Origin of the sequence: Desulfovibrio piger (assembly GCF_951793255.1) — a bacterium.
In the GTDB taxonomy this organism is placed as follows: Bacteria; Desulfobacterota; Desulfovibrionia; order Desulfovibrionales; family Desulfovibrionaceae; genus Desulfovibrio.
Window position 1 is genome coordinate 1,525,001 of the sequence record NZ_OX636706.1, and the last position, 112,374, is coordinate 1,637,374.

Here is a 112,374-nt window from a genome sequence, read left to right on the forward strand (position 1 = left end):
ACACGCAAACCGTACCGGAAACCAACTCAGGTGGGTGGGATGAATAATCCAAGGCGCTCGAGAGAACTCTGGCCAAGGAACTCGGCAAAATAACCCCGTACCTTCGGAAGAAGGGGTGCTTTTTAGGGTGAAGCGATTCACTCTGTCGAGCCCTGAAAAGCCGCAGAGAAATGGTGGTGGCGACTGTTTACTAAAAACATAGGTCTGTGCCAAGTCGTATAGACGACGTATACGGACTGACGCCTGCCCGGTGCTGGAAGGTTAAAAGGAGGAGTCAGCGCAAGCGAAGCTCCGAATTGAAGCCCCAGTAAACGGCGGCCGTAACTATAACGGTCCTAAGGTAGCGAAATTCCTTGTCGGGTAAGTTCCGACCTGCACGAATGGCGTAACGATCTCCACACTGTCTCGGCCAGAGACTCGGTGAAATTGAAGTCGCGGTGAAAATGCCGTGTACCCGCAGAAAGACGGAAAGACCCTGTGCACCTTTACTATAGCTTGACATTGGGATTTGAGCCTGCATGTGTAGCATAGGTGGGAGGCTGTGAACTCTGTACGCCAGTATGGAGGGAGCCATCGTTGAAATACCACCCTTGTTTGTTCAGGTCCCTAACTCCTTGCCGTGATCCGGTAGGAGGACAGTGTCTGGTGGGTAGTTTGACTGGGGCGGTCGCCTCCCAAAATGTAACGGAGGCATGCAAAGGTTCCCTCAGGCTGATTGGAAACCAGCCGTCGAGTGCAAACGCAAAAGGGAGCTTGACTGCAAGAGAGACATCTCGAGCAGGTACGAAAGTAGGTGTTAGTGATCCGGTGATCCCGAATGGAAGGGTCATCGCTCATTGGATAAAAGGTACGCCGGGGATAACAGGCTGATCGCATCCAAGAGTTCACATCGACGATGCGGTTTGGCACCTCGATGTCGGCTCATCACATCCTGGGGCTGAAGCAGGTCCCAAGGGTACGGCTGTTCGCCGTTTAAAGTGGTACGCGAGCTGGGTTTAAAACGTCGTGAGACAGTTTGGTCCCTATCTTCTGTGGGCGTAGGAGAATTGAAAGGGCCTGTCCCTAGTACGAGAGGACCGGGATGGACACACCACTGGTGGACCTGTTGTCGTGCCAACGGCACAGCAGGGTAGCTATGTGTGGAAGGGATAACCGCTGAAAGCATCTAAGCGGGAAGCCTGCCTTAAGATAAGTTCTCCCTGACGCAAGTCCTGAAGGGCCGAGGTAGACGACCTCGTTGATAGGCTGGAGGTGGAAGCCCTGTGAGGGGTGGAGCTGACCAGTACTAATAGCCCGTGCGTCTTGTTTTTTCGAAAAACCTTCCATCCCTGTTTCAATAAATTTGCCAAATTTCTTTGGTAGCCATAGAGGAGAGGGTACACCCGACCCCATTCCGAACTCGGAAGTTAAGCTCTCCATCGCCGATGATACTGCATAACGTCATGTGGGAAAGTAGGCCGCTGCCAAAGATTGTTCGAGACCCCCTTGCAGCTCTCAGCGCGAGGGGGTCTTTTTTGTCCCCGCTCCGCCGGGGATTTTTTTGTTTCGGGGACGGCAGGCAGACGCTTGAAGATTTGAAGAGAGAACAGCTTGCGGGGAGGGAAACCTTTTTGGAAAAAGGTTCTCCCTCCCCGCGCCCCTCCCTTCCAAAAACTTTCGTCGGTGGGTCTGCCTTTTGCCAGCGGGCCTGTGCATGGATGGGAATGGGGTTGCCTTGGCTGTGAAGAGGCTCAAATCGAAAATATTGTAAGGCATCGGTGTTGCCATCGATATCCAGCGGAATAGTTTTGCGAATTCCCGGGCCTGGTACGGAAAGCGCATGATGGTATTTTATGGACCATCAAGCCTTTTCAAGGCGTCCTTCCTCCTGCCGGCTGTTGATGGGGCAGAATTTTTTCCAGACAGGAACATCCCTCAACTTGCGCCAGCCATAAAAAAAGACTGCCTGTGATGCAGGCAGTCTTGATGAGCGGTTTTGGGGGAAGGAGGGGACGAGGGGGAGGGAATCTTTTTCCTCAAGGAAAAGGGGGCCCCTCCCCCTCCAAAGGTTTTCCTAGTCTTTTTTCTGGTCCTTGAGCATCTTCACGGCGCAGAATTTGCCGCACATGGCGCAGACATCTTCATGCTTGTGGTCTTCGCGGCGCTTGTCCAGCTGCTGGGGATCAAGAGCGGCTTCGCGCATCATGTCCCAGTCCAGGGCCTTACGGCCGGCGTTCATGGTGGCTTCGCGGCGCACGGCACGTTCGCGGCCCAGGGCTACTTCGCCCACATGGGCAGCCACGCGCGAGGCCATGACACCGGCGCGGACATCTTCTTCATTGGGCAGGGTCAGATGTTCGGCCGGGGTCAGATAGCAGAGGAAGTCCACACCGGCTTCCACGCCCAGGGCGCCGCCGATGGCACCGGCGATATGGTCGTAGCCCGGGGCGCTGTCGCAGCACAAGGGGCCGAGGACATAGAGGGGAGCGTTGTTGGTCAGGCGCTTGATGCCCTGGATCTGGGTGCGGACCTGATTCATGGGCACATGGCCGGGGCCTTCGATCATGCACTGCACGCCCTGTTCCAGAGCATACTTGGCCAGACGGCCCAGGGTGATGACTTCTTCCCACTGGGCGGCATCACCGGCATCCACACCGGCACCGGGGCGCAGGCCGTCGCCCAGGGACAGGGTGACGTTGAACTGGCGGCACACGTCGATGAGACGGTCGAAATATTCCAGCAGGGGATTTTCTTTGCCGTTTTCCAGCATCCAGCGGGCCAGCATGGAGCCGCCACGGGAGACGACGCCCATGACGCGGTCCTGCTTGACGGCCATTTCCGCGCCGCGCTTGGTCAGACCGCAGTGCACGGTCATGAAGTCCACGCCCTGGCGGGCCTGTTTTTCGATCTCGGCGAACAGGTCGTCAGGCTGCATGCTGGCGATGTCCCGGTCATTGTCCAGGATCTGCTGGCCCACGGAATACATGGGCACCGTGCCCAGCGGGCGCGGGCAGGCAGCCAGCATGCCGGTACGGATGGCATCCAGATCACCGGCGATGGAAAGATCCATGACCGTATCGGCCCCGGCTTCCAGGGCCACGGCCAGCTTGCGTTTTTCGGTGTGCAGACAGTTGCACAGCGGCGAGGTGCCGATATTGGCGTTGACCTTGATGCGGGAAGGCTGGCCCACGACGATGGGCGCCAGGCCCGCGTGGGCGGGATTGCCCAGCAGGACCATGCTGCCGGCTTCGATGGCGCTGGTGATGGTTTCAGGGGCAAGGCCCTCTTCCTGGGAAAGGGCGGCCAGATGCTGGTCGAGAAGGCCGCGCAGGGCGGCGTTACGGGAGAGGATGGAAGACATGGGTTTGCATCCTTGGGTTTGGACGCAGGGCGCAAAAAAAGCCACAACCTGTCTTTCGCGGGTGCGGCTCAGCTTCCCTACGGCAGTGCGAACTGCGTCAGGTTCACAGGGTCTGGGACTATCCCACTCTCAGCCGTGCAACTGCCGTTCACGGCTCCCCTAGCTGGCGGGCACTGTAGCGGGCTTTGCTCCGGCTGTAAAGTACGCCCCCGGAGGCGCGGCTTGCAATAGGCGGGCAGCTGGACTAGGGTCAGGCGTCATCGCCCGGCTGCAGCGACCGTTTCTTCAGGATGGCGGCAGGCCGGGACCGATGTCTGCTCAGGGCGCCGGGCGGCCTGGCTTTCGCTGTTCATGCGGAGGCCGTCTGCCGGACGGATGATGCGTCCTGAGCCCAGAGGAGAGCATGCAGCGTAAACGTTATCTCACTCCCCTGACATGGCCGGCCATCTCCTTTGCGGCCATGATCCTGCTGGGGACACTGGCCCTGTGCCTGCCCGTCTGTCATGGCGAAGGAGCTTCCCTCTCCGTGGTGGATGCTGCGTTCCTGTCTACTTCCGCAGTCTGTGTGACCGGCCTGTCCCCGGTGGACATCAGCCAGGTGCTGAGCCCTGTGGGACAGGGCGTGATGCTGGTCCTCATCCAGGTGGGCGGTCTGGGCGTCATGACCTATACCAGCCTGATCTTTCTCCTGTGGCGCAAGCAGGTGCCCTTCACCAGCCGCGAGGCCGTGAGCCAGGCCCTGCTGGGCGGGGATTTCAATATGGGGCAGTTCCTCCTGCAGGTCGTGTGCATCGTCCTGGGCGTGGAGCTGCTGGCCGCGCTGGTGCTGTTCCTGCATGATCCGGTGTTCTTTTCTCCCTTCAGTGCCCTGTTCCATGCGGTCTCGGCCTTCTGCAACGCCGGTTTCGCTCTGGCGCCGGACAATATGGTCGCCTTCCGGGAAGACGGCCTGGTCTGCACGGTCATCTGCATCTGCATCGTCCTGGGGGGCATCGGTTTCGGCGTGCTGCGGGAATGCCTGGGCATCCTGAGCCGGGGGCGTCTGGCACCGGTGACGCGTCTGAGCCGTCTGAGCCGCCTGGTCATCAATACCAGCCTGTTCCTCATCGTGGCCGGGGCGCTGCTGATCTTCGTGGTGGAGTGGCGTCGCGCCGGCAACGAGGATCTGGTGGGGGACGGCCTCCATCTGTTCCTGATCTCGCTGTTCCACTCCATCTCCGCCCGAACCGCCGGTTTCAATATGGTGGACATGGCCAACTGGAGCCACGCGAGCCTGATGGTCCTGATGGTCCTGATGTTCATCGGCGGCGGACCGGGGTCGTGCGCCGGCGGTATCAAGATCGTGACCTTCCGCCTGCTGGTGGGCTATGTGGTGGCCCAGGTGCGCGGGGATCGCCAGATCGTTTTCCACAAGCGGGGCGTGCCGCCGGAGAACCTGACGCGGGCCCTGACGCTCTTTTTGCTGTATACGCTGAGCATCTTCTTTTCCGTTTTTTTGCTGACCATCACGGAAAACGGCATCCTGCACCGGGTCGAGGGACAAAGCATGGCCTTCGTCAATTTGCTGTTCGAGGTGGTCTCGGCGCAGGGCACCGTGGGGCTGAGCGTGAACCTGACTCCGCAGCTGACCAGTGAAGGCAAGTGCATCCTGATATTCAACATGTTCGCCGGTCGTGTGGGGCTGCTCTCCCTGCTGCTGGCCCTGCGCAGCCTGCAGCCCAAAAAGGCCTATGCCTACGCGGAAAGCCAGCTGCCCGTGGGGTAACACCGGAGAAGGATAGTTTTGAAAGGACGCGGCCAAGACCGTGTCTGCGGCTGTTCCCGAAGCCGCCCCCGCGGGCGGCATCGGCGCCATCGTGACAAGGAGCCTGCATGGCAGAGAAAACTTTGGAAATCGGCATCATCGGTCTGGGGAAATTCGGCCTGCGCATGGCCACGACTCTGGCTTCCATGGGCCATACGGTCATCGGCATCGACATGTCCGATGCCCGTGTGCAGCTGGCCGAAGAGCTGCTGGATACGGTCTACAAGGCCGACGCCACCAGTCTGAGCGTCCTGCGCTCCCTGCATGTGCAGGATCTGGACTGGGTGGTCATCAGCGTGGGCGAAGGGGTGGAACAGTCCCTGAGCATCACGCTCAACGTCCAGGAGCTGGGCGGCCCCAAGATCTGGGTCAAGGCCTCCAACGAGGAACACAAAAAGATCCTGCAGCGCCTGCATGTGGACAGGGCCATCGTGCCCGAGATGGAAGCCGCCGTCATGGCCGCGCACCAGCTGTGCCATCCGGGCATGCTGGACCTGATCCCCAAATACGGCGGCATCGCCATCCAGGAGCTGCGCGTCGACAACTGGCACGGGCGCACGCTGGTGGACCTGAACCTGATCCAGTCCTTCGGGGTCATGGTCATGGGCATCCGTCCGGCAGGCGAGCGCGCTTTCCAGTTCGTCCCGCCGGCGCTCACCGTGCTGCACAAGGGCGACACGCTGGTGGTGGCCGGCCGGGCCGATGCCGTGCGCAAACTTGAGCCGTAACCTGACGGTTGCCGTTTTTGGCCAATAAAAAAGGACGCCTGGGGGCGTCCTTTTTTCGTTATGGGCTTTAGCCTGTTGAGCGCCTGACAGGCGCGAAACAAAAAACCACCCGCTATGCGGGTGGAGACAATACGTTATACACACAAAAACACCTTTCCGCTACGATGAAGTTGTTCAAGCCCATCGCAACATTAACGGAAAGGTGTTTTTGTTATGGGAACCAAGGCTCATAGCCTAGCGCATACGAAATGGTTGTGCAAGTATCATATCGTCTTTACTCCAAAATATAGAAGAAAAATAATCTTCGCACAGCTCCGTGAAAGTATAAAAGAAATTCTGCAATGCCTCTGCAAATATAAAGGGGTTGAGATTCTGGAAGGGCATCTGATGCCGGATCATGTCCACATGCTGGTGTCCATTCCTCCTAAAATCAGTGTGGCAAATTTCATGGGCTACCTGAAAGGGAAAAGTTCGTTGATGATATTCGATAAGCACGCAAACCTTAAATATAAGTTTGGCAACAGAAAATTTTGGGCCGAAGGATATTATGTCAGTACGGTGGGGCTTAATGAGGCAACGATCAAAAAATGAGAGTATTGCATAAAGAATGTTATAATGGCATACTCCAGTTAAGGAGTTCTTTATGCAATACTGTCCAAAATGTGCGTCAGAGCGGATTGTGAAGAATGGAAGACACTTGGAGCGTCAGAGATTTCGCTGCAAAGACTGCGGTTTTCAATTTACCCGTGACACTCCCAGAGGACGACCGGCAACGGAAAAGGCAATGGCCATCCTGCTTTATACTTTGGGCCTTTCGTTTAATGCCATAGCATGTATTTATGGAGTTGCAACATCGACCGTCATGCGTTGGGTCCGGGATTTCGCTGAAAAAACTTATGAAAAGCCTTCTCCTGGGGAAGCTGTCATCATAGAACTTGATGAGATGTGGCACTATTTGCATTCAAAAAAAACAAACTATGGCTCTGGAAAGCTTATTGTCGCGATACCGGTCAACTCATTGACTGGGAATGTGGCAATCGTGACCAAAGCACTCTTGCAAGATTGATGGCAAGGCTTCGCCGTTGGTCTGTCTGGTTCTTCTGTACCGACAACTGGAAAGTATATCCACGGGAAATACCCGAGGACGACCTCATTCAAGGAAAACGGGGAACCGTGCGAATTGAGCGAAATAATGCCCGCCAAAGACACTGGTTTGCCCGTTTCAAACGTAAATCTCAGGTGGTTTCAAGGTCCTTGCGAATGGTTGATCTCACAATATCTCTCTTTGCCAGATTTCATGTGAACGGGCAAAGAGAAGATATTTTATCATTCTTTTAGCAATACTCTCCAAAAAATATATCCAGGATCAGGAACGTCACGACATTATGAGAGACAAGCTGACATCACGCGAATATCAAGACCCCTTTAAGGGGTAGCCAAGGCGGCAAGGGCACTGGGCTTGAACAGCGTGAAAGCCAGCGTCTTTAGGCGCAGCCGGTAACAGGCCCTTACAGGGCCAGAGCAAACCACCCGCTTTGCGGGTGGTTCTGATTCAACTGTCCAGCAGGGCCCGTGTCAGGATGGAAAAGCCCGACAGGCCGATGACGATGGCCAGCAGGCGCTGGAAGCTGGCCTCGCCGATCTTGCGTGCCAGGGGATAACTGATGACCAGGCCCACGCCGCAGCCCAGCAGACAGGGGATCAGGCCCTGGAGCACGGGCCCGGTGTAATAGCCCGCCAGGTATTGCATGAGGACCAGAGGCAGGGAGAGCCCCAGAAAGTACAGGCTGATATTGCCGCGGGTGCGGTCCTTGTCCCAGTGGGCCAGCTGGGCATACATGCCGATGGCCGGGCCGCCGAGGCCGCTCACTGCCTGGATGAAACCGGCCAGCGCTCCGCTGACGGAGCCCCAGAGCCGGGGCGAATGCAGGGGCCCCGGCCGGTGGGCCAGCAGGTGCCAGACCATGTGGGCCATGAGCATGATCCCCAGGCCCACCTGCAGGGCACGCGCGGGGATGAGCGGCAGCAGGGCCACACCCAGCAGGGCGCCGGGGATGGTGCCCAGGAGCAGCAGCGGAAGATCGGCCATGCGGTAGTAATGGCGGAACTGCCAGCCCAGGATGGCAGGCAGCGGGATGCAGATGATGCAGGTGATGAGGGAGGCCGTCTTGATGTCCGTGACCAGCAGGACGATGGGCAGGGCGAAGATGCCCGCGCCCAGTCCGCTGATACCGTTGACGATTCCCCCCAGGGTCCAGCCGGTGAAGCAGATGAAAAATGATGCCCAGTCCATCAAATGGCTATACGGGGCTGTCTTGAGCTTGTAAAGCGGTTCGCCCGGCCTCTTGGTCCGGGGCAGGTGAAGGGCAGGGGCGTGCCCAGACCGGCAGATCGCGCCAGAAGGCCGTCAGGCGGCGTTCCTGGAGTTTCCAGTCAGGAGAGAAGCGGGCCAGCGTCTGCCGGTAGGCCGGGGAATGATCCATATGATGCAGGTGGCACAGCTCGTGCCAGCACAGGTGCTCCAGCAGGGACAGGGGCAGCAGGACGGCACGCCAGTTGAGGCTGATGCTGCCGCCGTCACGGCTACTGCAGCTGCCCCAGCGGCGGCGCTGGTCCCTGACAGTGACCCGGGCGACGGTGAAGCCGCCCTGACCGGCGAGCCGCTGCAGATAGGGGGGCAGCAGCTTTTCTGCCTGCCGGCGGCACCAGTGGCGCAGCAGCAGGGCGGCATCTTCCGGCGTGGCAGCGGCATAGAGCCGGAGTTCCTCATCCCGGACAAGGGCCAGCAGACGTTTGCTGCCGGCGCGCAGCAAAAGCGGCGGCTCTGTGCAGGAAGCGGCCTGGCGGCGGCCTTTGGACAGCGGCCCGTCGGAGATGATCTGCAGGGCCGTACCGCGCAGGGGAAGGAAAAGCTTTTCCGGCAAGACGAGCGGAGCGGGCGCGGGGCAGGCAGGGAGATGACGTTCCAGCCAGGGCAGGAACGAGAAGAGCAGGGCAGGCAAGGCCGTGGCGGGGATGCCGGCAGGCACGGTCAGGAGCAGGCCCTTGTCGGGGGACAGGCGCAGGCGCAGATTCCGGGCCCGGGCGGAAGGGATGAGGCGTGCCTCATGGCGGCTGCCGTCTGCCAGAGTGAACAGGACGGAGCGGTCGCCATCGAGGAGCTGGACGGAAGAAGGAGCGAAAAGGGGCTGCATGCCGTAAGCTTGCCACAGCTGTTGCGGGCCTGTAAACAGGGGAATAAAAACTATACGAATGATTTCAATGTGTTATTATAAATATGCTTGTTTTTTTATGGATTTGGCGTTATGCAGATGGCAGGCAGCCCGATAATTTTTTTCGGGAAAATGGAAAAAGTGCTTGCATTTGCTAATGAGATTTATTATCAATAGCTCAACGGGGAACGAAACAAGACCTCCTCAACAACAAGCACACCAACAGAGCCACGGCTCGGGAGACAGCATATGAAATCTTTGAAAGGTACCCAGACCGAGAAAAACATCCTGACCGCTTTTGCCGGTGAATCTCAGGCCCGCAACCGTTACGACTTCTTTGCTGCCAAAGCCAAAAGCGATGGCTACGTCCTGGTCCGCGACATCTTCCAGGAAACCGCCCTGCAGGAAAAGGAACACGCCAAGCGCCTGTTCAAGTTCCTCGAAGGCGGCGATGTGGAGATCGTGGGTGCATTCCCTGCCGGCATCATCGGCGCCACCGAAGCCAACCTGCTGGCCTCCGCCGCCGGTGAAAACCACGAGCACACGGAAATGTATCCTTCCTTCGCCGCTGTGGCCGAAAAGGAAGGTTTCTCCGAGATTGCCGCTGTGATGCGCAATATCGCCGTGGCCGAAGCCTACCACGAAAAGCGCTTCCTGGCCCTGGCCAAGGACATCAAGGAAGGCCGCATGTTCATGCGTGAAAAAGCCACCGTGTGGCGCTGCCGCAACTGCGGTTGCCTGGTGGAAGGTACCCACGCTCCCGATCTGTGCCCGGCCTGTGCCCATCCCAAGGCCCACTTCGAAGAACTGAACTACACCTTCTAGTCCTTTCCTGACGTAGCCTGCCCGCTACAGTATGGATACCCGGGGCCGTGGCAAGATGCCGCGGCCCTTTTTTTATACCGGGCAAAAAAGGCCCTCCCTTCGTGAAGGGAGGGCCTTTTGCGTTGCAAAGGAATATGCCTCAGGAGCAGGGCCGTCGCGGGGAGGACTTTTCCAGGCAAGGCAAGACCTGGAAAGACGTCTCTGCCGGGATGCGGATACGACGGGCAGAAAAGCAGGCAAAGAAAAGCGGGCAAGCCCGCAGCTGGCGCGTCGCTGTGGTTGTCCGGCATCCCGCGCCCTTCCGGCATCAGGCAGCGCTCGGGAACCGTTTCACCCCCTCCGCCATTTTCTTCAGGGCAGGCGCGGCCCCTGGCCCGAGAACAGGTCAAAGTTGTTGCCCAGGCGTCCGGCGCCATTGAGCAGGGTCTTGCTCAGGGAAAGATAGTCCGTGCTGCTTTTGCTGCGCAGCTGCCGTTCCCGGGCCTGGGATCCCTGGGCGGCATTGCGCTGGTTCCAGGCCTGGACTTCCTGATTGTAGGCCGCGCGTTCGCCCTGTTCTTCGATGGACAGGGCATCAAGTTCTCCTTTTTCCCGCAGGTCGAGCTGACTGTCCAGATGGCTGCCGCTGTCGATCTGCGCGCCCGAGGCCCCGGCCTGTGCCCGCTGTTTGCCGACCAGCAGGGATGTTTCCTGACGTTTGCGCACCGCCTTGTCGTAACTGTCTGCCCGGGTCTGCCGGGCTTCTTCTTCGGCCATGCGGGCATTCTCTTCAGCGATCTGCGCATTGCGCCGGGCCATGTCGGCGGAGAATTCCGCCTGCTTGCGCTGCTCTTCCTGACGGCTCACGGCACTCCAGGTGCCCACGGCGGTGCTGGCAAGGGTCACGGCGGCCCCCAGCAGGGCCGCGGTACTGCTGGCCACGGCCATCAGCGCAGCTCCTTGTGCCAGACGCTTTCCGTATGGCGGGCCCCCAGGTGGCGGTACAGGGCGTCACAGGGGCGGGAGGCCGGGGAACTGTACTGGACCACGTCCGCGCCGCGTTCCCTGAGCCCGGCCTCGGCCGCACGCAGCAGCTTCAGGACGGCCAGGCCCTTGCGGGCGGTCGGTGCCAGATACAGGCCATCCAGAGCGGCCAGACGTTTTCCCGGACGGTGCGGGCAATCCGTCAGGGTGAAGGCGGCGTAGCCCTGCAGGCTGCCGGAGCTGTCCCGGGCCGTCACCACATGCAGCATGCCCAGCCGCTCCCAGCAGGCATAGCGTTCCGTGTCCAGGGCGTAGACCTGCGGGCCGAACAGGGCGGCCTCGCTCTCGTCCCAGTGGGCCTGCAACAGGGGCGGCAGCTCCGGCAGCAGGCGTTCGAGCGGTTCACAGTGACAATGGATCATGCTCTCTCCTTGGTTCATATCTCCGCAAATTCCACATCCAGGCTCAGGGCCAGCAGGTGGAAGGGCAGGGGACGTTCCTGCACCAGCCAGATGGTGGCCGAGGGGCCGTGCCCTCCGGCGGGCAAAAAATCCACATCGCCGCTGAAAGGTTGGCAGGCCTCATCCCAGCGCCGGGGCAGGAAGGGGATGTCGTAAAGTTCGTCGCGGCCGGCTCCGTAGCGCCCGCCCACGCTGCGGTACAGGCGCAGGCAGCAGCGGCCCAGCGCCCGTTGCCGTCCCAGCGTGCTGCCGGATTCGCCGTTGCCTTCCACGGGCAGGGGCGACAGGACCGAAGCATAGGGCAGGCCTGCCTGGACGATACGGGCGGCAAAGGGCAGCCGGATGCGGCCCTGTCGCACTACGCAGCCTTCCACGGGGCTCCCGTCCGCCAGCACGGCCAGGGACTGGCCTTCCAGATGGTCGAGCCCGTCCACATCGTTGACCGCTGCTTCCCGGTGAAGGCTCAGACCGCAATCCACAAAAAAAGCTTCCTCCACAGGATCGCTGTCCTGCCACTGGGGGGCCAGACGTTCCAGACAGTACCGGGTGCCGCCGTCCGCATCCCGGCGGCGGACCACCAGCAACAGTTCGTCGCTGTCCGGGCCGGAGATGCTGCACACGGACAGCACCTCTCCGGCCGTTGGATGGCGGCTCCAGCCCCAGATGTCGTGCTCCTTGAGATAGGTCAGAGCCAGCAGCAGGCCGTCGTCGCGCACGATCCAGAGCACGGATCCCGGCGTCTGCTGGTAGGCCCACTGACGCAGGCGGTGCCCTTCGAACAGATGCGGCGCCAGGATGGAAAGGTCATTGCCCGCATAGCCGTCTTTTTCCAGCGAATAGAACAGGTCGCGCACATGGGCGCCGTGGCGCTGCACATGCAGGATGGCATTGCCGATGATGATGGGCGCAAGGCCCGCGCTGCCCCAGTAGGACTGGGCCGTGATGGTGATGTTGCCCGGGGTGATGGCACTGCCGTTGCCGCTGGCCATGTATTCGCTGCCCGAGGTGCCCAGCAGCAGGTCCCCGAAGCTGGCCGCCCAGGCGATGGTGTCGATGGAGCCGGACGCGATGAGGTATTCCACCGGATCGTCGTCCTGCAGGGGGCGGGACTTGCGGAAGTTCTCGAAGTCCCCGCTGCGCGAAAGGTAGAAGGCCTGCGGGCTGTCGCGTGTGCCCGCCAGGACCATGCGCTGCTGGTGGAAGGCCACCACGGACGGGTTGTTGCCGTCGGCGAACGGGTCCCAGTCCTCGCGCGGGGTATCGGCGGTGTCTGCCTGATAGTTGTTGTCCGAAAATGTCGTGCCGCTGCTGACGCCGATGAATCCGTAGTACCCGGCCTCCTCCCGGTAGATATTGTATTCCGTGGCGCCTTCCACGGCTGTCCAGGAGAGGTCCGTGCGGTTGCCCACCACCCAGTCGGAAGGATGCTTGCCGTTACAGCTGCCCGCCTCCGAAGCCAGCGACTGCTTGCCGTTGGCGTCCACGGCCACGATCTTGTAGCGCAGCGTGTAGCCGAATCCGGCGTCATCGTCGTTGTTGCCGCGTACGAACGTACAGCTGGGGGCTTGGGGAGCGGGCAGGCTGCTGTTGAGGGCCACGGCTTCCAGCGTCCAGCGGTACCCGTGGCTGCGGATGGCATTTTCCGGCAGGGGGGCCTCCGGCTCGCTGTCCGTACTGCGGACGAGCTTGTGCAGCGGATAGGCCGTGTGGGCCAGATAGACCGTATCCCCCACCTGGGCGGCGCAGATCTCCAGCAGATGCCGGGCCTCGTAGGGGGTGGACAGCCGGGGGATGCTCCCTTCCTGCGGGTCGAAGCCGTGGATGTCGGCGATGCTCAGGCCATTCCCCGAAAGGACGAGCACGAAGTTCTGCTCCGCCAGAGCATTGAAGCTGAAAGGCAGGAGCACGGCCTCGTCTTCGAGGCTGCCCAGGAACAGGGTCCCGGGGCGGCGGCGCACGTCGCCGTGCAGGCCGGGCAGCATGTTCTCCATGCATTGCACGGAACTGCCGTAACGGGAAAGGTCATAGCGGGCGGCCAGGATGGGGGAGACCTCGCCGCCGGTGAAGTTGTGCAGGGCTATGCGCATGGATCCTCGAAAAAGGTGGAGGTTGCGGGAGGGGCAGGGGAGCCAGGGAAAAGCCTGTGGGAGCTGTCCCGGATCGTGGGGAAAAAGGCAGCATCACAGGACGTGGATGGGGAATGGGATCGGCCAGACGCAGGATGCTCGTGTTCACGTTGCCGCATCTGTCCCAGCCCGTATGCTTCCGGGCACGGGCCGTGACGGCATGTGCCGGGGCCGGTATCCGTTGCAAAGAAAATGGGCCGTTCCCGCATCCGCCGGGGCTCAGGCCGCGCTTGCTTCTTCCCACTGCCACAGGCCCGCCGTGCCCGGCACCCAGACGCAGGCGGGCATGTCGGCCCTGGCCAGCCAGAGCTTGCCTTCGTTGCTGTAGTAGCTGTCCTTGGTGACATCCATGCCGTAGAGGAAGGCGAAGGGATGTTCCCGGCTGCCGTCCGGCTCTTCACCGGTCTCCGGGTCCACGGACAGCGGACGGTACACGGCCAGCATCCCGGTGGCATCCGGGGGCTGGTTCTCCAGCGCGGTCACCTCCTGCATCACCTCATAGACGATGCCCTTGTGGGCCAAGCGGTAGCCCTTGGCGTATGTCTGGCCGGCGGCCCAGTCCGTGAACAGTCCGGCTTTGGCGAAGGTGGCGAACTCGGCGGCGGCGAACGCCCCCGTCTGCACCATATCCGCCTGCATCCTGGCCATGAGGGCGGTGCGCGACTGCGCCCTGGCCTCGGCTACGGCCTGCGCGGCCAGCTCCTCGTCAGTGGGCGGGCGGTTGGCCTCTTCTTCCAGACGGGCCTTCTCTTCTTCCCACAGGGCCACGAAGGGGGCCACGCGCCCGGCGTAATCGTCGGTGGAAAGCTCCTCGTTGGGCAGTCCGTCGCCGGGCTCCACATGGCCCGCGCCATCGTGCCACTGGAGGGCGTGGAAGGTCTCGGACGTGATGCCGTCCAGGAACAGCACTTCCCCGTCCACAGAGATGATGCCGTCGGACGGGATGACGGTGACGTGTGTTTTCATGCTAGACCACCTTGATGAAGAAGTGCATGGCGAGATGCGGGTCGGTGTGGGTGCCGGATACCGAGCCGGACAGGGGATGCGTGTGGGAGCCGTTGCCGCCCGTTGCGGAAGTACTGGAACTGCCGCTGTCGTATAGGTTCCCGCTCTCCATATACCGTCCTTTAGTCGATATGACGGCAGAGAACGGGTGCGTGTGGCTGGGCATCTGCGTTGTACTCAGCGTCGTGGCCCCGGTACTGCCGGAAAGATCCACAGCGACATCTTCGCTGCCGCCTTCCGTGCCTTCGGGCTCGGCTTCGCTGGCACCGCGGACATAGCGGCCCCGCAGGTCAGGCACGGTGCCGTCCTTGCCGTCGCTGCCGCCGTCGCAGAGGATCCATTCTTCGCGTGCCTGCTCTTCTCCGGGCATGACGGCCCGGCGTCCGTCACTGCCGCCCGGCGTCGCGCCCCAGATGGGGACGGGCACGAAGGGCGGGAACATGTCCCAACAGTCAGGTCTGGGCACCCAGCTTGCGTCCAGCGTGCCGTCTTCCCCGGCCTGGGGCACGGTGTTGGCCGCCGCCGTGGTGCTGGCCAGCACGCCGCCACGCTGGGAAGCACTGGCCTTGCGGACGCGCAGTTTCCCATCTGTTTCGAGTTCAAGGCCGTCCTCGTGGCCGGTCTGGGGCATGACGCTGCCCAGGCTGGTAGGGGTGGCGATGGCCGACGCCCCGGAATCGCCCTTGGGGATGCCGAGATGCAGGATGCCGGTCTCCGGGTCGTAGTCGCCGCCGGCGGGCAGTCCGGGATCGAGCGTGGACACCTCCACCTGCAATCCCAGGATGGACGCGGCGCTCTGGGCGGCCCTGTCCTCGCTCCCTGCCGCGGCCTCCGCGCTCTGGCGGGCTGCCGTGGCGCTTTGGGAGGCGTCGGCGGCACTGGCGGCTGCCGCTGCCCGGCTTTGGTCGGCGGCTTCTGCCGAGGCAGCTGCGGCCTGTGCGCTGGCTGCGGACTGCGAAGCGCTGGACGCTGCTGCGGATTCGCTGGCCTGGGCAGCTGCGGCGCTGGCCTGGGCGGTCTTTCCCGCCTGCAGGAGCTGTTCGGCCATCTTGATGGGCGTCTCGTCGCTGGTGGGGGGCAGGATGACCGCCCGCTGGAGCTGTTCCAGCAGCTGCTGGCGTTCGGCCGTGGCCCGGTCGAGGCCTGTCTCGATGACTTCGGCATCGAAGCGGGTCCCGGACACCAGGTCGATCTGCTGTTCAAAAGGCATGTTGCGGGTGATGGCCAGTTTCCAGCCCGCGGGCAGGGGAGCGCCTTCGTGGAGGTAGGTCACGCTGCCGCCGTCGTCGTTCAGGCGGGCGGTCCAGCCGCTGGCCGGGCGGCTGTTGCCGTCGGGGCCGGTCAGGGTGACGGTCAGTTGTTCCGTCCCCCAGACTTTGAAGGAAAAAGGAAAATCCGTGGCCGTACCGTTGCCTTCGAACAGGGCACGGCCGGGACTGTAAGGCATGGTCATGCGAACTCCCGGAAAAGGGGCGGACAGGGAAGGCCGCCATACAGTGAAGAGCGGGTATCGGGCCGTCAGCGGGCCTGCAACCAGCTGTCGGGCAGGGGCAGGGGACGGCGCTCACTGGCATCGGACTGCCGGGCCTGGGGAAGGCTGGCGCTGTAGAGCTGTTCCAGCTCCGCGATCTTCTGGCTGTTGCTCTTGAGCAGCGGTGCCGCCAGCAGGCAGGCCAGCTTCCGGGCCAGCATGTGGGCGAAAAGGTCGTCGAACTGGTGGCAGTGGCGCACGTCTTCCGTATAGAGCAGCAAGGCCCGGCTGGCGCTGGTAAGCAGGATGGCGGCATCCCCGGCGGGATCCCGCGCCAGACAGAAGGGGCGCGGCAGCAGGCCTTCGTGCCGGACCTCATGCGCTTTGAGGCAGGCCTCGGGCAGGGCGTAGGCAAAGCGGTATTCCTGCTCGAAGCCCGAGGGCAGGGCCACCCGGGCCAGCCAGGCCCGGCGCTGGGCAAAGGCCCAGGGGTAGTCGCGCAGGGCCTGCCGCCGGGCACTGTCCCAGTACAGGCGGCATTGCAGGGCCTCGGGCGTGTTCTCATCCTCGGCGGCGATGCTGCGGGCGCCCAAAAAGCCCAGGGCCCGGTTCCAGATGGCGATCTGGGTCAGGGTCTCCATATGTCTTCCTTGTGGTGGCATCAGGGAAAAAGGGAACGGAGGGGCTCCCTCACGTTGGGCAGGGGGGCGGGGCAAGCGTCCGCCCCGCCCCATGAATGAGGGGTCTGTCGCCCGCCGGTCGCGGGCATGATCCTGTCTCCGGTGCGGCGACCGGGCTGTGGGATGGCCCGGCCGCTCCCGGTGCGGGAAAAGGACTAGCGCACGCGCAGTTCCTTTTCGTAGGGGAAGTCTTCCTCGCGCAGCAGGGCCGCGAAGATGTGCCCGTCATGGCTGCCGCTCCCGGCCGGAGACAGCTTGAGGCGCAGCCAGCTCTTGCGCACGGCCTGGGGCACGAAGCGCCAGCCCAGGCGGGCGCCCTCGCCCAGTTCCGCCCCCTGGACGGTGATGGCAGCGCCGGGCACGTCCTGCCATTCGCCTTCGGCGCTGTCGGCTTCCTGCAGGGTCAGGGCCAGCGAGGTGGTCTGTTCTTTGACGAACCCCCTGGTCACGGAGATGCGCAGCGGCATGGGCTCCATGCGGCCGGGCAGGCGCAGGGCCGTGAGGGGTACGGCCTTGCCGGTGCTTTCGGCACTCAGCGGGCCTTCGAAAAGGATGCAATGACTGTCGATGATGGCCATGAGGACTCCTTGTTTCCTGAAAAAATGCATGGGGAGCGGACGTATGACGGCCGCAGGTCGTGCAGTCAGAGGGGAGGGCGACCGGGGGGCCGCCGGGACACGGTGGAGGCGGAGAAAGGGGAGCGCCGCTGCACGGACGGCGCATCCGCCCGGGGATCGTGCCGTAAGGTCCCGGCATCCTGGCAGCAGCGGCAGCTCAGGGCGGTCCCCCCTTGGAAGGGCACGGCTCTAGATGGAAGCCTCGTCCGAGGCGATGGCGTCGCACTGGCGCACGGGGCGGCCGTGCAGCACGGGAACGGCCTTGGCGTCGAAGAATTCGCCGTAGTGCAGCTGCACCTGCCCGGCGTCGGAGTTCTGGAGTTCCAGCGCGGTGAGCACATCGGAGTTGGCGTACCAGACGGCTTTCTGGCGCAGATGCTGGGGCATGCGGTTCTTGGCTTCGATGGTCAGCTTCTGCAGATCCACGAAACCTTCCTCGCCCTTGCGCTTGCCCAGTGCGGCCACGGGCACGTTGGCGATGCGCACCACCCCGCGCCAGTCGCGTACGGCCAGACCGCAGCGCCAGTTGTATTTGTCGCCCGTGACCTGATATTTGCGGCCGTTCTCGTCCTGCGCCATGTAGGTCTTGAGATCTTCGTGGGAAAGGCCGCCGCGGCTGCCCTTGGGATAGATGCCGTGCACGGACTGCGGCCCCCAGGAGACCAGCCAGAGCGAGGTGCAGCCGCCGTCGCGGCCACCGGCGTCCAGCACGTTTTCGGCATCGCTGGCCGGGTAACGCATGGCCAGGCCGTTGAATTCGTCGGGGTTGCGGTTGCTGTCGCCGTAGAACAGGGTGCGGGCCACCTTCTGGCGCATGGCCTCGGCAAAGGCGATGCCCTCGCTCATGCGGAAGGAGCGGTCACGGTCGCCGTACAGGCGGATCTCTTCCACATCCAGTTCCATGATGGCCTCAAGGATGCCGCAACCTTCCTTGACCTGGCTCCACTGGGACTTGGCGGGCGGCGTGCCCTGATAGAGGCGGCGCCAGTATACGGCGGGCAGGCCGGTGCGGATGCGCGTCAGGTGGCCGTCGGACTGGTTGGCCTCCATCCAGGGCACGTCATCCATGATGTCGTTGGTCTTGTTCATCAGCTCGATGATCTGGCCGGCCTTGTCGCCGCGATAGAACTGTTCCATTTCGGCCAGCGTGGCCACAAAACCCAGAGTGGCGGACATGAAGTCTCCTTGGCAAAGGTGGTGGGGAAGGGGCCGTCAGCGGCCCGGTACGAAACGACGGAAAGGGGAAAATGCCGTGTGCCGGTTGGCGACCTGCATGGTCAGGATCGCTGCGAGCTCCAGCCCGCGTACATGCGTTCTTCCAGGGGCGGCAGGCTGCCGCCGCCTTCGCTGCCGGGCAGGCTGTCTTCCAGCAGGCTGTCGGCCAGGCGGCTGAAGAAGCGCAGCACGGCCGGGTGATTGCCGTAGCCGCTTTCTTCCAGCAGGCGGCCGATGCTCTTGTCCGTGTCGAAGCGGTCCAGGGCCAGCTGGGCCCGGGCCACGGTGGCGGCCAGATGTTCGCCGCCCAGCTGCGGATCGTCGGCCACTTCCTGCCGCCACTGTTCCACCTGCTGCTGCCAGCGGGCACGGCGCAGGGCATCGGTCTGGCGCAGATGGGCCTCCAGCCGGGCGGCGTCATCGGCTGCGGGCTGTTTTTCCTGCCCCCCGGCAGAGGTCTGGCCGGGGGCGGCGGGCCGGCCTTCTTCCGGGCCGCTGCCCAGCAGGGGCGTAGCGGGGGGCGTCCCCCCCTCGTCGGCAGGCAGGCCGTACAGGCCGCTTTCCGGCCGGGGGGCCATGCGGCCTTCGTCAAAGATCGCTTCAGTTTCGGGCATCGTCTTCCTCCTGTGTCAAAAAAAGTCGGGGCAGGTGGGAGGGATCGGCCTCCTGCAAAAGGCGGAGCACGGACACGCCCACATGGCGGCGGCCCTCCTCCCAGTAGATCTGTCCGGCCGAGGTCCCCGGGCCCGGACAGGCGGCGGTGAAGCAGAGCCCGGCCTGCAACAGCCAGCGCAGCAGGTCGCGCCCTTCCGCCGAGGTCATGAGGCCGTCCACGGCCCGGCACAGTCCGGCCCGCCAGCGCTGCTGTGCCGGAGAAGCGGGGGCAGGGTCCCCGGCGGGGAAAAGCCGGTCATCGTGCAACGTGTCCTCCTTCCGGGGGCGGCGTCGTGCCGCTCGTCTGCTGCGGCCGCAGGGCAGGGGCGGCCCCGGCGGCCAGGTTGGCCAGTACCTGCAGGACGGAGCTTTTTTCCCCTTCCACGGTCAGGTCGCTGTCGGCCAGGGTGTGTCCCAGGTCGGCGGCCTTCTGCAGCAGCTCCAGCTGCTGTTCCGCCTGCCGCGCCTCCTCGCGTCCGGCCCGCAGCCGGGCCCGTTCCTCACGGGGACGTGTCAGGTTCGCGGGCAGGCCGAGGCTTTGGGCATAATTGTCCAGCATATTGTCCACATCCACGCTGTCCAGGGCTTCGGGCCAGGCCGAGGCGGCCTTGAGGGTCAGGGCCAGATACTGGTCCGTGGCGCTGATGCCCACCAGTTTCTGGGCCTGGGCCAGCAGGGAGACGAATTCCACCTTGAGGTGGCGTCCGCTCAGTTCCGGCGGGCAGGGGGGCAGCATGTCCAGGGCCAGCATGAGGCGGAAGGTACGGTCGATGAGCGGGATCAGCAGCTCGTCATGCAGGCGTTCCAGCACGGGACCGATGAGCAGCAGCTTCTCTTCCTCGCGGGCGGCTATCTCGCTGGCCGTGACCTTGCTGCGCCCTTCCAGGATCAGGCGGAACAGGTCGTTGTAGAGCCCGGCCCGTATCTGCTGTTGCACGGCTTCCATGGCGGAGCGCGCCTGGGCCAGATCGGGCTTGACCTGCAAAAGGGGCGTGGCCACGGGCTGGGTCTGTCCGGGCAGGCTGTCCACGAAGTTGATGCCGCCGGGCGTCAGGTCGAGCCCCACGGAGCGCAGGCCCGCATGGACGCTCATGGGCGGGTCCACGGCCTTGTGGATGGCCTTGAGCGTGGTGATGCCCATTTGTTGCAGCATGCGGCAGTCGGGCAGGGCATCCATGGCGGGCGAGCGGCCATAGACATCGTTGGCCGCCACGTCCCAGCGCGGGCCGAAACCGGGAAAGCCCAGGAAGCCGGATTCCTTCAGGGGCACGACCTGCCTTTCCCGTCCTTCCAGCCAGTAGACCGAGGCCCAGGGCATGTGGCATTGCCCCGCCAGCCGGGGCCGGCGTTCCGTGCGGGGCAGCACGGCATGGATGACCGCATGTCGCTGGTCCGGCGTGCGCCGGGCCGCCAGACGCAGGTTTTCCGGCAGGGCCTCCGGACCGAAGCTTTGCACCATCTGGCGCAGGCTCATGTGCATGCGGTGGAAGACCGTGTCCACCCGCCGGGCCGCGTCCGTATCCAGCACATACTGTCCGGCACAGAGCGGCACGAAGCGGAAGCCGTGGCGCAGGTCGGCCAGTTCGAAGACGAAGGCCGTGCCGAAGGTCCCCAGTTCCGCATAGATGGTGTGCATGGCGTTGTAGAAGTTGCAGCGCTGCAGCACCACGCGCATGCGGGCCTCCACTTCATCCAGATAACGCTGGCCCGCGTGGCTGCGCGACAGTTCGGGATCGTCCAGGGCCAGCCGGAACCAGGGCCGGGCGGGGCTGGTCATGCCGCCCTGCAGGCCGGCGGCCAGGGTCCGCATGGCCAGGATGCCCGTGGCGTCCACCAAGGAGCGGTTGAGCAGGGGGCGGTCGTCCGGACTGTCGTCGGTGCGGAAACGGGTGGGCAGAAAGTGCTCGGCCAGGCTCTCCCAGGCCGTGTCCCAGGGCGAGCGCCGTTCCAGCAGGGCCCGGTAACGCCGGGCCAGGGCCGGGACGCGCAGGGCAAGACGCTCTTCGGCTTCCGGCCGGTCTCCTGCAGGCAGCGGGGGCCCCTGATGCGCTGTCCCGAGCAGGGCGCGCAAAGCGGGGCGCTGTGCCGGGCACATCCTATTGCCCCAGCAGGGTCTTGCCGCGGTTCTCCTGCGAGGCCAGCGGCGTGGTGTGGATGGATGCCCGGATGCCCGCGGCCTTGCTGGCCTTGTCCTTCTGGTTCTGGCGGGCGGCCGTGGCCGCTTCGGTGACGGGTTTGGGAGTGGCCGCCTTGGGGGCGGGCTGGACTTCCGGTACGCTGGGGCTGGAGGAGCCTCCGAATCCCATATGTCCTCCTTGGGGATGAAGGTTGTTTACGGATGGGCCCTGTGGCCGGATGGAGACATCTTTATGGCGCGCGTCAGCGTCTCCGGCGTGCAGAGCAGCTGGATGCCGTCCACATGGACGCCGCGCCGGGCCAGCCAGCAGGCGGCGGGCAGGCGTCCCGTGATGACGAAACCGCAGGCCGTGGCCAGACGCCAGGCATGGCGGTTGCTGACCGGGCACAGGCCCCAAAGCGCGCTGGTCTCCGTATGACGGAAGACCCAGCGGAAAGCGGCACGGGCCAGCGGCACGGCCAGCGGGAATGCCGTGCGAAAGACCGTGAAATCGAATTCCCGGATCCGCCCGCGCCAGGGGCTGAACAATCCGCAGGCCAGCGCCGTGCCGTCAGGGGCCGTGGCCTGCAGGAGCAGGCGGCCGGGGGCGCTGACCAGATGCAGCCAGTCGTCTTCCCGGGGATGGGGCCAGGCGTACATGGCGCAGCCCGTGAGCCCTTCCCGGCACATGCGGGCGAAGAGGGCTTTGCGGCCCGCGTCGTCCCGGACGGCTTCCAGATGGAATGCGTCCTGCACGTGGGCCTGGCCGCAGGGTTGCGGTCGTGTGTTTTCCATGCGGGCTCCTGTTGTTGGGGGATTTGCGGGATAGGGGCGTGCGGGATGTCGTCGCAGTCATGACGCTGCCCGGGACGGGGGAGGAAGGCCAATCTCGACCGGCTTTCCCCTGTTTGGCAGGTCTCCCGGCACGGCCCTGTCACGGGCGATCCCGGCGATGGATCTTTTCGGGCCTGTCGATGGCACGGGGACGTGGAAGCCTTCCTTTCATCGCCCCAGTCCCAGCACGTCATAGCTGATGCGGGCCCGGGCCGGAGGCAGGGGACGCTCCGGCGGACGAAAGCCCGTGACCGCGTAGCGCAGGGCATCGGCGGCGTGGCTGGAGCCGTCATGCAGCGGGCCGGAGGAGAACTGTTCCTGCCGGGGCCGCCATTGCCGCCGGTAGGAGCGCAGGGCCGCCAGTCCGGCGGCGCAGTGACGGCTGTCGAACCAGAGGCGGGGCAGGGCGCGACGCACGGCATCGATACCGTCGGCCAGCGGCAGGGACGGTGCGATGTCGAAGCGGATGCCCAGACGGGCGGCGCTCTCCAGACGGCTCTGGCCCGTGCCCAGTTCCCGCACCCGGATGTCATGCGGGGCCAGGTGGCGGCCGTAGCAGAATCCGCGTCCCGCAAGGCCGTCGGCGGTGGCCGTTCCTTCCGGCCGGGCCTTGGCCGTCAGCACGGCCGCGTAATGGGCCAGCCCCTCGCCGCTGGCTTCGTAATAGTCCAGCATGCGCCAGTTGCCGGAAGGCTCCACCTGGAAGAACCAGATGGCCGTGGCATCATCCATGCCCAGGTCCCAGGCCGTATGCACGGGCAGGTCGGGGCTTACCGGCAGGGGGCAGATGCGTCCCGCCAGATCGGCGGCATCCAGCAGGGCGGCATAGTAGGCACCGCGCACGGCGGCGGCGAAGGAACACTCGAATTCCTGCTGGTACTCGGCCTCGCTCATGCCGCGACGGGCTGCGTCCAGCTCGGTCTGCGGCAGGTAGCCTGTCTGCGAGGCCGGGAAGCGGAAGCGTGACCAGCCCTCCGCCGCCCCCAGACTGCCCGCCAGCTGCCAGACATCGTGCAGCAAATTGTCACAGCCCTTGGGCGTGCCGCAGAACAGGGCCCGTCCCTGCCGGTCGGCCAGCGCGGGGCGCAGGATCTGGCTCCAGACCTCGCGGGGGATGTCGGCGGGTTCGTCCAGCACCAGATCGTCCAGATACAGGCCGCGCAGGGCCTGGGCGTTGTCCGTGCCGTACAGGCGGATGCGCGCGCCGTTGGGCAGGTCACAGCGCAGTTCGCCTTCATGGAAACGGGTACCGGGGATCACGCCCGCGAAATGCCGCAGATAATCCCAGGCCACGGCCTTGGCCTGCCCCAGATAGGGGGCGGCGTAGGCGGCGCGCCAGTCCGTGCGGGAAGTACGCAGGGCCGCCCGCAGCAGGTCGTTGACGGCGGCCACGGTCTTGCCGAAACGGCGGTGGCAGAGCAGCACGCAAAATCGGGTGCGCTGCTGGTGGAAGCGCCATTGCAGCGGGCGCGGCGCATAGGGGATGATGCAGGGCGTTTCCATGTCGGTCTCGCGGGCTTCAAAGGTTACGGAGGGCCATCTTCCGGCTCCTGTCCGGCCCAGATGACGCGCAGGGGGGGCGGGGGGCTTCCGGTCGCCGTCCTGCGACGTGCCCTCCTGCTCCAGCGTGCGGGCAAGGGCGTGCAGTTCCTTGATCTCTTTGACGATGTCGATGCTTTTTTCCGAGACCTCGGCAGTGTCGAGATGTTCGGTCAGGCGTTGCAGGCGCTCGTGCAGGGCTTTTTCCAGGGCTTTTTTCCGGCGGCGTACCGGCATCACTGCACCTCCCGGGGAGGACGGCAGTGCAGCAGGGCGGGCAAGGCGGCGCCGGGGAGCTGCTGCCAGCGGTCCTCCTGCCGCTCCAGATGCCGTTCCAGACGTTGCAGCAGGCGTTCCAGGCCGTAGAAGCGCGCTCCCTGGGCCTGCAACTGGCTGCGCAGGCGGCCTGCGTCCTCCCGCAGGGAGCGTACCTCGTCCGCCAGCGGCGTCAGGAGTTCCCGTTCCTGCGCCAGAGCCTGTTCCAGCAGATCGAGGCGGCGCAGCCACAGGGCTTCCCGTCGCTGTTCGTCCCGGCGGCAGCGCAGATGTTCGGCCTGCGGGACGAAGCTGCGGCGCAGGCTCCACAGGGCCCAGAGCAGCAGCCCCTGTACCAGGGCCAGCAGCAGGGGCAGGAGCAGCAGGCGCACGGGCACTTCCCAGCAAAAGAGCAGGGCCAGCACCCAGCCCAGGAAGGAACGCCACAGGCGCAGCACACTGGAAGGGGCATTTTCCGTTTCCCGTTCGTTGAGGCGGATCTGGGCGGCCAGCAGTTCCTGCCGTTCCCGGCTGCTGCCCGTCAGGTCGCGCAACAGCCGGGTGCCCAGATCGCGCAGCAGGTTCCACATCACTGCGCCTCCCGTTCCAGATCGGCCAGATGCTGGTGCAGGGCCTTCACCCGGTTGCGCCAGCCCGTCAGGAAAACCTTCATGGACGGGCGGGACGCGGCCAGACGGCGATAGAAGGCGTCCCGCAGGCGCAGGCTGCTTCGGGCCGCGTACCAGTCCAGATGCACGTCGGCCAGCGCGTTGGCCAGCTCGCGGGTGTCCGGGCCCATGATGCCGTCCTCGGCGATGGGGGAGTAGTGGTCGAGCTGGGTCTCGCCCGTGGCGTTCATGGCTTCCTGCAACTGCTTCACGGCCCGGCTGGCGCCCATGTTGACCGCGCCGTCATAGAGCGTGACGGCCAGCGGCAGGGGCAGGCGGTCGCAGCCCAGTGCCTCCCAGAAATGCCTGCGGAACAGACGGGCCGCCTGTTCTTTGGTACAGGCGCGGATGTCGTCGGCGTCGATGTCGCCGTCATTGTCCAGATCAAGGCTGAAGTAGTCGCAGTCCGGGCCCGTGCGCCGGGGGCAGGTATCGCACTGCCGGGCATCGCGCAGACAGCGTTCTTTGGCCTGCCGGGCCAGATCCGTGACCCAGCGCAGGGAGATGCCGTGATTGGTGATGCCGCCGGGATCGGCTTCGTGGTCGGAAAGGCCGCCTTCCCAGCGGGCCGTGAACGTATGGGCCAGAGTGAAATTGTCGCGCATATGCCCTCCTGCATGGCGGTGGAATGATGGCGGGGCGGTGTCGCACCCGTGAGGCCACCATGCCGGAAAAGGGCGCTGGCGTAAGTTTGAAGGATTTCAGTAGGAGAAGTGTCGTGGAGGGACAGGAAGGGAAGGAGATGGTACGGGGCCGGAGAGGGAAGAAGCCAGACAGGCACCCCGGAGAGGAGAGCCCGTGTACAGGCCTGCGGGGCTCATCCGTCCCTGCCGGACATGCCCCGGCAAGGAGCAGCCTGCGGACAAAAAAACGGGAAAGGCCGCAGCCTTTCCCGTCCGGCCTGAAAGGGAGGTGCGGGGATCAGCCCTGAAGGGCGTCGCCGGGGGCCTGAAGGGCCTTGTCCGGCAGTTCGGCCTCCTGCTTGAGCAGCTGCCAGACGCGCCGGTCCGTGATGCCGTACCGGCGGGCCAGAAAGCGCACCTCGGCATTGCTGGAGGTACCGGCGGCGGTATGGCGGCTGAAGGCGCCGAGCAGCTCCCGCTGGCGCACCTGACGGGCGAGACGGGCGCAGCGGGGGATATACAGACAGGTGCCGCCGTAAGCCCCCAGCAGGCGGCGCAAGACGGGCTCGGGCAGCAGGGCGCGCAGCAGGTGCCCTTCCGACGGAAAGCGGCGGGGGATGCGCAGGGTCAGGCCGCCGCAGTGTTCCAGAAGCCTGTGCAGGGCGGCATCATCTTCCAGAACCTGGCGCAGCAGGCGTACGCTTTCGGGCAAAAGGGGCAGCAGGCTGTCCCAGTCCACGGGGGCGGCGGATCCGGCCGTGTGCCGGGGAAGCGTGGCAGGACTTCCGCTACTGGACCACATGGCGGGCCTCCGGGGCCAGGGGACTGCGGGGGCGCTGGAGATGTGCCTCCAACGGTTGTTCCGTGTCGTCCGCCCCTTGCCCGGCCATGAAGGTCCCGGCAGCAGGGATGGCTTCCGGGGCAGGCGGCATGGCATCGCCGGACTGGCGGGGAGCGGCCTGCATGTCTTCCAGCATGCGGGCGATGCGGCGCAATTGCGCTGCCGCCCAGAGCAGGGAACCCTCGGCGGGTTCCTCTTCACTGTCGGCGGACTGCGTCAGGAGACGCTGGAACTGTTCCAGGGATCGTGTGTTCATGTCGGCTACTCCCTTTCTGATAATGGCACGGTGTCCCGCAGCGGATCTCTGCGGAAAAGTTATGTTGCGGAAAAAGTTTTCTTTTGCCCGCAAAAGCGGGCCCGGGCTGCTGTATCCATTGCCATTAGCTACAGGTTGTTCTATGTTTGACAGCAGTCATAGCCGTACTTTTTACATGTTTTCTTTTTTCAATCAAAGGAAAAATTTTTAACTTTTCTTTTAAAAAGATTTAATAGCCTGTTTTTAATGAATAAAAAAATTTGGAGCGCGCATGGAAGATAAAAATAGGTTTTCCTTTATCTCTACACAGGGCTTTGCCGAGCGCCTGCGCCGCCGTCGCCTTGGCCTTGGCCTGCGCAAGCAGGATCTTGCCGCACAGGTGGGGGTCAGCCTGACCACTATCCAGCAGTACGAGAACGGCCAGTTGCCCAAGGGGGAGTTTGCCGTCCGGCTGGGGGCGGCCCTGCGCTGTTCGCTGGACTGGCTGCTGGCCGGGCAGGGGAATGTGGAAGGGGCCCTGCAGGACCAGTGGGCCGGGCTGGTCATGGTGCCCATGGTGGAGGCGCGTCTTTCCGCCGGTACGGGGAGCTTCGAGACCAGCGGCGATGTGGTGCGGCACTATGCCTTCCGCGAGGATTTTTTGCGGCGCAAGGGCAGCCCGTCGCACATGGCTTTGCTGCGGGTCTCCGGCGACAGCATGGAGCCCCGCATCTGCCACAATGACGTGGTCCTTGTGGACCAGAGCCAGAAAGACCCGGTGCCCGGCCGCATCTATGCCGTGAGCGTGGAGGATCTGGTCTACCTCAAGGTGGTCAACGCCATGCCGGGGCGCCTGATCCTCAGCAGCTACAATCCTGCCTATCCGCCCATCGAGGCCTGCACCACCGACCAGCTGGCCGACCTGGTGCGCATCGTGGGGCGGGCGGTCTGGGTGGGGCGTGAGCTTGATTGACGGCACGTCCCGCGTACCTTGTTCGATTTGTTAAACATAGTAAAAGACTTTATTTTATTATCCTTTAAAATCAATATAATAACAAAAAATATGCATGGCGCAGGCGTTTTCTTGGCCTGCGCTGACACTTTGCTGACAGCCGCAGGCGCAGTGTGGAGATGCGGACAGGGCCCAGTCCGCAGGGGCCGGGACGTAGCCGTGCCCCCACCCGCAACTGTTACGGATGGCGGTCATGCCGCCAGAAGGAGATATCCCATGCGTCTGCTGCTTTCTTGTGTGATGGTTCTGGCTCTTGCTTTCCCCGCCATGGCTGCCCAGGGCGGCTTCCAAGGCCCGGGACAGGCTCCCGGCGGTTTCCAGGGGCCCACGTCCGGCGTCCAGGCCGATACCGTGGCCAAGGCCCTCAAAGCCTGGGACGACGCGCCGGTGATGCTGACGGGCCATATCGTGGAGCGTGTGGCCGGCAGCGATGACAAGTACAATTTCCGTGACGCCACGGGCACCATCGTGGTAGAGATCGACCATGAAGTGTTCGCCGGCCGTACGGTGACGCCCGCCGACCGGGTGCGCCTTTCCGGCAAGCTGGACAAGGAGATGATGGATCCCACCAAGGTCGATGTGAAGGTCCTGGAAATCCTCAAGTAGTCTGACAGGCGGGCCGTGCGCTACCGGCGGGCGGCCCGCCAGCGGAGTCGTGATGCGAATTTTTTCTGTGCTGCTTCTGCTGGCCGCCGGCCTGTTTCTGCTCCCGCCGAGTACCGGTGCGGCGGGTTTCGTGGGCCCCGGTGTCTCGCCGACGCTGACCCGTGCGGCCGACGTGCTCAATGCCTGGGATGATGCCCCCTGTGTTCTGGAAGGCCATATCCTGGAAAAGATCCCCCGCAAGGACCGTTACCTTTTTGAGGACGAGAGCGGCCGCGTGGTGGTGGAGATAGAGCACGAGACCTTCGGGCACCTGACGGTCACTCCGCAGGACAAAGTGCGCCTGGTGGGGCATGTGGACTGGAGCTCCAAGCACCCCAATGAGGTGGAGGTGGACGCTCTGGCCATCATCCAGTGATGTTCGGGCCCTGCGGGGCCTTTCGGACGGCGGGGCATCCGCCGGGTTTTCCATTCTTCAGGGGGCGCACGGCGCCCCGTCCTTTTTTGCGGAGGTGCGCATGGTGCCTGTCTCTGTCCTGCTGGTGGAAGATAACGAGGACATCCTCGCCAACCTGTACGCCTATCTTGAGCCTTTGGGCTATGAACTGGATTGCGCCCGCAACGGCCGTACGGGCCTCGAGATGGCCGCGTCCGGCCAGTTCGATCTGGTGGTGCTGGACATCATGCTCCCCGGGCTGGACGGCATCAGCCTGTGCCGTGCCCTGCGCGAGGAACACGGCGTGCAGGTGCCGGTCATCATGCTGACGGCCCGTGATACCGTGGCCGACCGTGTGCTGGGCCTGGACGCCGGGGCCGACGACTATCTTGTCAAACCCTTTGCCCTGCGCGAGCTGGAGGCCCGCATCCGGGCCCTGTTGCGTCGGGGCCGGACGCAGGAGAGCGCCCAGGGCGGCGAGCTGCGTGTGGACGATGTCTGTATCGACGTGGCCGGGCACCGGGTCACGCGGCAGGGCCGCGAGGTCAAGGTGAGCCCCACGGGCTTCCGCATCCTGTGCGAGCTGGCGCGCCGTGCGCCCGCCCTGGTCCGTCGCGAGGAACTGGAGCGCCGCCTCTGGGGCGACGATCTGCCCGGCGGCAGCGCCCTGCGGACGCATATCCACGAACTGCGCCAGCATCTGGACAAGCCTTTCGGCAGCCCCGTGCTGCACACCATCTCCCATGTGGGCTACCGTCTCGGCCGTGAAGAGGAGCCCGGGGCGTGAGCGGCGGTTCCCCCATCCGGCGGCGTCTGCTGGTCTCGTTCATGCTGCTGGCCGCCGGTCTCGGCCTGACCATGGGCATGGTGGGCCTGCTCTCCTATGACAGGCTGGGCGCCCATCTGGTGGACTGGTACGCACGTCCGGTCATGAATGCCCTCATCGAGGCCGAGGAACGCTCGCGCCGTGCCGAGGACCGGGGACGGCACAACAACCTGGTCTATGGGGCCGACCTGGCGAACCTTATGGATCTGCAATTCCGGGTGGGCAAACAGATCCCCCGCGAATGGCATTCCCTGGAGCCCGGCCTGCACTTTTTCGACCGCATGGAGAATTTCGTCTTCCTCGAGGAGCACAAGGGCGTGCGTTACGCCCTGAGCGGACACACGGGCCTGCTGGTGACCATCAAGGCCCAGCTGACCCGGGTCCTGGGCCTGTGCGCGGGCCTGGGCCTGGGCGTGGCGGCCCTGCTGGCCGTGCTGCTCAGCCGGCGGCTCACGGGCCAACTGACCGATCTGACCCGTACCGTGTCCCGCTGCCCCGTGCCCCGTGCCGGAGGGGATTATCCCGGCCTGCCGCCCTTGCCGCAGGTGGCCCTTGATGACGAGGTGGGCGTGCTGGCCCGGGCCATCGCCAGCCGCGAGGAGGCCCTGCGCCGTTTCGTGCAGCGCGAGAGCTTCTTCACCGGCGATGTGAGTCACGAGCTGCGCACGCCCCTGACCGTCATGCAGGGCGGCCTGGAAGTGCTGGAGCTGCAGTTGGAGCGCCTGCCCGGTTCCGAGCGCTGTGCACCCACGGTGGAGCGCCTGCAGCGCACGGTGCGCGACATGTCCGCCACGGTGGGCATCCTTCTGCTGCTGGCCCGCCGTCCCGAAAATATCGAACTCGAACCCGTGGATCTGGCCCTGCTGGTGCGGGACACGGCCCAGGGGCAGGACTGCTTTTCGCTGGAGCTCCCCGAGAGCCGGGAAGTGCAGGCGCAGCCTGCCCTGGCGGGGATCGTCGTCAAGAATCTGCTGGACAATGCCCGGCTTTACTCGGAAAATGGCCGTGTTGCCGTGCGCCTGGACGAGCATGTGCTCCAGGTGCGCAACGCGGGGCGCATCCCTGAGGATCTGGACATCTTTGCCCGCGGGGTGCGTGCCCGTGCCCGGGGCGATGCCACGCCGGGCGGCAGCGGTCTGGGGCTGTCGCTGGTGCGCCGCGCCTGCGAGCAGCTGGGCTGGTCGGTGAGTTACCGGCACAGCGGAGAAAATGAGACACTGTTCGAAGTGTGCTTTGCTCCGGACAGTGATGGAGAACGTGTGTGAAGATCAGCATGAGCAAGGGCCGCCTGCTGGCCGTACTGGCCCTGCTGCTGGGCTGTGCGCTGCTCTGGCGGGGCTTTTTCGAGCCCGGCAGGCAGCGCGGCATGCCGCAGGATACGCCGCCGGTGCGTGTGGCCACGGCCCTGGCGCAGGATATGCCCCATTTCCTCAACGGTCTGGGCACGGTGGAGCCGTCCAGTGACGTGCTGGTGACCAGCCGGGTGGACGGGCATCTGCAGCGCCTGCATTTTACGGAAGGTCAGTTCGTCCATAAGGGCGACCTGCTGGCCGAGATCGACCCCCGGCCGTTCGAGGCCGCTTTGGGCGAGGCCCGGGGCGCCCTGGCCCGCGATACGGCCCAGCTGGAGAACGCTCGCCGCGACCTGAGTCGGTATGAAAAGCTGGTGAGCGGCGGCCATATCGCCCGGCAACAGTACGACAACCAGCGCGCCCTGGTGCGCCAGTATGAAGGCACGGTACAGTCCGACAAGGCTGCCGTGGATTCGGCGGCCCTGCAACTGCAGTACAGCCGCATCACCGCTCCGGCCGACGGCGTGCTGGGCCTGCGAAAAGTGGACGAGGGCAACATGGTGCATGCCTCCGATACCGAAGGTCTGGTGCGCATCACCCTGCTGACGCCTTCCTATGTGCTCTTCACCCTGCCGGAAAGCCGGGTGCCCCTGGTGGCGCAGCACTGGCGCGAGGCCCGCAAGAGCGGTGGTCGTCTGCTGGTCCAGGCCTGGGACCGCGAGCAGCAGGCCCTGCTGGCCCAGGGCTTTCTGCTGAGCATGGACAACCAGATCGATACCGCCACGGGTACGGTGAAGCTCAAGGCGGAATTCGCCAACGAGGACCACACCCTTTTCCCCAACCAGTTCGTCAATGCCCGTTTGCTGGTCACGGTCCTGCCCCGGGCCGTCACGGTGCCCACCGCCGCCGTGCAGCTGGGCAGCCGCGGCTCCTACGTCTATGTGGTGGACAAGGATACCGTCCGCCTGCGCGAAGTGACGCCCGGCGTGCGTACCGACAGCCTGACCGTCATCGACAAGGGCCTTGCCGCGGGCGAGGTCGTGGTGGTGGACGGTGTGGACCGCCTGCGTGACGGCCTGCGCGTGCGCGTGACGGCCAGCATGGAGACCCCGCGCGTGACCGTGCCTGCCACCGGGAGCGGGGAGTAGCTTCAGGGAGGGAAGAGGGATCCCGACACGGCTGCCGATGCCGTGACGCTGCGCCTTGCAGCCGTCATCCGGTGATGCGGGCGTGCGGCATGGTTCCTTCCCTCCGGTTCGATCCCTTTTCCGGCCGCCCGCCCCTTGGCAAAAAGGTCATGTGGTGAAAGCGCGGTGCAGGGGCCGCCGGGCATCCCTTCCCTTGCAGCGCTCCTGCCGGGGGGCGGTGTTGGCGCCGCCGTGCTCCTGCCCTCTGGGGCAGCGGCAGGCCCTTTCCCCCTTCCTTTCCCGGCCTCCCGTCCTTTCGCAGGGCAGGGGACCGCCGTTTCCCGCTGGCGGTCCCGTCGCCGTTTCCAGAAGACAGACGAGCAGCTCCATGAACATTTCCCGCATCTTTATCCTCCGGCCCATCGCCACCTCGCTGCTGATGGTGGCCCTGCTCCTTTCCGGGCTGCTGGCCTATCATTATCTGCCCATGGCGGCCCTGCCGCAGATCGACTACCCCACCATCCAGGTGCAGACCCTGTACCCCGGCGCGTCCTCCGAGGTCATGGCCGCGGTGGTCACCTCGCCGCTGGAACGGCAACTGGGCACCATGTCGGGCCTTGTGCAGATGACCTCCCTGTCTTCGGCCGGGGCCTCGGTCATCACCTTGCAGTTCGACCTTTCCGTGCCGCTGGACGTGGCCGAGCAGGAGGTGCAGGCCGCCATCAACGCGGCGGACAACCTGCTGCCATCCGACCTGCCCAACCCGCCGGTCTACAACAAGGTCAACCCGGCGGACCCGGCCATCATGACGCTGGCGGTCTACAGTGACGCCATGCCTCTGACCCGGCTGGAAGACCTGGTGGACACCCGTCTGGCGCAGAAGATTTCGCAGATCACCGGCGTGGGCCTGGTGACCCTGTCGGGCGGGCAGCGGCCCGCGGTGCGGGTGCAGGTCAATCCCTCGGCCCTGGCCTCGGCCGGGCTGACCATGGCCGACGTGCGCTCGGCCATCGCCTCGGCCAACGTCAACGACGCCAAGGGCAGCTTTGACGGGCCCCAGCGCACCAGCACCATCGACGCCAACGACCAGCTGGCCTCGGCCGAGGAATACGCGCGGACCATCATCGGCTACAGCAACGGCGCGCCCCTGCGTCTGGAAGATGTGGCCACCGTGGAGGAGGGCGCGGAGAACGCCCGTCTGGCCGCTTATGTGGCCGACGGGGAGCAGGGTTTCCGCCCGGCCATCGTCCTCTCCATCCAGCGCCAGCCCGGCGCCAACGTCATCACCGTGGCCGACAGCATCACCCGTTTGCTGCCGCAGCTGCAGCAGGCCCTGCCCGGGCATGTGCGGGTGCAGGTGGTGACGGACCGCACCACCACCATCCGGGCCACGGTGCACGACGTACAGCTGGAGCTGGTGCTGGCCGTGGTCCTGGTCATCGCCGTCATCTGGATCTTCCTGCGCAACGTGCAGGCCACCATCATCCCGGCCCTGGCCGTGCCCCTGTCGCTGGTGGGCTCGCTGGGCGTCATGTATCTGGCGGGTTTCTCGCTCAACAACCTGACCCTCATGGCCCTGGTCATCGCCTCCGGTTTCGTGGTGGACGACGCCATCGTGGTCATCGAGAACATCAGCCGCTATCTGGAAAACGGCTACAAGCCCCTCCAGGCCGCCCTCGTGGGGGCCGGGCAGATCGGTTTCACCATCATCTCCCTGACCCTGTCGCTGGTGGCCGTGCTCATCCCCCTGCTGTTCATGGGCGACGTGGCCGGGCGCCTGTTCCGCGAGTTCGCGGTCACGCTGGCGGTGACCATCCTCATCTCGGCCGTCATCTCCCTGTCCCTGACGCCCATGCTCTGCGCGGTCATGCTGCGGCCGGAGCGGCACAAGGAAGGGGAGGGCAATTTCTTCCCGGCCCTGCTGCGCTGGTATGAAGGCAAGCTGGACTGGGTGCTGGCCCACCAGCGCCTGACCCTGGCCGTGGCCGTGGGTACCCTGCTGCTGAGCGTGACCATGTACGCCCTGGTGCCCAAGGGCTTTTTCCCCACGCAGGACACGGGCGTCATCCAGGGCATCGCGGAATTCCCGCAGGATACCTCGTTTGAGGCCATGGCCCGGCGCCAGAAAGAACTTTCCGACGTGCTGCTGGCCGATCCGGCCGTGGCCCGGGTGGCGTTCTTCGTGGGCGTGGACGGCATCAACCCCAGCCTGGCCACCTCGCGCCTGACCATCGACCTCAAGCCGCTGGAAGAGCGCGACCACCGCGCCCCGGTCATCGCCCGACGTCTCATGGAGCGGGCGGACAGCCTGCCGGGCATGGATCTGTTCCTGCAGCCCGTGCAGGACCTGACCGTGGAGGACCGCGTCTCGCGCACCCAGTACCAGCTTTCGGTGGAGGCCCTCAGCGACGCCCAGCTGGAAGGGCGCATCCCGGACATCCTGGCGGCCTTGTGGGCGCGGCCGGAGCTGAGCCATGTGACCAGCGACCTGCTGGGCCGGGGCCGCATGCTCTGGCTGGATATCGACCGCGATGCGGCCAGCCGTCTGGGCGTGAGCATGGACGTCATCGACAATGCCCTTTATGACGCGCTGGGGCAGCGCCTGATCTCCACCATCTTCACCCAGACCAACCAGTACAAGGTGGTGCTGGAAAGCGCTCCGCAGTTCCGGCGCGGCCCGGACGACATCGAAAAGATCTACGTCAAGGGCAGCGAGGGCAAGCCCATCCCGCTCTCGGCCCTGGTGCGCATGGAAGAACGCTCCGCGCGCCCTGCCACCATGCGGCAGGGCCAGTTCCCGGTGGCCACCATCTCCTTCAACGTGGCCGAAGGCTCCTCCCTGGGGGCGGCCGTGAGTGCGGTGGAGGAGACCCTTGCTTCCCTGGAGCTGCCTTCGTCCCTGCGCTGCCAGTTCCAGGGGGCGGCCCATGCCTTTGCCTCGTCCACGGACAATCAGGTCTGGCTGCTGCTGGCCGCCGTGGTCACCATGTACATCGTGCTGGGCGTGCTCTACGAAAGCTACATCCATCCCGTGACCATCCTGTCCACCCTGCCGTCGGCGGGCATCGGCGCCACGCTGGCCCTCATGCTCTGCGGCATGGAACTGGGCGTGGTGGGCATCATCGGCATCATCCTGCTCATCGGCATCGTCAAAAAGAACGCCATCATGATGATCGACTTTGCCCTGGAGGCCGAGCGGCAGGAAGGCAAGGATCCGCAGGCCGCCATCCGGCAGGCCTGTCTGCTGCGTCTGCGGCCCATCCTCATGACCACCATGGCGGCCCTGCTGGGGGCCCTGCCGCTGATGATCGGCTGGGGCATGGGCGCGGAACTGCGCCGTCCGCTGGGCGTGACCATGGTGGGCGGCCTCATCGTCAGCCAGGTGCTGACCCTGTTCACCACGCCTGTCATCTATATCTGGTTCGCGCGTCTGGCCGAGAAGCTGGGCCGCCGTGGCGGGGAGGCCGGTCATGAGCAGGCCTGAGGAGACGCCCCGGGCCGCCGCATCCGGCCGGGAGAGCGGCCACGCCCATGAAGGGCAGGATCTGGCTCTGGCCGGAGAACGGCGCAAGCGCTTCGGGCCGGAATTCATCCCCCTGAACCTTTCCGCGCCCTTCATCCGCCGGCCCGTGGCCACCACGCTGCTGACCATCGCCGTGACCCTGGCGGGCATGGTGGCTTTTTTTCTGCTGCCCGTGGCGCCCCTGCCCGAAGTGGACTTCCCCGTGGTCAGGGTGCAGGCCAATATGCCCGGGGCCAGCCCCGAGACCATGGCCTCCACTGTGGCCACGCCGCTGGAACGGGCCCTGGGCCGCATCGCCGGGGTGACCGAGATGACCTCCAGCAGCAGCCTGGGCTCCACGCGCGTCATCCTCCAGTTCGACCTGGACAGGGACATCAACGGCGCGGCCCGTGACGTGCAGGCGGCCATCAACGCCGCCCGTTCCACCCTGCCCACCATGCCGTCCAACCCCACCTACCGCAAGGTGAACCCGTCGGGCGCGCCCATCCTCATCCTGTCCGTCACCTCGGACGTCCTGAGCCGCACCCAGCTCTACGATGCCGCGTCCACGGTGCTGGCCCAGAAGATCAGCCAGATCGCCGGGGTGGGCGAAGTGACCGTGGGCGGCGGCGCCCTGCCTGCCGTGCGCGTGGACATCTCGCCCGATGCCCTGCACCGCACGGGCCTGAGCATGGAAGACGTGCGTGCGGCCCTGGCCGGGGCCAATGCCTTTTTGCCCAAGGGGCATCTGGAGAACGAAAGCACCTCCTGGACCGTGGTGGCCAGCGACCAGCTGCGCACCGCAGCCCAGTACCGCAAGGTCATCGTGGCCGAGCGCGGCGGTGTCGTCATCCGTCTGGGCGACGTGGCCACGGTGACGGATTCCAGCCAGGACATCCGCCAGATGGCCCTTTCCAACGGCAAGCCCTCCATCCTGCTCATCGTATTCCGTTCGCCCGGGGCCAACATCATCGAGACCGTGGACAGGGTGAAGGCCATGATCCCGCAACTGCGCTCCTGGCTGCCCGAAAGCGCGGATCTTTCCGTGCGCATGGACCGCTCCCAGACCATCCGGGCCTCGCTGCACGAGGTGGAGAAGAGCCTGTTGCTGTCCATGGCCCTGGTGGTGCTGGTGGTCTTCCTCTTTTTGCGCAACGGCCGCGCCACCAGCATCCCGGCCGTGGCCGCGCCGGTATCGCTCATCGGCACCTTCGGGGTCATGTATCTGTGCGGCTACACCCTGGACAACCTTTCGCTCATGGCCCTGACCGTGGCCACGGGCTTTGTGGTGGACGACGCCATCGTGGTGCTGGAGAACATCGTGCGCCGTCTGGAGATGGGCGAAAAGCCCCTGCGGGCCGCCCTGCGCGGTGCGCGCGAGGTGGGCTTTACGGTCATCTCCATTTCCCTGTCGCTGGTGGCGGTCTTCATCCCCATCCTGTTCATGGGCGGCGTGGTGGGACGCCTGTTCCGCGAGTTCTCCGTGGTGCTGGCCACGGCCGTGCTGGTCTCCATGGTGGTCTCCCTGACCACCACGCCCATGATGTGCGCCACGTTGCTGCGGCCTTTCGATGAAGAGCTCGCCCGCCGCAGTGCCCGCCTGCGGGCGGAAGAGGGCGGACGGCAGGGGATATTCACCCATGTGGGGCGGTTGTGGGGCCGCTTCCTGTCCGCCATGCAGGAGGGCTATTCCCGCAGCCTCTATGTGGTGCTGGATCACTGGAAGCTGACCCTGACCGTGCTCCTGCTGGTGGTGGCGGCCAATGTCTGGATGTACGTCGTGGTGCCCAAGGGCTTCTTTCCCCAGCAGGATACGGGCGTCATCATGGGCGGCATCCGCGCTGATCAGAGCGCCTCGTTTCAGGACATGGAAGTCAAGCTGGCCCGGCTGGTGCGCATCCTCAGCGCCGATCCGGCCGTGGACCAGGTCTCGGCCCACATCTCGGGCGGCCGCGGCGGCGGGGGCGTGTTCATCTCCCTCAAGCCGCTGGAGGAACGCGGCATCAGCGCCCAGCAGGTCATTGGCCGCCTGCGCGGCAAGATGTCCTCGGAACCGGGGCTCCAGATCTTTTTGCAGGCCGCGCAGGACATCATGATGGGCGGGCGCAGCTCCCGCTCCCAGTACCAGTACACCTTGCAGGCCGACGATCTGGACAGCCTGCGCCGCTGGGGACGGCGTTTGCAGCAGGAGTTCGCGGGCATCCGCATCCTCAAGGACGTGGACAGCGACATCGAGGAACGGGGCCTGCAGACCCTGCTGACCATCAACCGTGACGCTCTGGCCCGGCTGGGCCTGACCATGAAGGACGTGGACGCGGCCCTGAACAATGCCTTCGGCCAGCGTCAGGTCAGCACCATCTATGAGGAAAAGAACCAGTACCGCGTGGTGCTGGAATATGCCCTGCCCTGGCTGGAAGGCGAGGATTCGCTGGGCAAGGTCTGGCTGCCGGGCAAGGACGGGGCCGTGCCCCTGCTGGGCGTGGCCGAGGTCTCACCGGCCTTCGCGCCCCTTTCCGTGGCCCATCAGGGCCAGTTCGCGGCCGTGACCCTGTCCTTCAACCTGGCGGAGGGCGCGTCCCTTTCGCAGGCGCAGGCGGCCATCGACGAGGCGCGCGTGCGCATCGGCATGCCGTCCACCATCGTGGGCAGCTTCCAGGGCACGGCCAAGATGTACAGCGATACGGTCAGGGAGCAGGTGCTGCTCATCCTGGCGGCCCTGGCCGCGCTCTATATCGTGCTGGGCGTGCTTTACGAGAGCCTCATCCATCCGCTGACCATCCTCTCCACCCTGCCGTCGGCGGGCATCGGGGCCCTGCTGGCCCTGCGGGCCTGCGGCATGGAGTTCAGCGTCATCGCCCTTATCGGCGTGCTGCTGCTTTGCGGCATCGTCAAAAAGAACGCCATCATGATGATCGACTTTGCCATCGAGGCCGCGCGCACCCGCAACCTGCCCCCGCGCGAGGCCATCCACGAGGCCTGCCGCCTGCGCTTTCGTCCCATCATGATGACCACGGCCGCCGCCATCCTGGGGGCCGTACCGCTGGCCCTGGGGCAGGGCGACGGCGCCGAGATCCGCCAGCCCCTGGGCATCACCATCGTGGGCGGCCTGCTGGTGAGCCAGCTGCTCACCCTGTACACTACGCCCGTGGTCTACCTCTGCCTCGACCGGGCCCGTCTGCGCTGGCGCCGGCGCTGGTGGCGGCTGCGCTACGGCGAACGCAAGGCGGCCCTGCTGACGGCGCTTTGCCGTCAGGGCTAGGGACTGTCTTTCCGCAGGAGGGGGGCCGGGCCATGTCGCGGCCTTCCGGGGGCATGGCCCTTGCGGCCGTCATCCTTGCGGCCTTCCTGCCGGCGTGTTTTGTACGGAAAGGGCGGCGCTGTGGAAGGCCCCACCTCCCTTGATGATTCCCTGTCCGGAGGGCTCCTGTCCTCCTGATCCGGACAGGAGCTTTTTCTGCGCCCTGTTTCTGCCTCCGCAAGTCCTTCATTTTCACTCCGCGGATTGACGGCCCGCATGGGGGCTCCTATGCTGGGACGGCGACAGTGTCGCCAAAGAGACAGCCTGTGGAGGGAACATGAAAATCAGGGACTTCGGACTGGAGATCTTTTTTGGACGGTATGAATTCAGCGCGCCGTATCTGCTGGCGCAGTCGGACTGCGAGTCCCTGAGCATCCGCGAGTTGCTGGCTCTGGAGCCGGGCGCGCAGGAAGACTTTCTGGACACCTGGCTGGGCTACAGCGAGAACGACGGTGCTCCGGCCCTGCGGGAGGCGGTCTCCGGCCTGTACACGCAGTGCGGTCCGGAAAACGTGCTGCTGCACGTGGGCGCGCAGGAGGCCATCTTCGGGGCGCTCAACGTGCTGGTGGAGCCGGGCGAGCATGTGATCTGCCAGTTCCCCACCTACCAGTCCCTGTACGAGGTGGCGCGGGCCGCGGGCTGCGAGCTCTCCCTCTGGCCCCTGCATCAGGGCGAGGACGGCTGGTATTGCGACCTTGACGAGCTGGAGCGGCTCATCACGCCCAAGACGCGCCTGCTGGTGCTGAACACGCCCAACAATCCCACCGGCTACGCCCTGTCCGCCGACGAGCGGCAGCGCATCTGCGAGCTGGCCCGCCGCCACGGCCTGCGCATCCTGGCCGATGAGGTCTACCGGGGCCTGGAAGCGCCGGATGCCGTGCCCCCGGCCTTTTGCGACATCTACGAACGGGCCTTTTCCGTGGGCGTGCTCTCCAAGGCCTACGGCCTGCCCGGCCTGCGTGTGGGCTGGATCGCCTCGCAGGAACGGGACGCTATCGGCGCCCTGAGCCGCTACAAGAATTATCTCAGCATCTGCTGCCCCACGCCTTCCGAAGCCCTGGCCCGCATCGCGCTGAAGCACGGCCCGGCCGTCCTGGCCCGCAACCGGGAGATCATCGCCCGCAATCGTCGGATCGCCGCCGACTTCTTTGCCCGTTACGACCACGTGTTCCTCCACAATCCGCCCCAGGCCGGTCCCATCGCCTTCCATGGCCTGCGGCCGGACTTCGTGGCCCGCTTCGGTTCCGCACTGGCTTTTTGCGAACACCTGGCCCAGTCGGCCGGTGTGCTGCTCCTGCCCGGCAATGTCTATGACATGGACGCGCCCTATGTGCGCATGGGCTACGGCCGCGCCAACTTTGCCGAGAACCTGGCCGTGCTGGACGGCTGGTTGCAGCAAAACGGTTAAGAGGATGTCCGGCATACATATTGCTATACCAGTTTTCTCCAAAGGATACAGGCCAAAGCAAGGTAAAGTAGCCCCATAAAATTGACGAGGTAACAACAGTAGCGAGTGCGCAAGCTCCGAAAACCCTTCAACCAGGCGAATGTCCGCTCTACTACCCAGCGGTGGGCAGGAGTCCTCCAGCGGTCCCGAACTTCTTCCCCCCGGCTGCGGATATGCTCCTCAAATCCGTTTACCTAGACTTCTTCGCTGACTCGCGGGTAGTCATAGCCCTTGTCCAGACAGAGATGGCGTACGGCAGACCCCAGAAACCAGCCGCCCATTTCCCGGGAGTTCTTCAGCGTCGCTTCTATCAGGCGGCTGTCATGAACATTGGCACCTGTGACTGTCACTCCCAGAGGAATACCCTGACCATCCACATGGAGATGTATCTTGCCGCCGCTTCGGCCCCTGTCCGTCGGGTTGCGTCCAAGGCCCTCAGTCGCTGATTTTTTGAGAGCGCGTCGGGGCTTGCAGCAAGGTGCCGTCCATAGCCTGCCATTGGGCGTCGACGCCGACCTTTTCCCCATATTCAGCAAGAAGGATGCGAAAAATCTCCGCCATGATGCCAGCTTTGTTCCATCGCTGGAAGTGCTCGTGGACAGTGCTTTTTGATCCATAGCAGGCGGGAAGCATGGCCCATTGGCATCCTGTCCGGCATTTGTAGAGGATTCCTGCCAGAACCGTGCGCTGCGCAAGCGGTTTGCTGCCGCCGCTTCTTTTTCGTTTGAACGGGGCAAGGAGAGGCTCGATACGTTCCCACAGCTCATCAGGCACATCACGAAAATCTGTTTGTTTCATGGGACGAAATTACCACACCTTTTAAAATCAAAAAACATGCCGGACATCCTCTAAGCTCAGGGAGGGAGTTTCCCGGGAGGGAAGTCTCTTTCCCGCACCGTAAGGGGATCGCTTCCCCACCGCGCATTATGAAAAAAGGACGCCATGGCGGCGTCCTTTTTTTACGGGGGCTCCAAGGGAGGAAGCGATCTGGATGGGGCCCCCGTCAGGCCGGGATGTCCCTAACTACGAGGCAGCGACGGGGACCTGTGCCCGTACCTGAAAGTTTTTGGGGAGAGGGGCCCGGGGGAGAGAGCTTTTGTTTGCAAAGAGTCTCTCCCCCGGAGTGTCTGTCATTCTTACAAGGGCGGCATCTCGCCTGCCTGGCCGCGTGCGGCTTTGTCCAGCCAGTCGGCCCAGCGGCAGCCGGTCTCGATGAGCCTGTCCTGCGACAGCCGGGTGCTGTCATACAGGATGAGGGCCGAACCGCTCAGGGGGTTGAGCTCTATGTCCCGCACACCGTCCACACGCAGGAGAGCGGCGCGGGCCTTGCCGGCGATGGCCGTGTCGCGCAGGGCAGGGTGCCGGACGCGTACGCGTCCGTCCATGAAGCTGCGGACATATTTCACGAAGCGCAGGCTGTCGAGCATCAGGCGGCCTCCAGCTGACGGGCATGGCGACCGGGCAGATGCGGCCGCATGGCATTGAGGGTCACGCCCAGGGTCGTCAGGTTATGCAACAGAGCCGAGACGCCGGGCGTCAGGATCATGAACAGGCCCCCGGCCAGGAACATGCTGTTGAGCAGCATGGTGGCCGCAAAGTTGATGTGGATACGCCGCAGGGTGGCCCTGCCCAGCAGCCGGGCCGTGATGAGCCCGCTGAGGTCCGGCCGGGTGAGCAGCACATTGGCCACTTCGCGGGCCAGGTCGGCGCCGTCGCACATGGCCACGCCCACATGGGAGGCGGACAGGGCAGGCGCGTCGTTGATGCCGTCGCCCACCATGAGGACCTTGCAGCCCTGGGCGGTGAGGTCGGCGATGACGTCTGCCTTGTCGGCGGGCAGGACCTGCGAACGGTATTCCTTGAGGCCCAGCTTGCCGGCCACGGCACGGGCGGTACGCTCGTCGTCGCCGGTGAGCATGAGGATGCGGCGGAAGCCCAGCTCTTCGAGCTGCTTGAGGACCTGCGGGCATTCGGGACGCAGGGGGTCCTCGATGGCCAGGAACCCGGCCAGCTTGCCGTCGATGGCCAGATAGAGCAGCGAGCGTCCCATCCGGGCCTGGGCGTCGATCTCCGCCTCCAGGGGCGAAAGGTCGATGCCTTCGTCGCACTCGATGTAGTGGCGGCTGCCCACACGCACGGCCTTGCCGTACAGGGTGGAGGCGATGCCGTGGGCCACCACATATTCCACCTGGGCGTGCTCTTCCTCATGCTGCAGGCCTTCTTCCTGCGCGCAGCGGACAACGGCGCGGGCCACAGGATGGGGGAAGTGTTCCTCAAGGCAGGCCGCAAGGCGCAGGACCTCGTCCCGGTCATGACCGGCGGCGGGGATGACCTCCACCACATGGGGGCTGGCGTTGGTGAGGGTGCCCGTTTTGTCGAAGACCACGGTATCGGCTTCGGAAAGGGCCTCCAGGAAACGGCCGCCCTTGATGACCACGCCGTGACGCGCGCCTTCGCGCATGGCGGCCAGCACGGCCAGCGGGGTGGCAAGACGCAGGGCGCAGGAATAGTCCACCAGCAGCACGGAAGCCGCCTGCATGGGGTTGCGGGTGATGAGCCACACAAGGCCCGCCAGGGCGAAGGTGAAGGGCACGGCCATGTCGGCCATGCGTTCGAATTTGCCCTGGATGCCTGCCTTGAGGGCCTCGGATTCTTCGATGAAGCGCACCACCTGCTTGAGGCGGGTGCCGTCGCCCACATGGGTGGCGCGGATGACGAGATGTCCCTGCTCCACCACCGTGCCCGAGTAGACGGCAGCGCCCTTGCTGCGGGCCACGCCCAGGGGCTCGCCGGTCATGCTGGCCTGGTTGACCACGGCCTCGCCGTCCTCGACGATACCGTCCACAGGGATGGAGCCGCCGTCGCGGACCACGACCAGATCGCCTTCACGCACATCGGAGAGCGGGACGCTGGTCTCCACACCATCGGCCAGTACCCAGACGGTATCCACGTTGAGCGCCAGGCTCTCGGTCAGGCTGTCCATGGAGCGGCGGCGCGTCCAGTATTCCAGGGCCTCGCCCAGTCCCAGCAGCAGGGTCAGCACGGTGACGGTACGGAAGTCGCGCCGCAGCAGGGAAACACCGATGGCCGCGGCATCCAGTACGTCGACATTGAGCTTGCCCTGGAGGAGCGAGGCGAGGCCCTTTCGCAAAAAGGGAAGGGCTCCCATGACACTGCTGGCCACACGCAGCTTGAACGGCAGGAAAGGACGGACGAAGAGGAAGCGCATCAGGGGGCCGAAACCGTGGGCCCCCATCTCGTCCTCATCATGGGCCGGCAGGCGGCTGCCGGAAGCGTGCCGTTCGAGGCTGTTTTCCAGCTCCTGGGTCAGGGTGGCCAGGACGCTGCTGTCATTGAGGGCACCGGCGTCCTGGGCAGCCAGGGAGCGGAGCACGTCCTGCCGGGCCTGCGCATGCCGGTAGAGCACGAGGACGCTGGGCACGCGCGGATTGACCCGCACGCCTTCCACGCCGTCGATGGCATCCAGAGTATCGGCCAGAATCTCGGCCTGCACCTGTGTCATGGGGCGGCAGGCACGCGCACGCAGCCGTCCGGCCCCGTTGGAGCAGCTCAGTTCATGAACCAGAAAAAAGCGCATGCGCGTGCCCTCATTAGGCCTGAGGATCGGCAGCTTCGGCCTTGCGCTTGTCAGCGGCCTGACGGGCTTCGGCGGCCAGATCTTCCATATCTTCCTTGACGGCTTCCACCTTGCTCATGATGGCGTCTTTCATGTCCATGCCGCGGCTCACCAGGTCGGTGGCCAGGGGTTTGAGATCGAGCTTGCCGCGGGTGACGGCAACGGTGCCCACGACGCCCAGCGCCAGACCACCCAGGAAAAAGAGACCGTATTTCAGACCGTTGTTCATGCTTGTGCCTCCGTTTGCACAGGTAAAAGGATACAGAGGGCCATCCGGGCCATGTTCTGGCACGGCCCGGACAGCAAAAGACGCACGATTGGGAGAAGAGAAGGGCTAGTTGGAGACGTCGACGGTGATGTGGTCGGCTTCGCTGTTGCGCAGGGTGACGGTCACGCCGGAAAGGCGCAGCGCAACGGGGTCTTTGAGGGGCGCGCGGCCCACGACGGAAACGGTGGTCCCGGGGATCAGGCCCATGTCCCGGATGCGGCGGCCCATTTCTCCAAGGGCTTCCACCGTGGCGATCCTGCCGCTCTGGCCGATCTGCATCTGACGAAGGCTGATGATGTCGCTCATGATCTTCTCCTTTGCTGGTACGGGCCCGGAGCAGGGACCGGCATACCTGCGCAGTGCGATCCGGTCGGGACGATCCCGACCGGGCTTGGGGGGCGGCTGATCCGGCATGTCGAACCGCTACTCCAGGCTTGCAAAGAAGCATGGCGTAAACTAGGATGAGTGTCAAGAAAAAAAAGAAAACCACTTTCATTTTTCTTTTGACCTGTATGTAAAATTTTTTGTCTTTTCATTTTAACCTGTTACCCCAGGAGTGATCTTATGGAAGAAGCCTGTCTCGCTACAGGGAACCTGGCTGTCCCCGCACGGCCCGCGACCAAAAAGCTCAGCGGGCGCAAACTGGCCATGCGCATCATGCTCGGTGCGCTGGGGGCATCGGTGGTGCTGGGCTTTGCCGGCAACAAAACGGCCCATGTGCTGACCGGCGCCGTGTTCAGCGCCCTGCTGGCCGACCACGTCTGGAAGCGCCGCAAGGCCCTGTAAGGATCGTCACATGGAGCGTCCTTCCGACGGGAATGCGGCTTTGCCCGCTGCTTCGGGGGCGGCCGTCCCCCGGTGGAAAGCCCTGCTGGCCACGGGTATCCGGCGGCTGGCGGTCTGGGGAACGGGCCTGCCGGCGGCCCTGGTCGCCCTGCTGGCCCTGGCCCAGATCGTCTGCCTGGCCCTGTGTCTGCTGGCTCTGGTGGTCCTGGCCCTGTGTTTCCTGATGGCTTCCTATCCCGAGGAATGCCGCCAGTTCTGGCGCATGCTGCGGGAGACGCGTGCGGAGGGACGCGGCAACGATTCCTGAACCTTGGGGGCGGCCGTTGCGGCCTGGGGGGCCGGCCGCTCCGCAAGGGAAAAGAGCCCGCAGGAGGCTGCGGACAAAAAAAGACCACCCGTCGGCGGGTGGTCTTTTTCGTATCAGGGAGCGGGGGAGAGCCTATTCCTTGGGCTGGTCCTCGTCGGGCAGGTTGGCCGTCTCGTGCTGGCCCTGCAGCAGGTTGCGGTGACCGACGATGATGTGGTCGAGCACTTCGGGCTTGGCCAGGGCCGTGGTATCGCCCAGGTCGTCATAGACGTTGCCCGCGATCTTGCGCAGCATGCGGCGGATGACCTTGCCGGAGCAGGTCTTGGGCATGGCTTCCACGAACTGGATGTATTCGGGGGAGGCCAGGGCGCCGATGTCGCGGCGCACGGTGTCGCGCAGCTTTTTGCGCACGTCGTCGCTCCAGGGCACTTCGTCACGGGTGACGACATAGGCGTAGATGCCTTCGCCCTTGAGGGCATGGGGCATGGGCACCACGGCGGCTTCCGCCACTTCGGGGCAGGAGGCCAGCACGGCCTCGATCTCGGCGGTGGAGAGACGGTGGCCGGAAACGTTGATGGAATCGTCCACGCGGCCCAGGATCCAGAAGTAGCCGTCCTCGTCCACTTCGGCGCCGTCGCCGGACTCATAGCAGCCGAAGCGCGAGAAGTAGGACTGGTACTTTTCTTCGTCGTTGTAGACGCCCTGCATCATGCCGGGCCAGGGCTTGCGGATGACCAGATGGCCGCTGCGGGTGGAGCCGTCGCCGTCTTCCTCGTCACGGGTGGCGCTGCCGCCCATGACGGCCGCGTCGATGCCGGGCAGGGGCCGCGAGGCCGAGCCGGGCTTGAGCTTGGTGGCGTAGGGCAGGGGGCTGATCATGGCGCCGCCGGTCTCGGTCTGCCACCAGGTATCCACGATGGGCAGCTCGCTGCCGCCGATGTTCTTGTGGTACCAGTGCCAGGCTTCGGGGTTGATGGGTTCGCCCACGGAGCCCAGGATGCGCAGGGTGCGCAGGTCATAGCGTTCGGCCCAGGCTTCGCCCAGACGCATGAGGGAACGGATGACCGTGGGGGCCGTGTAGAGGATGTTGACGCGGAATTTTTCCACGATGCGCCAGTAGCGGTCCGGCTTTGGCCATGTGGGCACGCCTTCGAACATCACCACGGTGGCGCCCAGGGCCAGCGGCCCGTACACGCCGTAGGTATGGCCGGTGATCCAGCCCATGTCGGCCGTGCACCAGTAGACGTCGTCGTCGCGCATGTCGAAGACCCATTGCGTGGTATGCGCCGCATAGGTCAGGTAGCCGCCCGTGGAGTGCATGATGCCCGTAGGCTTGCCGGTGCTGCCGCTGGTATGCAGCAGGAAGAGCGTGTCGTTGGCGTCCATGGGCTCGCAGGGGAAGTCCACGTCCAGGGTGAAGTCCTCGATGAGGTCATGCCACCAGATGTCGCGGTTGGGGGTCATCTTCACGTCGTAGAGGTCGGCGTGGTTCACCACCACCACGTGGGCCACGGAGGGGCACTTTTCCAGGATGGGGTCCAGGTTGGCCTTGAGGGGCTTGATCTTGCCGGCGCGGATGGCGGCATCGGCGGTGATGACGACCTTGGCCTTGGAGCCCTGGATACGGCTGCGCACGCCGCCTTCGGCATAGCCGGAGAAGATGGCCGTATGGATGGCGCCGATGCGGGCACAGGCCAGCATGGCGATGACCAGCTCGGGGATCATGGGCATGTACAGGGCCACACGGTCTCCCTTGTTGATGTGCAGGGAGCTCAGGGCGTGGGCCACACGGCAGACCTCGGTATAGAGCATCTGGTAGGTGAAGCAGCGCACGTCCATTTCCTTTTCGCCCTGCCAGATGAGGGCGGCCTTGTTGCGGCGGCCGGAGATCAGGTGGCGGTCGATGCAGTTGAAGGCGGCGTTGAGCTTGGCGCCGGTGAACCATCTGTACTTGTGCCGCGCTTCGTCGGCCTCCAGTACCTTGTCCCAGCGCTTGAACCAGTGGATCAGCTGCGATGCGCGTGCACCCCAGAAGTCATTGGGGTCTTCCAGAGCTCGCCGGCAGATGGCGTCGGCTTCGTCCTGACCGCAGATCCACGCGGACGACTTGCCGTGCTCGGGGGGGAGGTAGCTACGCTTCTCGGTTAAGAGAGTGGTAATCCGTTCCTGGGACATGATGGCAACTCCATAAGCTTAAGACTGCAAACAACAGTGGAAAATCATCCATGCTACCGGCGTAAAGTGATTTCTTACGGGCGTCAAGGGCCGGAAAACTGTTTGTGCTACCAGTCATCGTGGAGAAAAAAGGGACAAGGAGCTGAAACAGAGTGCAACAAAACGGCAGCAGGCACCGGTATGCATGGGAATGCTGCATAGTGAAAAAAATCCCAATCTGGAACGATTTTTTATGAAATTTTTTTTAAAATTTTTCCATATTCGGAACGAGAGCCCGCTTTTTGTGCAAAAAATGCATGGCGGCAGAGAAAATGACCGGCAGCACGGCCGGAAAATGAAAAGGGCGGCCTCATGACGAGACCGCCCTGAAAAGCAGGATGGAGATGGCGCAAGGATCAGTCCACGGGGCGCATCCAGCCTCCCTCCAGCAGGAGGGCGGCAAGACGGCTCACCGGCAGGCCCACCACCGTGGACCAGGAACCGTGCACGCTTTCCACCAGAAAGGCCCCCTGGCCCTGGATGGCGTAGGCCCCGGCCTTGTCGGCCGGTTCGCCGCTGCGCACATAGGCGCGGAGAACGTCTTCAGGCCAGGTATGGAAGCGGACGGCGCTGGTATCGGCAAAGCCCGCACTGCTCCCGTCGGGGAAAAGGCAGCAGACGCCGGTGATGACCTCATGCTCGCGGCCGGAAAGACGCCGCAGCATGTCCAGGGCGTCCGCATCGTCAGCGGGCTTGCCCAGGATGTCGTGGCCCAGGGCCACCACGGTGTCGGCGGCCAGGATCAGGTCGTCGGCCCCGGCATCCGCCGAGGCGGCCACGGCCCGCGCTTTGGCCGTAGCGGCACGCAGGGCGTAGGCGGCGGGCGTTTCCCCGTGTTCGGGGCGCGGCTCCACCCCGGTGGGCCGGACGATGGTATAGGGCAGGCCCCATTCATCCATGAACTGGCGGCGTCGCGGCGAGGCCGAAGCCAGCACCAGCCGGATGCCGGGCCGCAGGAGGAAAAGGGGCTGGAGCGGGGCCGTGTTCATCGGCCCGCCTGATGGGGCCAGTTCTGGCGGGGCCAGTGGCGCAGCAGTTCCTTGCCTTCCATGTCGTAGACGTGGAAGCAGCCGTCCTCATACAGGCCGTAGCTGCGGGGGAATCCGCCCTTGGGCAGACTGAGGGAGCCGGGGTTCCAGAAGTGCAGGCCGTCCAGGCTCTCGCCGCGCGGGATGTGGGTATGGCCGCGCAGGATGACCGTGCCCGGGGCAAAACCCGGCAGAGGCGGGGTCTCCGGCAGACGGTGGCCGTGGCTGGCGAAGATGCGCAGGGCGTCGGCCTCTATCCAGGCGTTTTCCGAAACGGCGAAGGGCGTGAGCATGATGTCCACTTCGGCGTCGCAGTTGCCGCGTACGGCCGTGACCGGGCAGGGCAGATGGTTCAGGCGGTCCAGTTCTTCCAGCACGGAGCGGGTGTCATAGCCGCCGGGCAGGGGGTTGCGCGGACCGTGGTAGACCAGGTCGCCCAGCAGCACCAGCATGTCGGGCGACAGGCGTTGGGCCGTATCACAGAGGAAGCGCAGGCTGTCCAGCGAGCCGTGCAGGTCGGAAGCGATGAGCAGACGCATGGACGGCCCTAGCCTTTGTGTTCCTCATCCCAGCGGGCGCGCTCCACAGCGGCGTCCACCAGCATGATGGGGATATCGTCACGCACGGGATAGACCACGTTGCAGGCCGGGCAGGCCAGGCCTTCGGGATGCTCGGCAGAGGGCAGGGGCTCCAGAGAGCCCATGCAGCGGGGGCAGGCCAGAATCTGCAGCAGTTCCTGTGTGTTCATCATGATGTTTCCTTGTCTTTGGGGACAGCGGCCCCCTGTTTTGCGAGGGCAAAAGCATAGCTTTTTGCCGTCCGTTCTTCAAGACAAAGCTGCCGGGACGACCTGCGGGAAAGCGTGACCTGACGGGCCCTGCGCACCTTGCCACGGGAGTGCGCAGCTTGCTTTTTTTTCATAAAGTCGTAGTTTACTTGAAAAGAAAAAGATAACTGTCAGGGATGAAAGCATGCAATTCATTGATTTACATACGCATTCACAGGCCTCTGACGGAACGGACAGCCCCGGGCAGCTCGTGCGTAATGCCCAGATCCAGGGGCTGGCGGCGGTGGCGGTGACCGATCACGATACGGTCTCCGGCCTGGACGAAGCCGAGGCGGCAGCCCGTGACCTGGGGCTGGAATTCGTGCGTGGATGCGAACTGTCGACCAGTACGGAGCTGGGCGAGATGCATGTGCTCGGCCTGTGGCTGCCCCGGGATCTGGCTCCCCTGCAGGACAGGCTCCAGTATCTGCGCCGCAAACGCAGCGAGCGCAACGTCCGCATCGTGGAAAAGCTCCAGGGCCTGGGCGTGGAGATCGAGCTCGACGAAGTGCTGCACGAGGCCCGCGGCGAAAGCGTGGGGCGCCCGCACATCGCTGCCGTGCTGGTCCGCAAGGGCTATGTGAAGGACGTCAGCGAGGCCTTCAAGGAATATCTGGGCTATTACGGCCGCGCCTACCTGCCCAAGGAGGTCCTGCAGCCCGAAGTGGCCGTGGAAGTCCTCTCTTCTCTGGGGGCCACGGTCTGCCTGGCCCACCCCATGCTGCAAAAGCTGCCCGAGGGCTGGCTGGAAGCCTTCATCGAACGCCTCCTGCCCTGCGGGCTCACGGCCATCGAGGCCTATCACAGCGAACATTCCGAGGCCGCTTCCCGGCGCTGCCTGGAGCTGGCCCGCCATTACGGCCTGGGCGTCAGCGGCGGCTCGGACTATCACGGTACCAACAAGCCCCGCATCCGCCTGGGCAAGGGCTACGGCTCCCTGCGCGTGCCCTACAGCGTGCTGGAAGAGCTGCGCGAGATGCGCGCCCGGCGCGGCCTGCCCTGCTAGGGCGTGGCGACCTGTCCGCAGTTTGCTTGTGGGGGAAGGGAAATCCCTCATCTCCGCTGTCGATGCCCGTAACGCTCCTTCGTCGTTAACGGGCACGGCCTGCGGCCGCCTTCGGTCGCTGCTTGCGCGAGGTTTCTTCCCTTTCCCCAAGCCCCATCCTTTCCCCAGCGCGCTTTTTCAGATGGGCGCTGGTCCATGCGGCGGGCATCCTTCTTTGGGGATGTATGCTGGCATCCTTTATTTCATTGGAATACAACGGAGAGTTGCGTTGAAAAGCCCGGGGAAAAGGGGGGCTTGAGGAGGCTCACCCCTCTTTCCGTGAGCCTCATGCGGCCCGTATGTGCAACGGGGCCGGTGGGTAGCCTCTTCATGGCGGGAGCGTCCTGCGCGGCCATGCTGTGCCCTTCCCGTTCCCGTGCCTCTGGTTATTCTGTCCGTATCTGTCTGCCGTAGATCTTCCACTGTCGGCGGATGCAAAAAAGCGGGGCCCTCTTGAGAGGGTCCCGCTTTTTTCGTCAGTGATGGTCAGGAGCGGCTAGACTTTGCCCATGCCGCAGCACTTTTTGTACTTCTTGCCGCTGCCGCAGGGGCAGGGATCGTTGCGGCCCACGCGGGGCTTGGCCTTGGCGGGTTGGTTGCCGGCATCCGTGGTCTGGCTGCCGGAGTAGGCCAGGTCGTCGTTCTCCTTGTGGCGCAGGCTCAGGGTGGGCTTGGCCTTGGGGGCTTCCTGCTGCGGAGCTTCGGCCGGGGCATTGCCCTCTTCCACGGCGTCCTCGGCAGGGGCGGGTTCGGCGGGCTGCACATGCACGCGGGTCAGGGCGCGGAACACGCCTTCGCGGATCTGGAAGAGCATGGACTGGAACATCTCGAAGCCTTCACGCTTGTATTCCAGCTTGGGGTCCTTCTGGCCGTAACCGCGCAGGCCGATACCGTCACGCAGGGCGTCCATGTTGCGCAGATGTTCCTTCCAGGTGCGGTCCAGTTCTTCCAGCAGGAAGTAGCGCAGGATGTCCTGGTACAGGGGACCGGCTTCTTCGCGCAGCTGCTGGAAGATCTGGTGGATGCATTCCTCACAGCCGGCACGGTCGGGCACGGGAGCATCGGCCGCCAGCACGCGGCCCAGGTTGAAGACGTCGGCCAGACGGGCCTGCAGGGCCTTGCGCAGCTCGATGGCCGTATCGGTATCGGCCTGTTCCAGCGGCGTGTAGGCATCGTCCAGGATATCGTTGCGGAACTCGCTCAGCACGGGTTCCAGATCTTCTTCCACCATCATGTCGCGGCGCAGGGTGTAGATGACCTCGCGCTGCTGGTTCATGACGTTGTCGTAATCCAGCAGGGTCTTGCGGATCTCGAAGTGGTGGGCTTCCACGCGCTTCTGGGCGCTTTCCACGGCGCGGGTGACCATGGTGTTCTCGATGGCTTCACCGTCCTTGAGGCCCAGCTTCTCCATGAGGCCGCTGATGCGGTCGGAGCCGAACAGGCGCATGAGGTCGTCTTCCAGCGAGAGGTAGAAGCGGGAGGAACCGGGGTCGCCCTGACGGCCGGAACGGCCGCGCAGCTGGTTGTCGATACGGCGGCTCTCGTGGCGTTCGGTGCCCAGGATGTGCAGGCCGCCCAGTTCCAGCACGCCTTCGCCCAGCACGATGTCCGTACCGCGGCCGGCCATGTTGGTGGCGATGGTCACATGGCCCTTCTGGCCGGCCTGGGCCACGATCTCGGCTTCACGGGCGTGCTGCTTGGCGTTGAGCACGCTGTGCGGGATGTTGAGCTTTTTCAGGCGCTGGGAGAGCATTTCCGAGGTCTCGATGGAGATGGTGCCCACCAGCACGGGCTGGCCCTTTTCGTACAGCTCGCGGATGGCCTCGATGATGGCATCGTACTTTTCCTTGCGGGTACGGTAGATGAGGTCGGGGTAGTCCTTGCGCTGCATGGGCTTGTTGGGCGGGATGGAGACCACTTCCAGATTGTAGATCTGGTGGAATTCCACGGCTTCGGTATCGGCCGTACCGGTCATGCCCGCCAGCTTGTCATACATGCGGAAATAGTTCTGGAAGGTGATGGAGGCCAGGGTCTGGTTCTCGGCGGCGATGGTGACGTTTTCCTTGGCTTCCAGGGCCTGGTGCAGACCGTCGGAATAGCGGCGGCCGTCCATGAGGCGGCCCGTGAACTCGTCCACGATGACCACCTTGTCGTTCTGCACGATGTAGTCCACATCGCGCTTGAAGACGTGATGGGCCTTCAGGGCCTGCAGGATGCAGTGCTGCTGGGTGATGTTGGCCGGGTCGAAGAGGTTGTCCACATGCAGCAGGGCTTCGCAGTGGGCCACGCCTTCCTCGGAGAGCATGGCGGTGCGGGCCTTCTCGTCCACGGTGTAGTCTTCGGGGCCCAGCTGGCGCACGATCTGGTCCATGGCGCGGTACATGCCCACGCTTTCGTCGGAAGCGCCGGAGATGATGAGCGGGGTACGGGCCTCGTCGATGAGGATGGAGTCCACTTCGTCCACGATGGCGAAGTTGTGGCCGCGCTGCACCAGCTGCGTGGCGTAGAACTTCATGTTGTCGCGCAGGTAGTCGAAGCCGAACTCGTTGTTGGTACCGTAGGTGATGTCGGCGCCGTAGGCTTCCTTGCGGGCCTGGTCGTCAAGACCGTTGACGATGACGCCCACGGAAAGGCCCAGGAAGTTGTAGAGCTCGCCCATCCACTGGGCGTCGCGGGTGGCCAGGTAGTCGTTGACGGTCACCACATGCACGCCCTTGCCGGAAAGGGCATTGAGGGCCACGGGCAGGGTGGCCACCAGGGTCTTGCCTTCACCGGTCTTCATTTCGGCGATCTTGCCGCGGTGCAGCACGATGCCGCCCACCAGCTGCACGTCATAGTGGCGCATGCCCATGACACGGCGGGAGGCTTCGCGGACCAGGGCGAAGACTTCGGGCAGAAGGTCGTCCAGGGTGCGTTCACCGGCCTGCACCTGCTGGCGGTATTCCGTCATGCGCTGGGCGAAGTCCTCGTCGGCCAGTTCCTGCATCTGGGGTTCGAGCGCGTTGATGCGCGCCACGATGGGGCGCAGGCGGCGCAGGTAGCGGTCGTTCTTGCTGCCGAAAATCTTTTTGAAAATGAAACCGAACATGCGTTCTCCTCGTTTGGCGGGATGGCCTGCCCCGGGGCAGGCGCGCGACCGTGTGCATCCTGAAAAAAAACGGACGGGCCGTACGTGAAAGGGCCCGGCACCGGGGGCCGGGCGTCACAAACGGTCGCGCATGCCGTAGAAGTAAGGTCAAAACACGGCTTTGGCAATGCACCGAGGGGGAAAAATGCCCTCACGGACAGGAGAAAGCGCGTCTGGCGACCAGCTGGGGCGGGGGAGGGCTGTGGGGAAAAGCTGCAGCAGGCTGCCCAGCGGGAGCGGGATCTTCGTTGGGCAGGGCCGGACTTGCCTGCCTGCGGGAAGAGCCCGGCCGGGGAAGATCAAGGGGAAGGCCAAGGGGAAGGGAAGAGCAGGAGGGAGGGGCTTCCCCGTTAAGACAGGGGCCTCTTCTTGAAAAAAGCTTGCCCGCAGGCCCTGCCTGTTGAGGCAGGAAACTGCGGGCGATACGGGCAGCCACGGGCATCCGAAGCTTCTGCCGCTGTCACCATCGTCCTTGCGGGCAAGGGCGGCCGCGGTTCCGTGCGGATGCGGCCGCAGGGCAGAGGGGCTCCTCCCTGAACGGCACCGGTCTAGGCTTTCGGGCCGTGTTCCTGTTTGATGACGGCTTCGGACTTGATGCGGTCCAGCAGCTCGGCAAAGGTGGCTTTGACGTTCTCGCGGATGTCACCGGCCACCACCAGCAGGAGCAGGTCGTCACCGGGCTGCAATTCCCCTCCATTGGCCTGGGCCACGATGGCGAAGATGCCGGGGCGCTGCTCCATCTCATGACAAATGGCGACCATCTTGGCCTGGTCATGGCTGACGGTGATGGAGCTGACCGGCGCATGATCCTTGCGCGACCAGCCGCGGACAACGCCATTGTGTACCAGCATCATGCCCACATGGTCGGTGAAGCCGGGGCGGGCCTTGAGTTCCTGCAAAACCTTGTTGACGTCCATACTGACTCCTTTGTCTGCGGTGCCGGATCGGTCCGGCGCAGGAGCAAGCATACACGGCCCAAGCCCGTGGATAAAGGGCGGACGGCGCGGAAAAACAGCTTTTTGCGCCAATCTTCATCTTCCAATACACTGGAATGATTTGAGAATAAAAAAATATTACTTATTTTTGCGCTAGGTATTGATTTTTTAATTAAGAATCATTACTATTCAAAAAAAGCACATGGAGGAGTATATGAACCGCCTGCAAGATTATGCTCTTTATGATATTTCCTGGAACCTGAGCCCTGAACACGCCGTGACCATGTATCTCGAATGGGGCAACAACGACTGGCACTCCGAATATCCGCCCGTGCGCTCCAAGGAAGATGTGTCCCACTACTTCGTGGTGGACAGCTGGGGCAAGGAACCCGTCATCCGCCTGGTGCGCCGCAACTCCGAAAACGCTGAAGACCTGTTCACCATGCCGCTTCCCCACCACCTGCTGTCCGAATACGAATCCGTGCACGGCAAGTGGCGCGGCATCAGCGAACCCACCCCCGCCATCAAGAGCTGGCTGCGCCACGAACTGGGCCAGTAGACAGCTTTGACGTCATAACGAACCTTTCTTCTTCATTCCCTCCTCAAACCCATAAACCTCCACACCAAACGCACCAGACAGGGCCCCGGCAACGGGGCCCTTCGTCTTTTGGGGGCCCGGGATACTGCCATGCCATCCCGGCCAGGGCAGTTGCCCGCGGGCTCTTCGAGAGGGGCGGCGGGGCACGATGGTCTGTCCGCATCCCTGCCCGGACGGGAGAGCCGCAGCGGAGCGGTCGACCGTTCGCGAGCTTCCCCGGACGGCGGACATAAAAAAAGCCGGTGGCTTTGGCCACCGGCTTTTCCATATCTGTCAGGCGCGTGCCTTACTTGTTGGTCTTGAGGAAGTTCTTGGCACGGGCCGCTTCGGGCGAGTTGGGGTACTTCTTGATGAGCTCGTTCATGCGGGCCTTGGCGGCGGCCTTCTGGTTCATCTTGCTGAAGCAGATGCCCTGCTTCAGGTAAGCGCCCGGAGTACGGTTGCTCTTGGAGAATTTGGTGATGACCGTGTCGTAGGCCAGGGCGGCGTCAGGGAACTGGTTGCGCTGGAAGTAGCACTCGGCCAGATAGTACTGCGCGTCGGGAGCCATGCTGTGCGTGGGATAGTTCTTCATGAAGTCGGCGAAAGAACGCTGGGCCTCATCGTACTTGCGGGCCTGGAAGGCATTGAGGCCGGCGTCATACAGGGCCAGCGAGATGTCCTTCTTCGCAGCGGGCTTGGCTTCGGGCTGGGGCGTGGGCTGGCCCCAGGTGCTGCCCGCAGCGGCCGGAGCGGCGGCAGGAGCAGCGGCGGCGTCACCGTAAGGGCCGGTAGCCAGACCGGCGGCGGCACCGGCGGCTGCACCGGCGGCGGCACCAGCGGCGGGCGCGGCATAGGGGTTCTGCTGGGGCTGGAACAGGGGCGCATTGGCCTGGGGCGCGGCGGCATGGGCCGGAGCGGCGCCACCGGCGGCCATGGGCTCGCCCAGGTTGAGGTTGAGGGCCATGCTGGTCTCCACCTGGCGCAGGGCGGCATCATGGGCACGCACGCGTTCAGCCAGGGCAGCGGCACCGCCCACGTTCTTCAGGTCGTCCACCAGGCCCTTGAGGGTATTCAGTTCCTGGCGCATGGCCTGCACCTGGTTCCAGACTTCGGCCTGGGCAGGCTGCATCTGGCGCAGCAGGGTATCGTGTTCCTGCACGCGCTGCTCAAGATACATGCTTTCGTTGGCAGCGTTGCTGCTGCCCTGACCCACGCAAGCGCCCAGCATGGCGGTGGCGCAGATCAGGCCACACAGAGGAAGAAGACGTTTGCTGTTCATAGAGTCTTGGTCTCCCGTTTTAAAGTTTTTCACCGGCGTGCTTGCGACCGGCGAAAATATAGATCAGGCCCCCCAGCACAGGCAGGAAAACAGCGATGACCAGCCAGATGGCCTTTTGCTGGAAGGATGAGAAGCGGTGGTTCCAGATATGCCAGATGCTCCAGAGGTTGGGCAGGATGGGGATCAGGGCCACCAGGACGTGCCACCAGGCAAAGGTCATGATTTTTTCTCCTTGCTCTTTTCCGGGGCTTCCGGGGTGCGCCAGATGACGATGCAGGCCAGGAAGGCGCCGACGCAGATGGCCATGTCCGCCACGTTGAAGGCGGGCCAGTGCCACTGCCCCACATAGACATCCACAAAGTCGATGACCGCCCGGAAGCGGATGCGGTCCACCAGATTGCCCAGTGCGCCCCCCAGCACCAGCCCCAGCCCGGCACTGAGCCAGGCATTGAAGCGGGAGCTGCGCAGCAGGGCCACGATGGCCACGGCGGCCACCACGGTCGCGCCCAGGAACAGCCAGAACTGCCACTGGATGTCGGAACGGTTCAAAAAGCCGAAGGCAGCGCCCCGGTTGTGGACCAGCACCAGATCCAGCAGGCCGGGGATGACCGTCACGGGCTGCAGGGGATCGATGGCGGCCACGGCCCACCACTTGGTCAGCTGGTCAAGGACAAGCGCCAGCAGGCCGTAGCCGCCCAGGATCGTATATTTGCGCATTACGCCTCAGGCAGTTCTGCCATGACCTTGGCACAGCGGGGGCAGAGGGTGGGGTGCGCGGGATCGCTGCCCAGTTCGGTGCTGTAGATCCAGCAGCGTTCGCACTTTTCACCGGCGGCCTTGGCCACGCCCACGGCCAGACCGGCCACTTCGGCGTCCTGCACGGCGTCGGCCGGAGCTTCGGCCAGGGGCGCCAGATGCAGCTGCGAGACGATGAAGAAGGCGCGCAGGTCGGTGTGCAGGCCTTCCAGGCGTTCACGCAGTTCGTCGGCCACATAAAGGGTCACGCTGGTATCCAGCGAATGGCCCACCACGCTGTCGCGACGCAGGGGCTCGATGGCGCGGGTCACGGCGCCGCGTACGGCCAGCAGCACGTTCCAGTCGTCGCGCACGCCGTCTTCCAGCAGATAGGGCTTGCTGTCCACGGGCGGCAGGGCAAAGACGGTGGGCACGTCGTCGCGCAGGTCGTTGGGCAGGTGGTGGAAGATCTCTTCGGCGGTGAAGGACAGCACCGGGGCCATGTCGCGCACCAGCATGCAGAGCAGGTGGTACAGGGCGGTCTGGGCCGAGCGGCGTTCCTTGCTGGCGGGAGCGGAGGAATACAGACGGTCCTTGAGGATGTCCAGATACACGGCCGAGAGGTCGGTCACGCAGTAGTTGTGCAGGGTGTGGTAGACCTTGTGGAAGTCGTAGGTCATGTAGGCATCCTGCACGCGGTCATGCACCTGGGCGGCGGCATGGAGCGCGTAGCGGTCCAGAGGCAGTAGCTGGTCCAGGGGCAGCAGGTCGGCGCGGGTCAGGTCGTTGATGGTGCCCAGGATGAAGCGGCAGGTGTTGCGGATACGGCGGTAGGCATCCACCAGTCGGCCCAGGATCTGTTCCGAGATGCGGATGTCTTCGCGGTATTCCACCGAGGAGACCCACAGGCGCACGATCTCGGCGCCGTACTTGTCGATGAGTTCCTGCGGGGCGATGACGTTGCCGATGGACTTGGACATCTTGCGGCCGTCGCCGTCCACCACATAGCCGTGGGTCAGCACGGCCTTGTAGGGCGGATCGTTACGGGTGCCTTCGGCCACCAGCAGGGAACTATGGAACCAGCCGCGGTGCTGGTCCGAGCCTTCCAGATACAGGTCGGCAGGCGCGGAGAGCTCGGGGCGGCTCTCCAGTACGGCGGCGAAGCTGGTACCGGAGTCGAACCACACGTCGAGGATGTCGTCTTCCTTTTCCCAGTGCTGGCCGCCGCAGTGGGGGCACTTGAGGCCTTCGGGCACGATCTCTTCCAGGGGCGCTTCATACCAGTAGTCGCAGCCCGTGGGGTGCTTGGCGAAGCGGTCGGCCATCTCGTGCATCCACTTGGCGTCGTTCCAGGCTTCGCCGCAGTCCTTGCAGAGCAGGGCCATGATGGGCACGCCCCACTGACGCTGGCGCGAGATGCACCAGTCGGGACGGGACTCGATCATGTTGTAGATGCGGTCGCGGCCCCAGGCGGGGATCCACTGCACCTTGGTGTCGATGGCGTTGAGGGCCTTCTTGCGCAGATCGTTCTTTTCCATGCTGATGAACCACTGGGTGGTGGCACGGAAGATGACCGGCTGCTTGCAGCGCCAGCAGTGCGGGTAGGAGTGGCTGATCTTGGCGGTCTTGAGCAGGGCGCCCACTTCGGTCAGCTTTTCGATGACCTTGGGGTTGGCTTCAAAGACGTTGAGACCGGCGAAAAATTCCACGGACGGCAGGAAGCGGCCCGCATCGTCCAGGGGCGAGTAGACGTCCAGCTTGTAGGCCAGGCCCACTTCGTAGTCCTCGCGGCCGTGGCCGGGAGCGGTGTGGACGCAGCCGGTACCGGCATCCAGGGTCACGTGGCGGCCCAGGATCAGGGGGGACTGGCGGTCATAGAAGGGATGACGGGCGATGAGGCCTTCCAGCTCCTGACCGGTGGCGCGGCCCACCACGGTCACGTCTTCCCAGCCGAAGGACTTGGCGCAGCCTTCCAGCAGCTCTTCGGCCAGCAGGTACTGGCAGCCGCCGGTCTCCACCAGCACATAGGTGAATTCGGGATGCAGGCAGACGGCCATGTTGTCCGGCAGGGTCCAGGGCGTGGTGGTCCAGATGACCACATAGGCGCGGGACGGATCGGCGCCGGGGATGCGCTGGGCCAGGGCGGCATCGTTGAGGGCGAAGCGCACGAAGATGGAGGGCGAGGTATGGTCGCCGTATTCCACTTCGGCTTCGGCCAGGGCCGTATGGCAGGAGCAGCACCAGTAGATGGGCTTCTTGGCGCGCACCACACCGCCCTTGTCCACGAACTTGGCCAGTTCGTGGGCCGTGGCGGCCTCATAGGCGGGGTTCATGCTCTTGTAGGGATCGTCCCAGTTGCCCAGCACGCCCAGGCGCTTGAACTCCTTGCGCTGGATGTCGATCCACTTGCCGGCGTAGTCGCGGCACATCTTGCGCACCACGTGGGCGGGCAGGGTCTTTTTCTTTTCCTTCAGTTCCTGTTCCACCTTGTGCTCGATGGGCAGGCCGTGGCAGTCCCAGCCGGGCACATAGTGGGCGCGATAGCCCTGCATGTTGCGCGACTTGACCACGATATCCTTCAGGATCTTGTTCAGGGCCGTGCCCATGTGGATATGACCGTTGGCATACGGCGGGCCGTCATGCAGGACGAACGCACCCTTGTCGGTGCAGTTCTCGATCATGGCTTCACAGGCTTTGGTTTCTTCCCACTGCTTGAGCTGCTGGGGCTCGCGCTGGGCAAGATTGGCCTTCATGGGGAAGGCGGTCTTGGGCAAATTCAGGGTTTTTTTATAGTCGCTCATGCTGGCTCCTCAGGCAATGTAAAAAGCGCCTAAGTTTCGGCAAATACGTTTGTAAAGTCAAGGAAAGGGCAGCAGGAAAGGCCGCCCTGACGCGCTTTTCCGCCGGAAAACGCAGCCGGGGACACGGCCGCTGCCCGGCACATGCGGATGCGGGCTTTTCCGGGTGGGCCAAAGGCCCCGCCGGAGGCAGGGAAAGCTGGCGGAAACGGCCGCGGACGGCGGAGAGGGGACAGGGGGGCGGGGGCGTGCTGGTGAACGGCCGGGCCCCGTTGCCGGATGATGAAAAGGGCTTTCCCACGGGAAAGCCCTTTGCTGTCGCTGCGGATCAGAACAGGGGTTTCTGCCCTTCGATGGCCTCGGCCACCTCGCGCAGGGCCGCCAGGCTCTCCTGGGCCTGCTCAGGGGTGAGGCTGTGCAGGGCAAAACCCGCGTGGACGATGACGTAATCACCGACCTTGGGCGGCTCGGGCAGCAGGAGCATGGAAGCGGTAAGGTAGGTCTGGCTTTCGCCCACACGCACGCGGGCCATGCCCTGTTCCTGGAGTTCGACCACCTGGGCCGGAATGGCAAGACACATGACTCTTCCTCGATGGTTAACAGGTACTGTCGGGATCGTTCCCGGCGTATTGGCGGGACAGGCGCAGGATCTCCTTGCGGACCTCGTCCAGATAGGCGGGGAAGCGTTCCTGCACGACGGGGGAAAGCTCCATGCTCCAGGAGGTGTAGTCCGCGGGCTCCATGCCCATGACGGTGAGGTTGGGGCGGGAGCCGTGGAGCATCTCGGCCATGCGCAGGGAATCCAGCAGGTCGATGTCGTGGATGGAGAGTCGCTGCTTCTCGTTGTCCACCAGCTGGTTCTCGGTCAGATGATAGACCGTGCCGGGTCCGGCATGGCCATGGACGATGTCCAGGATGAGCACATGGGCAAAGCCCTTGAACAGATAGAAGACATCCTGGGTGAAGGTGCCCGCTTCCATGATGGTGACGTTTTCGGGCCAGGATTCCCCGGCCAGGGTCTGGGCGGCGTGGACGCCGACACCGTCGTCGGTGAGGAGCAGGTTGCCGATACCCATGACAAGCACTTTGTCCATACTATCCTCGGTACAGGAGTTGCGCCCGCTGGGGGCGGGATGTGGTGTCCGCCGTGCCCGGTGCCGCATGGGCGCCGGCCGTGCAGGCGCGGATGCCCCGGCAGGGACGGATCACGGACAGGCGACAGCATAGCAGCCCGGCGGGGCAGCCGCAAGGGGATGACGGGGAAGGGAGGGATGCCCGGCGGATGGATCATGCCCAGGACGGTCGCCGGAGCGCAGATACGAAAAAGGGCGGGGTCACCCCCGCCCTTTCGGTTTGTGTGGTTTGCGTACGGCCTAATGCTCGTCGTCGTCACCAAAGAGCCAGGGGCCCTTCTTGGGGAACAGCACGGTGTTCCAGTAGAGGACGTAGACGGGCAGGGTCACGAACATCATGACGTAGGCCCAGTTCTTGGTGTAGAGGAAGTAGTCGTAAAAGGTATGGAATTCCATGATTTTCCTCCTGTCCTAGTGGGCGTCCTTGAAGTCGGGGTGTTCGTACAGCACCGGCATGTGATAGACGATGAAGCGGTACACGGTCACGATCAGGGTCACCACGAAGATGGAGATGCACACTTCCCAGATGCTGGGGAAGTAGCGCTCGTCAGCGGGCAGGGCATAGTTGAAGGCGATCATGGACACGTTGAAACGGTTCAGGACGATACCCAGCACGGCGTTGGCGGAAGCGAAGCGGCAGAGCTTGATGTTGCGGTCGCGAGAGCCCTTGGCATACAGCAGGGCGGGCGTCAGCACGAAGAACAGCATTTCCACCAGCCACCACAGACCGTAACCGGTGCAGAGGTAAGGCAGGTTGGCCTGGACCAGCATGTCGATGAGCTTCAGCATGAAGTAGCCGAAGAGGATGAAGGCACCGGCCTTGGAGAAGCTGAAGACCACTTCGTCAGCTTCGCGCAGGTGGGTCTCGTCCATGTAGTGGTGCACGCCCTTGTGGGCCCACATGCCTTCAAAGATGACCATGGAGCAACCGGCAGCCATGGAGCTGACGAAGAAGAACATGGGCATGAAGGGGGAGTACCACAGCGGATGCAGCTTGCCGGGGGCGATCAGGTAGAGGGCGCCCAGCGAGGACTGGTGCAGGGTGGACAGGCACACGCCGAAGATGGTCAGGATGATGGTGCAGCGCACCACGACCTTGCGCCACTTCTTGAGGAAGGGGAACTTGCAGGACAGCCATTCCATGGGAGCCACCGAGAATTCGATGAACAGCACGGTCAGGTAGGTAGCCACGCACAGACCCACTTCGAACAGAACGGAGGTGGTGCCGGGGAAGAAGAACATGTAGGGCAGACGCAGCGGGTGACCAAGGTCATACAGCAGGGCGAACACCACGAAGGCGTAGCCCAGGAAGGCGGTGGTCACAGCGGGGCGCACGGCCGAATGGAAGTGCTTCATGCCCATGACGTAGCAGGCCACGGTGGTGAAGTAACCACCGGCGGCCAGACACACGCCGCAGAGCAGGTCGAAGCCGATCCACATGCCCCAGGGCATGGTATCGGACAGGTTGGTGATGGAGCCGATACCCTGGGTGAAGCGGATGAAGGTCAGTACGAAGCCCACGACCAGGATGACCGCGGTGATCATGTTGCCGGGGCGACGCAGGGAAAACTCACCAAGGTTGAACAGTTTGTCCTTGGTGGGGATCACGATTTGGTGCTGGGACATTTACTTATCCTCCCCGTGCTTGCAGCCGCAGCAGCCGTCGCAGCCGTTTTGAGCTTCACGGGCCTTGAGGGCCTGGATCATGGCCTTGCGGGCCTCATCGGCGGCCACGGGACCCTGATTCTGCTCGACGCTGCGCACAGCGGCGTCCATGGCGGCCGTCACATCTTCCTTGGCGGTCTGGACGGTCTTTTCCTGGGCGGCCTTGCTCATGGCCTCACGACGCTTGGTCATGCCGTAGGCGCCACCGAAGAGGATGGGCCAGAAGGCGATGATCATGGGCACGGCACCCAGGGCGCCGTAGGTCAGTTCACCCATGGGACGGTTGCCCAGGTGGGTGTCCAGACCCAGTTCCTTGAAGGTATGGCCGGCATCGGCCGTACCGGCGGCCTTGACGGCCGACGGGGTCGGCTTGGGAGCCAGGACCATCCAGGCGGTACCGCCGGCGTCCCATTCACCATAGATGTAGTCCACGTATTTGCCGGGGTTCTCGGCGATACGCTTGCGGGCGATCTTGATGAGGTCGGAACGGCGGCCGAAGGTCAGGGCGTCCATGGGGCAGGCTTCCACACAGCCGGGCAGCTTGCCTTCCTTCAGGCGGGGTTCGCAGAAGGTGCACTTCTGGACCAACGGGTCCCAGGCCTCGTCGTATTCGAAACCGGGCACATAGAAGGGGCAGGCGATCATGCAGTAACGGCAGCCCACGCACTGGGAACCGTCGTAGGTCACGCTGCCGTCAGGCTGCTTCTGGAAGCATTTGGCGAAACAGGCGGAGGCACAGGCCGGGTCGTTGCAGTGGAAGCACTGCAGCTTGCGGAACACGGGCTTGCCGCCCACTTCGTACTTGTTGACCACCGTCCAGGCATCGGCGGAGGTACGACGATGCTTGTCACAGACGGAAAGGTCGGTGAAGGGCTTTTCGGGCTTGGGCAGGTTGTTGACCTTGTTGCAAGCCTCTTCGCAGCTGCGGCAGCCGATGCAGCGGGTGGTATCGTGCAGGACGCCGTAGCTGTCTTCATAGTAAGGGAACATATGGGTGCCGCCGGCCTTGGCCACTTGTGCCGTGCCCAATGCGGAAGCGACGCCAGCGCTGCCCAGGATGGTCAGAAATTTTCTACGATCCATAATCGTACTCTCCAGCTAGTTGGCGTTCTCGGTCGCACGCGGCTTGTGGCAGGACGCGCAGGACGTATCGAGGGGACGGGCAACGTCCATGCCGTCATGGCAACCCATGCACTGCAGATGATACGCGGCCTTCAGCGTGGGACGCTCGGGCACGCGGGGATCGATCTTGGCGGAGTGGCAGCTGCCGCACTTGGGCGGAGTGGCCGACAGGGGGCTGCGATGGTGGCAGGTGGCGCACAGGATCTCGGGTTCGCTGTGGAACGCCTTGGCCAGATTGTCGCCTTCAATGCGCTTCATGAGCGAAGAGACGTGACGACGATGGTTGAAGAGGTTGGGCTCGAACTTGTCGGACAGGCTGCCGATCTCCACCTTGTAGGGGCAGGCTTCGGGGGCCAGGTAGTCCACGGGCTTGCGTTCGGCGATGGTGGCTTCGGCCAGGGCGACGCGGTCCTCGGCGGACAGCTTGCCGGCCACGCCCAGCTGGTACTGTTCGGGGGTCATCTTGGAGGTGACCACGTGGCAGACGCCGCACCACTGGTCGTCACGCTTGGGAGTGACGATCTCGTGGCAGCCGGCGCATTCGCGGCGTTCCTTGTACTGCTCTTCGTGGCAGCTCACACAGCTCTTGGGCGTGACGCCATCCTTGCGCGGGGCAATCTTGGTGGCGTGCATGGCGCGCTCAAGGTTGATGAAGTTGCCCTCGGCTTTGCCTTCCACGGTATGACAGGTGCTACAGGCCACCATGTCGCCCGTGTGATGACAGGCCGTGCAATCGTCGATCTTGTCGACGTGAGCCTGATGGTTGAATGTCACCGGCGTCATGCTGGCGCCCTTGGGATTGGGCTTTTCGCTGACCGGAAAGAGAACCGTGGCATTAGGCATTTCCGCGTCGGATTCTTCCAGACCCACCGCCACAGCGCGGTTGGCTTCGGGAAGCATCAGACAGGCCACGCCGGCCAAGGCAATCACCGCCGCCAAAAGCAGTGCTTTACCGTTCCTCATGTGCTCGTCCTTTTGAAACAGACTTTTCCCCATTCTCCCGCAGCGTGGAGCCGCGGGCGTCCTCCGGCTCTCATGAGCCAAACACACCAATAATGTGTGGCAAGTTATCGCAGGCACAAGGCCACGTCAAGGGGAGGTCGCGAGCAGAAAAGCTTACTTGTACGCTGGTATTGGGGCATCCGGGCTGGAGAAAAAGGGGACCGCGGCGGGAAAAATCCTTGCGGCTGGCCCTGTTTCGGGAACGGATCAGGCAAAGAAGGCGGGAGCGGACGGGAGGGGAGAACGGGCGGGATGTCAAGAAATGTTTTGAGAAATCTTTCGTGGCACGCGTCAAAAAGGAGGCTCCGGAGGCCGGGCCCTGCTCCCTGCGGGGAAGGACCTCCGTACGGGCATGAAAAAAGCACCATACCGCGGCCGTGCCGGGCATGGTGCCGTGATCTGTCTGCCGGCTGGGGAGGGGAGAGCGGGCGTCCGCCCGCCCCGGTTCAGCAGGCCTGCCGGGCGGCCGCCAGCAGGCCGTCCAGATCCTGCGGGGCGAAGAAGCGGGCCTCGCTGCGGGCCCGGAACCAGGTGCGCTGGCGCTTGGCATAGGCGCGGGTGTTGTGCAGCCAGAGGCGGCGGCATTCCTCCAGGGAAAGCTCGCCGCGCAGATGGGCCAGCACTTCGGCGCAGCCGATGCCGGACCAGCCGGGGGCCGCGGCATCGTCACAGCGCCGCCGGGCGGCGCGGGCCTCGTCCAGGGCCCCCTGTTCCAGCATCAGGTCGATGCGGCGGGCCAGGCGGGGCGTCAGGGCATCCAGCTCCATGTCCAGCACCAGCAAGGGCCCGGCGCAGGGCGGTTCGGGCATGCCGTGCTCGTGCCACCAGCTGAAGGTATGGCCGGTGCCGGCCAGCACTTCCAGGGCACGCACGATGCGCTGGCGGTCATTGGGATGGATGCGGGCCGCGTAGGCGGGATCTTTGGCGGCCAGTTCGGCATGGAGGGCCGCCGGGCCCTCCTCGGCCAGCCGGGCCGTGAGGGCGGCGGTGATGGCCGGATCGATGGCCGGTATCTCGGCGATGCCGTGCAGCAGGCCCTGGAAGTACAGGCCGGTGCCGCCCACCAGCAGGGGCACATGGCCCCGGGCCAGCACGGCCTTTGCCTCGGCCACGGCCTGGTCGGCCCAGCGGCCGGCGCTGATCTTCTGCTCCGTGGGCAGAAAACCGTACAGATGATGCGGGCAGCAGGCCTGTTCCTCGGGCGAGGGCTGGGCCGTGATGAGCGGGAAATCGCTGTAGACCTGGCGGGAGTCGGCGTTGATGACCTCGCCGTCCAGGGCTTCGGCCAGGGTCAGGGCCGCGGCGGTCTTGCCGCAGCCCGTGGGGCCGGCCAGACAGATGACGGGCAGGGGCGCGGCCATCTTATTTGTTGACGCGGAAGCCGCCGTAGGGGGCGGAGAGGCAGGGGGTGGCCTGACGCACTTCGCCGCGCTGGTACTTTTCCATCAGGCGCAGGCACACGTTCTCGGGCACCAGGCCCACGATGTCGGCGCCGTGGCTGGCCGCGGCCTTGACGATGGTGGAGCTGATGAACAGCCACTGGTAGTCGGTCATCAGGAACACGGTCTGGATGTCGCGCTGCAGGCGGCGGTTCATGAGGGCCAGCTGGAATTCGTATTCGAAGTCCGAGACGGCGCGCAGACCGCGCAGGATGGCACAGGCCCCGCGCTTGGCCGCATATTCCACGGTCAGGCCGGTGAAGGGTTCCACCAGGATGCGGTCGTCGTCGCCCACGGCCTCGCGGGCCATGGCCACGCGCTCTTCCTGGGAGAAGAGGGGGAACTTGGGCGTATTGTCGGCCACGGCCACCACGATCTGGTCGAAGACGGCCAGGCCGCGGCGGATGAGGGCCAGATGCCCGTTGGTCAGGGGGTCGAAAGTGCCGGGATAGAGTGCCAGTTTCATGCGAGTGTCCATATCAGTATGCGGGTTTGACCAAAATGGCGTTCCACCAGCAGTTCCAGACTGTCGGGAGCGGCCACGACGGCGTCTTTTTCGATCTCGGCGCAGATGAGGGCGCCGGGCGCCAGCCAGTTACGTTTGAGCAGGCCCTGCAGGGTGGCGTTGAGCAGGTTCTTGCGGTAGGGCGGGTCCAGGAAGACCAGGTCGAAACAGCCCATGGGCGTATTGTTCAGGGTCTTGCGCACGTCGTCGCGGATCAGGCGCACGCAGTCCTCCACGCCCAGCTGGCGGATGTTGTCGGCCAGGCAGCGGGCGGCCACGGCGGAGTTCTCCACCAGCACGGCCAGCTCGGCGCCGCGGCTCACGGCTTCGAAGGCCAGGCTGCCGCTGCCGGCGAAAAGGTCGAGCACGCGCGCCCCTTCCCAGACCACGCCCCGCGAGGTGAGCATGGAGAACAGGGATTCGCGCGTTTTGCCCATGGCCGGGCGGTAGCCTTCGCCCTCCACGGTCTTGATGCGTCTGCCGCCCAGTCTGCCGGAGATGATGCGCATGGTTTTTCCTGTATTTTCTGTGCCGTGGATGAACGGCGGTTGGCTGTACAAAGGGTGCCCTCAGGGCAGGGAAAAGACTTGTACCTGCGGGGCGGCCCTTCCGTCAATGGGCGGCCGGGGCATCCCGTAAAGCGCGGAAGGGCGCGGCCCCAAGGCCGCGCCCCGTAAGGCGGTCACATGCGGGAAAGGAGCCGGGTCAGGGCGTAATCCATCTTGGCCAGGGCGTCCTGCAGTTCGGTCTGCTGGACCCAGGGGCTCTGCTCCACGTCGGCCAGCTTGCCCTTGAACATGCCCCACTTGCGTTCCACTTCGCCGGTGAGGAAGTCCCAGTTGATGCGGGGATGGGCCAGGGCCTCGTGCTGGACGGTCTGGGCCACCTGATGGCCTTCGAGGATCATCTCTTCCATATAGCCGGGCACCAGCGGGGTCACACCGAACTTTTCCTTGATCAGTCCGGAAAGGGTGGTCTGGGCCTTTTCTTCACCGTGGACCAGGACCACGTTGGCCTTGTCGTGGACCAGGGGATCCAGCCAGGAGAGCAGCTGGTCCTGCCCGGCGTGGGCGGAGAAGCCGTTGATGGTGTAGATGCGGGCGGCGATGTCCATATCTTCACCGAACAGCGTGATCTTGCTGGCTTTTTCCACGATCTTGCGGCCGGGGGTGCCCACGGCCTGATAGCCCACGAAGACGATGCTGGCCCCGGGCTTCCAGATGTTGTGCTTGAGGTGATGGCGCACACGGCCCGCGTTGCACATGCCGCTGGCCGAGATGATGATGGCCGGGCCCTTGTAGTCGTTGATGCTCTGGGATTCCGCGGCATCCAGGGTGTAGCGCAGGTTGGGCAGCTCGAAGGGGTCGTCGCCCTGGTGCAGCATCTTCTGGACGTCCTCGGCGAAAAGCTCGCGGTTGCGGCGGAAGACCTCGGTGGCGCGGATGGCCAGGGGGCTGTCCACGAAGACGGGCATGTCCGCGGGCAGCTTGCCCTTGCTCTGGAGGATGTGCAGGCAGTAGAGGATCTCCTGCGTGCGCTCCACGGCAAAGGCGGGGATGATGACCTTTTCGCCCTTGCTGTAGCTGTAGGCGATGGCGTCGGCCAGTTCCTGGTCGCTGATGTCCTCGTCCTTGTGGTTGCGGTCGCCGTAGGTGGACTCCATGAAGATGTAATCGGCCTTGGGCGGGCTTTCGGGGTCGCGCACGATGAGGGCCTGGGGACGGCCGATGTCGCCCGAGAAGATGATGCTGGTGGTCTTGTCGTCCTCGGTCACTTCCAGGCGCAGGGAGCCGGAGCCGAGGATGTGGCCCGCATCATAGTAGGTGACCTTGATGCCCGGGGCGGGCTCGAAGTCCTCATGGTAGGCCACGGGGTGCAGGAGCCCGGCGGTCTTGAGGGCGTCCTCGGTGGTGTACAGGGCTGCGGGCGGGTTCTTGAGGCCGCGGCGGCTGTACTTTTTGGCTTCCCACTGGGCTTCCATCTCCTGGATGTGGGCGCTGTCCTGCAGCATGATGTCCAGCAGTTCGCTGGTGGCCTTGGTACAGTAGATGGGCTTGCTGAAACCTTCGCGCACCATGAGGGGCAGCAGACCGGAATGGTCGATGTGCGCGTGGGTCACGAGGATGAAGTCGATATTGCCAGGGGCGTAGGGACGGGGATTGCGGTTGCGCTCCTCGATGGCCTTGTTGCCCTGGTGCATGCCGCAGTCGATACAGAAACGCTTGCCGCAGGCCTCTATCATATAACAGGAGCCGGTAACGGTCTGGGCAGCGCCGAGAAACTGGACTTTCATGGGATGCTCCGGGGTGATGTTCTGCTTGCCGGATGCAAGCGGGGGATTCTTCACTATGCGCTTCCTGCCCCGGAAGCGCAAGGCCCCATAAACCTTTGACGGGCTGTTCCGGGCGGTTTAAGATGAAGATTCATTCTTCTTTTCTGCGATCCTCGCAACAAGGAGGCTTTCATGGAGATCCGGCAGAACGTCATCGACGATCTCAATGCCATGACCACGGAGTCCTGGCGCACCATCCGCATCATGGCCGAAATGGTCCAGGCCCTGGATACCCTGAACAAGCTGGGCACCAACTGCGTGTCCATCTTCGGCTCGGCCCGCTCCACCTCCGACACGCCCGAATACCGGGATGCCGAGCGTCTGGCCCGGATGCTGGTGGAAAAGGGCTTCGGCGTCATCACCGGCGGCGGCCCCGGCGTCATGGAAGCGGCCAACAAGGGCGCTGCCGAGGCGGGCGGCGTTTCCGTGGGCCTGCGCATCGAGCTGCCCCACGAACAGGGCTGCAACCAGTATGTGAAGACGCGCTGCAATTTCCGCTACTTCTTCACCCGCAAGTTCATGTTCGTGAAGTACGCCATGGCCTATGTGGTCATGCCCGGTGGCATGGGGACCATCGACGAACTGTCCGAGGCCTTCGTGCTGGCCCAGACCGGACGCATCCGGCCCTTCCCCATCATCCTTTATAATTCCTCCTACTGGGCGGGCCTGCTGGAATGGCTGCGCACGAGCATGGCCAACGGCGGTTTCATCAACCGGGAAGAGATCGACAAGCTCGTCACGGTGTGCGACACGCCCGAGCAGGTGGTGGAGCATCTGTGCAAGATCGTGATCCTGTAAGCAACGGGGCGCTGGTACGCCCCTGCGGCGGGCCCGTGCCTTCCGCGCCGCCGGGCTGGAGCTGGGAGTCCCTCATGCGTCTGGCCCTGGACGAGGCGCGGCAGGCCGCCCGCGAGGACGAAGTGCCTGTGGGCGCGGTGCTGGTGGCGGCGGATGGCCGTCTGCTGGCCCGCGCCCACAACCGGCCCGTGGCCCTGCACGATCCCACGGCCCATGCCGAGATCCTGGCCCTGCGGGCCGCCGGGGCCGCCAGCGGCAATTACCGTCTGGGCGGCGGGGTGCTGGTGGTGACCCTGGAACCCTGCGCCATGTGCGCCGCGGCCCTGGTCCATGCCCGGCTCGCCGGGGTGGCCTACGGGGCGGCCGACAGGCTGGCCGGTGCCGTGACTTCCTGCACCGAGACGCTGGACCAGCCTTTCTTCAATCACCGGGTCTGGCATATGGGCGGCGTGCTGGCCCGGGAAAGCGTGGACCTGTTGCAGGACTTCTTTGCCGGACGGCGGGACTGACCCCGCTTTTTTTGCGGGTACGCCCGCGTACGGGACGACGATGCTGGAGATCATCGCTTTTTGTTGCGGCGCCCTGGTCATGGTGCTGGAGATGGTGGGCGCGCGCGTGCTGGCCCCGCATGTGGGCACCTCGGCCGTGGTCTGGACCAGCCTCATCGGCGTGGTTTTGGCCTGTCTTGCCGTGGGGGCCTGGCTGGGAGGCCGCCTGGCCGACAGGCACCTTTCCCGGCGGGGGCTGGCCTTCATCCTGACGGGAGCTTCCCTGGGCAGCGCCCTGGCCGCCGGGACGCACCGTCTGGTGGGGGAGGCGCTGAGCGTCGCCATCACGGACATCCATCTGGCCGCCGTTGCCTGTGCTTTGGGCATCCTGGCCCTGCCCGCCCTGTGCTGCGGCATGATCAGCCCCTACATCATCCGGCTGCGCATCCGGGACGTGGCCACGTCCGGCGCCACGGTGGGGCGGCTGTACGCCCTGTCCACGGCGGGCAGCATCGTGGGCACCTTCCTGGGGGGCTTCGTCCTCATCTCCTTCTTTGCCAGCGGCACCATCCTCTGGGGCGTGGCCCTGGGCCTGCTGCTGCTCTCGCTGCCGGCCGAGCCCTCCCGTCCCTGGGGGCGGCTGGGCCTCGTGCTGTTGCTGCTCCTGCTGGCCGTCTGGGACCGGCAGTTCCGCCGGACGGAAGGCCCCCTGATGGTGGAGAGCCCCTACAACTGCATGCTGATCCACGAGAGCCGCGACAGGGGCAGGCCGGTGCGCATCCTCTCCACGGATCCCGACTACAGCCAGTCGGGCATGTATCTGGACGATCCTGACGAACTCTACTTCGACTACACCCGCTTTTATGCCCTGGCCGTGCTGGCCCGTCCGCAGGCCCGGGACATCCTCATGCTGGGCGGGGGCGGCGGCTCCGTGCCCAAGTGGCTGCTGTCCGGCAAGAGCGGGCTGGACGCCGCAGACCTGCGTCTGACCGTGGTGGAGCTGGATCCCGGCATGAGCGCCGTGGCCCGGCGCTGGTTCTTCCTGCCCGGGGACGACCCGCGTCTGCGCCTGATCCATGCCGATGCCCGGACCTTCCTCAACCGGCAGCGGGAACAGTATGACATCCTGCTGGTGGACGTGTTCAACTCCTGTTATTCCATCCCCTTCCATCTGGGCACGCAGGAGGCCTTTGCCGCCATGCGCCGTGCCCTGCGTCCCGGCGGCGTGCTGGCCATGAACGTCATCGCTGCTGTGGAAGGCGAGGACGGCCGCCTGCTGCGGGCCATCCATGCCGGGCTGCAACGGCATTTCGCCCGGGTGGAGGTCTTTTGCGTCACCGATCCCGGGCATCCCGGCCAGTTGCAGAACCTGATGGTGCTGGCGTTCAGCGACGCCGCCACGGCCGCGGCCCTGCGTGACGGCCCGGGCCATTCGCCGGAGATGGCGGCCATGCTGGCCTGCCGTTATCGTCCTTCCCTGCCGGTTACGGAGCCCCTGCGTGACGACTTCGCCCCGGTGGAACGTTTCGCCCTGTCGCTGCTGCGGCGTCCCTGAGCCGGAAGGCTCGTCCTTCTCCTGTGATTTTCTTGATGTGGTGCAGGCCCGTTGCGGCAGGTCGTGCCCTTCGTCACTTTCTGCGGCGAGAGGGCGGCACGGCCATCCGTTTGGGGGAAAACGGCAGGGGGCAGGGTCCCATACTGCGCGGAGCCGGGAAAGCCGCATGCGCCTGTGCGGGCCGCAGCCATGCCCGCCCAAGGGGGGCAGGCTTGCCGTTTGGCCCCGAAATGCGTAGATTGTGCGCCATGAGAGGGATGGCACGGCCCTGGCGGCCCGTGCAGACTCTTTACTTCAACCGTGCACGTCCCGGGTGCGCGTTCGCAAGGAAGGCAGTTTTGAGCGAATCCATCGATGATCTCACAGTGGAATATGAGGAGAACGGACAGATCATCCTCAAGGAACTGGACAAGATCGTCCTGAGCAAGGGCGCCTGGACCACTATCCTCTTCCGCTATCAGGAGTGGAAGCCGCAGACCTCGTCCTACGGCCCCGACAAGTATGTGATCCGCCGCTACAAGAAAATGGGCGGCGAATACCGGCAGCAGAGCAAGTTCACCATTTCCAGCGCCGATCAGGCCCGCAAGATCGTGGACGCCCTGCAGACCTGGATCGGGGAGGCCGAGCAGGAAAAGTAGCCGGGACAGTCTGTGCCTTCCCAGAGGTGCTGTTTGAGGAAAAAAGGGCGCTGCACATGCAGCGCCCTTTTCGTGTCCATAAGGGATAAAAAAAGGACCGTCGGAAAAGGGCGGTCCTTGATGGGACGGGATGCGGGGGAGCAGTCCCGCCCTCGCGGGGGCAGAAAGGAAACCCGGCAGCATGCTGCCGGTCATAAAAACATGGAAGAAGTATAGCCCTTTGGCCGGGCAAGGCAATGCCCCGGGCCCGGAGTGTACAGTTTGATACACAGTTACGGCAGGCAAGGCGGTATACGGGCATCGCGTCCATCCCGGGAAGGAGCGGGGCCGTGCCTTGCCATGTGCCTGCGTTTGGGAGGGCCGGTGCCGGTCGCGCTTCTTTCCGGGCATTTCTGCCGCTTTTGCGTCCCGGCCCTATCCGCCTTGTCGGGACCGTCGGCTGCGGCTATACAGAGGGGGTATCAGGCTGAGGTGCCGCCGCAGGGCCCCGGTACGGGCACGGCAGGCGGCGGTGACGTTGGGCAATCTTCAACTTCTGGAAAATCCTGTGGAAAAATGTTCCTTGCGCGAACTGCTGGCCAAAGCCTCTCCCTTGCGTTCGGGGGACGTGCTGGCCGGCATCGCGGCCGAGAATGAGGAAGAGCGCATCCGGGCCCAGATGGCCCTGGCCGATGTGCCCCTGAAGCGTTTCCTGTCGGAGTGCGTGGTGCCGTACGAGACGGACGAGGTCACCCGGCTCATCATGGACAGCCACGATGCGCAGGCCTTTGCGCCGGTCAGCTCCTTCACGGTGGGCCAGCTGCGCGACTGGCTGCTGACCCCTGCCGCGGACACGGCGACCCTTACGGCCCTGGCGCCGGGCCTGACCCCGGAGATGGTGGCCGCGGCCAGCAAGCTCATGCGCATCCAGGATCTGGTGCTGGTGGCCTCCAAGTGCAGCGTGGTGACGCGCTTTCGCGATACCATCGGCCTGCCGGGGCGTTTTTCCTCGCGCCTGCAGCCCAACCATCCCACCGATGACGCGCGCGGCGTGCTGGCCTCCGTCATCGACGGCCTGCAATACGGCTCCGGGGACGCGGTCATCGGCATCAACCCGGCTTCGGACAGCCTGCCCGCCATCGGGCGCCTGCTCCGCCTGCTGGACGATGTCATCGCCCGTTACGACATCCCCACCCAAAGTTGCGTGCTGACCCACGTCACCAACACCCTGGAGATGATCCGGCGCGGCGTGCCCGTGGACCTCTGCTTCCAGTCCATCGCCGGTACGGAAAAGGCCAATGCCAGTTTCGGCATCTCCCTGTCCCTGCTGGACGAGGCCTGGGATGCCACCCTTTCCCTGAAGCGCGGCACGGTGGGGGACAACGTCATGTATTTCGAGACCGGGCAGGGCAGCGCGCTTTCCGCCGGGGCCCACTTCGGCGTGGACCAGCAGACCCTGGAATGCCGTGCCTATGCCGTGGCCCGGCGTTACCGTCCCCTGCTGGTCAATACGGTGGTGGGCTTCATCGGGCCGGAATATCTGTTCAACGGCAAGCAGATCATCCGCGCCGGTCTGGAGGACCATTGCTGCGGCAAGCTGCTGGGCCTGCCCATGGGCGAGGACGTCTGCTACACCAACCACGCCGAGGCCGACCAGGACGACATGGACATGCTCCTGACCCTGCTGGGCGTGGCGGGCTGCAATTTCGTCATGGGCATCCCCGGTGCCGATGACATCATGTTGGGCTACCAGTCCACCTCCTTCCACGATGTGGCCTGGCTGCGGCGGGTGCTGGGCAAGCGGCCCGCACCGGAATTCGAAGCATGGCTGGAGCGCATGGGCATCCTGTCCGCCGTGGGCGAGCTGCTGCCGCCCGGTGAGCGCCGGGGCATGGCCGCTCTGGGCCGGGAACTGGAGGAGGGCGGCCATGGCAACTAGGCAGGATGAGCTCGCGGGCGCCGCGCCCGCCATCGTGACGCCGGACCCTTGGGAAGAATTGCGCCGCTTCACCGATGCACGCATCGGTCTGGGCCATTGCGGGGTGAGCCTGCCCGTGAAACGCTGGCTGGAATTCCGTCTGGCCCATGCCCGCGCCCGGGATGCCGTCATGACGCCGCTGGATGAAGAGCAGGTGCGCGCCGGTCTGGCCGCCCACGGTCTGGAATGCCTCTCCCTGAGCAGCGCGGTGGCGGACAGGAACGAATATCTGACCCGGCCGGACAAGGGGCGTCGTCTTTCCGTGGCTTCGCGGCAGCTGCTGGATGCCTGGATGGACGCGCATCCCGGCAGTGCGCCGGACGTGAGCGTGGTCATCTGTGACGGCCTGTCCGCACGGGCCGTGCACGAGAACGCCGTGCCCTTCGCGTCCCGTTTTCTGGAAGAAGCGGCCGCTGCCGGGCTCAGTGCCGCGCCGGTGGCTCTGGTGAAGTTCGGCCGCGTGGCTGTGGGCGACGATGTGGCGGCCCTGCTCAATGCGCGGCTGGTGGTCGTGCTGGTGGGCGAACGCCCCGGCCTCAGCTCGCCTGATTCCCTGGGCGTCTACATGACCCACGCGCCCACGCCCGGCCTGACCGACGAGGCCCGCAACTGCATCTCCAACGTGCGCGCCGCGGGCCTGCCCGTGGAGGAGGCCGTGCGCAAGCTCTGCTACCTGGTGGAGAATGCCCTTGTCCGGCGCCTGTCCGGTGTGGATCTCAAGGACGACGTGCCGCCCGGCTATCTGCCGTTCGCGGAGACGCGGGCATTGGGATAGGGAAGACGGAGAGGCCCGGCAGGAGGCCGGGATACCGTTGAAAAATGAAAAGGCAGGTTTCCGCGAGGGGAACCTGCCTTTCAAATATTGGTGGGCCCACCAGGACTCGAACCTGGGACCTGCCGGTTATGAGCCGGAGGCTCTACCAACTGAGCTATAGGCCCACGAAGGAAGTGAACTATAGCCGGAAGGACACTAGGCGGTCAAGCCCTTCCGGCAGGGCTTGAGGGCCGGGCTCCGGCGGGGACAGCCGGGCGGGCCTGTGCGGTTCCGCAAAAACGAACGGGGCTGCCCGTATGTACGGACAGCCCCGCAAACAGGCAGGTATCGCAGCGGAGCGCTACATGGCGCCGCCGGCGTTGAGCTTGCTGATCTGTTCGTCCATGGCCTTCTTCAGGGGCGCGGGCAGGCCCATGATGTCCACGTTGAGGAAGCCGCGCACGATGGTGGAGGTGGCTTCGTCCTCGTCCAGGCCGCGGGCCATGAGGTATTCGATCTCTTCCTGGGCGATCTTGCCCACGGCGGCTTCGTGGGAGAGTTCCACGCCGTCGCGGCAGCTGTCCAGTTCGGGGATGGCATGCACGCGGCCGCCGCCCACGATGAGGCCCTTGCACTCCAGATGGCCCTTGACCGGAGTGGCCGAAGCGCCGATGAAACCGCGGTTGATGATGGTGCCGCCGGTGGTCAGGGTGCGGGAGATGATCTCGCCGCGGGTGTGGGGCGCGTTGAGGTGGATGGCGCTGCCGCTGTCCACGTAGGAGCCCGTGGGCGTCACGATGACCGAGTTGAAGGTGGCCACGGCGCCCTCACCGTTGAGGTCGATGCGGGGATAGGATTGCAGGCTGCCCACGCTCTTGAGCAGGATGTAATTGTTCTGGAACACGCCCCCGGCTTCCACCACGCCCGCCGAGCGCGGCCGCACGGTGGTGGAGTCGCCCCAGTTGTGGATCATGGTGAAGGTCAGCTTGCCGCCCTTTTCCACATAGTATTCGGTGATGCCCAGATGCGCGGCATCATTGCTGTGCTGGGAGGTGGCGCAGCCGCCCAGGATGTTGAGCTCGGCGCCTTCTTCCACCACCACGATGTTGTGCACGGCCTGTCCGGCGGCATTGTCCTTGATGAACATGCAGGACTGCACGGGCTGGCTGATCTTCACGCCCTTGCGGGCACGCACGAAGTAGCCGCCGTTGAGGTGCTCGTAGGCCATGCGGGTGATCTCGTCCCTGTTGGGATCGAGCAGCTTCCAGTAGTACTGCGGCAGGCCGTCGAACTTTTTGAGGGCCGCGCGGATGTCCATGAGGTCCAGGCCTTCCTGCCGGGTGGTGCAGTGCACGTCGGCATGGTTGAGCTGCATGAAGGCACCGCTGACCTTGGTGTCGTGCACGTCGATGCCGGCCAGGACCAGGCGCTGCTGGTCTTCCTGGGGCAGACGGGTCAGATCTTCGATGGGGGCGGAGTTCTCACCGCCGCTGAAGTTGAAACGGGAAAGGTCGATGCTGCTCATACCAGGGGAGCCTCCGCGATTTTGCCGAACATGTCGCCGGCCAGGCAGCGCAGGCATTCCTGGTAGCCGTGCTGGGCGATATGGTCGAGGATGACGCGCGGGCGCGCTTCACAGCAGAGCTTGCCGTGATACATGACCTGTCCGCGGTCGGCGTTGACGTATTCAAGGATGTGGCCGGTGTGGGTGATGATGAGCCCGCTGGTGGAACGCTGGCGACCCTGCTCGCGCAGGGTGGCGCTACAGCAGTCGGGCACGCCGTCCAGCAGCTTGCGCACGGTCTTGCCCACCAGGGCCATGTTTTCCAGGTCCACGCCGGATTCCGGCTCGTCGAAAAGCAGCAGGTTGGGCTGCTGGGCCATGAGCTGCAGCAGCTCGGAGCGCTTGATCTCGCCGCCGGAGAAACCGGCGTTGACGTCGCGGTCCAGGAAGGTATCGAAATGCACGCGCTTGGCCATGGCGGGGATGTCCATCTTGCGGCCGCGGCCGCACAGTTCCACCATCTTGCCCGTGGGCAGGCCGTGGATGGTGGGCGGGCGCTGGAAGGACATGCCGATGCCCAGACGGGCACGCTCGTACATGGGGGCGTAGGTGATGTCGTGGCCCTTGAAGATGATCTTGCCCCGGGTCACCTCGTAGCCGGAAAAGCCCATCAGCGTCATGAGCAGGGTGGTCTTGCCGGAGCCGTTGGGGCCGAACAGGATAAAGGTTTCGCCCGCTTCCACCTTCAGGTCGATGCCCTTGAGCACCGGCGTGCCGTGGACGGAAACGTGCAGGTCTTGGATCTCAAGCATTGTTTCCCTCAATTATGCCGGAAGTCCTCCCCCTTGCGGGAGCCCGGCAGGCTTTCTAGTCCTGGGGGTCGGTTTCACCCAGATATTCCATGACGTCGTAGTGCACGTGGTCCAGCACATGCGTCAGGTAGGAGACGCATTCGTCGCCCACGGCATGGCCCAGCAGGTCCACGATGAACGCGGCGCGCTTGGCGTTGACAAGGGCGACATTGCCGGGATCGCCGTCGTCGGGGATGGCGCTCACGGCTTCGTGGAAGGCCACGAGGTCATCTTCGGTCAGGTGCTTGATGGGCTGGGGTTCGTCATTGATGTAAGGGACGCCTTCCCGCAGTTCCAGCATGACGGGATTGCCGTGCATGATCGCGATGCAGACTTGCATGATATTGATACCTCGCTGTGAAGTTGGGGGCATAGTGGCAAACTTGGACAGGCATGTCCAGTAGGGCCCCTGTTTCGGAACGCGTGCTCGCTGCGGGCCGGCGGACCTTTCCCCCGCTATAAAGATGGGGTCGCGGCGGCAAAAGGCAAGGCCGCTTCCGGCCGGGCTCCGGGATTTTCGGGCAAAAAAAAGGCCGGGGCAGGGCCCCGGCCTGGAAAGGCGTGCTCAGGCTAGCTCAGCTGGGAGATCAGGGTCTCCTTGATGGAGTCGATGGTGCCTTCGCCGTTCAGTTCGATGTACTTGGTCTTGCCTTCGGCGGCCAGGTTCTTGAAGAAGTAGGCCGCGGCCAGGGTGCCGTTCTCGGTGTTGTAGTAGATGTCGTGACGCTTGTTGATGGCGGCTTCGTCCTGGTCGTCGGAACGGGTGGAGAGCTCACCGCCACAGACGCGGCACTTGTCACCGTTGGGCTTGATGGCGTCGATGAAGATGTTGTTGGGATGGTTGTTGTTTTCCTTGCACAGGCGACGGCCCATGATGCGGTTCTTGGCGATCTCGCGGGGCAGCAGGATCTCGATGACGTAGTCCAGTTTCAGACCTTCGGCCTGCAGGGCTTCCCACAGTTTCTGGGCCTGCACCATGTTGCGGGGGAAGCCGTCCAGCAGCCAGCCGTCCTTGCCCTTGGTCTTCAGGGTCTCCAGCACCATGGGGATGGTGATGTCGTCGGGCACCAGGTCGCCGCGATCGATGTATTCCTTGGCCCTTTTGCCCAGCTCGGTGCCGCCGCCGATGTGCTCACGGAAGATGGCGCCGGATTCGATGTGAGCAAGATTGTACTTAGCCTTGACCAGGTTGCCCTGGGTGCCCTTGCCGCTGCCGTTGGGACCAAAGATGAGGATATTCATGGCGCTTCTCCTTATTGAGACGGACCGTTGTTGGGTTTGTGCAAAAAAGAACAGATAGAGCCTGTCTACCCTTTGCAGGCGGTTCTGTCAACGGGGGCGGGGAAAGTGCAAGGCCTTTTCCGGCAGGGGAAGGCCGGTGGGACCGGAACGAAAAAGGCCGGGACGCGGGATCAGCGGAACAGGTTCCAGGTGCCTTCCATGACCCCGCCCAGCAGCTCGAAGATGCCGTGGGTCAGGCTGGTGACGGCGTAGAGGATGGCCGTCCCTGCGCTGACCGAGGTCTTGGGATCATGGAGCTTGCCGGTCACGCGCACGGGGAATTCCTGCATGCGGTCGGTCTTGACGAAAAGGTTGCAGTCCAGGTCTTCGTTGTTGAAGTCGATGCGGCCGCCGCCGCGCACGCGCATCTCGGCATCCTGATAAAAGATGTTGCTGCTGCGGGCCACACCGCCCTGCATGTTGCCCGAGGCGCTGAGGCGCTGGAAGCGGGTGGGCTTGCCGCCGGGCCGCCCGGCCTTGTCGCGGTTCTGGTAGCTGCCGTTGATGATGGCCACGCCCCAGGTGCCGAAAAGGGCCGCGGGCATCTGGCCGCTGCCGGTCAGGTGGGCGCTCATCTCCGATTCCACCGAGGCCAGCCCCCGCACGGCGCGCTTGTCGTTGCGGTCGTTGCTGGCGGCGTCGAGGTTGATGTTCAGGGCCCTGACCTTGGTGGTGTAGCTCAGGCCCCGGTCGAAGCGGAAGTCGCCCGAGGCACGCAGGCGCGAATTGTAAAAGTTGCCTTCCAGCGCAGGCACGGAAAGGTGGCCGTCCTTGAGGCTGAAGCGGGTGGTCATCTGCTGCATGCGCAGGCGCATGAAGCGCACCCTGTCCACGCTCAGGCTCCCCTGGGCATCGAAGGCCTTCATGAAGCGCAGGTCCCAGGGAGCGCCCGGGGCCTTGCTCCGTCCCTTGCTGCGGGCCTGGTCGGGGAACATCTCCGCCAGCAGGCGGTCCAGATCGAAGTCCGCGGCATGCAGGCGCAGGTCCAGTTGCGGGGTGCCGCTCCAGTTCACGGCAGCTTCGCCGTCCATCTGCTGCCAGCCCAGGCTGCAGCGCAGATCCTTGAGGCGCAGGCTGTCCAGGGTACCGGAGGCCGTGCCCTTGAGGCGCAGGCTGTTGAGGGAGGCGGGCAGGGAGGCGGGCGCACTGCCCCGGATCTGCCGGAGGCTGTGCTTCAGGTCGCGGGCGGCAAGGTCCACGTTCCCGCCCCAGGTCAGGCCGCTGCGGCCGTTGCTGACGTCCAGATCGCCCTTGAGCTGCAGGCCCAGCGCCGAGAGCGTGGCCTTTTTCAGCTTCAGCCCGGCAGGGCCCGCACAGCTGAACACGCCGTCGGCATCCAGATCCATGCCCTGGGGCAGCAGATCCTTTTCAAGGGACGGCAGGTGCAGGCGCAGGGAACCGGGCAGATCCTGCCAGGCCACGAACTCCTTGCCGCCGAACCAGACGAGGCCGTCCAGCTTCTGGGTCAGGGAAAGATCCTCGCCCTCCAGCGAGGCCGTCCAGCGGCCTTCGAAACCGGCCCGGGCCGGAGTGGGGCGCAGGTCGCGGCGGGCGCTTTGCAGGTCGAGGCGCAGCGAGAGTTTTTCGAAGGGCAGGCTCTTCTTGCCTCCGGCGGGCAGCAGGCCCTTGCTGCCGTCGGCCGTGACCGTGCCGCGCATGCTCTTCAGGAACACGTCCAGGTCGCTGCCCCGGCTGGTGATGGCCGCCTGGGCGGACAGCATGCCGCGCCGTACGGGGATGAGGTCGAAATCCCTGACCAGCTTGCTGCCGTGGACCTTGTCCAGGCGCAGGTCGATGTCGAAGGTGGGCATGTCCGAAGGCCCGCCGATGGCGCAGCGGCCCTTGAGGCGGCCTTCGTAAAAGTCGCCCGTGGCCCGGATCACGGCCGTACCGTTGCCGGCCTTGTCGGGGGTGCCGGGTTCGATGACCACGGCCGCGCCGGTGATGGTCACAGGGCCGTAATGCACGGTGCGGGCATTGAGGCGGATGTCATAACCGATGTGCAGGTCCGTGGCGGGATCGGGCGGCGGCAGCGGCGTGGAGCGCGAGGCCCGCAGGCTGGTCAGGGGCCCGTGTGGGAAATAGACCTGCAGGGGCAGGGTGCCCACGGCTTCCGGGATGGCCCGGCCCAGCTTTACTTCCGGGGCGGTCAGGTCAAGGGCCACCACCGGCTCGGCCCAGCGGGCCACGCCGCCGGAACCGGTAAAGCGCGAGCCCGAGGCATGGGCCACGATATAGGGCACGCGCAGGCCTTCGGCATCCAGTTCGAATTCCAGAAGACTGTCCGTGATGTTGTCCAGGGCCATCTGCAGGCCCGGGGCCAGATCACGGGCAAAGCCCAGCCAGCGTGTCAGGCTCAGGCGGTGGGCCTGCAGGCTGCCGTTGAGGACGGGGCCCCGCTGTTTGTCGAGGATCAGGTTGCCGTCGAGGGTGGCGCTGTCTTCGCCCAGTTCCAGCCGGATGCGTTCCAGGCGCACGGGCGGGCGCGTCCCTCCCGCAGCGGGCAGGTCGGGCTGGGGGGCCACCTGGGGTGCGGGAACTGTCTTTGCAGCGGCGGCATCAGCGGCCGGTGATTGGGGGGCGGACGGGGCGGGAGCCGTTGCGGGACCTTTCTTTCCGGCTGCGGCCAGCTCCTGCGGATCGGGCAGGAAGACCTCGCGCAGCATGCGCCGTACCGAGGCCTGCGGCGCGTTCCTGTCCTGCAGCAGGCGGCCGGACACGGCAAAGGGAATGGGCTCGTCGTCCTGCATCAGGTCGCCCTGGATGTCATGATCCAGCTGCCAGCCCGCGGCCGTGGCCGTGAAATCGAGGTTCATGCGTACGCGGGGCAGGTGGGGCGGCAGATGCAGCAGGGTACGCAGGCGCAGGCGGGGCGTATCGCTCAAAAAACGGAGCGGACGGCTGCGGCCTTCCACGAGCAGGTTTTCCAGGTCGAGCACGGGGATCTCTTCCCCGGCGGCCAGGTTGCGGATCAGACCTGCCTGCAGCTTGCCGCGCACGTCCTGAAGACCGCGCAGATGCAGTACGCAGGAAAGGTTGCCCGCGCGCAGGGAAGAAGCGTCCTGGGCCTGGAAGGAGAAATTGCCCTGGTCTATCTCTATCTGGAGGGTACCGGGCAGCAGGCCGTCCAGCCGGGCCAGCCCTCCCGTATCGCCGCTGCCGCCCCCGGCGGCGGAGCCCAGCTTGCGCAGGTCCAGCGTGGGCAGCGGCAGGCTGCCGGAGAGCACGGGATTCTGCAGGGCCACGTATTCCAGTTCCAGCCGTCCCTGCAGCAGGGCGGTCAGGCGGGGGCGCAGGCGGGCCGTGCGGACGGAGATGTCCAGCTCTTTGATGCGGATGCGCACGTCATCGGCCTGGACGGCCGGAGGCAGCCAGGAAAGGCCGATGGACCTGACATGCAGGTGGAGGCCCGTACGCTGGGTGAAGTCTTCCAGCAGGGCATGGGTGATGGCGACGGAATTGTGCTGCACATAGACCATGGCCGCGCCGGCCAGCAACAGGATGCCCAGCAGCAGGGCTGCCAGACAGCGGAGGAAAAGACGCAGGCGGCGGGATGGTTCGGGCATGGCAGGAAGGCTGCTTGACGATGAAAAGGGGCAAGGCTAGGTTGACGAAGCGCTGTCGCGGCGTGCGCGGAAGGCACGACAAAAGCCCCGCCGGAGGGAAAAGCCCGCTTCCGGGCAAAAAACGGAACAGCCCTAGCGGCTGCTGTCCATGTGCAGGTCCAGGCCCGGGTCCACCACCGGCGTGCGGGGCGCGGCCTTCTTGGCCGCAGGCGCATCAAAGCTCAGATGCAGCAGGGGATCCTGTGCGGCAGGCGTGGCCTGCACGGCCGTTTCGGCCAGTTTGGGGGCAGGGCATCCCAGGGCATCCAGGCGGGCTTCCATGGCGCGCAGCAGCACGCGCATCTGGGCGTGTTCGTCACGCAGGGCGCGGTTCAGGCGTTCCTGGCTGCGCAGCATGTAGAATTGTACGGCAAGCATGCCGAGAAAACAAAGAAAAATAAAGAGCATCAGGGAAAACATGGGGCGGCCTCGCGGATATTCTGGCGGCCGTCGTGCCCATGTTTCCGGGGCTGGCCGCAGCTCCGCTTATATACATTCGGACGCGGCAGGGCAAGATGCCGCAAGGAAGGAAAATGGCAACAGCAAAGATCGAACCGCATATGGTCATGGCCGATGCCCAGGGCAACATCTATGATGATCCCGACCTGCTCATGGTCTGCCGCCGCGGCGAGGAATGGGGCACGCCCCGTCCTGACGAACTCATGCCCCTGCCCGAGGAGAGCGAGCTCTTCCTCCTGCCCGGACGCCGGGCCGTGGGCCTGAACCCCGAGACCGGCGAGATAGAGTGCACCGAGGATCTGGCCGTGGCCGCCTTTGCCGCACCGGCCCATACGCTCTCCGCCCATCCGGCCTACACCAGCGATGCCGACGCCCCCCTGCTGCCCCTGTTCGCCTATGGCGCCGTGGGCTTCGCCAAGGGGCGCTTCTACATCTGTGCCCGCAAGGTGGATGCCGACCAGCGTCAGGAGTTCCGCCACATCCCGCGTTCCCGCATCGAAAAGAACGTGCGGGCCCTGCTGCGCCAGTTCCCCAAGAACCGTCTGGTGGGCCACATCCTCGAAGACTGCGTCATGAAGTACGACTGCCCGGCGGCTCGCAACTTTGCCCTGGGCCGCTTCGAGGCGCCCCTGCCCAGCTCGCGCACCTGCAATGCCCGCTGTGTGGGCTGTATCTCCGAGCAGGACAAGGATTCGCCCATCAACGTGACGCCCCAGTGCCGCCTGACCTTCACCCCCACCCCCGAGGAACTGGTGGAAGTCATGAGCTTCCATGCCGGCCGCGAGACGAAGACGCCCATCTATTCCTTCGGGCAGGGCTGTGAGGGCGATCCCCTCATGAATCCCGACCTGCTGGTGGAAAGCGTGCGCCTGTTCCGCAGCCGGGGCGGTGTGGGCACGGTCAACTGCAATACCAACGCCTCCCGCACCGAGGCCGTGGAGCGTCTGGCCCAGGCGGGCCTCTCCAGCATCCGCGTCAGCCTCAACAGCGCCCGGCCCGAAGTCTACGAGCGCTACTACCGCCCCCACGGCTACAGCTTCGACGACGTGCGCCGCTCCATCGCCGTGGCCCGGAAGAACGGTCTCTGGGTCTCGCTGAACCTGCTCTTCTTCCCCGGTGTCACCGACAGCGAAGGCGAGCTGGAAGCCCTGGCCCGTCTGGTGGGCGAGGACGGCGTGAGCATGATCCAGTGGCGTAACCTCAACATCGACCCCGAATGGTATCTGGGCCTCATGCGCGGCATCGACCACGGCCCCATCATGGGCCTCAGCCTGTTCATGAAGCGTCTGAAAAAGCTCTGCCCCTGGCTGCGCTTCGGCTACTTCAACCCCTATGTGGGCGAGAAGGCCGAGCTTACGGCGCCCCTGCCCGGGCAGTGGCAGATGCCTGATCTTTCCGTGGCCGACGCCCCCCTGGCCGGGCCCGCTTCGGAAGATGCCGCCGGGGAGGCGGACGCGGAAGCTGGAGCATAGTTTTTGGCGGAGGAGGCCGGGTATTTTCCGGGGGAGGAGGGCGCTTTTGAAAAAGCGTCTCCCTCCCCCGGGCCCCCTCTCCCGTAAAACTTTTGCTCCGGTGCGGATGGCAGGTCCCCGTCTTCGGCTTGCGGGGAACGATTTCGTTTCGTCATCGGGAAAGGGGAGAGCGCGAGCGTCTCCCGTGCCTAAAAGAAAGGACGCTGCCCGGAGTAACGGCAAGGCGGCTTCCGGAGCATGGCATCGTCAGGAACGGCGCAGGGGCGGACGGTGCAGCACGCGGGCGGGAGGCTCATCCGTGAGGCGACGGAGGCGCGGATCCCGGGTGAACGGACAGGCTCAGGGCAGGTACGGATAACGGGCGGATATTCCAGCCTGTTTCCCGGGCGGGATGTTTTTGATGGGAAAAAGGATGTTTTTAGCCGGAGATAAATATTTTTCGTCGGGAAACGGTCTTTTGCTTGACGCACGTCCTGTTCTTCTATAGCTTCTTTTTGAAATTGAATTTCTTTTTCTAAACATCCAACGGCGGCCATGCCGCCAGGGAGTTGTCATGAGCAAAGTCCTGATCGTTTTTGGTTCCAGCACCGGCAATACCGAGGGCATCGCCCAGAAACTGGAAGAGATCATCGCCGCCGCAGGCCATGACGTCACGCTGAAAAACGCCGCCGACGTGGATGCCGACGGTCTGGCCGAAGGCTATGATGCCGTGCTGCTGGGCTGCTCCGCCTGGGGTGACGACGAGCTGGAGCTGCAGGACGATTTCATCCCTCTTTATGAGAACATGGAAGCCATGGGCCTTTCGGGCGTCAAACTGTCGGCGTTTGCCTCCGGCGACAGTTCCTACACGCATTTTTGCGGTGCGGTGGACGCCATCGAGGCCAAAGGAAAGGACCTGGGTGCGCAGATCGTGGCTGAGGGGCTGAAAGTGGACGGTACCGTCAGCGATGCCCCTGATGCCGTGCAGGAATTTGCGGCTGCTGTTCTGGCAGCATTGTAGCCGCAAAGGGACCCCGGCCTTCGCCGGGGCGCGTCCTGTGCCTTGCGCGGAGTCTGGCCATGGACTCCGCGCTTCTTTTATGTCCTGTCCCGCCTTCAAGAGGCCTTGTGCATCCCGGGCCTTGCCAGCCGCAGGCAAACATCGTAGCGTGCCGCCATCATCTTTGTTGTGGAGGTCTGTATGGCGATCCTTGTTTGCGGCGGTGCGGGCTATATCGGTTCCCACGCGGTCCATGCCCTGGCAGCGGCCGGTCAGGAGGTCGTGGTGGTGGACAATCTCCAGACGGGCCATGCCGCCGCCGTGGCGGGCAAGGCTGCCTTCGTGCAGGGCGACATCCGCGATGCCGCCTGTCTGGACGGCATCTTCCGCCGTTTCCGCATCGACGGCGTCATGCACTTCGCCGCCGATTCGCAGGTGGGCGAGAGCATGGTCGATCCCCTCAAGTACTTCAACAATAATGTGGGCGGGATGCAGAGCCTGCTGGAAGCCATGGTCCGTCATGGCGTGGGCCGCATCGTGTTCTCGTCCTCGGCGGCGGTCTACGGCGAGCCCGACAGCGTGCCCATCAGCGAGGATGCCCCCACCCGGCCCACCAATCCTTACGGGCACAGCAAACTGATGATGGAGGCCATGATGCGCTGGGTCTCGGTGGCCCACGGCATCCGCTATGTCTCCCTGCGTTATTTCAATGTGGCCGGGGCTCTGGCCGACGGCAGCATCGGCGAGGACCACAGCCCCGAGAGCCATCTCATCCCCCTGGTCCTGCAAGTGCCGCTGGGCCGGCGGCCGCATATCACCATCTTCGGTGATGATTACGCTACGCCCGACGGGACCTGCATCCGCGACTACATCGCCGTCACCGACCTGGTGGACGCCCATATGAGGGCCCTGGACCATCTGCAGCGCGGCGGTGATGACCTCATCTGCAACCTGGGCAACGGGCAGGGCTTTTCCGTGCGCGAGATCGTGGACTGCGCCCGCAAGGCGACCGGTCACGAGATCCCCGTGGTCATGGGGCAGCGGCGCGCGGGCGATCCGGCCCGTCTGGTGGCTTCCGCCCGCAAGGCGCAGCAGGTGCTGGGCTGGCAGCCGCAGCTGGGTGTGGAGGCCATCATCGAATCGGCCTGGCGCTGGCACCGGGAACATCCGCACGGTTACGGCGAACGGCAGTAAGACGGCATCCTGGCGGGGCGTCCGCCATGCGCCGTTCCTGTGGCGGAGGAACCGTGCAAAGGACGGTAGTGGCAGGCTGGCCTGCCAGAAAAGACAACGTTTGATCCGGGGAGGCATGAGCCTCCCTTTTTTTATGGCCTCGCGCGGGCTTGCTTTTCTTTTGAGGCGCCGCTATCTTAATATTGATAACTTATACTGACAGGAGGTGCCATGTACGGCTATCCCTGCGCGCGACGCGCCTTTTCCTTTTTCATCCTGATGCTGGTCCTGGTCCTTTCCGGGACCGGTGCCGCGGCTGCGGAACTTTCCCGCCCCACCTTTGACCCCTTACGGGAGAAAGCCCCCATGAATAATGACGGATTCCGGATCATTGCCCGCGGTGATGCCGCGGTGCCGCCCCTGACGCCCCGCGAGGCGGACATCATCCTCCGCAAGGCCACGGAAGCCCCGTGGTCCGGTGAGTACGAAAAGAACACGGCCGCCGGGACCTACCTGTGCCGCCAGTGCGGCGTGGCCCTGTACCGTTCTTCGGACAAGTTCGATTCCGGGTGCGGCTGGCCCGCCTTCGACGATGCCCTGCCGGGCATGGTGCGCCGCCAGCCCGATGCCGACGGCCACCGGGTGGAGATCGTCTGCGAGCACTGCGGCGCCCACCTGGGGCATGTTTTTGAGGGCGAAGGCCTGACGGCCAAGAACACCCGCCATTGCGTCAACTCCCTGTCCATGCGCTTCGCCCCTGCGGGCAGCGAAAAGGAAAAGCTGGGCCTGGCCCTGTACGAGCAGGTGCGCAACACCCAGGTGGCCGTGCTGGCGGGCGGCTGCTTCTGGGGCGTGGAAGATGCCCTGAGCAAGCTCCCCGGTGTGGTGGACGTGCGGTCCGGCTACACGGGCGGCCATACCGACCGGCCTTCCTATGAGGATGTCTGCCGGGGCGATACCGGCCATGCCGAAGCCGTGCTGGTGCGCTTCGATCCCAAAAAGATCAGCTATGAGGCCATCGTACGCCGCTTTTTCGAAGTCCACGATCCCACCCAGCTGGACAGGCAGGGCCCGGACGTCGGCAGCCAGTACCGTTCCGCCATCTTCTGGCTGGACGAGTCCCAGAAACGGACGGCCCAGAAGCTCATGGATGAGCTGCGCGGTCTGGGCTATGACGTGGTGACCCGTCTGGAAAAGGCCGGGGCCTTCTACGAGGCCGAGGCCTACCATCAGGATTTTGCCCGCCGCACGGGCCGGGGCGGCTGCCATCTGGCCGTGCCCCGCTTCGAGCGCCGTGCTGACGGCAGCCCGCGCTAGGGAACTGGCCGCATACCCATAAAAATAAGAGAGTATTGCTAAAAGAATGATAAAATATCTTCTCTTTGCCCGTTCACATGAAATCTGGCAAAGAGAGATATTGTGAGATCAACCATTCGCAAGGACCTTGAAACCACCTGAGATTTACGTTTGAAACGGGCAAACCAGTGTCTTTGGCGGGCATTATTTCGTTCAATTCGCACGGTTCCCCGTTTTCCTTGAATGAGGTCGTCCTCGGGTATTTCCCGTGGATATACTTTCCAGTTGTCGGTACAGAAGAACCAGACAGACCAACGGCGAAGCCTTGCCATCAATCTTGCAAGAGTGCTTTGGTCACGATTGCCACATTCCCAGTCAATGAGTTGACCGGTATCGCGACAATAAGCTTTCCAGAGCCATAGTTTGTTTTTTTTGAATGCAAATAGTGCCACATCTCATCAAGTTCTATGATGACAGCTTCCCCAGGAGAAGGCTTTTCATAAGTTTTTTCAGCGAAATCCCGGACCCAACGCATGACGGTCGATGTTGCAACTCCATAAATACGTGCTATGGCATTAAACGAAAGGCCCAAAGTATAAAGCAGGATGGCCATTGCCTTTTCCGTTGCCGGTCGTCCTCTGGGAGTGTCACGGGTAAATTGAAAACCGCAGTCTTTGCAGCGAAATCTCTGACGCTCCAAGTGTCTTCCATTCTTCACAATCCGCTCTGACGCACATTTTGGACAGTATTGCATAAAGAACTCCTTAACTGGAGTATGCCATTATAACATTCTTTATGCAATACTCTCAAAAATAAGAGAGTATTGCTAAAAGAATGATAAAATATCTTCTCTTTGCCCGTTCACATGAAATCTGGCAAAGAGAGATATTGTGAGATCAACCATTCGCAAGGACCTTGAAACCACCTGAGATTTACGTTTGAAACGGGCAAACCAGTGTCTTTGGCGGGCATTATTTCGTTCAATTCGCACGGTTCCCCGTTTTCCTTGAATGAGGTCGTCCTCGGGTATTTCCCGTGGATATACTTTCCAGTTGTCGGTACAGAAGAACCAGACAGACCAACGGCGAAGCCTTGCCATCAATCTTGCAAGAGTGCTTTGGTCACGATTGCCACATTCCCAGTCAATGAGTTGACCGGTATCGCGACAATAAGCTTTCCAGAGCCATAGTTTGTTTTTTTTGAATGCAAATAGTGCCACATCTCATCAAGTTCTATGATGACAGCTTCCCCAGGAGAAGGCTTTTCATAAGTTTTTTCAGCGAAATCCCGGACCCAACGCATGACGGTCGATGTTGCAACTCCATAAATACGTGCTATGGCATTAAACGAAAGGCCCAAAGTATAAAGCAGGATGGCCATTGCCTTTTCCGTTGCCGGTCGTCCTCTGGGAGTGTCACGGGTAAATTGAAAACCGCAGTCTTTGCAGCGAAATCTCTGACGCTCCAAGTGTCTTCCATTCTTCACAATCCGCTCTGACGCACATTTTGGACAGTATTGCATAAAGAACTCCTTAACTGGAGTATGCCATTATAACATTCTTTATGCAATACTCTCAAAAATAAAAGGCAGGCACGCCGCGATGGTGTGCCTGCCTTTTCGTGTTTTTTGTTTTCAGGGAAGGCGGAATTGGGTTTGCGCCATCTCCCTTGAAGGGCTGCCGTTTTTTTGTGCCTGATGCTGTGCGGAGGAAGGGGTTCCTTTTTCGCCAGACAACGGAGATCCTCCCGCCGGACAAGGCCCCTTTTTAGGCCTTGATGCGCCGGACCAGCGGCGCCAGGCAAAAGATGGCCACGCCCACCACCACGATGGGCGACAGGGCCCAGCGCAGATCGAACTGATGGGAAAGGAAGCCCACCATGGGGGGGCAGCCCAAAAAGCCCAGGAAACTGAGGGACGAGACCAGCGAGATGGCCACGCTGGGCGGCACGCGCGTGGACTTGCCCGCCAGGCTGTAGCAGAGCGGCACCACGGAGGCCATGCCGAAGCCCACCAGGGCCAGCCCCGCCGTGGCGGGCAGCAGGTCGGGCCAGAGCAGGGCCAGGCTCAGACCGGCGGCGATGCAGAGGCCGCTCAGCTGGAGCACGGGCGTGACCCCGAAGCGGTTCACCAGACCGTCGGCCAGCAGGCGGCCCGTGACCATGGCACACATGCAGGCCAGGTAGCCGGCGCGGATGAGGCTCTCGCCCGGCTGGACCACCTGGGCGAAATAGACGGAGCTCCAGTCATACATGGCGCCTTCCGTGGCCATGCTGCCCAGGGCGATGCAACCGAGCAGGGTCAGATAGAGGTCGGGGCGGAAGGAGCGCTTCCCGCTTTCGGGCGCTGCGGCGCCGATGCGCACTTCCCGGGGCATGGTCCAGGTGCGCAGGCAGCACAGCGTCGCCAGCGTGATGACGAAGATGGCGGCAAAGTGGGGCAGGGGCGCCACGCCCAGCGGCGCCACGATGGAGCCGATGATGCAGCCGGCCACCCCGCCCAGGCTCCACATGCCGTGGAAGGTGGCCATGATGCTGCGGCCGTAAAGGGTCTCCACGCCCACGGCCTGGGCATTGAGGGAGATGTTGAGCATGTTGTTGGCAAAGCCGAAACCCAGCAGGGCCGCGGCCAGCCAGTGCGGGCTGCCGGCCAGGGCCAGGGAGAGCAGGGCGCAGGGCATGAGCATGAGCCCCAGCATGATGACGCGGCGGCTGCGGAAGCGGCCGATGAGCCAGGCCGTGGGCGCGATGGAGAGCATCTCGCCCAGAGGGGCGGCCAGCAGGACGCTGCCCAGAGCCGCGTCGCTCATCTGCAGGGCGGCCTTGATGTCCGGGATGCGGACGGCCCAGGAGGCGAAGACCATGCCCATGACGAAGAAAAAGGCATTGATGGCGGTACGATAGAAGGCCCGGGGCGTACGCGGCAGGATGCGGGCCGCGGCCAGGCGGGGAGTGGAGATGGTCAGTTCCATGACGTATCCTCGATGAAAGCACTGGCGCTCTCCAACAGGACTGTTTGAGCGCACAGGCAACATCTATGCGCATTGCCTCGCCTTGAAAAGTGTTTTTTTGCGGGGAGCTCCGGCGGGCATGCCTGCTGCTCCTGCTCGGATCCGGCCGTCCGCTCTCCTGGGGATTCAGCGCGGGAGCCCCGGCATATCCCGGCTTTCCTGCGGAGCGGACGTTGCATCCTGCGCCGGGCTTGCGTATGGGGAACGGCATACGGAGGTCGTCATGACAAAAAAGATCGTTTCCTGCCTGTTTGCCCTGGTCCTGCTGCTGGGCTGTGTCTTCCCGGCCGCAGCTCTGGAGATCCATATCGACAACAGCCAGGCCCTGGGCGGGAGCCTGGCCCTGCGCTATCTGCGCACGGACGGCGTGTGGGTCACGAAAGGCTGGGTGAACTTCGGTCCGCACAGCAAGCAGACCGTGACCCTGGAGACCTGGGAGCCCGTGTTCTACCTGCATGTGGAAGTAGGCGGCGGTGCGTCCGTGGAGCTGCCGGGCGAGAAGCACCGCTTCTGGGTGGCGCGTGATGTCTTCGAGCTGGAGGGGGATGCCCGTCCGTCGCGTAGCCAGCAGGCGGATTTCATCAAGGTGGAGGTGCGGGGGGACGGTCCCCGTTTCACGCTGCGCTTCTGATCCGGGCCGCCGTTGTGGCGGACAGGACAGCACGGCCATGAGCGTGCCGCAAAAAAGGCAGCCTTTCCGGTGACCGGAGGGCTGCCTTTTTTTGACGGATGATCTTTTCCGCTAGCGGCAGTTGCAGAGCGTCCTGTCGCGCAGGGAGGGCAGGCGGATGCCGCCGCGCGTCAGCTCCAGGCGCAGTTCGGCAAGGCGGCGTTCGATGGCGGCGGGCAGGCGCACACCGGCATGACGGGCCCAGACCTGGGGCGAGACGATGTCCACGCCGCCGTTGGCCAGGTCATAGGTGATGATCTCGTTACCGGCAAAGGCCCCCCGGGCGGTGGCTTTGACGATCTCGAACACGGCGCGGTCGGCCCGCTTGACGATGCTGGTCAGCATGAGCTTGGGCGCCAGGAATTGCTGGTCCTTGTCCACGCCCACTAGGGGACGCCCCTGGGCTATGGCCGCTTCCACGGCGCCCAGTCCCGCACGCCCGGCCAGCACGGCCAGGGCATTGATGTCCAGCCCCAGCAGTTCTTCGGCCTTGGCGCGGCCTTTTTCAGGGGAGCTGTAGCTGCCTGCCACGCCGTTGATGACGCGCGCGCCCGGGCTTTCCAGCCGGACACCTTCCACAAAGCCGTTGAGCATGGATTTCAGCTGCGGGTCGTCTTCCCCGGCCAGCCAGCCCAGGGTCAGTTCATCACCGGCGGCGCGTGTCCGGGGAGCGGGCAGCAGGCCGTGCCGGTGCAGCTGGGAGAGCAGGGCACCGGCCAGGAAGGCGGCCTGCTCGTCGGCAAAGGTCACGCACATGATGTTGGCGGCGCGGATGCCCGTATCGATACAGCCGAACTTCGTCTGCCGGAAGTTGGCGGCATTGTTGCGCAAGATCTCGTGCAAGCGGGCCCCGGAGAGCAGGACGAGGTCGGCCTGCCGGGCGGCGGCCCGGAAGATGCCCTCCTGCGTCAGGCCGTTGCTGCCCTGGGGCGGGGCCACCACGACGGCCGTGCGGACGCCCAGCTCCTTCCGGGCCTGCTCCAGCCCCTGGCGCAGCAGATCGTTCCAGCCCCGGTCGGGGGCCGCATCTTCCAGCAGCAGAGCTACGCGCAGGGCCGGGGCCTCGCCGGCCGCAGCCGCCAGGACGGAGGAGAAACAAAAAACGGACAACAGGACAGACAGGCACAGCAGCCGGGTGATATCAAAGCATTTTTTCATGTCAGGCTCCCGGCGGCATACTAGCAGGGGGCCGGAGAGGCCACAAGCGCCCGGGGAGCCGCTTGGAGAAAAATTGAGTAATCGAACAATTTGCATAGTAAAAAGATTGTATTTTACAACATACTGTTTTTAAATGATAAAAATAATAATATGAAAGATTTTCTGCTATTTTTGAGGCTTTTTTCCTGTCGTTGGGCATTTTTCTGTGAAAAAAAGCACTAGGCAAGCTGTGAAACTTGTGCTAAGTCTCCTGCTCAGGAAACGTGTACTCGTGTTTCGTCCCTGCGTATGGGTTGCGCAGGGGCGGGATGCAACTCCTTGGGACATTGCTTGGAAGGATACGTTATGTCTGCATACGAGCTGCCTGCATGGCTTGACACCCGGTTCATCGAAAACGCGCTCAGTCGTACGGCTGCACCGGACAAGGCGGAGCTTCGGGATATTCTGGACAAATCTCTGGCTCTGAAGTCACTGACCATTCAGGAAGCGACGGCTCTCATGCGGGTGACGGATCCCGAAGACGTTGCCCTGATGATGAAAACGGCGGATGCGGTCAAGCAGAAGGTCTATGGTGACCGTATCGTGCTGACCGCTCCGCTGCACATCTCGAACCATTGCGGCAGTGAATGCCTTTATTGCGCCAATCGCAAGAGCAATACGCTCATCCAGCGCAAGTACATGACCTCGCCCGAGATGCGCGAGGCCGCCGGCAAGCTGATCCGTCAGGGCCACAAGCGCATCGTGCTGGTCTCCGGCCAGCTGCCCAATGCCGATGTGGAATACCTGGCCGAAGCCATCAGCATCATGTACACCGTGTTCGACGGTCACGGCGAAGTCCGCCGCGTCAACGTCAACGTGGGGCCGCTGAATGCCGACCAGTACAGCGTGCTGCTGGATGCTGACGTGGGCACCGTCCTGATCTATCAGGATACCTACCATCCCGATTACTACAAGGCCGCCCATGTGGCCGGGCCCAAGAGCCATTACGAAAAGCGCCTCAACGCGCCTGAAGTGGCCCTGGGCGCCGGTGTGCGCGATGTGGGTCTTGGCCTGCTGCTGGGCCTTGCGCCCTGGCAGTTCGATGTGCTGGCCACCATGCTGCATGCGGCCCATCTCAACCGCCTGTTCGGTGCCGGCGGCCACACCATCAGCATGTTCCGTCTGCGTCCTGCGCCGGGCAGCCTGTTCGTGCCCCCGCATCCGCTTTCGGATGACGAATTCCTGCGCTGCGTGGCCATCATGCGTCTGGCCGTGCCCCATGCGGGCGTCGTCGTCACCACGCGTGAGCCTTCCGGCCTGTGGCGTGACGCCTGTAGCAGCGGTGTCTCCCAGGTGTTCACGGGCAGCGTGGGCAGCGCTTACGAGACCTGGAGCGAAAAGCCCGGTCCCGACGGCATCCCCTTCCCGCTGGGCGAAGACACCCATCTGGACGAAGTGGTACGCTTCCTTATGGAAGAGGCCGAGCACCTGCCCTCGTTCTGTACCGCCTGTCCCCGTCTGGGCCGCAGCGGTGCGGACTTCATGAGCATGGTGCGCGAGTGCGGCATGCGCAGCCAGTGCAGCCCCAACTCCATCGCCTCTTTTGAAGAGTTCCTGCTCAACTACGCGACGCCCTTTACCCGCGAAGCGGGTGAACGCCTGATCGCCCGCAAGCTCCCGCAGATGAGCGATGTGGAGCGCGGCGCGGCAGAACGCCTGTTGCAGAAGGTCAAGTCGGGCCGCATGGACGAATTCATCTAACAGGCAGCGGCCAGGGCCGTTCTTCAGCGAAACCGCCGCCACCGACTGCCAGAAGGCAGACGGTGGCGGTTTTTTATTTTTGTTGGCATAGTCCGTTATCCTGTTTTGCCCAACCCGGGCCACAGACAGGAAAAAAAGGGAGACGCCGTGGCAAAACTCACTGACCGTATCTTTTTTGACAAGCAGGACAGGGACATCCTCGTCCTGGTCAACCGTATCCTTGAAGCGCCCAACGTGCCCTCGCGGGACAATCTTTTCAATCCCGAGCTGCATCCCCACGGCATCAAGGAGCTGGTCACCTCTCCGGCCTCCCGCATGGCCTATGCCGTCATCAACCTGCTGCGCAATCTGGAGGTCGGCGGCTCGCGTGACCGCCTGCTGGCCCTGCAGACCCTGTATGACGAGGTGCTGACCAGCGCCCATTCGGCCCTGCGCCGCAATACCGCCCGTGCGCTCATGCAGATCATGAAGGACATGGTACGCGCCCACGGCGACGAGACCCGTCAGCTCATGCTGGCCCATGACTTCCGCAGCACCGCCCTGGGCACGCCGCGCGTGGTGCGCCGCATGCTGGCGCGCTACCATCTGCCCGAGATGCCCGAAGCCTGGAACCAGCTCGCCTTCGACGACCATGTCTATGACGTGAACACCAAGGGCCGCAAAACGCCCACCCACCTCATCATGGACGCTTGGATCAAAGGCCTGCGTTCCATCACGGTTGTCTACGACAACAGTGTGGATCTGGAGGCCGCCACGGAGGTCATCCACGCTTCGGGCATCGTGGGCATCTCCGTGCGTATCGGCCTGGAGTTCAGCGTGCCCTTCTATGACCGTTTCGTGAATCTGGTCTGGATGCCGCGCGGCTTCAGCTCCGGCAAGGGCTTCCTGGACTTTTTGCGCAGCCCGCAGATGCGGGAGATGCTGGAAAAGGGGCGCGAAGTGCTGCACTGGCGGCGCGAAGTGGCCCTGCACACCCTGGAAGTCTGGAACGAGGACGAGCGTCCCCGTCTGGAGCAGCTTTGGGGAGTATCCGTGGCGCCCATGGGCCTGGAGGAGTTCCTCGACTTCGTGGGGCGTGGCCATGCCTCCCTGCTGCGTCTGGCCGAATACCTGCACAAGCACATCCAGCCCAGCCTGCGGGCCCGGGCCGAGATCCTGCGCGCCCGGCATGACGATCCCGAGGCCATGGAAGAGTTGCAGCGTCTGGACAATCTGGGCCCCGACGATGTGCAGGCCCTGTGGCTGAACCCCGGCCACAACCCGCGCATCCCCAATACGGAGCAGCCGGGCGCCTGCGACAACCTGCCGGAACTGATGTGCATGAGCGCCCAGAAGCTTTCCGCCTATCTCAACGGGCTTGCCACGGGCAACCGTCTGATCCTGGGCACCGAGGGCCTGAGCGTGGAGGACGTGGTGGAGCTGCTCTGGGACTGCGAGGGGCGCATCACCCATCTGGAGCTCTTCAACATGAAGAGCTGGGTGGAAGGGCACCTCAACAATATCGCGGCCATCAACGAATTGCAGCGCGTGCTCAACCAGGGCCTTGCCCCGCGCATGAAGCAGATGGTGCGCCAGATGATCCGGCAGATGGAGATGACGGGCGACGACGAACGCCTGGAAAAGTTCCATGCCATCCTGCGCGACATCCCCAAGCTCTGGGCCGCATACCGCCACGAGCCTCTCAAGTCGCGCCTGGGCAGCAATTCGGCCAGCCGTTCGCGCTCGTACGGCATGGGCCTGGCCATCCGGGAGACGCTGCCGCGCCGGGCCCTGCTGGCCATGAAAAAGTCGGGCAGCCAGCAGTCTGCCATCCCCATCTATTCACCGGTGGAAGAGCAGATCCGCTACAACGAGCCGGAGACCCCCTCGCCCGGGCAGCGCCTGCTGGCCCATTTCCGCTTTTTGCCGGGCTGCGACCATCTGGGCATGGAACGCCGCCGCGTGTGGCGGGCGGCCAGTGAGGATTGCCGCGTCAGCAACCGGGGCAACATGGTCAACCTCGGCGGCCTGAGCCCCTTCCGGGGTAACGGTCTGACCGATGCGCCGCAAGGGGAGGAGGCCCGGCCCGACGGCCAGTACCTCAACAGCAGCCTGAGCAACTGGCTCAAGGTGCTGCTGGGCTTCATCCCGGCCTTCGTCTCCTTCATCTATACGCAGGACTGGTGGTTCCTGGCCTGGTTCGGCACCTTCATCTGGTTCGGCATCACCGGTGTGCGCAACGTGGTCCAGATGGTCATGGCGGCCCGCGGTGCCAAGCGCAGCACCCTGACCCACTGGAAGGAGCACGTCAGCGTCAAACGCATCTGCGATTCGCTCATGTACACGGGCATCTCGGTGCTGCTGCTGGAGGTGATGATCCGCGTCTGGCTCCTGGAGGACTGCTTCGGCGTGACAGTGGCGGAACAGCCCGTGGTGGTCTTCACCGTGCTGAACATCGTCAATGGTTTCTATATCTTCGCGCACAACGTCTACAGGGGCTTCCCCCGCGAGGCGGCCATCGGCAACCTGTTCCGCAGTGCCCTGGCCATCCCGGTCTCGTCCCTGTATGACTTCATCCTTTTCCACCTGCTGCTGCTCTGGGGCATCGCCGATCCCCATATGTATCTGGTGCCCAGCGCGGCCGTCATCTCCAAGATGGCCTCGGACACCGTGGCAGCCATCATCGAGGGCTATGCCGACAGCCAGATGAACCTGCGCATGCGTCGCTGGGACTACGAGAGCACCATCAAGCGCATCTTCGACTGCTACACCCAGCTGGAGCTGCTCTTCCCCCGCGAGGACGCCCTGATCTGCCTGGCCCGCCCCGGTGGCCTGCGCGGACGTGGCGGTGAGGAGGCCCAGCGCCTGGAGCGCATCCTCATCATCTGCGCTCTGGACCTGATGTATTTCTGGTTCTATCAGCCGCGCGCCCAGGAGGCTTTCCGGCACAAGGTGCGCTCCATGGCCGAGGCCGACAGGGCCGTGCTGCTCAGCGCCCAGCTGGTGCTGATGCGCGAACGGGAGGTGAGCCAGTTCCTGGTGGATGGTCTGCTTGGGCGCAATTTCTCGAAACCCCTGGCCTTCTTCCTTGACAGGCGTAAGGAATACCTGCGCCTCATGGCGCGCATCTGCATCCTTTCAAAACCCCGCGAAGCCCCGGCCTGCCCGGTTCTTTTCGGGGAGGACAAAAAAAGTTGAATCTATTTTATAAAATCTTATTGCCATGGCGGGGCTGGTCGCGTATGTTGATTCCAGTACATCCATAAACGTTTCCAAACCGGGCTCGGACGGGGATCCAGACCGTTCAGACGCCCAAACCAAGGAGTTGCACAATGAGCACGGATGTCAAGAGCATGCATATGGGCCAAATCACGTCCTTCTTCATCCCCACCGTGACTCTGGTCGGCCAGAACTGCTCCACCCAGATTCCCGATCGCCTGAAGAGCCTCGGCGGCAAGAAGCCGCTGATCGTCACCGACCAGGGCATCGTGGCCGTGGGCATCCTGAAGCAGATCACCGATATCCTTGACGCCGCCGGCATGCAGTATGCCGTGTACGACAAGACCGTGCCCAACCCCACGGATAAAAACGTTGCGGAAGCCACCGAAGCTTACAAGAGCAACGGTTGCGACAGCCTGATCACCCTGGGCGGCGGTTCTTCGCATGACTGCGGCAAGGGCGTCGGCTTCGTGGTCGGCAACGGCGGCACGATCCACGACTACGAAGGCGTGGACAAATCCAGCAAGCCCTTCCCGCCCTATGTGGCCGTGAACACCACCGCTGGTACCGCCTCTGAAATGACCCGTTTCTGCATCATCACCGACACCTCCCGCAAGGTGAAGATGGCCATCGTCGACTGGCGCTGCACCCCCAGCGTCGCCATCGACGACCCGGTCCTGATGATGGGCATGCCTCCGTCCCTGACCGCCGCTACCGGTATGGACGCCCTGACCCACGCCGTGGAAGCCTATGTTTCCACCGCTGCCACTCCCATGACCGACGCCTGTGCCGAAAAGGCCATGGAATACATCAACCGCTACCTGCGCCGCGCCGTTGCCAACGGCAAGGATATGGAAGCCCGCGAAGGCATGTGCTACGCCCAGTACCTGGCCGGTATGGCGTTCAACAACGCCAGCCTGGGTCACGTGCACGCCATGGCTCACCAGCTGGGCGGCTTCTATGACCTGCCGCACGGCGAATGCAACGCCATCCTGCTGCCCCATGTGTGCGAGTACAACCTGATCTCCAGCCGCCGTCGCTTTGGCCGCATCGCCAAACTGCTGGGCGAACGCGTGGACGGCCTGAGCCCGACCGACGCTTCGCAGGCTGCCATCAAGGCCATCCGCATCCTGTCCAAGGACGTGGGTATCCCGGAAGGCCTGATCGCCCTGGGCAAGAAGTACGGCAAGGAAGTGAAGGAAGAGGACATCCCCACCATGACCGCCAACGCCCAGAAGGACGCCTGCGGTCTGACCAACCCGCGCATGATGAGCGACGCCGCTGTGGCCGCCATCTACAAGGCCGCCCTGTAGTCCTCGCTGCATAGCTGCATAATGGAGGCCCCCGGGAAACCGGGGGCCTTTTTGCGTTTTGGGCTTTAGCTTGTCGGGCGGCACGGCGCGAAATGAAAAACCACCCGCATGGCAGGTGGTTTTGAGACGATGGCCGGAGTGTTTCCGGCTGTTGGAGATGGCACGGACACGGCAGGGCGATATGCCCCGCTGCGGGGGCCGCTGCTTCTCCCGCCGCAGTTTTTTCAGAGGCGCATGCCGGAAAAAAGAGGAGAGCAGGGAAGGGGGACCCTTTGTCCGGCAGGGCTCCCGCTGTGATGCGGCATCACGCGAACATCCCCGGCCGGGCGGCACGGCAGACGGCCCCGGCCACGGCGTCAGCGGCCAGGGCCCCCAGCAGGAGTTCATTCCAGGGGCCGTGCCCTTCGGGCAGGGGCTGCTTGCTGGCCAGCGTGAACACGATATCCCCGTCGAAGAGCATGTGTGCGGGGATGATATGCCGGGCCAGGCCGGTGGCGGCCATGCGGGCCAGACGGCTGCACTGGGTCTTGTCCAGGGGGACGTTGGTCGCCACTACGGTGAGCACGGTATTGCCGGCAGGGACCTGTCCGGCCAGAGTGTCCAAAGCCTGCGCATGGGGCACAGGCGTGCCGTCAGGGAAGCGCCCGCCGGCCAGGAAGTTCCCCCGGGCATCGTAGACATTGCCCAGCGCATTGAGGACCACCAGGGCCGCCACCCGTATGCCCTCCCGTTCCAGGCACAGGCTGCCCAGACCGCTCTTGTCCGAAAGATCCAGCGGTTTGCCCGCGGCATCCTGGCAAAGGCAGAACAGGCGGCCGCAGCGGGCCCCGCAGGCTGCCCCCACAGCGCCTTCGGCCAGCGGTGCCGCCGAGGCCGCCCGGGCCGCGGCATAGCCCATGTCCGCATCGGGCAGCACGCCGGGCCGGGCATTCATGTCCAGATCGTAGATGACGGCCCCCGGGACGATGGGGATGACACCGTGCGGCATGGCGAATCCGTGTCCCTGTTCGCGTAAAAAGCGCATGACGCCGTCAGCAGCGGCCAGTCCGAAGGCGCTGCCTCCGGCCAGCAGCAGGCCGTGCACTGTATCCACCTGTGATTCGGGCCGCATGAGTTCGGTCTCGCGGCAGCCCGGGGCGAATCCGGGCACGGCGATGCCTGGCGTGAAGCCCTGCGGGCAAAGGATAGCGGTGCAGCCGGTATGGTTCCGGTCGTCCGTGGAGTGGCCTGCCAGCAGGCCGTCGATGGCGGTCAGGGTGGTATTGCTCATGGGAACTCCTGTAGCGGAGGTTGGCAGCTGCGCCCGTGCAACCATACGGCTGCTGTCGGGAGAGGGCGCGTGGGACAAATCTTTCATGTTCACGCGGAAAAGGAAAGCCTCCCTTGTGGGGGGATGCGGTCCGCAGTCCGGGCCGTACCGGGAAGGGGAGAGGAGGACGACAGGCCTTGTGCGGGCCGGTCGCCAGGTAACGGTCAGGAGTGGGGACGTTTTCGGAGGAAAGGGGCGGACATTTGACAGATGAAGCCAAAGATCCTCCTGGGCGCATCCCGGTGCCAGAGAACGACAGAGCCCCGCGCGAACGCAACGTTCGGCGCGGGGCTCCTTGTTTTTCGGCAGATGCCCGGATCAGGCCAGCATGTCCAGGAAGTACTGGTGCAGGCGCAGGTCCGGGGTCAGTTCGGGGTGGAAGGACGTAGCCAGCACATTGCCCTGACGCACGGCCACGATGCGCTCGCCGCGGTCGGCATCCAGACGGGCCAGCACCCGCACGCCTTCGCCCACGCGGCAGATGAGCGGGGCGCGGATGAACACGGCCCGCAGGGGCTCACCGGCCAGGCCGTCGATGTGCAGGTCGGTCTCGAAGCTGTCCACCTGACGGCCGAAGGCATTGCGGCGCACGGTGGCGTCCAGCACGCCCAGACGGGGCTGGCCAGAGCCTTCGATCTCCTTGCAGAGCAGGATCAGGCCCGCGCAGCTGCCGTAGACGGGCATGCCGTCCAGGATGCGCCGGCGCAGCGGCTCCAGCATGTCCCATTCCACCAGCAGCTTGCCGATGGTGGTGCTTTCGCCGCCGGGGATGACCATGCCCTCAAGGCCTTCCATGTCCTTGAGCTGGCGCACTTCGCAGACATCGGCGCCCAGACGGCGCAGCGCTGCGGCATGTTCGCGGAAGGCCCCCTGCAGGGCCAGGACTCCGATGCGGGCCATGCTACCAGCCCCGCTCCTGCATGCGTTCGGCCGGCGGGATGGTGGAGATGTCGATGCCCACCATGGGTTCGCCCAGGTCGCGGGAGATCTCGGCCAGCAGGGCGTAGTCCTTGTAGTTGGTCACGGCCTGCACGATGGCGCGGGCACGCTTGGCCGGGTCGCCGGACTTGAAGATGCCGGAGCCCACGAACACGCCGTCGCAGCCCAGGTGCATCATCATGGCGGCGTCAGCGGGGGTGGCGATGCCGCCGGCGGCAAAGTTCACCACAGGCAGGCGGCCTTCCTTGCGCACGGCCATGCAGACTTCCAGGGGAGCGCCGTTTTCCTTGGCAAAGTTGGCCACTTCGGCTTCGGGCAGGGAGCAGAGCACACGGATCTCGTCCATGACCTGGCGGCAATGGCGCACGGCTTCCACCACGTTGCCGGTGCCGGGTTCGCCCTTGGTGCGGATCATGGCCGCGCCTTCGGCGATGCGGCGCAGGGCTTCGCCCAGGTTGCGGCAGCCGCAGACGAAGGGCACGGTGAAGTCGCGCTTGTCGATATGATAACGGTCATCGGCGGGGGTCAGCACTTCGCTCTCGTCGATGTAGTCCACGCCCAGAGCCTCAAGGATGCGGGCTTCCACGAAATGGCCGATGCGGGCCTTGGCCATGACGGGGATGCTCACCACTTCCATGATGCGCTTGACGATGGTGGGGTCAGCCATGCGGGCGATGCCGCCGGCGGCGCGGATGTCGGCCGGGACGCGTTCAAGAGCCATGACGGCGCAGGCGCCGGCTTCTTCGGCGATCTTCGCCTGTTCGGGGGTGGTCACGTCCATGATGACGCCACCCTTGAGCATTTCTGCAAGACCGGTCTTCAGGCGAATGGTGCCCTGTTCCATGAAAAAACTCCTTTGTCCATACAGCAGGACATGCAGCGGAAGGGAAAAAAGGCTCTTCTGCCCACCGCTGGAGAACAGAAGAGCCGCCTGCCCGGGGCCTTATGGGTGCATACGTCGAAGGGGGAGATATGCCGGTCAACCAGGCAATGACCGGCCACAGCGGGCTATGAGGGCAGGCAAAGTTCATGCAGGAGGCGCTCCGGTTCCGGCTGGGGGGAGCGTGCCTGGATAAAGGACGATGCTTCGGGAAGCCGGTCACGGAGCAGAACGGCCGCTGCCAGAGCGATGTCGGCCAGCAGCTCAAGTTCTTTCCGAGTGGTGATCATCACTTTCAGCGATCTGTATTCTTCCCGGCTGGCCAGTAATGAGAGCATGGCAGCCTGCCCCGGCCAGAGACCGCCACCGGCAGCTACGGTATGGACAGCCTGGCTCATGAAGGACGTCCCGCCGATCTCCTGCTCCAGGATGTCGGCAAGTACAGCGGCCAAAGCAACTTTTTGGGCGGAGGTACGGGCGTTGGCGTACTCCTGTCCCAGTCTGGCGATCTTTTCCCCCAGGGCCCGGGATGCACGATCAAGATCACCGGGGCGACGGGGATACGCCCTGTCATTGACGACGGCCTGGGCATGGCATTGTTGGGCGGCCTGAACCAGACACTGGCCTACGGCGGGATTGTCGCTGTCCTGATTCCAGCGGATCCAGGGCATACTGGCTGCAAGAGCGTCGCTGTCGCCGGGACTGTACGCCTTGGACTCCAGTACGATGCAAGGGATGCGGCACATGCCCAGTTCCTGCATGAGGCGTCCCTTGTTGCCCACAGGCAGGATGCCTTCGCTGTCTTCCACCGGTCCGCTGCCGTCAGGAGAGGCATTGATCGTCAACAGCCAGGCGCAGGGCGTATCCTCCAGGGAAAGCATACCGCCCAAAAACTCGCCGCAGCTGCCGGGGATGTCGTCCGTGGCGTGGAGCCCCCCCGCGGGCCAGTGCCGGCGTACGGCATCCAGCAGGGCGCGGGCATGGGCCAGGATGAGGACGGCCCCCATCTTGTCCATGCCCTGCCCGCGGATCCGGCCCAGGACCTTGGTGGCCAGGGTCTGCGAGGAAAGTTCACAAAGGCCCGTACCCCGTTGCAGCAGATCCGTCTCAAAGGGAGAGAAGCCGCCGGACAGGGAAGCCTGTCCCTGTCCCCCGCAGGCCAGAGAGACCGTCAGCTTGTCTTCATCCGTGCGGACAGCCGTCACGGTCAGATCCAGCGGACAGACCCGCAGGAGCAGGGCCAGCAGAGTGGCGAACCCGGTGGCGTCGTCCTGGACGAAGCCCTGGTGACTGTTGGCGTGCCCGACGCCGATATGTCCGGCAAAGGCCAGATCCGCTTTGTGATCGCAGGGGAGGGAAAAAAGTTTCATGGCAGTGAGGAATGGTGGTTGCTAGGCGTTGTTCGTCGCAGCCGGAATGTCCAGCTTGCGGTTCCAGCCCGTGATGGCGGAGAACAGCAGCACCGCGAGCAGGGTCCAGGAATAGGGGTTGTACAGGGCCGTGCTCAGAGCCGGGGCCGGGATGTTGTAGCTCTGGGCAGCACTATACAGGGCTCCGTACCAGGTCGCCACCGCGATATGCCAGGGCAGGATGTAAAAGACGGTGCTTACGGCGCAGTCCATGAGGTTGGCCCGGCGGGCAGCGCTCAGGTTGAAGCGTTCGCCCATGGGGCGGACGATGGAGGGACCCACCAGCAGCTCGGCAGGAGCATTGGCCGAGATCGGGATGGAAGCCAGCACCGTGACGCCCACGATGAAGAGCTCGGCCTGGCGTACCGTGCTGACCAGGGACTTGTGGGCAAAGTCGAGGATGCGCTTCATGATGCCGCATTCCACCATGATCTGGGTCACGGCAAGGATCAGGATGGCGAAGATGATGGGGCCCACCACGCTAAGGATACCGTTTTCAATATAGCCGGTGGACTGACCGGCCTGGGCAGGGATACCGAAGATTTGCGTCGGCTTGATATGGCCGGTAAGCACAGCGATGACAGCCGCGCAAACATTGCCGTAGACCAGGGATTCGATGATGTGGCGGCCCATCATGGCGGAGCCGACGACCACCACCAGGGCGATGAGCATCAGCACGCCGGCGGGATCGAAATCTTTCTGGATATCAGGCAGGGCCGCAGCCTGGTCCGCGTTACCGAAGATCAGGAAGATGACCATGGCCATGACGGCTGCGGACATGGAAAGCGGGAAACGGCTGCGGACGACCTCTTTCATGGTCGCGCCCTGGGTATAGGCGGAAACGATGGTCGTATCAGCAATGGGGGAAAGGTTGTCGCCAAAGGCCGCACCGGAAAGGATGGCCAGACCGAGCATGGCCGGGTCGGCACCCAGGAAATAGCCGGCAGGGTAGAGCACAGGTGTCAGAGCGATGCAGGTACCGGTGGAGGTGCCTGTCCCCAGAGCGAACAGCATGGAAGCGAAGAAGACGAGGCCCACAAAAATACTGCCCTGGGCGCCGGTGCTCATGCCCATCCAGAGCAGACCGTCCACCAGACCGCCGGCAGCCATGAGCTGACCGAACACGCCGGCGAACAGCCAGGCCGTAATGATGACGATGCCGTTTTCATCGCCGATGCCGCGCATGGCGGCAAGACAGTAATCTTCCTTTTTGCGGGCAAAGAACAAGCCGATGACGAGGGCCAGCCAGGCGCAGGCCCAGAACGGCTGGGTGCCGCCGCGTTCCGCAAGACAAAGCCAGACAAGGCCGATGATGAGTACAGCCAGGGGTACGGTACCGCCCAGGATACCGCCATACATATCGAGTCTTTTTTCTTCAGACATATGCCCTCCACGTCTGCGGGCTGATGGGTTGGTGGTGGGTTACAGGAAGGGGACGTGACCCGCAGGCCACGTCCCCTTGTTTTTTAGCGGAAGCAGGGCAGGTAGGCGTACAGAGCCGGAGAACCGCCGGTGTGCAGGAACAGCACCTTGGACCCCTTGGCGAAGTAGCCCTTGCGCGCCAGATCGATCAGGCCGGACATGGCCTTGCCGGAGTACACGGGGTCAAGCAGGATGCCTTCGGTCTCGGCCAGCATCTTGACGGCTTCGACCATGGCGTCCGTGGGCAGGGAGTAGCCGGGGCCCACATAGTCGTCAAAAGCCACGACCTTTTCGGCGGGCACGCGGGCTTCCACGCCCAGCAGATCCAGGGTCTGGTTGGCCAGGGTATGCACGGCATTTTCCTGCACGGGCTTGGGACGGTTGACGCCGATGCCGGTGACAGGAATGTTGATGTTGTTGCCGATCATGCCGGCGATGATCCCGGCATGGGTACCGGCGCTACCGCTGGGCACGACCATATGGTCAAAGTTGAGGCCCATCTCGAACATCTGGTGCATGATTTCTTCCATGCAACCCACATAGCCCAGGGCACCCAGAGGCGTGGAAGCGCCGCCGGGGACGATGTAGGGCTTTCTGCCTTCGGCCGTCAGCTTGGCAGCCACTTTTTCCATGGCTTCCATCATGTTGCTGCCGCCGGGCACCACGGTGATGCTCTTGACGCCCAGCAGCTGGAACAGGAAGTTGTTGCCGGAGGCTTCGGGATTGTAGCTGCCTTTCACGCGTTCTTCCAGCACCAGATGGCAGTCCATACCTTCATGGACAGCCCAGGAAAGAGTCAGGCGGCAGTGGTTGGACTGCACGGCGCCGCAGGTGATGACCGTATCGCAGCCTTTCTGCAGGGCATCGGCGATGCAGAAGTCCAGCTTACGGGTCTTGTTGCCGCCGGCGGTACCGGGGAGCATGTCGTCACGCTTGATGTAGACGTCGATGTCCGCTCCCAGAGCCTTGGAGAAGTTGGGGCAGTACTCGATGGGGGTGGGAGTGGTGACATAGCCGCGACGGGGGAACTGGGCAAGATTCATGAGGACCTCCTGGGATGATGCTGCATCCCAAATGATATTTTTGTCCGCAGCAGCGCTACAGGACGACGATAGCTTCGATTTCCACAAGCCCGTTGAGGGGCAGTTCCTTGACGGCCACGCAGGAACGGGCGGGGCAGTCCGCATTGAAAACAGCCGCGTAGGCTTCGTTGACTTCCTTGAAGTCGGCCATGCTGGTCAGGAACACGGTAGTTTTGACGACGTTCTTTTCCGTGGCTCCCACTTCAGCCAGCAGCGCCTGGATATTCTTCAGGGACTGGCGGGCCTGGGCGCCTACGCCGCCTTCAGCCAGTTTGCCGGTTGCGGGATCGATGCCCAGCTGGCCGGAAAGGTAGACGGTGTCTCCGGCACGGTTGCCCTGGGAGTAGGGACCGATGGCCGCGGGCGCCTTGCTGGTGTGGATGATGTTTTTCATGGCTTCCTCGTGCTAAATTTAACATTCGTATGTCGAATGTCGACATTTAAAAAATACACAAAAAAATGAGCAGGCTGCGATGCCTGAGTCTTTTTTGTGATATTTTCTTGCCGAATGTCGACATACTACATTTGACAACTTTTGAAGTCAACGGCAAAAGGGGGCTTCGTGAAAAAAAATTTTTTGAAGGACAGGAGCCCCGTCTCTCCCGGGCTTTGCTATAGGAAGGGAAGCCGGAAAAGGGGGAGGGGGCCGCATGGCTCCGTGAGCAGAACAGAACGCCGCCAGACGGCATAAACGACAAACGATCGGTATGGTATTCAAAAAACAGACGTACTCCACAGTGGTCGCGGATTACATCAAACGGCAGATCCAGCAGGGAGAGCTGCTGCCTGGGCAGGCTATCAAGGAAGTGGCGCTTGCCGAACATCTGGGGATCAGCCGGGCTCCCGTCCGTGAGGCTCTGGAGAGCCTGGTACAGGAAGGTCTAGTGACCTCGGAACCGCAAAAGGGCAAGCGGGTCCGCCTGATGTCGCCGGAGGAGATCCGGAACAGCTACAGTGTCGGGGGGATACTGGAAGCCACAGGCGTGGCCGACAGTCTGCCCGCCTGGAGCGATGCGGAAGTGGATGAGCTGGAGCGCGTCCTCAAGGACATGCACAAAAGCAGTCAGTCCTCCGGGGGGCAACTGGGTCTGACCGAGCTGGACGACATCTTTCACGACAGGCTGCTCATGCATTGTCACAATCCCTATCTCGTGGATCTGGCACGGCATTCCTGTTCGACCATCTCCAAGTATCTGATGTACCGGCAGTGGACGGCCTTCTACTCATTTAATGAACTCTACGAGCGGCATGTGATGCTGGTAGAGGCCATGCGCAGCAGGGACAGGATGGCAGTCTGGAAAAAGATCCGAGAGCATTATGAGGAACTTGGCGCCTACATGGCCGAACTGATGGAAAAATCGGACTGGACGCAGGAATAGAAGAGCCCCGCGCGAACACAACGTTCGGCGCGGGGCTCCTTGTTTTTCGGCAGATGCCGCGGATCAGGCCAGCATGTCCAGGAAATACTGGTGCAGGCGCAGGTCCGGGGTCAGTTCGGGGTGGAAGGACGTAGCCAGCACATTGCCCTGACGCACGGCCACGATGCGCTCGCCGCGGTCGGCATCCAGACGGGCCAGCACCCGCACGCCTTCGCCCACGCGGCTGATGAGCGGGGCGCGGATGAACACGGCCCGCAGGGGCTCACCGGCCAGACCGTCGATGTGCAGGTCGGTCTCGAAGCTGTCCACCTGACGGCCGAAGGCATTGCGGCGCACGGTGGCGTCCAGCACGCCCAGACGCGGCTGGTCAGAGCCTTCGATCTCCTTGCAGAGCAGGATCAGGCCCGCGCAGCTGCCGTAGACGGGCATGCCGTCCAGGATGCGCCGGCGCAGCGGCTCCAGCATGTCCCATTCCACCAGCAGCTTGCCGATGGTGGTGCTTTCGCCGCCGGGGATGACCATGCCCTCAAGGCCTTCCATGTCCTTGAGCTGGCGCACTTCGCAGACATCGGCGCCCAGACGGCGCAGCGCTGCGGCATGTTCGCGGAAGGCCCCCTGCAGGGCCAGGACTCCGATGCGGGCCATGCTACCAGCCCCGCTCCTGCATGCGTTCGGCCGGCGGGATGGTGGAGATGTCGATGCCCACCATGGGTTCGCCCAGGTCGCGGGAGATCTCGGCCAGCAGGGCGTAGTCCTTGTAGTTGGTCACGGCCTGCACGATGGCGCGGGCACGCTTGGCCGGGTCGCCGGACTTGAAGATGCCGGAGCCCACGAACACGCCGTCGCAGCCCAGGTGCATCATCATGGCGGCGTCAGCCGGGGTGGCGATGCCGCCGGCGGCAAAGTTCACCACAGGCAGGCGGCCTTCCTTGCGCACGGCCATGCAGACTTCCAGGGGAGCGCCGTTTTCCTTGGCAAAGTTGGCCACTTCGGCTTCGGGCAGGGAGCAGAGCACACGGATCTCGTCCATGACCTGGCGGCAATGGCGCACGGCTTCCACCACGTTGCCGGTGCCGGGTTCGCCCTTGGTGCGGATCATGGCCGCGCCTTCGGCGATGCGGCGCAGGGCTTCGCCCAGGTTGCGGCAGCCGCAGACGAAGGGCGCGGTGAAGTCGCGCTTGTCGATATGATAACGGTCATCGGCGGGGGTCAGCACTTCGCTCTCGTCGATGTAGTCCACGCCCAGGGCCTCAAGGATGCGGGCTTCCACGAAATGGCCGATGCGGGCCTTGGCCATGACGGGGATGCTCACCACTTCCATGATGCGCTTGACGATGGTGGGATCAGCCATGCGGGCGATGCCGCCGGCGGCGCGGATGTCGGCCGGGACGCGTTCAAGAGCCATGACGGCGCAGGCGCCGGCTTCTTCGGCGATCTTCGCCTGTTCGGGGGTGGTCACGTCCATGATGACGCCACCCTTGAGCATTTCTGCAAGACCGGTCTTCAGGCGAATGGTGCCCTGTTCCATATCTTCTACTCCTTCGGCACCGCCGTGCGGTGCGCTAAGTTGCGTGGGGCCGTTAACGGCCAGAAGCGCGTTATATGCCATATCGTCGTCAGTGACAATAATCCGGGCCCGTCCTGCGGTTTACGGCAGACAGGCCGTGCCCGTCCCGGGGAAGGCCCGGAGCCTGTTCTGACAGGATGGGCGGCGGTTTTCCATGTCCGCACGCACAGTCTGCGGTCTGCATCGCCGTTGCGGCAGGTCGGGGTAACGGCAGGCACCGGAAAAGATCGGGGCCTCCCCTGAGGAAAAGCTTTTCCATAAGTCATGGCGGGGCAGGGGAGCGCCGGAGATGTCAGGGTATGACGGCTTTGGCCTTGCAATCGTGTCCCCCTGTGGCGTATGCTAAAAACTCCAGCTTAACCAAGGATGATACATGTCTGCACTCTGTATCCGTGTCCCCGCCCTGCGTGGTCCCCTGCCCGGAGAAGCACTGCTTTTGCCCGCGGAAGGGTCCTGCCCGGTCTTGCGTCTGTGGCCCGGTCTGCCGGAAGAATTTTCCCGTCCTGCCGCCGGAGGGCTGACGGCGTCCGGCCGTCGTGCCGTGACCGTCGCGGCCCCGGCTCCCGAGGGGCCGTGGCATATGCCGGAGGATCTGCCTTTTTCGCCGCGTGAAGCCGCGGCCTGTCTGGACGACCTCCAGCGCATGGGGGATGCCGCCCTTTCCGGCCAGCCGGTGGGGACTTTGGGCGCCGACGTGGGCCGTGCCCGCCGCAACAGCGCGGAAAGCGCCCTGCGTGCCGGCCTGATGGCCGACGGCACCCTGGAGACGGCCCAGGCCCTGGAAGCCGCCCGCGAAGAGCGGGAAAAGGCCTGTGCGGCCCAGCGCATGCTGCTCTGGAGCTGGCTGCAGGAAGAGCGCCTGGCCGAACTCCAGGCCCTGAGCTCCAGCCTGAGCAGCAGCAATGCCCGTCTGCAGGCCGCGCTGGACATGGACCCCGCCGATCTTGACGAGACGGCCCTGCTGGCGGGCGATGCCCGCGACACGGAGGCCGCCCTGGCCACGCTGGCCACCCTCAACAGCCCCGTGCATGTGGACGATTCCCTGCTGCCCGCCTGGCCCCGTCTGCTGGACGCCGTGGTGCGCTTTGCCCCGGCGGACTGCCTGCTGCTGGCCGAGGGCCGCATGCGCCGCGACCTGCTGGACGGTCAGGGCGAGCTGGAGTTCCGGCCCCTGCCCGACGACAGCCCCCTGCGCCTGTGCGATGCGGAAGGCAACGCCGTATCCCTGTTGCAGGCGCGCGCCCCCCTGTGGCGCATCCTCGGGCGTCCGCGTGCGCCCCGCTGCTGCCCCGGCTGGCAGGAAGAACGCACTGTAGTGCTGCGCGGGGACGACTGATGGGCAAACTTTTCCCGCACGGCCTTACCGGCATCATCTTCGACTGTGACGGGGTCATGATCGATTCCCGCGCCGCCAACGCCATCTTTTACAACAAGGTGCTGGCGGCCTTGGGACTGCCGCCCCTGACCCCGGAGCAGGATGCCTATACGTTCATGGCCACGGCTCGGCAGGCGCTGGAATACATCGTACCTCCCGAGATGCATCAGCGCATGTATGAAGTGGTGCGGACGGAGGTCATCTATTCGCGCGACATCGTTCCCCTGCTGCAGATCTATCCCGGTTACCGGGAATTCCTTGAGCTCGCGCACGGTCACGGCATGCGTCTGGCCGTGCATACCAACAGAACTGCGGAAGGGATGCAAAGGGTTCTGGACTTTTTGGCGTTGCCCTCCTATTTTAATCCTGTAGTCACGGCGACGGAAGCAGCCCCCAAGCCCGCCCCCGATGGGGTGCGGCTGATCCTTGAACAGTGGGGGGCCGATCCTGAGCAGGTGCTTTTTGTGGGCGACAGTCCCAACGACCAGAAAGCCGCCACCGCCGCAGGCGTCGTGTTCGCGGCCTTCGGCGGGGAATTGCAAGGCCCGCTCGCGGCAGCCGGTTATGACGAACTGGCCGGGCTGCTGCAAAATGAATGGGAGTAGGCATGTTTTTTGTACAGAATGTCATCCTGGCCGTGGTCGATCTGCTGGCCATAGTCCTCAATCTGTATTTCTGGGTTGTCATCGTGGCGGCCGTGCTTTCGTGGGTGCGTCCCGATCCCTACAACCCTGTGGTGCGCGCGTTGCGCACCCTGACGGAACCCGTGTTCTACCGGGTGCGGAAATGGTTGCCCTTCACCTATACCAACGGCATCGATTTCTCGCCTGTGGTGGTGCTGCTGGTCATCCAGCTCATCAACCGCATCGTCATCGCATCACTGGCCCAGTTTGCCGCTACTCTGGTGTAGCAGCGGTTTGTCGTAACGGGCGCCATGCCGGGCGCCGAACATCTAACGCTGGAGATTTCTTATGGATCAGCATGAAATTGAACTCATCGAACAGCTACTGCCCACTGATCCGGAGCTGAAATCCCTATGGGAAGACCACGTCATTTACAGCAAGCAGGTAGAAAAGCTGGAAGCCAAGTCTTTCCGTACCCCCACCGAGGAACAGACCCTGAAGCAGCTTAAGAAACAAAAACTTGAAGGCAAAACCAAGCTCATGGAGCTCTTGGATAGCCATCGCGCCGGAGCATAACTGCTGGCGCAGGAGTTGACCCTATGGAACTCACAGGTGCGCAGATTCTCCTTGAATCCCTTAAAAAAGAAGATGTTGATGTACTGTTCGGTTACCCGGGCGGTGCTGTGATTGATATTTATGACGAGTTGCCGCGGCATCCGGAACTGAAGCATGTTCTGGTGCGGCATGAACAAGGGGCTGTGCACGCGGCTGATGGCTATGCCCGTGCCTCCGGCAAGGTTGGGTGCTGTCTGGTCACTTCCGGACCCGGCGCCACCAATACCGTTACGGGCATAGCCACAGCCTACTGTGATTCCATTCCGCTGGTCGTCTTCACGGGACAGGTCCCCACGCAGCTCATCGGTAACGACGCCTTCCAGGAAGTCGATATCGTGGGCATCACCCGTCCCTGTACCAAACACAATTTTCTGGTGAAGGACGTGCGCAACCTGGCCAAGACCATCCGCCAGGCCTTCTATCTTGCGCGCTCCGGTCGCCCCGGGCCTGTCCTCGTGGACCTGCCCAAGGATATCATGCAGGCCCGTACGGAATTCGTCTGGCCTGAAGATATCTTCATGCGCAGTTACAATCCCACCTACAAGCCCAACCTGAACCAGCTGCGCCGTACGGCCGAAGAGCTGGCCAAGGCCCGCAAGCCCATCATCCTGGCGGGCGGCGGCGTCATCATGGCCAATGCTTCGGAAGTCCTTTGCGAGCTGGCCCACGAACTGGACATCCCCGTGGCCACCACGCTCATGGGCCTGGGCGCCTTCCCCGCCAACGGCGACCTGTGGCTGGGCATGGTGGGCATGCATGGCACCTACGCTGCCAACATGAGCATCAACCATGCGGACCTGCTGGTCTGTGTGGGCGCGCGCTTCGACGACCGTGTGACCGGCCGTCTGCAGGACTTCGCCTCCCATGCGCGCATCGTGCATATCGATATCGACCCCACCTCCATCCGCAAGAACGTGGAAGTGGACGTGCCCGTGGTGGGCGACTGCCGCCAGGCCCTGGAAGGCATCCTGGAGATCTGCCGCGCCAAGATGGCCGATACCGACTGGTCGGGCATGCATGCCGACTGGCTGCAGACCGTGCATGAATGGAAGGCCAACCATCCGCTGGCCTACAACAAGAACGGCCACATCAAGCCGCAGCAGGTCATCGAGACCATGTACTCCATCACCAAGGGCGATGCCATCATCGCCACCGAGGTGGGGCAGAACCAGATGTGGGCCGCGCAGTTCTATACCTTCACCAAACCGCGCACCCTGCTGACCAGCGGTGGTCTGGGCACCATGGGCTACGGCTTCCCCGCGGCCATCGGCGCGCAGTTCGCCTTCCCGGACAAGCTGGTCATCAACGTGGCCGGTGACGGCTCCATCCAGATGAACATCCAGGAACTGGCCACCGTGGT

The 112,374-nt window shown here is 64.1% G+C and carries 103 protein-coding genes, 1 tRNA gene, 2 rRNA genes, 1 pseudogene and 1 riboswitch (2 of these 108 only partly in view); of the genes and pseudogenes, 40 read left to right on the top strand and 67 right to left on the bottom strand.

Features of this window, described 5'->3' with window-relative positions:
* Together Q4I12_RS06840 and rrf are read left to right on the top strand one after the other, a co-directional pair.
* A 23S ribosomal RNA gene (locus Q4I12_RS06840) occupies window positions 1-1,310 on the top strand (it extends 1,623 nt beyond the left edge of the window).
* Between the two features lie 44 nt (window positions 1,311-1,354).
* A 5S ribosomal RNA gene (gene rrf / locus Q4I12_RS06845) occupies window positions 1,355-1,469 on the top strand.
* Window positions 1,470-2,053: 584 nt separating this feature from the next.
* Here rrf and thiC read toward each other — a convergent pair.
* Complete coding sequence (thiC, locus tag Q4I12_RS06850) at window positions 2,054-3,340, bottom strand: phosphomethylpyrimidine synthase ThiC (protein ID WP_168934555.1); 1,287 nt, start codon at window positions 3,338-3,340, stop codon at window positions 2,054-2,056.
* 57 nt (window positions 3,341-3,397) lie between these two features.
* Window positions 3,398-3,511: riboswitch (TPP riboswitch) on the bottom strand.
* A 232-nt stretch (window positions 3,512-3,743) separates the two neighbouring features.
* Between thiC and Q4I12_RS06855 the strand changes: the two genes are divergently transcribed.
* The 4 genes from Q4I12_RS06855 to Q4I12_RS06870 all read left to right on the top strand — a co-directional run bounded on the left by Q4I12_RS06855 (window position 3,744) and on the right by Q4I12_RS06870 (window position 7,210).
* Window positions 3,744-5,105, top strand: coding sequence for a TrkH family potassium uptake protein (locus Q4I12_RS06855; protein ID WP_204625211.1), 1,362 nt, complete (start codon window positions 3,744-3,746; stop codon window positions 5,103-5,105).
* Between the two features lie 107 nt (window positions 5,106-5,212).
* Window positions 5,213-5,872 (top strand): potassium channel family protein, encoded by a 660-nt coding sequence (locus Q4I12_RS06860; RefSeq protein WP_006006075.1) that lies wholly within the window; start codon window positions 5,213-5,215, stop codon window positions 5,870-5,872.
* A gap of 213 nt (window positions 5,873-6,085) precedes the next feature.
* Entirely contained in the window at window positions 6,086-6,463 is a 378-nt protein-coding gene (gene tnpA / locus Q4I12_RS06865; protein ID WP_437438852.1) for an IS200/IS605 family transposase, read from the top strand.
* Window positions 6,464-6,515: 52 nt separating this feature from the next.
* Window positions 6,516-7,210 (top strand): IS1 family transposase gene (locus tag Q4I12_RS06870; protein WP_302261123.1). Its coding sequence is split into 2 segments (ribosomal slippage): window positions 6,516-6,834 and window positions 6,834-7,210, totalling 696 coding nucleotides; the frame shifts between segments, so codons are not numbered across the junction.
* Between the two features lie 214 nt (window positions 7,211-7,424).
* Here Q4I12_RS06870 and Q4I12_RS06875 read toward each other — a convergent pair.
* Both Q4I12_RS06875 and Q4I12_RS06880 read right to left on the bottom strand, forming a co-directional pair.
* Entirely contained in the window at window positions 7,425-8,165 is a 741-nt protein-coding gene (locus tag Q4I12_RS06875; RefSeq protein ID WP_302261124.1) for a sulfite exporter TauE/SafE family protein, read from the bottom strand.
* Window positions 8,166-8,172: 7 nt separating this feature from the next.
* Window positions 8,173-9,066, bottom strand: coding sequence for a M48 family metallopeptidase (locus Q4I12_RS06880; protein WP_302261125.1), 894 nt, complete (start codon window positions 9,064-9,066; stop codon window positions 8,173-8,175).
* 267 nt (window positions 9,067-9,333) lie between these two features.
* Here Q4I12_RS06880 and rbr point away from each other — a divergent pair, with 267 nt between their 5' ends.
* Complete coding sequence (gene rbr, locus Q4I12_RS06885; RefSeq protein ID WP_006006079.1) at window positions 9,334-9,909, top strand: rubrerythrin; 576 nt, start codon at window positions 9,334-9,336, stop codon at window positions 9,907-9,909.
* A 351-nt stretch (window positions 9,910-10,260) separates the two neighbouring features.
* On the opposite strand, the gene Q4I12_RS06890 is transcribed toward rbr, so the two are convergent.
* From Q4I12_RS06890 to Q4I12_RS06975, 18 genes are all read right to left on the bottom strand, one after another.
* Window positions 10,261-10,836: a hypothetical protein gene (locus tag Q4I12_RS06890; RefSeq protein ID WP_204673898.1), complete on the bottom strand. Its 576-nt coding sequence runs from the start codon at window positions 10,834-10,836 to the stop codon at window positions 10,261-10,263.
* Window positions 10,836-11,294, bottom strand: coding sequence for a GNAT family protein (locus Q4I12_RS06895; RefSeq protein WP_302261126.1), 459 nt, complete (start codon window positions 11,292-11,294; stop codon window positions 10,836-10,838). The genes Q4I12_RS06890 and Q4I12_RS06895 overlap by 1 nt, the downstream gene beginning before the upstream one ends.
* Before the next feature lie 14 nt (window positions 11,295-11,308).
* Window positions 11,309-13,420, bottom strand: coding sequence for a phage tail protein (locus tag Q4I12_RS06900; RefSeq protein WP_302261127.1), 2,112 nt, complete (start codon window positions 13,418-13,420; stop codon window positions 11,309-11,311).
* 258 nt (window positions 13,421-13,678) lie between these two features.
* On the bottom strand, window positions 13,679-14,425 hold the full coding sequence (locus Q4I12_RS06905) for a hypothetical protein (RefSeq protein WP_302261128.1): 747 nt from the start codon (window positions 14,423-14,425) through the stop codon (window positions 13,679-13,681).
* Between the two features lies 1 nt (window position 14,426).
* Complete coding sequence (locus Q4I12_RS06910) at window positions 14,427-15,917, bottom strand: hypothetical protein (protein WP_302261129.1); 1,491 nt, start codon at window positions 15,915-15,917, stop codon at window positions 14,427-14,429.
* A gap of 65 nt (window positions 15,918-15,982) precedes the next feature.
* Complete coding sequence (locus Q4I12_RS06915) at window positions 15,983-16,576, bottom strand: phage connector family protein (protein ID WP_204625204.1); 594 nt, start codon at window positions 16,574-16,576, stop codon at window positions 15,983-15,985.
* A gap of 194 nt (window positions 16,577-16,770) precedes the next feature.
* On the bottom strand, window positions 16,771-17,193 hold the full coding sequence (locus tag Q4I12_RS06920; protein WP_302261131.1) for a hypothetical protein: 423 nt from the start codon (window positions 17,191-17,193) through the stop codon (window positions 16,771-16,773).
* A 228-nt stretch (window positions 17,194-17,421) separates the two neighbouring features.
* Window positions 17,422-18,408, bottom strand: a complete 987-nt coding sequence (locus Q4I12_RS06925; protein WP_302261132.1) for a major capsid protein — start codon at window positions 18,406-18,408, stop codon at window positions 17,422-17,424.
* A 101-nt stretch (window positions 18,409-18,509) separates the two neighbouring features.
* Window positions 18,510-19,061: a hypothetical protein gene (locus Q4I12_RS06930; RefSeq protein WP_302261133.1), complete on the bottom strand. Its 552-nt coding sequence runs from the start codon at window positions 19,059-19,061 to the stop codon at window positions 18,510-18,512.
* Window positions 19,048-19,368 (bottom strand): hypothetical protein, encoded by a 321-nt coding sequence (locus Q4I12_RS06935; RefSeq protein ID WP_302261135.1) that lies wholly within the window; start codon window positions 19,366-19,368, stop codon window positions 19,048-19,050. Before Q4I12_RS06935 ends, Q4I12_RS06930 begins: the two co-directional genes overlap by 14 nt.
* Complete coding sequence (locus Q4I12_RS06940; RefSeq protein ID WP_302261137.1) at window positions 19,358-21,196, bottom strand: portal protein; 1,839 nt, start codon at window positions 21,194-21,196, stop codon at window positions 19,358-19,360. The genes Q4I12_RS06935 and Q4I12_RS06940 overlap by 11 nt, the downstream gene beginning before the upstream one ends.
* 1 nt (window position 21,197) lies before the next feature.
* Complete coding sequence (locus Q4I12_RS06945; protein ID WP_168934540.1) at window positions 21,198-21,407, bottom strand: hypothetical protein; 210 nt, start codon at window positions 21,405-21,407, stop codon at window positions 21,198-21,200.
* Between the two features lie 26 nt (window positions 21,408-21,433).
* Window positions 21,434-22,012, bottom strand: coding sequence for a GNAT family N-acetyltransferase (locus Q4I12_RS06950; RefSeq protein ID WP_302261138.1), 579 nt, complete (start codon window positions 22,010-22,012; stop codon window positions 21,434-21,436).
* A 207-nt stretch (window positions 22,013-22,219) separates the two neighbouring features.
* Window positions 22,220-23,827, bottom strand: a complete 1,608-nt coding sequence (locus Q4I12_RS06955; RefSeq protein WP_302262094.1) for a terminase large subunit — start codon at window positions 23,825-23,827, stop codon at window positions 22,220-22,222.
* Window positions 23,827-24,435: a hypothetical protein gene (locus Q4I12_RS06960; protein ID WP_302261140.1), complete on the bottom strand. Its 609-nt coding sequence runs from the start codon at window positions 24,433-24,435 to the stop codon at window positions 23,827-23,829. The genes Q4I12_RS06955 and Q4I12_RS06960 overlap by 1 nt, the downstream gene beginning before the upstream one ends.
* Complete coding sequence (locus Q4I12_RS06965; RefSeq protein ID WP_204673883.1) at window positions 24,435-25,118, bottom strand: glycoside hydrolase family 108 protein; 684 nt, start codon at window positions 25,116-25,118, stop codon at window positions 24,435-24,437. Before Q4I12_RS06965 ends, Q4I12_RS06960 begins: the two co-directional genes overlap by 1 nt.
* Before the next feature lie 316 nt (window positions 25,119-25,434).
* A complete protein-coding gene (locus tag Q4I12_RS06970; protein ID WP_297158504.1) occupies window positions 25,435-25,938 on the bottom strand; it encodes a Mor transcription activator family protein in 504 nt (167 codons plus the stop codon).
* A complete protein-coding gene (locus Q4I12_RS06975; RefSeq protein ID WP_204625193.1) occupies window positions 25,925-26,233 on the bottom strand; it encodes a hypothetical protein in 309 nt (102 codons plus the stop codon). The genes Q4I12_RS06970 and Q4I12_RS06975 overlap by 14 nt, the downstream gene beginning before the upstream one ends.
* Before the next feature lie 271 nt (window positions 26,234-26,504).
* Between Q4I12_RS06975 and Q4I12_RS06980 the strand changes: the two genes are divergently transcribed.
* The 9 genes from Q4I12_RS06980 to Q4I12_RS07020 all read left to right on the top strand — a co-directional run bounded on the left by Q4I12_RS06980 (window position 26,505) and on the right by Q4I12_RS07020 (window position 39,716).
* On the top strand, window positions 26,505-27,185 hold the full coding sequence (locus Q4I12_RS06980) for an XRE family transcriptional regulator (RefSeq protein WP_204625192.1): 681 nt from the start codon (window positions 26,505-26,507) through the stop codon (window positions 27,183-27,185).
* Window positions 27,186-27,440: 255 nt separating this feature from the next.
* Window positions 27,441-27,830 carry a YgiW/YdeI family stress tolerance OB fold protein gene (locus tag Q4I12_RS06985; RefSeq protein ID WP_204673880.1) on the top strand — a complete coding sequence of 130 codons (390 nt, stop codon included), beginning with the start codon at window positions 27,441-27,443 and terminating at the stop codon, window positions 27,828-27,830.
* Between the two features lie 52 nt (window positions 27,831-27,882).
* The gene (locus Q4I12_RS06990) at window positions 27,883-28,245 is read left to right on the top strand and encodes a NirD/YgiW/YdeI family stress tolerance protein (protein ID WP_302261145.1); all 363 of its coding nucleotides are present in this window, start codon (window positions 27,883-27,885) and stop codon (window positions 28,243-28,245) included.
* Between the two features lie 100 nt (window positions 28,246-28,345).
* Window positions 28,346-29,050, top strand: coding sequence for a response regulator transcription factor (locus Q4I12_RS06995; protein WP_168934528.1), 705 nt, complete (start codon window positions 28,346-28,348; stop codon window positions 29,048-29,050).
* Window positions 29,047-30,354 (top strand): sensor histidine kinase, encoded by a 1,308-nt coding sequence (locus Q4I12_RS07000; protein WP_204625190.1) that lies wholly within the window; start codon window positions 29,047-29,049, stop codon window positions 30,352-30,354. Before Q4I12_RS06995 ends, Q4I12_RS07000 begins: the two co-directional genes overlap by 4 nt.
* Entirely contained in the window at window positions 30,351-31,529 is a 1,179-nt protein-coding gene (locus tag Q4I12_RS07005; RefSeq protein WP_289615982.1) for an MdtA/MuxA family multidrug efflux RND transporter periplasmic adaptor subunit, read from the top strand. Before Q4I12_RS07000 ends, Q4I12_RS07005 begins: the two co-directional genes overlap by 4 nt.
* Window positions 31,530-31,896: 367 nt before the next feature.
* Complete coding sequence (locus Q4I12_RS07010; protein WP_437438853.1) at window positions 31,897-34,992, top strand: multidrug efflux RND transporter permease subunit; 3,096 nt, start codon at window positions 31,897-31,899, stop codon at window positions 34,990-34,992.
* Complete coding sequence (locus Q4I12_RS07015) at window positions 34,979-38,269, top strand: efflux RND transporter permease subunit (protein ID WP_289615981.1); 3,291 nt, start codon at window positions 34,979-34,981, stop codon at window positions 38,267-38,269. The genes Q4I12_RS07010 and Q4I12_RS07015 overlap by 14 nt, the downstream gene beginning before the upstream one ends.
* A gap of 316 nt (window positions 38,270-38,585) precedes the next feature.
* The gene (locus Q4I12_RS07020) at window positions 38,586-39,716 is read left to right on the top strand and encodes an aminotransferase class I/II-fold pyridoxal phosphate-dependent enzyme (RefSeq protein ID WP_297158508.1); all 1,131 of its coding nucleotides are present in this window, start codon (window positions 38,586-38,588) and stop codon (window positions 39,714-39,716) included.
* 23 nt (window positions 39,717-39,739) lie between these two features.
* Here the strand turns inward: Q4I12_RS07020 and Q4I12_RS13965 are convergent.
* The 6 genes and pseudogenes from Q4I12_RS13965 to Q4I12_RS07050 form a co-directional block, all read right to left on the bottom strand.
* A pseudogene (locus tag Q4I12_RS13965) lies at window positions 39,740-40,282 on the bottom strand (IS5 family transposase).
* Window positions 40,191-40,553 (bottom strand): transposase, encoded by a 363-nt coding sequence (locus tag Q4I12_RS07030; RefSeq protein ID WP_302259935.1) that lies wholly within the window; start codon window positions 40,551-40,553, stop codon window positions 40,191-40,193. The pseudogene Q4I12_RS13965 and the gene Q4I12_RS07030 overlap by 92 nt, the downstream one beginning before the upstream one ends.
* A gap of 338 nt (window positions 40,554-40,891) precedes the next feature.
* A complete protein-coding gene (locus Q4I12_RS07035) occupies window positions 40,892-41,182 on the bottom strand; it encodes an HMA2 domain-containing protein (protein ID WP_302261151.1) in 291 nt (96 codons plus the stop codon).
* Complete coding sequence (locus Q4I12_RS07040; protein ID WP_297158514.1) at window positions 41,182-43,353, bottom strand: heavy metal translocating P-type ATPase; 2,172 nt, start codon at window positions 43,351-43,353, stop codon at window positions 41,182-41,184. The genes Q4I12_RS07035 and Q4I12_RS07040 overlap by 1 nt, the downstream gene beginning before the upstream one ends.
* A 13-nt stretch (window positions 43,354-43,366) precedes the next feature.
* Window positions 43,367-43,621: a DUF6110 family protein gene (locus tag Q4I12_RS07045; RefSeq protein ID WP_168934523.1), complete on the bottom strand. Its 255-nt coding sequence runs from the start codon at window positions 43,619-43,621 to the stop codon at window positions 43,367-43,369.
* 105 nt (window positions 43,622-43,726) lie between these two features.
* Window positions 43,727-43,966, bottom strand: coding sequence for a FeoA family protein (locus Q4I12_RS07050; protein ID WP_168934522.1), 240 nt, complete (start codon window positions 43,964-43,966; stop codon window positions 43,727-43,729).
* 258 nt (window positions 43,967-44,224) lie between these two features.
* On the opposite strand from Q4I12_RS07050, the gene Q4I12_RS07055 reads away from it, so the two are divergent.
* A complete protein-coding gene (locus Q4I12_RS07055) occupies window positions 44,225-44,446 on the top strand; it encodes a hypothetical protein (RefSeq protein ID WP_297158516.1) in 222 nt (73 codons plus the stop codon).
* A gap of 10 nt (window positions 44,447-44,456) precedes the next feature.
* Complete coding sequence (locus Q4I12_RS07060) at window positions 44,457-44,753, top strand: hypothetical protein (RefSeq protein WP_297138232.1); 297 nt, start codon at window positions 44,457-44,459, stop codon at window positions 44,751-44,753.
* Between the two features lie 132 nt (window positions 44,754-44,885).
* Here the strand turns inward: Q4I12_RS07060 and acs are convergent, their stop codons facing one another.
* The 4 genes from acs to Q4I12_RS07080 form a co-directional block, all read right to left on the bottom strand.
* Complete coding sequence (gene acs, locus Q4I12_RS07065) at window positions 44,886-46,928, bottom strand: acetate--CoA ligase (RefSeq protein WP_006006145.1); 2,043 nt, start codon at window positions 46,926-46,928, stop codon at window positions 44,886-44,888.
* Between the two features lie 395 nt (window positions 46,929-47,323).
* The gene (locus Q4I12_RS07070; RefSeq protein ID WP_302261153.1) at window positions 47,324-47,956 is read right to left on the bottom strand and encodes a Maf family nucleotide pyrophosphatase; all 633 of its coding nucleotides are present in this window, start codon (window positions 47,954-47,956) and stop codon (window positions 47,324-47,326) included.
* Window positions 47,953-48,534, bottom strand: a complete 582-nt coding sequence (gene yfcE, locus Q4I12_RS07075; RefSeq protein WP_302261154.1) for a phosphodiesterase — start codon at window positions 48,532-48,534, stop codon at window positions 47,953-47,955. The genes Q4I12_RS07070 and yfcE overlap by 4 nt, the downstream gene beginning before the upstream one ends.
* Window positions 48,535-48,542: 8 nt before the next feature.
* Window positions 48,543-48,746: a Trm112 family protein gene (locus tag Q4I12_RS07080; RefSeq protein ID WP_006006155.1), complete on the bottom strand. Its 204-nt coding sequence runs from the start codon at window positions 48,744-48,746 to the stop codon at window positions 48,543-48,545.
* Window positions 48,747-48,966: 220 nt separating this feature from the next.
* Here Q4I12_RS07080 and Q4I12_RS07085 point away from each other — a divergent pair, with 220 nt between their 5' ends.
* Window positions 48,967-49,827 carry a PHP domain-containing protein gene (locus Q4I12_RS07085; RefSeq protein ID WP_302261157.1) on the top strand — a complete coding sequence of 287 codons (861 nt, stop codon included), beginning with the start codon at window positions 48,967-48,969 and terminating at the stop codon, window positions 49,825-49,827.
* Window positions 49,828-50,362: 535 nt separating this feature from the next.
* On the opposite strand, the gene secA is transcribed toward Q4I12_RS07085, so the two are convergent.
* Together secA and Q4I12_RS07095 are read right to left on the bottom strand one after the other, a co-directional pair.
* Window positions 50,363-52,954 carry a preprotein translocase subunit SecA gene (gene secA / locus Q4I12_RS07090; RefSeq protein WP_302261159.1) on the bottom strand — a complete coding sequence of 864 codons (2,592 nt, stop codon included), beginning with the start codon at window positions 52,952-52,954 and terminating at the stop codon, window positions 50,363-50,365.
* A 587-nt stretch (window positions 52,955-53,541) separates the two neighbouring features.
* Entirely contained in the window at window positions 53,542-53,910 is a 369-nt protein-coding gene (locus tag Q4I12_RS07095) for a molybdenum cofactor biosynthesis protein MoaE (RefSeq protein WP_302261162.1), read from the bottom strand.
* Between the two features lie 232 nt (window positions 53,911-54,142).
* Here Q4I12_RS07095 and Q4I12_RS07100 point away from each other — a divergent pair, with 232 nt between their 5' ends.
* Entirely contained in the window at window positions 54,143-54,487 is a 345-nt protein-coding gene (locus tag Q4I12_RS07100) for a DVU0772 family protein (protein ID WP_168934513.1), read from the top strand.
* A gap of 325 nt (window positions 54,488-54,812) precedes the next feature.
* Here the strand turns inward: Q4I12_RS07100 and ybgF are convergent, their stop codons facing one another.
* From ybgF to Q4I12_RS07170, 14 genes are all read right to left on the bottom strand, one after another.
* Window positions 54,813-55,787: a tol-pal system protein YbgF gene (gene ybgF, locus Q4I12_RS07105; protein ID WP_168934512.1), complete on the bottom strand. Its 975-nt coding sequence runs from the start codon at window positions 55,785-55,787 to the stop codon at window positions 54,813-54,815.
* A 19-nt stretch (window positions 55,788-55,806) separates the two neighbouring features.
* Window positions 55,807-56,007, bottom strand: coding sequence for a PLDc N-terminal domain-containing protein (locus Q4I12_RS07110; RefSeq protein WP_006006176.1), 201 nt, complete (start codon window positions 56,005-56,007; stop codon window positions 55,807-55,809).
* Entirely contained in the window at window positions 56,004-56,504 is a 501-nt protein-coding gene (lspA, locus tag Q4I12_RS07115) for a signal peptidase II (protein ID WP_168934511.1), read from the bottom strand. The genes Q4I12_RS07110 and lspA overlap by 4 nt, the downstream gene beginning before the upstream one ends.
* The gene (ileS, locus tag Q4I12_RS07120; protein ID WP_302261167.1) at window positions 56,504-59,323 is read right to left on the bottom strand and encodes an isoleucine--tRNA ligase; all 2,820 of its coding nucleotides are present in this window, start codon (window positions 59,321-59,323) and stop codon (window positions 56,504-56,506) included. The genes lspA and ileS overlap by 1 nt, the downstream gene beginning before the upstream one ends.
* 325 nt (window positions 59,324-59,648) lie before the next feature.
* Window positions 59,649-59,900, bottom strand: coding sequence for a HypC/HybG/HupF family hydrogenase formation chaperone (locus Q4I12_RS07125; RefSeq protein ID WP_006006184.1), 252 nt, complete (start codon window positions 59,898-59,900; stop codon window positions 59,649-59,651).
* A gap of 16 nt (window positions 59,901-59,916) precedes the next feature.
* Window positions 59,917-60,414, bottom strand: coding sequence for a NiFeSe hydrogenase maturation protease (hysD, locus tag Q4I12_RS07130; RefSeq protein ID WP_006006186.1), 498 nt, complete (start codon window positions 60,412-60,414; stop codon window positions 59,917-59,919).
* Between the two features lie 279 nt (window positions 60,415-60,693).
* Window positions 60,694-60,849, bottom strand: a complete 156-nt coding sequence (locus Q4I12_RS07135; protein WP_006006188.1) for a hypothetical protein — start codon at window positions 60,847-60,849, stop codon at window positions 60,694-60,696.
* A 15-nt stretch (window positions 60,850-60,864) separates the two neighbouring features.
* A complete protein-coding gene (gene hmcC / locus Q4I12_RS07140) occupies window positions 60,865-62,079 on the bottom strand; it encodes a sulfate respiration complex protein HmcC (RefSeq protein ID WP_006006190.1) in 1,215 nt (404 codons plus the stop codon).
* A complete protein-coding gene (hmcB, locus tag Q4I12_RS07145) occupies window positions 62,080-63,201 on the bottom strand; it encodes a sulfate respiration complex iron-sulfur protein HmcB (RefSeq protein ID WP_302261171.1) in 1,122 nt (373 codons plus the stop codon).
* Window positions 63,202-63,216: 15 nt separating this feature from the next.
* Entirely contained in the window at window positions 63,217-64,203 is a 987-nt protein-coding gene (locus Q4I12_RS07150) for a nine-heme cytochrome c (protein ID WP_168934506.1), read from the bottom strand.
* A gap of 485 nt (window positions 64,204-64,688) precedes the next feature.
* Window positions 64,689-65,603, bottom strand: a complete 915-nt coding sequence (gene miaA / locus Q4I12_RS07155; RefSeq protein ID WP_297138245.1) for a tRNA (adenosine(37)-N6)-dimethylallyltransferase MiaA — start codon at window positions 65,601-65,603, stop codon at window positions 64,689-64,691.
* A gap of 1 nt (window position 65,604) precedes the next feature.
* Complete coding sequence (gene coaD, locus Q4I12_RS07160; RefSeq protein WP_297138247.1) at window positions 65,605-66,159, bottom strand: pantetheine-phosphate adenylyltransferase; 555 nt, start codon at window positions 66,157-66,159, stop codon at window positions 65,605-65,607.
* Complete coding sequence (rsmD, locus tag Q4I12_RS07165) at window positions 66,144-66,695, bottom strand: 16S rRNA (guanine(966)-N(2))-methyltransferase RsmD (RefSeq protein ID WP_168934504.1); 552 nt, start codon at window positions 66,693-66,695, stop codon at window positions 66,144-66,146. The genes coaD and rsmD overlap by 16 nt, the downstream gene beginning before the upstream one ends.
* Window positions 66,696-66,868: 173 nt before the next feature.
* A complete protein-coding gene (locus Q4I12_RS07170; RefSeq protein WP_302261175.1) occupies window positions 66,869-68,479 on the bottom strand; it encodes an MBL fold metallo-hydrolase RNA specificity domain-containing protein in 1,611 nt (536 codons plus the stop codon).
* A 171-nt stretch (window positions 68,480-68,650) separates the two neighbouring features.
* Here Q4I12_RS07170 and Q4I12_RS07175 point away from each other — a divergent pair, with 171 nt between their 5' ends.
* The 6 genes from Q4I12_RS07175 (at window position 68,651) to eutC (ending at window position 74,729) form a co-directional block, all read left to right on the top strand.
* Window positions 68,651-69,316, top strand: a complete 666-nt coding sequence (locus tag Q4I12_RS07175; RefSeq protein WP_204625176.1) for an LOG family protein — start codon at window positions 68,651-68,653, stop codon at window positions 69,314-69,316.
* A gap of 35 nt (window positions 69,317-69,351) precedes the next feature.
* Complete coding sequence (gene tadA, locus Q4I12_RS07180; RefSeq protein ID WP_297138271.1) at window positions 69,352-69,825, top strand: tRNA adenosine(34) deaminase TadA; 474 nt, start codon at window positions 69,352-69,354, stop codon at window positions 69,823-69,825.
* Between the two features lie 40 nt (window positions 69,826-69,865).
* Entirely contained in the window at window positions 69,866-71,359 is a 1,494-nt protein-coding gene (locus tag Q4I12_RS07185) for a fused MFS/spermidine synthase (RefSeq protein WP_168934501.1), read from the top strand.
* A gap of 338 nt (window positions 71,360-71,697) precedes the next feature.
* Complete coding sequence (locus Q4I12_RS07190) at window positions 71,698-71,997, top strand: hypothetical protein (protein ID WP_204625174.1); 300 nt, start codon at window positions 71,698-71,700, stop codon at window positions 71,995-71,997.
* A 547-nt stretch (window positions 71,998-72,544) separates the two neighbouring features.
* Entirely contained in the window at window positions 72,545-73,915 is a 1,371-nt protein-coding gene (locus tag Q4I12_RS07195) for an ethanolamine ammonia-lyase subunit EutB (protein WP_302261179.1), read from the top strand.
* Entirely contained in the window at window positions 73,905-74,729 is an 825-nt protein-coding gene (eutC, locus tag Q4I12_RS07200) for an ethanolamine ammonia-lyase subunit EutC (protein ID WP_302261181.1), read from the top strand. The genes Q4I12_RS07195 and eutC overlap by 11 nt, the downstream gene beginning before the upstream one ends.
* A gap of 88 nt (window positions 74,730-74,817) precedes the next feature.
* On the opposite strand, the gene Q4I12_RS07205 is transcribed toward eutC, so the two are convergent.
* The 7 genes from Q4I12_RS07205 to Q4I12_RS07235 all read right to left on the bottom strand — a co-directional run bounded on the left by Q4I12_RS07205 (window position 74,818) and on the right by Q4I12_RS07235 (window position 82,327).
* Window positions 74,818-74,893: transfer RNA gene (locus Q4I12_RS07205), tRNA-Ile, on the bottom strand.
* 176 nt (window positions 74,894-75,069) lie between these two features.
* Window positions 75,070-76,233, bottom strand: coding sequence for a SufB/SufD family protein (locus Q4I12_RS07210; protein WP_302261183.1), 1,164 nt, complete (start codon window positions 76,231-76,233; stop codon window positions 75,070-75,072).
* On the bottom strand, window positions 76,230-77,024 hold the full coding sequence (locus Q4I12_RS07215) for an ABC transporter ATP-binding protein (RefSeq protein ID WP_297139998.1): 795 nt from the start codon (window positions 77,022-77,024) through the stop codon (window positions 76,230-76,232). The genes Q4I12_RS07210 and Q4I12_RS07215 overlap by 4 nt, the downstream gene beginning before the upstream one ends.
* 55 nt (window positions 77,025-77,079) lie before the next feature.
* Complete coding sequence (locus tag Q4I12_RS07220) at window positions 77,080-77,403, bottom strand: hypothetical protein (protein WP_006006222.1); 324 nt, start codon at window positions 77,401-77,403, stop codon at window positions 77,080-77,082.
* Between the two features lie 230 nt (window positions 77,404-77,633).
* Window positions 77,634-78,305: an adenylate kinase gene (locus Q4I12_RS07225; RefSeq protein WP_297159794.1), complete on the bottom strand. Its 672-nt coding sequence runs from the start codon at window positions 78,303-78,305 to the stop codon at window positions 77,634-77,636.
* Between the two features lie 170 nt (window positions 78,306-78,475).
* On the bottom strand, window positions 78,476-81,910 hold the full coding sequence (locus Q4I12_RS07230) for an AsmA family protein (RefSeq protein WP_302261188.1): 3,435 nt from the start codon (window positions 81,908-81,910) through the stop codon (window positions 78,476-78,478).
* A 132-nt stretch (window positions 81,911-82,042) separates the two neighbouring features.
* Window positions 82,043-82,327, bottom strand: coding sequence for a hypothetical protein (locus Q4I12_RS07235; protein ID WP_239463774.1), 285 nt, complete (start codon window positions 82,325-82,327; stop codon window positions 82,043-82,045).
* Between the two features lie 155 nt (window positions 82,328-82,482).
* Between Q4I12_RS07235 and Q4I12_RS07240 the strand changes: the two genes are divergently transcribed.
* The 4 genes from Q4I12_RS07240 to Q4I12_RS07255 all read left to right on the top strand — a co-directional run bounded on the left by Q4I12_RS07240 (window position 82,483) and on the right by Q4I12_RS07255 (window position 87,349).
* Window positions 82,483-83,880, top strand: coding sequence for a radical SAM family protein (locus tag Q4I12_RS07240; protein ID WP_302261190.1), 1,398 nt, complete (start codon window positions 82,483-82,485; stop codon window positions 83,878-83,880).
* A gap of 553 nt (window positions 83,881-84,433) precedes the next feature.
* A complete protein-coding gene (locus tag Q4I12_RS07245) occupies window positions 84,434-84,880 on the top strand; it encodes a flavodoxin (protein WP_168934492.1) in 447 nt (148 codons plus the stop codon).
* Window positions 84,881-85,060: 180 nt separating this feature from the next.
* Window positions 85,061-86,053 (top strand): UDP-glucose 4-epimerase GalE, encoded by a 993-nt coding sequence (galE, locus tag Q4I12_RS07250; RefSeq protein ID WP_302261192.1) that lies wholly within the window; start codon window positions 85,061-85,063, stop codon window positions 86,051-86,053.
* 210 nt (window positions 86,054-86,263) lie between these two features.
* Complete coding sequence (locus Q4I12_RS07255) at window positions 86,264-87,349, top strand: bifunctional methionine sulfoxide reductase B/A protein (protein WP_205905986.1); 1,086 nt, start codon at window positions 86,264-86,266, stop codon at window positions 87,347-87,349.
* 38 nt (window positions 87,350-87,387) lie between these two features.
* Here Q4I12_RS07255 and Q4I12_RS07260 read toward each other — a convergent pair.
* The 3 genes from Q4I12_RS07260 to Q4I12_RS07270 all read right to left on the bottom strand — a co-directional run bounded on the left by Q4I12_RS07260 (window position 87,388) and on the right by Q4I12_RS07270 (window position 90,296).
* Window positions 87,388-88,082 (bottom strand): IS1 family transposase gene (locus Q4I12_RS07260; RefSeq protein WP_302259955.1). Its coding sequence is split into 2 segments (ribosomal slippage): window positions 87,388-87,764 and window positions 87,764-88,082, totalling 696 coding nucleotides; the frame shifts between segments, so codons are not numbered across the junction.
* A 72-nt stretch (window positions 88,083-88,154) separates the two neighbouring features.
* Window positions 88,155-88,849, bottom strand: a protein-coding gene (locus tag Q4I12_RS07265) for an IS1 family transposase (RefSeq protein WP_302259955.1) whose coding sequence is annotated in 2 segments (ribosomal slippage) — window positions 88,155-88,531 and window positions 88,531-88,849 — 696 coding nt in all. Because the reading frame shifts where the segments join, the coding sequence is not laid out codon by codon here.
* 244 nt (window positions 88,850-89,093) lie between these two features.
* Entirely contained in the window at window positions 89,094-90,296 is a 1,203-nt protein-coding gene (locus Q4I12_RS07270; RefSeq protein ID WP_168934490.1) for an MFS transporter, read from the bottom strand.
* Between the two features lie 262 nt (window positions 90,297-90,558).
* Between Q4I12_RS07270 and Q4I12_RS07275 the strand changes: the two genes are divergently transcribed.
* A complete protein-coding gene (locus Q4I12_RS07275) occupies window positions 90,559-90,966 on the top strand; it encodes a hypothetical protein (RefSeq protein ID WP_302261196.1) in 408 nt (135 codons plus the stop codon).
* A gap of 111 nt (window positions 90,967-91,077) precedes the next feature.
* Here Q4I12_RS07275 and Q4I12_RS07280 read toward each other — a convergent pair whose 3' ends face one another.
* Window positions 91,078-92,163, bottom strand: a complete 1,086-nt coding sequence (locus Q4I12_RS07280) for a BMP family lipoprotein (RefSeq protein WP_300705803.1) — start codon at window positions 92,161-92,163, stop codon at window positions 91,078-91,080.
* A 345-nt stretch (window positions 92,164-92,508) separates the two neighbouring features.
* Here Q4I12_RS07280 and hydG point away from each other — a divergent pair, with 345 nt between their 5' ends.
* The 3 genes from hydG to Q4I12_RS07295 all read left to right on the top strand — a co-directional run bounded on the left by hydG (window position 92,509) and on the right by Q4I12_RS07295 (window position 98,414).
* Window positions 92,509-93,903, top strand: a complete 1,395-nt coding sequence (gene hydG / locus Q4I12_RS07285; protein ID WP_302261200.1) for a [FeFe] hydrogenase H-cluster radical SAM maturase HydG — start codon at window positions 92,509-92,511, stop codon at window positions 93,901-93,903.
* Window positions 93,904-94,050: 147 nt separating this feature from the next.
* Window positions 94,051-97,080, top strand: coding sequence for a hypothetical protein (locus tag Q4I12_RS07290; RefSeq protein WP_297159452.1), 3,030 nt, complete (start codon window positions 94,051-94,053; stop codon window positions 97,078-97,080).
* Window positions 97,081-97,214: 134 nt separating this feature from the next.
* Window positions 97,215-98,414: an iron-containing alcohol dehydrogenase gene (locus Q4I12_RS07295; protein WP_168934485.1), complete on the top strand. Its 1,200-nt coding sequence runs from the start codon at window positions 97,215-97,217 to the stop codon at window positions 98,412-98,414.
* A 304-nt stretch (window positions 98,415-98,718) separates the two neighbouring features.
* Here the strand turns inward: Q4I12_RS07295 and Q4I12_RS07300 are convergent, their stop codons facing one another.
* The 7 genes from Q4I12_RS07300 to Q4I12_RS07330 all read right to left on the bottom strand — a co-directional run bounded on the left by Q4I12_RS07300 (window position 98,719) and on the right by Q4I12_RS07330 (window position 105,849).
* Window positions 98,719-99,684 carry a P1 family peptidase gene (locus Q4I12_RS07300; RefSeq protein WP_302261202.1) on the bottom strand — a complete coding sequence of 322 codons (966 nt, stop codon included), beginning with the start codon at window positions 99,682-99,684 and terminating at the stop codon, window positions 98,719-98,721.
* A 357-nt stretch (window positions 99,685-100,041) separates the two neighbouring features.
* The gene (gene pdxT, locus Q4I12_RS07305; RefSeq protein ID WP_302261204.1) at window positions 100,042-100,623 is read right to left on the bottom strand and encodes a pyridoxal 5'-phosphate synthase glutaminase subunit PdxT; all 582 of its coding nucleotides are present in this window, start codon (window positions 100,621-100,623) and stop codon (window positions 100,042-100,044) included.
* 1 nt (window position 100,624) lies between these two features.
* A complete protein-coding gene (gene pdxS / locus Q4I12_RS07310) occupies window positions 100,625-101,506 on the bottom strand; it encodes a pyridoxal 5'-phosphate synthase lyase subunit PdxS (protein ID WP_006009534.1) in 882 nt (293 codons plus the stop codon).
* A gap of 164 nt (window positions 101,507-101,670) precedes the next feature.
* Entirely contained in the window at window positions 101,671-102,912 is a 1,242-nt protein-coding gene (locus tag Q4I12_RS07315) for a hypothetical protein (protein WP_302261206.1), read from the bottom strand.
* A 21-nt stretch (window positions 102,913-102,933) separates the two neighbouring features.
* A complete protein-coding gene (locus Q4I12_RS07320) occupies window positions 102,934-104,334 on the bottom strand; it encodes a Na+/H+ antiporter NhaC family protein (RefSeq protein WP_302261208.1) in 1,401 nt (466 codons plus the stop codon).
* A gap of 83 nt (window positions 104,335-104,417) precedes the next feature.
* Window positions 104,418-105,416: a D-cysteate sulfo-lyase gene (gene cuyA / locus Q4I12_RS07325; protein ID WP_302261209.1), complete on the bottom strand. Its 999-nt coding sequence runs from the start codon at window positions 105,414-105,416 to the stop codon at window positions 104,418-104,420.
* Between the two features lie 55 nt (window positions 105,417-105,471).
* The gene (locus Q4I12_RS07330; protein ID WP_302261210.1) at window positions 105,472-105,849 is read right to left on the bottom strand and encodes a RidA family protein; all 378 of its coding nucleotides are present in this window, start codon (window positions 105,847-105,849) and stop codon (window positions 105,472-105,474) included.
* 313 nt (window positions 105,850-106,162) lie between these two features.
* Here Q4I12_RS07330 and Q4I12_RS07335 point away from each other — a divergent pair, with 313 nt between their 5' ends.
* Window positions 106,163-106,834, top strand: coding sequence for a GntR family transcriptional regulator (locus Q4I12_RS07335; protein WP_302261212.1), 672 nt, complete (start codon window positions 106,163-106,165; stop codon window positions 106,832-106,834).
* Between the two features lie 63 nt (window positions 106,835-106,897).
* Here Q4I12_RS07335 and pdxT (Q4I12_RS07340) read toward each other — a convergent pair whose 3' ends face one another.
* Both pdxT (Q4I12_RS07340) and pdxS (Q4I12_RS07345) read right to left on the bottom strand, forming a co-directional pair.
* The gene (pdxT, locus tag Q4I12_RS07340) at window positions 106,898-107,479 is read right to left on the bottom strand and encodes a pyridoxal 5'-phosphate synthase glutaminase subunit PdxT (RefSeq protein ID WP_204625162.1); all 582 of its coding nucleotides are present in this window, start codon (window positions 107,477-107,479) and stop codon (window positions 106,898-106,900) included.
* A gap of 1 nt (window position 107,480) precedes the next feature.
* The gene (pdxS, locus tag Q4I12_RS07345; protein WP_302261213.1) at window positions 107,481-108,362 is read right to left on the bottom strand and encodes a pyridoxal 5'-phosphate synthase lyase subunit PdxS; all 882 of its coding nucleotides are present in this window, start codon (window positions 108,360-108,362) and stop codon (window positions 107,481-107,483) included.
* A 412-nt stretch (window positions 108,363-108,774) separates the two neighbouring features.
* Here pdxS (Q4I12_RS07345) and Q4I12_RS07350 point away from each other — a divergent pair, with 412 nt between their 5' ends.
* The 5 genes from Q4I12_RS07350 to ilvB all read left to right on the top strand — a co-directional run.
* Window positions 108,775-109,737 carry a hypothetical protein gene (locus tag Q4I12_RS07350; RefSeq protein WP_168934482.1) on the top strand — a complete coding sequence of 321 codons (963 nt, stop codon included), beginning with the start codon at window positions 108,775-108,777 and terminating at the stop codon, window positions 109,735-109,737.
* Window positions 109,737-110,381: an HAD family hydrolase gene (locus tag Q4I12_RS07355; RefSeq protein ID WP_204625161.1), complete on the top strand. Its 645-nt coding sequence runs from the start codon at window positions 109,737-109,739 to the stop codon at window positions 110,379-110,381. The genes Q4I12_RS07350 and Q4I12_RS07355 overlap by 1 nt, the downstream gene beginning before the upstream one ends.
* A gap of 2 nt (window positions 110,382-110,383) precedes the next feature.
* Window positions 110,384-110,686: a YggT family protein gene (locus tag Q4I12_RS07360; protein ID WP_040369507.1), complete on the top strand. Its 303-nt coding sequence runs from the start codon at window positions 110,384-110,386 to the stop codon at window positions 110,684-110,686.
* 61 nt (window positions 110,687-110,747) lie between these two features.
* Complete coding sequence (locus Q4I12_RS07365) at window positions 110,748-110,975, top strand: HP1242/YdcH family protein (RefSeq protein WP_168934480.1); 228 nt, start codon at window positions 110,748-110,750, stop codon at window positions 110,973-110,975.
* 23 nt (window positions 110,976-110,998) lie between these two features.
* A protein-coding gene (ilvB, locus tag Q4I12_RS07370; protein WP_297159461.1) for a biosynthetic-type acetolactate synthase large subunit crosses the window boundary here: on the top strand, window positions 110,999-112,374 show its 5' portion. The gene runs 316 nt beyond the window's last position; 1,376 of the gene's 1,692 nt are visible here — the first part of the coding sequence; it begins with the start codon at window positions 110,999-111,001; its stop codon lies off the right edge, out of view.

Bases quoted from the DNA above. Each gene is read 5' to 3' on its own strand.
- thiC (WP_168934555.1), bottom strand. From the start codon at position 3,340: ATGTCTTCCATCCTCTCCCGTAACGCCGCCCTGCGCGGCCTTCTCGAC.
- Q4I12_RS06855 (WP_204625211.1), top strand. From the start codon at position 3,744: ATGCAGCGTAAACGTTATCTCACTCCCCTGACATGGCCGGCCATCTCC.
- Q4I12_RS06860 (WP_006006075.1), top strand. From the start codon at position 5,213: ATGGCAGAGAAAACTTTGGAAATCGGCATCATCGGTCTGGGGAAATTC.
- tnpA (WP_437438852.1), top strand. From the start codon at position 6,086: ATGGGAACCAAGGCTCATAGCCTAGCGCATACGAAATGGTTGTGCAAG.
- Q4I12_RS06875 (WP_302261124.1), bottom strand. From the start codon at position 8,165: ATGGACTGGGCATCATTTTTCATCTGCTTCACCGGCTGGACCCTGGGG.
- Q4I12_RS06880 (WP_302261125.1), bottom strand. From the start codon at position 9,066: ATGCAGCCCCTTTTCGCTCCTTCTTCCGTCCAGCTCCTCGATGGCGAC.
- rbr (WP_006006079.1), top strand. From the start codon at position 9,334: ATGAAATCTTTGAAAGGTACCCAGACCGAGAAAAACATCCTGACCGCT.
- Q4I12_RS06890 (WP_204673898.1), bottom strand. From the start codon at position 10,836: ATGGCCGTGGCCAGCAGTACCGCGGCCCTGCTGGGGGCCGCCGTGACC.
- Q4I12_RS06895 (WP_302261126.1), bottom strand. From the start codon at position 11,294: ATGATCCATTGTCACTGTGAACCGCTCGAACGCCTGCTGCCGGAGCTG.
- Q4I12_RS06900 (WP_302261127.1), bottom strand. From the start codon at position 13,420: ATGCGCATAGCCCTGCACAACTTCACCGGCGGCGAGGTCTCCCCCATC.
- Q4I12_RS06905 (WP_302261128.1), bottom strand. From the start codon at position 14,425: ATGAAAACACACGTCACCGTCATCCCGTCCGACGGCATCATCTCTGTG.
- Q4I12_RS06910 (WP_302261129.1), bottom strand. From the start codon at position 15,917: ATGACCATGCCTTACAGTCCCGGCCGTGCCCTGTTCGAAGGCAACGGT.
- Q4I12_RS06915 (WP_204625204.1), bottom strand. From the start codon at position 16,576: ATGGAGACCCTGACCCAGATCGCCATCTGGAACCGGGCCCTGGGCTTT.
- Q4I12_RS06920 (WP_302261131.1), bottom strand. From the start codon at position 17,193: ATGGCCATCATCGACAGTCATTGCATCCTTTTCGAAGGCCCGCTGAGT.
- Q4I12_RS06925 (WP_302261132.1), bottom strand. From the start codon at position 18,408: ATGTCCGCCACTCTGGGTTTTGTGGCCACGCTGGCCGAAATGGAACAG.
- Q4I12_RS06930 (WP_302261133.1), bottom strand. From the start codon at position 19,061: ATGCCCGAAACTGAAGCGATCTTTGACGAAGGCCGCATGGCCCCCCGG.
- Q4I12_RS06940 (WP_302261137.1), bottom strand. From the start codon at position 21,196: ATGTGCCCGGCACAGCGCCCCGCTTTGCGCGCCCTGCTCGGGACAGCG.
- Q4I12_RS06945 (WP_168934540.1), bottom strand. From the start codon at position 21,407: ATGGGATTCGGAGGCTCCTCCAGCCCCAGCGTACCGGAAGTCCAGCCC.
- Q4I12_RS06950 (WP_302261138.1), bottom strand. From the start codon at position 22,012: ATGGAAAACACACGACCGCAACCCTGCGGCCAGGCCCACGTGCAGGAC.
- Q4I12_RS06955 (WP_302262094.1), bottom strand. From the start codon at position 23,827: ATGCCGGTACGCCGCCGGAAAAAAGCCCTGGAAAAAGCCCTGCACGAG.
- Q4I12_RS06960 (WP_302261140.1), bottom strand. From the start codon at position 24,435: ATGTGGAACCTGCTGCGCGATCTGGGCACCCGGCTGTTGCGCGACCTG.
- Q4I12_RS06965 (WP_204673883.1), bottom strand. From the start codon at position 25,118: ATGCGCGACAATTTCACTCTGGCCCATACGTTCACGGCCCGCTGGGAA.
- Q4I12_RS06970 (WP_297158504.1), bottom strand. From the start codon at position 25,938: ATGTGGTCCAGTAGCGGAAGTCCTGCCACGCTTCCCCGGCACACGGCC.
- Q4I12_RS06975 (WP_204625193.1), bottom strand. From the start codon at position 26,233: ATGAACACACGATCCCTGGAACAGTTCCAGCGTCTCCTGACGCAGTCC.
- Q4I12_RS06980 (WP_204625192.1), top strand. From the start codon at position 26,505: ATGGAAGATAAAAATAGGTTTTCCTTTATCTCTACACAGGGCTTTGCC.
- Q4I12_RS06985 (WP_204673880.1), top strand. From the start codon at position 27,441: ATGCGTCTGCTGCTTTCTTGTGTGATGGTTCTGGCTCTTGCTTTCCCC.
- Q4I12_RS06990 (WP_302261145.1), top strand. From the start codon at position 27,883: ATGCGAATTTTTTCTGTGCTGCTTCTGCTGGCCGCCGGCCTGTTTCTG.
- Q4I12_RS06995 (WP_168934528.1), top strand. From the start codon at position 28,346: ATGGTGCCTGTCTCTGTCCTGCTGGTGGAAGATAACGAGGACATCCTC.
- Q4I12_RS07010 (WP_437438853.1), top strand. From the start codon at position 31,897: ATGAACATTTCCCGCATCTTTATCCTCCGGCCCATCGCCACCTCGCTG.
- Q4I12_RS07015 (WP_289615981.1), top strand. From the start codon at position 34,979: ATGAGCAGGCCTGAGGAGACGCCCCGGGCCGCCGCATCCGGCCGGGAG.
- Q4I12_RS07020 (WP_297158508.1), top strand. From the start codon at position 38,586: ATGAAAATCAGGGACTTCGGACTGGAGATCTTTTTTGGACGGTATGAA.
- Q4I12_RS07030 (WP_302259935.1), bottom strand. From the start codon at position 40,553: ATGAAACAAACAGATTTTCGTGATGTGCCTGATGAGCTGTGGGAACGT.
- Q4I12_RS07035 (WP_302261151.1), bottom strand. From the start codon at position 41,182: ATGCTCGACAGCCTGCGCTTCGTGAAATATGTCCGCAGCTTCATGGAC.
- Q4I12_RS07040 (WP_297158514.1), bottom strand. From the start codon at position 43,353: ATGCGCTTTTTTCTGGTTCATGAACTGAGCTGCTCCAACGGGGCCGGA.
- Q4I12_RS07045 (WP_168934523.1), bottom strand. From the start codon at position 43,621: ATGAACAACGGTCTGAAATACGGTCTCTTTTTCCTGGGTGGTCTGGCG.
- Q4I12_RS07050 (WP_168934522.1), bottom strand. From the start codon at position 43,966: ATGAGCGACATCATCAGCCTTCGTCAGATGCAGATCGGCCAGAGCGGC.
- Q4I12_RS07055 (WP_297158516.1), top strand. From the start codon at position 44,225: ATGGAAGAAGCCTGTCTCGCTACAGGGAACCTGGCTGTCCCCGCACGG.
- Q4I12_RS07060 (WP_297138232.1), top strand. From the start codon at position 44,457: ATGGAGCGTCCTTCCGACGGGAATGCGGCTTTGCCCGCTGCTTCGGGG.
- acs (WP_006006145.1), bottom strand. From the start codon at position 46,928: ATGTCCCAGGAACGGATTACCACTCTCTTAACCGAGAAGCGTAGCTAC.
- Q4I12_RS07070 (WP_302261153.1), bottom strand. From the start codon at position 47,956: ATGAACACGGCCCCGCTCCAGCCCCTTTTCCTCCTGCGGCCCGGCATC.
- yfcE (WP_302261154.1), bottom strand. From the start codon at position 48,534: ATGCGTCTGCTCATCGCTTCCGACCTGCACGGCTCGCTGGACAGCCTG.
- Q4I12_RS07080 (WP_006006155.1), bottom strand. From the start codon at position 48,746: ATGATGAACACACAGGAACTGCTGCAGATTCTGGCCTGCCCCCGCTGC.
- Q4I12_RS07085 (WP_302261157.1), top strand. From the start codon at position 48,967: ATGCAATTCATTGATTTACATACGCATTCACAGGCCTCTGACGGAACG.
- secA (WP_302261159.1), bottom strand. From the start codon at position 52,954: ATGTTCGGTTTCATTTTCAAAAAGATTTTCGGCAGCAAGAACGACCGC.
- Q4I12_RS07095 (WP_302261162.1), bottom strand. From the start codon at position 53,910: ATGGACGTCAACAAGGTTTTGCAGGAACTCAAGGCCCGCCCCGGCTTC.
- Q4I12_RS07100 (WP_168934513.1), top strand. From the start codon at position 54,143: ATGAACCGCCTGCAAGATTATGCTCTTTATGATATTTCCTGGAACCTG.
- ybgF (WP_168934512.1), bottom strand. From the start codon at position 55,787: ATGAACAGCAAACGTCTTCTTCCTCTGTGTGGCCTGATCTGCGCCACC.
- Q4I12_RS07110 (WP_006006176.1), bottom strand. From the start codon at position 56,007: ATGACCTTTGCCTGGTGGCACGTCCTGGTGGCCCTGATCCCCATCCTG.
- lspA (WP_168934511.1), bottom strand. From the start codon at position 56,504: ATGCGCAAATATACGATCCTGGGCGGCTACGGCCTGCTGGCGCTTGTC.
- ileS (WP_302261167.1), bottom strand. From the start codon at position 59,323: ATGAGCGACTATAAAAAAACCCTGAATTTGCCCAAGACCGCCTTCCCC.
- Q4I12_RS07125 (WP_006006184.1), bottom strand. From the start codon at position 59,900: ATGTGTCTTGCCATTCCGGCCCAGGTGGTCGAACTCCAGGAACAGGGC.
- hysD (WP_006006186.1), bottom strand. From the start codon at position 60,414: ATGGACAAAGTGCTTGTCATGGGTATCGGCAACCTGCTCCTCACCGAC.
- Q4I12_RS07135 (WP_006006188.1), bottom strand. From the start codon at position 60,849: ATGGAATTCCATACCTTTTACGACTACTTCCTCTACACCAAGAACTGG.
- hmcC (WP_006006190.1), bottom strand. From the start codon at position 62,079: ATGTCCCAGCACCAAATCGTGATCCCCACCAAGGACAAACTGTTCAAC.
- hmcB (WP_302261171.1), bottom strand. From the start codon at position 63,201: ATGGATCGTAGAAAATTTCTGACCATCCTGGGCAGCGCTGGCGTCGCT.
- Q4I12_RS07150 (WP_168934506.1), bottom strand. From the start codon at position 64,203: ATGAGGAACGGTAAAGCACTGCTTTTGGCGGCGGTGATTGCCTTGGCC.
- miaA (WP_297138245.1), bottom strand. From the start codon at position 65,603: ATGGCCGCGCCCCTGCCCGTCATCTGTCTGGCCGGCCCCACGGGCTGC.
- coaD (WP_297138247.1), bottom strand. From the start codon at position 66,159: ATGGACACTCGCATGAAACTGGCACTCTATCCCGGCACTTTCGACCCC.
- rsmD (WP_168934504.1), bottom strand. From the start codon at position 66,695: ATGCGCATCATCTCCGGCAGACTGGGCGGCAGACGCATCAAGACCGTG.
- Q4I12_RS07170 (WP_302261175.1), bottom strand. From the start codon at position 68,479: ATGAAAGTCCAGTTTCTCGGCGCTGCCCAGACCGTTACCGGCTCCTGT.
- Q4I12_RS07175 (WP_204625176.1), top strand. From the start codon at position 68,651: ATGGAGATCCGGCAGAACGTCATCGACGATCTCAATGCCATGACCACG.
- Q4I12_RS07185 (WP_168934501.1), top strand. From the start codon at position 69,866: ATGCTGGAGATCATCGCTTTTTGTTGCGGCGCCCTGGTCATGGTGCTG.
- eutC (WP_302261181.1), top strand. From the start codon at position 73,905: ATGGCAACTAGGCAGGATGAGCTCGCGGGCGCCGCGCCCGCCATCGTG.
- Q4I12_RS07210 (WP_302261183.1), bottom strand. From the start codon at position 76,233: ATGAGCAGCATCGACCTTTCCCGTTTCAACTTCAGCGGCGGTGAGAAC.
- Q4I12_RS07215 (WP_297139998.1), bottom strand. From the start codon at position 77,024: ATGCTTGAGATCCAAGACCTGCACGTTTCCGTCCACGGCACGCCGGTG.
- Q4I12_RS07220 (WP_006006222.1), bottom strand. From the start codon at position 77,403: ATGCAAGTCTGCATCGCGATCATGCACGGCAATCCCGTCATGCTGGAA.
- Q4I12_RS07225 (WP_297159794.1), bottom strand. From the start codon at position 78,305: ATGAATATCCTCATCTTTGGTCCCAACGGCAGCGGCAAGGGCACCCAG.
- Q4I12_RS07230 (WP_302261188.1), bottom strand. From the start codon at position 81,910: ATGCCCGAACCATCCCGCCGCCTGCGTCTTTTCCTCCGCTGTCTGGCA.
- Q4I12_RS07235 (WP_239463774.1), bottom strand. From the start codon at position 82,327: ATGCTTGCCGTACAATTCTACATGCTGCGCAGCCAGGAACGCCTGAAC.
- Q4I12_RS07240 (WP_302261190.1), top strand. From the start codon at position 82,483: ATGGCAACAGCAAAGATCGAACCGCATATGGTCATGGCCGATGCCCAG.
- Q4I12_RS07245 (WP_168934492.1), top strand. From the start codon at position 84,434: ATGAGCAAAGTCCTGATCGTTTTTGGTTCCAGCACCGGCAATACCGAG.
- galE (WP_302261192.1), top strand. From the start codon at position 85,061: ATGGCGATCCTTGTTTGCGGCGGTGCGGGCTATATCGGTTCCCACGCG.
- Q4I12_RS07255 (WP_205905986.1), top strand. From the start codon at position 86,264: ATGTACGGCTATCCCTGCGCGCGACGCGCCTTTTCCTTTTTCATCCTG.
- Q4I12_RS07270 (WP_168934490.1), bottom strand. From the start codon at position 90,296: ATGGAACTGACCATCTCCACTCCCCGCCTGGCCGCGGCCCGCATCCTG.
- Q4I12_RS07275 (WP_302261196.1), top strand. From the start codon at position 90,559: ATGACAAAAAAGATCGTTTCCTGCCTGTTTGCCCTGGTCCTGCTGCTG.
- Q4I12_RS07280 (WP_300705803.1), bottom strand. From the start codon at position 92,163: ATGAAAAAATGCTTTGATATCACCCGGCTGCTGTGCCTGTCTGTCCTG.
- hydG (WP_302261200.1), top strand. From the start codon at position 92,509: ATGTCTGCATACGAGCTGCCTGCATGGCTTGACACCCGGTTCATCGAA.
- Q4I12_RS07295 (WP_168934485.1), top strand. From the start codon at position 97,215: ATGAGCACGGATGTCAAGAGCATGCATATGGGCCAAATCACGTCCTTC.
- Q4I12_RS07300 (WP_302261202.1), bottom strand. From the start codon at position 99,684: ATGAGCAATACCACCCTGACCGCCATCGACGGCCTGCTGGCAGGCCAC.
- pdxT (WP_302261204.1), bottom strand. From the start codon at position 100,623: ATGGCCCGCATCGGAGTCCTGGCCCTGCAGGGGGCCTTCCGCGAACAT.
- pdxS (WP_006009534.1), bottom strand. From the start codon at position 101,506: ATGGAACAGGGCACCATTCGCCTGAAGACCGGTCTTGCAGAAATGCTC.
- Q4I12_RS07315 (WP_302261206.1), bottom strand. From the start codon at position 102,912: ATGAAACTTTTTTCCCTCCCCTGCGATCACAAAGCGGATCTGGCCTTT.
- Q4I12_RS07320 (WP_302261208.1), bottom strand. From the start codon at position 104,334: ATGTCTGAAGAAAAAAGACTCGATATGTATGGCGGTATCCTGGGCGGT.
- cuyA (WP_302261209.1), bottom strand. From the start codon at position 105,416: ATGAATCTTGCCCAGTTCCCCCGTCGCGGCTATGTCACCACTCCCACC.
- Q4I12_RS07330 (WP_302261210.1), bottom strand. From the start codon at position 105,849: ATGAAAAACATCATCCACACCAGCAAGGCGCCCGCGGCCATCGGTCCC.
- Q4I12_RS07335 (WP_302261212.1), top strand. From the start codon at position 106,163: ATGGTATTCAAAAAACAGACGTACTCCACAGTGGTCGCGGATTACATC.
- pdxT (WP_204625162.1), bottom strand. From the start codon at position 107,479: ATGGCCCGCATCGGAGTCCTGGCCCTGCAGGGGGCCTTCCGCGAACAT.
- pdxS (WP_302261213.1), bottom strand. From the start codon at position 108,362: ATGGAACAGGGCACCATTCGCCTGAAGACCGGTCTTGCAGAAATGCTC.
- Q4I12_RS07350 (WP_168934482.1), top strand. From the start codon at position 108,775: ATGTCTGCACTCTGTATCCGTGTCCCCGCCCTGCGTGGTCCCCTGCCC.
- Q4I12_RS07355 (WP_204625161.1), top strand. From the start codon at position 109,737: ATGGGCAAACTTTTCCCGCACGGCCTTACCGGCATCATCTTCGACTGT.
- Q4I12_RS07360 (WP_040369507.1), top strand. From the start codon at position 110,384: ATGTTTTTTGTACAGAATGTCATCCTGGCCGTGGTCGATCTGCTGGCC.
- Q4I12_RS07365 (WP_168934480.1), top strand. From the start codon at position 110,748: ATGGATCAGCATGAAATTGAACTCATCGAACAGCTACTGCCCACTGAT.